The sequence below is a fragment of the Pseudomonas lurida genome (assembly GCF_013522705.1).
In the GTDB taxonomy this organism is placed as follows: Bacteria; Pseudomonadota; Gammaproteobacteria; order Pseudomonadales; family Pseudomonadaceae; genus Aquipseudomonas; species Aquipseudomonas quebecensis.
Genome location: NZ_JAAMRE010000022.1, coordinates 1 through 107623, shown reverse-complemented (window position 1 = coordinate 107623; position 107623 = coordinate 1). Strand labels below are relative to the sequence as shown.

The window sequence follows — 107623 nt, the reverse complement described above, 5'->3', positions numbered from 1 at the left end:
TTCTTGCCCAATAGTGGGCTCCGCCACATGCCTCCATGCCCACTAGGCAGGGCTCCAGGTTGGCAAAAAAAGGGACAACCTGCTCACGTTTGAGCTGCTTCCTTAGCGCTGTTTTTCCTTGTTGATCGATCGCGTGAAGTTGAAACACGGCTTTTGCCAAGTCAACCGAAACAGTCGTAATCTGCATGAGGACGCTCCCTTCCGCTAAGTGTGGATAACACTTTAACTTTGGCACATAGATGCCGTTAGGAAGGGGGCGTCCATTCCATTACCACAGTTACAGTGTTCCTCCTTAACTGACCGGCATAGGGGCAAGCCCCCTCCCACATGATCAAGCCCCTCACACATGATTTAGCAGCGTGATTAATTATTCGGGCGGGCCTTGAGCTGCTCGGCGGCGGCTTTGGCCAGGTCGGGTGGCAGGAAGTCGCGGTCCGGGTTGTAGTCAGCCTTGAGGTAGCGCGCCAGGTCCTGTAGATCCCCTGGGTTCAGCGTGCCCGCGGCCTGCTTCAAGCGCAGGTTGTCGAGAATGTAGTCGTAGCGGCTGTTGTTGTAGTTACGCACCGAAGCATAGAGCTGGCGCTGGGCGTCGAGCACGTCGACGATGTTGCGGGTGCCCACCTGATAGCCGATTTCCGTAGCTTCCACCGCGCTCTGGTTAGAGATGATCGACTGGCGGCGTGCCTGTACCTGCTCAACATCGGTGTTTACCGCACGGTGCAGGTTGCGGGTGTTTTCCACCACCTGGCGGCGCAGGCCCTCGCGTTGCTGTTCGGTCTGGCCCAGGCGCGAATAGGATTCGCGCACCTGCGAGCTGGTCAGGCCGCCGCTATAGATCGGGATATTCAGGCGCAGGCCGATGGTGCGCTGTTCCACATCACCGCGATAGGGCGTGCCGAAGGCATTCGGGTTGCTGAAACCGAGGGCGTCGTTATCGCCTTTTTCATATTGCGCCACCGCGTCCAGGGTCGGCGCGTGGCCGGCCTTGCGCTGCTTGAGGACTTCTTCGGCGGCGGTGACGGCATAGTTGCTGGCCAGCAGGTTGAGGTTCTGGCGCCCGGCGGTTTCGACCCAGGCTTTGGCGTCGTTCGGCAGCGGCGGCAACACCGGTAGCGTGTGGACAATGCCCTGGATCGAGTTGTACTGACGGTTGGTCAGGGTGATCAGCGCTTCAAATGCGTCCTCCACCTGGCGCTGCGCGAGGATTCGGTTGGCCCGCGCGGTGTCGTAGCTGGCCTGGGATTGCAGCACGTCGGTCTTGTCCGACAGGCCCACGTCGAAGCGTTCGTTGGACTGGTCCAGTTGGCGCTTGAAGGCGTTCTCTTCGGCCTTGGTCGAGGCCAGGTTGTCCTGGGCGCGCAGCACGGCGAAATAGTTCTCGGCGCTCTGCAGGATCATGTTCTGTTCGGTGGCCGACAGTTGCAGGGCCGCCTGTTCATTGGTGGCTTCGGCAGCCTGCAGCTGGAACCAGCGATCGGCGCGGAACAGCGGCTGGCTGAGGGTGGCGCGCCAGGAGTGGGCATCGCGGTTGGCGGTGGCGGCCGGGGTGTCGATCTGGGTGCGCACATTGTTGATATCTGCACCGCCCGAGAGGTTCGGCAGCAAGCCGGCGCGGGCCTGTGGCACCACCTCTTTCTGCGCGCCGTACTGGGCGCGGGCGGCAGCCAGGTCGGCGTTGTTATCCACCGCTTCCTGATAAACGCTGACCAGGTCGGTTCTGGCGGACAAGGGCGCTTCAGCTGCCCAGACCATTCCGTTGGTCGCACAAGACACGGCAAAGGCCAGTGAGAGTTTGCGCAGCATGAGGCGATCCCTGAATAAATATTATGGTGATAATTCGATGGCCAAGGCTACGGCGACTGGTTCAGAGCGTCAAGCCTCAGGCAGTAGCCGAGTGTAGTGGTGCTGACCCGGCGCAACAATCCTGCATTCACGCCATTCATCACGCTGAATGCAGCGCCATTGGCAATTTGCCCACACCCTGGTCTAGACTGGCGACGTTCTTGTCGGGGTGCCTTGTTGGAAGGCTGAGATCGGTAAATACCGGATCCCGTTGAACCTGATCAGGTTAGCGCCTGCGTAGGGAACAAGATTTCTCGTCACCCGGCGAGTCCTCTTGTGCTTCGTCCGGGATGCTGTTCGTTTATCAAGCAGCCCTCGTGCGCCAAGCACAGCACTGGTTCCAGTGCGTCCATCCGTCACAGGTTCGCTCCGACAAACATCCACCGCCTGGAGAGTTGGAGAGCCCGTGATGAGCACTGAATTAAAAAGCCAAAAAGCAAAAAATACCGTGCACTTGAGTGATTCGGCCAAGGTCGATTCCGGCTCCGTGCAGCCGTTTACCCGCTCACAGAAGATTTATGTGCAGGGCTCTCGCCCCGATATCCGTGTGCCGATGCGTGAAATCAGCCTGGATGTCACGCCTACCGAGTTTGGTGGTGAAATCAACGCGCCCGTGGTGGTCTACGACACGTCCGGTCCCTACACCGACCCCAACGTCATCATTGATGTGCGCAAGGGCCTGGCCGATGTGCGCTCACCTTGGATCGAAGCGCGCGGCGACACCGAGCGCCTGGCCTGCCTGAGTTCCCGCTATGGCCAGGAGCGGCTGGATAATCCCGATCTTGCTCACCTGCGCTTTGCGCACCTGCAGAACCCGCGCCGCGCCAAGGCCGGGGCGAACGTCTCGCAGATGCACTATGCGCGCAAGGGCATCATCACGCCGGAGATGGAATACGTCGCCATCCGCGAGAACATGAAGCTGGAGGAAGCCCGTGCCACCGGCCTGCTCAAGCAGCAGCACGCCGGGCACAGTTTCGGCGCGAGTATTCCAAAGATCATTACCCCGGAGTTCGTACGCGAAGAAGTTGCCCGCGGTCGCGCGATCATCCCCGCCAACATCAACCACACCGAGCTTGAGCCGATGATTATCGGCCGCAATTTCCTGGTGAAAATCAACGGCAATATCGGCAACAGCGCCCTGGGGTCGTCCATCGAAGAAGAAGTGGCGAAGATGACCTGGGGCATTCGCTGGGGCTCGGACAACATCATGGACCTGTCCACCGGCAAGCACATTCACGAAACCCGTGAATGGATCATCCGCAACTCGCCGGTGCCGATCGGTACCGTACCCATCTACCAGGCCCTGGAGAAAGTCGATGGTGTCGCCGAGGACCTGACCTGGGAGCTGTTCCGCGACACCCTGATCGAACAGGCCGAGCAGGGCGTCGACTACTTCACCATCCACGCCGGCGTGTTACTGCGCTATGTGCCGCTGACCGCCAATCGCGTGACCGGGATCGTCAGTCGTGGAGGCGCGATCATGGCCAAGTGGTGCCTGGCCCATCACAAGGAGAACTTCGCCTACACCCATTTCGAAGAAATCTGCGAAATCATGAAGGCGTACGACGTGAGTTTCTCCCTCGGCGATGGCCTGCGCCCCGGCTCGGTGGCCGACGCCAACGACGCGGCCCAGTTCGGCGAGTTGGAGACCTTGGGCGAGCTGACCAAGATCGCCTGGAAGCACGACGTGCAAACCATGATCGAAGGGCCCGGCCATGTGCCTATGCAGTTGATCAAGGAGAACATGGACAAGCAGCTCGAATGCTGCGACGAGGCGCCGTTCTATACCCTTGGCCCGCTGACCACCGACATTGCACCGGGCTATGACCACATTACCTCCGGCATCGGTGCGGCGATGATCGGCTGGTTCGGCTGCGCCATGCTCTGCTATGTCACGCCCAAGGAACACCTGGGCCTGCCGAACAAGGATGACGTGAAGACCGGCATCATTACCTACAAGATTGCCGCACACGCGGCCGACCTGGCCAAGGGGCATCCGGGCGCGCAGATCCGTGACAACGCCTTGAGCAAGGCGCGCTTCGAGTTCCGCTGGGAGGACCAGTTCAACCTCGGCCTGGACCCGGACACCGCCCGCGCCTTCCACGACGAGACGCTGCCTAAGGAGTCGGCCAAGGTTGCCCACTTCTGCTCCATGTGCGGGCCGAAATTCTGCTCGATGAAAGTGACCCACGAGGTGCGTGAGTACGCGGCCAACCAGCGCATCGACGCGGTGGATGTGGATGTGGCGAAAGGGTTGGCGGAGCAGGCGGAGCGGTTCAAGCAGGAAGGCAGTCAGTTGTACAAGAAGGTCTGACCGCAGACGGCGGTGTCTGTACCGCCGTCATCGGGGGCGAGTTCCCTCCCTCACCTGAATGTGGGAGGGGGCTTGCCCCCGATTGCAATCTCCCAAACAAAAAAGTCCCCAAGAGATACCCACCTTGAGCATTCAACCGAGTACCTATTCTCCCGACCTCGCAGTGCCTGCTGACAAAAGAGTATTTGGCGCCCGCGACCTGTTTTCCCTGTGGTTCTCTCTCGGCATCGGCCTGATGGTCCTGCAGACCGGCGCATTGCTCGCGCCCGGCCTGGGCTTGTGCGGTGCACTGCTGGCGATTTTCCTCGGCACCCTGGTTGGCGTGATGTTGCTGGCTGCCGTCGGCGTAATCGGCAGCGACACCGGCCTGTCCGCCATGGCCGCCCTCAAGCTCAGCCTCGGTGCCAAGGGTGCCGGCCTTCCGGCGCTGCTCAACCTGCTGCAGTTGGTCGGCTGGGGGGCGTTCGAAATCATCGTGATGCGTGATGCCGCTAGCCTGTTGGGCGCGCGGGCGTTCAGCGCGGGCAGCTTGATGGCCAGCCCCTGGTTGTGGACGCTGTTTTTCGGTGGTTTGGCCACCTTGCTGGCGGTCAGCGGGCCACTGACGTTCGTGCGGCAGATCCTGCGCAAGTGGGGCATCTGGTTGCTGTTGGCGGCCTGCCTGTGGCTGACCTGGAACCTGTTCGCCAAGGCCGATCTCGGCGCACTCTGGGCCCAGGCCGGCGACGGGTCGATGCCCTTTGCGGTGGGGTTCGATATCGCCATCGCCATGCCGTTGTCCTGGCTGCCGCTGATCGCCGATTACTCGCGCTTCGGCAAACGCGCCCAAAGCGTATTCGGCGGCACCGCACTGGGCTTTTTTATCGGTAATTTCTGGCTGATGAGCCTGGGCGTGGCCTATACCCTGGCGTTTGCGCCGAGTGGTGAGGTAAATGCACTGCTGCTGGCATTGGCCGGCGCCGGCTTGGGAATTCCGCTGTTGCTGATCCTGTTGGACGAGTCGGAGAACGCCTTCGCCGATATTCACTCGGCGGCGGTGTCCAGCGGGATATTGCTGCGCATGAAAGTCGAGCACCTGGCATTGGCTATTGGCGTGATCTGTACCCTGATCGCCTGCCTGGCACCGCTGGCGCAGTACCAGAACTTCCTGCTGTTGATCGGTTCGGTGTTCGCGCCGCTGTTCGGCGTGGTGCTGGTGGATCACTTTATCCTGCGCCGTCGTGGCCAGGGCGTACCCGGCAACGTGCGCTGGCCGGCGCTGCTGGCCTGGGTAGGCGGGATCGCCACTTATCACCTGCTGGCCAGCCTCTACCCGGATGTCGGCGCGACCCTGCCGGCGCTGATGCTGGCAGGGGTGCTGCAGTTTATCTTCGCACGCGTTTTCAGCGGCGCGCAGGCACCAGCTCAGGCTTGAGGATGCCATCCAGGCGCGAGTAGGGGATCTGCAACTCGACGTGGCCCAGGGCGTACGGCGCGATGGTAGAGGTGGGGTACTTGAGAATCACGCCGCCGTAGGTCAGCGCCACGTTCGGGGTTTTCTGGAAGGGGTAGGTTTTCACGAACTCCTGTTCCAGGCTCAAGCGTGTGCTGATCAGCCAGCTGTTGTGGGCGACCTGGGCGGCTTTCCAGAAGGCGTCTTCCTTGCCCGGCAGCAGCATGTCGGCCAGCGACAGGGCCTTTTGCTGTTGACGCGAATAGTTGATGAATGCGCGGCCGGGCTCGCCATGGGTGGCGCCCTGATCCAGGTAGCTGGACAACTCGATAATCACCAAGCCGTCATGCTGCTCGCGTACCTTGGCCTGCAAGTACATGCTGTTGCGTGGCGCGGCGGTCTTCAGAAACTGCTCGCGATAGGTTTCCAGGCTCGAGGGCAGCGGCTCGTTCGGGGCGGTGCGGGTCATCTCCAGCAGGCGCTGCTCGATCAAGGCGTCCAGCTTGGGCTCCTTGGCAAAGTGCACGGTGTCGATGTTCACCAGCGGGCAGTCGGCGCTGGCGCAGCCCGGCCTGCTCTGCTCGGTGGCGTCGCGGGTGGCTTCCAGCGGGGTGCGATAGCTCGGTTGAAACAGGCTTTGGCAGGCACCGAGGGTCAATGCGATGCAGGCCACGGAGGCAATCTTTAAAAGCGACATGGATGTCCTTCGTCTAACGATAAGAGCCAGATTTGTGCAGCTTCGACTCCCGGCAAGGCAGTCAGTTCGCCACTAAGCTCATTAGAGTGAGTTTGACGCTCGCCGTCTATCCCGGCAACCGGAAAGGGGCTGCGCCGACGGGCTTGAGCGCGTTAGGATGGCGCGAATTGCCCAGGCATAACGAGGAAGGGATATGACGGACACAGCAAAATCGAAGCCGAGAGCGATTGAAATCGTGCAGCGCGACAATGCCTACAAAGGCTTCTACAAGCTTGATCGCGTGCAATTGCGCCACGAGAAATTCGACGGCGGCATGAGCCGGGTGATCAACCGCGAAGTCTTCGTCCGTCACGACGCCGTGTGCGTGCTGCCCTACGACCCGCAGCGTGATGAAGTGGTGTTGATCGAGCAGTTTCGCGTGGGCGCCATGGGCCGTACCGACAACCCCTGGTTGATCGAAATGGTCGCCGGCCTGATCGACAAGGATGAGCAACCTGAGGAGGTTGCGCACCGCGAAGCCGAGGAGGAAGCTGGGCTGACCTTCTCCGCGCTGTGGCCGATCACCAAGTATTTCCCGTCGCCCGGCGGCAGCACCGAATTCGTACACTTGTACCTGGGTCGTTGCGACAGCACGGGCGCAGGCGGCGTTCACGGCCTGGAAGAAGAAGCAGAAGACATCCGCGTCACCACCTGGGCCTTCGAAGACGCCCTGCAAGCGGTGCGCGACGGCAAAATTTCCAACGCAGCCAGCATTATCGCCCTGCAATGGCTAGCGCTTAACCGCGCGCAAGTGAGGGGGTTATGGCAGTAAAGGCACGGGAACGTTATCGCGTCGACCTGATCGGGCTGCAAGCCGCCTGCGAGGCCAATTATGCGCGGCTGATGCGCTTGCTCCCCGACATGCGCCACGCCCCCGAGGCGCGGCGCATCGGTGTGACCCATGGTGACCAGATGCTCGGTGTGCTGGCCCTGGAAGTCATCGTCAACTGCCCGTACACCACCACCCTGCGCATACGCCAGGAGCACAGCCTGCCGTGGTTGCCGGTGCCGCAACTGGAGGTGCAGGTGTACCACGACGCGCGTATGGCCGAAGTCATCAGCGCCGAACATGCGCGGCGCTTTCGCAGCATCTATCCTTACCCGAACGTGTTCATGCACCAGCCCGATGAAAAAGCCCAGCTCAATGTGTTCCTGGGTGAGTGGTTGAGCCATTGCCTGGCCCTGGGGCACGAGTTCGAAGTCGTGCGATAGATGTGAACTGTGTCTGCTTCCCCAGGTTTCCTCTTTGTGGCCTGCCCAGCATAATCGCGTCAACCGTCCATTCCTGTGATTGCCTTGGGAGAGCGCCTTGTCGAGCGTATCCACCGTGAGCCCCGACGCTTCGGCGTTGCTGGTACAACTGTCCGACAGCCACCTGTTCGCCGAGGGCGACACGACGCTGCTGGGCATGAATACCCGCCAGAGCCTGCAACGGGTGATTGAATTGGTGCGCGAGCAGCAGCCGACTATCGACCTGGTGCTGGCCACGGGGGATTTGTCCCAAGACGGTACGCTGGAGTCGTATCAACAGTTTCGCGCCCTGACCGCAGCCATCGATGCCCCCGCCCGCTGGATTCCCGGCAACCACGACGAGCCGCGGATCATGGTTCACGCCGCCGCACACAGCGATTTGCTCGAACCGGTGGTGGATGTCGGCAACTGGCGCATTACCCTGCTTGACTCTGCCGTTCCCGGTTCCGTGCCCGGCTACCTGCAGGACCAACAGCTGCAATTGCTCGCTCAGGCCCTGAGCGAGGCGCCGAACCGTCATCACCTGGTGTGCTTCCACCACCATCCGGTATCGATCGGCTGTGAATGGATGGACCCCATCGGCCTGCGCAATCCCGAGGCGTTGTTCGCCGTGCTGGACCGCTTCCCCCAGGTCAAGGCGCTGCTCTGGGGTCATGTGCATCAGGAAATCGATCGCGAGCGCAACGGCGTGCGCCTGCTGGCGTCGCCTTCCACGTGTATTCAATTCGCGCCCGATAGCGAGGATTTCAAGGTCAGCGAACAGGCACCGGGCTATCGCTGGTTGCGTTTGCATGCCGACGGACGGTTGGAGACCGGCGTGGAGCGGGTCAAGGGATTCGCCTTCAGCGTCGATTACGGCAGCAACGGCTATTAACGGCTGCAAACACTGAACAGAAACTGTGGGAGGTGGTTGGATGATCGGGTGCTCACACCGCCCCGATCCCTGTAAACTGCGCGTTTTAGCGCAAGCACGGAGAGCCCGGCATGTCGGCTTCGATCCTGTATATCCACGGTTTCAACAGCGCGCCGGCCTCCAACAAGGCCAGCCAGTTGATAACCGTGATGGATAACCTCGGCCTGTCCGACCGGTTGCGTGTCCCGGCGCTGCATCACCACCCGCGTCAGGCGATTCCTCAATTGGAGGCAGCCATCGCAGAACTGGGCAGCCCACTGCTGGTCGGCAGCTCGCTCGGCGGCTACTATGCAACCCATCTTGCCGAACGCCATGGCCTCAAGGCGCTGCTGGTCAATCCGGCGGTCAGCCCGCATCGAATGTTCGACGGTTATCTGGGCACCCAGAAGAACCTCTATACCGATGAAACCTGGGAGCTGACCCACGATCATGTAACGGCGCTGGCCGAGCTGGAAGTGCCCGCGCCCCAGGACCCCACGCGTTACCAGGTGTGGTTGCAGACCGGCGATGAAACCCTGGATTACCGTCTAGCCCAGCAGTACTACCGGGCCTGCGCCCTGCGCATCCAGGCGGGCGGCGACCATGGTTACCAGGGGTTTGCCCGGCAACTGCCGGCGTTGCTCGGTTTTGCCGGCATTGGCGCAGATCAGTATCAATCCTTCGATTTCTCGGCACTGTAAGCGCCTTGCCAATCGCAGGTTACTTTTTAATCGAACGACTCACGATGAGACCCCATGGCCACTCCCAGCGCTAGCTCTTATAACGCCGACGCCATCGAAGTCCTCTCGGGCCTCGACCCGGTGCGCAAACGCCCCGGCATGTACACCGACACCAGCCGGCCTAACCACCTTGCCCAGGAAGTCATCGACAACAGTGTCGACGAAGCCCTGGCTGGCCATGCCAAGTCGGTGCACGTCATTCTCCACGCGGACCATTCCCTGGAAGTGTCCGACGATGGTCGCGGCATGCCCGTGGACATCCACCCCGAAGAAGGCGTGTCGGGCGTCGAGCTGATCCTCACCAAGCTTCACGCCGGCGGCAAGTTTTCCAACAAGAACTACCAGTTCTCCGGTGGCTTGCACGGCGTGGGTATCTCCGTGGTCAACGCCTTGTCTACCCTGGTGCGGGTCAAGGTCAAGCGCGACGGCAACGAGTACCAGATGACCTTCGCCGATGGCTACAAAGCCACCGATCTGGAAGTGATCGGCAGCGTTGGCAAGCGCAACACCGGCACCAGCGTTTACTTTGCGCCGGACCCGAAATACTTCGATTCGCCGAAATTCTCCATCAGCCGCCTCAAGCACGTGCTCAAGGCCAAGGCGGTGTTGTGCCCAGGCCTGCTGGTCACCTTTGAAGACAAAGGTACCGGCGAGAAGGTCGAATGGCATTATGAAGACGGCCTGCGTTCCTACCTGGAAGATTCCGTCAGCGACTTCGAACGCCTGCCCAACGAGCCGTTCTGCGGCAGCCTGGCCGGCAACAAGGAAGCCGTCGACTGGGCACTGCTATGGTTGCCCGAGGGCGGCGACAGCGTGCAGGAAAGCTACGTCAACCTGATCCCCACCGCCCAGGGCGGTACTCACGTCAATGGCCTGCGCCAGGGTTTGCTGGATGCCATGCGCGAATTCTGCGAGTACCGCAGCCTGTTGCCGCGTGGAGTGAAGCTGGCGCCGGAAGACGTGTGGGAGCGCATCGCGTTCGTGCTGTCGATGAAGATGCAGGAGCCTCAGTTCTCCGGCCAGACCAAGGAGCGCCTGTCGTCACGTGAAGCGGCGGCGTTTGTTTCCGGTGTGGTCAAGGACGCCTTCAGCCTGTGGCTCAACGAGCACCCGGAACTGGGCCTGGCCCTGGCCGAGCTGGCGATCAACAACGCCGGTCGCCGCCTCAAGGCCAGCAAGAAAGTCGAGCGCAAGCGCATTACCCAGGGGCCGGCACTGCCTGGCAAGCTGGCCGATTGCGCCGGGCAGGACCCGATGCGCTCGGAACTGTTCCTGGTCGAAGGCGATTCCGCCGGCGGCTCCGCCAAGCAGGCGCGGGACAAAGAATTCCAGGCGATCCTGCCGTTGCGCGGCAAGATCCTTAACACGTGGGAAGTCGATGGCAGCGAAGTCCTGGCCAGCCAGGAAGTGCACAATATTGCCGTGGCCATCGGCGTCGATCCCGGCGCGGCCGATATGAGCCAGCTGCGTTACGGCAAGATCTGCATTCTTGCCGACGCCGACTCCGACGGCCTGCACATCGCTACGCTGCTGTGTGCACTGTTTGTGCAGCACTTCCGCCCGCTGGTGGATGCCGGCCACGTCTACGTCGCCATGCCGCCGTTGTATCGGATCGACCTGGGCAAGGAGATTTTCTACGCCCTGGATGAAGCCGAGCGTGATGGCATCCTCGACCGCCTGGTGGCCGAGAAGAAACGTGGCAAGCCCCAGGTCACACGATTCAAGGGCCTGGGCGAAATGAACCCGCCGCAATTGCGTGAAACCACCATGGACCCCAATACCCGGCGCCTGGTGCAGTTGACCCTCGACGATTTCGCCGCCACCAGCGAAATGATGGACATGCTGCTGGCGAAAAAACGTGCCGGCGACCGCAAGTCCTGGCTGGAGACGAAGGGCAATCTGGCTGAGGTACTGGGCTGATGCGCACAGGTTTCGCCCTGGCGATCCTGATATTGAGCGGGTTGGCGAGCGCCCAGGTGGCCGCCGCGCCCGTGGCTGAGCTGGTGCTCTTGTCCGAGCACCCGGTGGAAGGCATGCGCGGCGGCAACCTGTCGGGCCTTGCGGTGTGCGCCAATGAATTGTGGACGGTGTCCGACCGCGACGACGACCGGATCTACCGCCTCGATATCAGCGCGCCGACCTGGCAGGCCGAAACCGTACAGATCGATGTGCCGCCGGTACCCGAGTCCGGTCTGCCCTGGGGGTTGCGCTCGCGCACCAAGGCGGCGTCGTTCATTCGCGGTGGGGACCTGGATTTTGAAGGCATCACCTGTGACGCCATGGGTAACCGCTACATTGTCAGCGAGGCTCATGCGGCGGTGCTGCAAGTACCGGTGGCCGGTGCGCCGCAGTGGTTGAAGATCGCCCCCGGCATGGTGCGCGAAGCCCGCGCCAGTGGCATGTTGCTGCACTTCAATGCGCTGTTCGAGGGCCTGGCGGTGAATCCACAGGGCAATCAGCTCTGGCTCGCGGCCGAGCGTGAGCGGCGCGGGCTGGTGTCCATCAAGCGCCCGCAGAGCTTGTGGGACTGTGACGGGCGCTGCGTACTGCTGAGTGAGGCCGGCACAGAGATGCAGCCGGCCCAGGTACCCAACGCCAAGGCGGTATCGAGGAATTTCTCCGACCTGGCGTTGTTCGACGGCAAGTTATTTACCCTTGAAAGCAGCCAGTACCAGATCTGTCGCCGCGATGCCGTTACGGCCGCGGTCGAACGGTGCTGGTCGTTTGCCGAAGGCATGCTGGCGCCGCAACGCCGGTATGACCAACCCTATGGGCTGGCCGAGGCGCTGGTGATCGACGCCGAGGGCGCCTGGATCGGGCTGGACAATAACTTCGGCCCCCGCGCCGATGGTGAGAAGCGTCCGGTGGTCTATCGTTTTGCCGCCCCGGCCGGTGGCTGGAGCGCCCAGCCGTGAACCCTGCATTTTTTGAATTGATTCAGCGCCGCGGCCGTTCCGCTGCGCCTTACCCGACCATGATGAGGCCCGCATGAGTGACATCCTCGCAGACAGCTTAGACGGCGTAGAACGCCGCTCGCTGGCTGACTTCACCGAAAATGCCTACCTCAACTACTCCATGTACGTGATCATGGACCGTGCCTTGCCGCATATCGGCGACGGCCTGAAACCCGTGCAACGGCGCATTATCTACGCCATGAGTGAGTTGGGCCTGGACGCCGATTCCAAGCACAAGAAGTCGGCGCGTACCGTCGGTGACGTGCTCGGTAAGTTCCACCCCCACGGCGACTCGGCCTGCTACGAAGCCATGGTGCTGATGGCGCAGCCGTTCAGCTATCGCTACACACTGGTGGATGGCCAGGGTAACTGGGGTGCGCCGGATGATCCCAAGTCCTTCGCCGCCATGCGTTACACCGAAGCGCGCCTGTCGCGTTACTCCGAAGTGCTGCTCAGCGAGCTGGGGCAGGGCACGGCGGACTGGGGGCCGAACTTCGACGGCACCCTCGACGAACCCCTGGTGCTGCCGGCACGTTTGCCCAATATCCTGCTCAATGGCACTACCGGCATTGCGGTGGGCATGGCCACTGACGTGCCGCCGCACAACCTGCGCGAAGTGGCCACCGCGTGCGTGCGCCTGCTGGATGAACCCAAGGCCACCGTGGAGCAGCTCTGCGAACATATCCAGGGCCCGGACTACCCGACCGAAGCGGAGATCATCACGCCGCGCGCCGATTTGCTGAAGATGTACGAAACCGGCAAAGGCTCGGTGCGCATGCGCGCCGTGTACCACATCGAGGACGGCGACATTATCGTCACCGCGCTGCCGCACCAGGTGTCCGGCGCCAAGGTGCTGGAGCAGATCGCCGCATTGATGCAGGCCAAGCCGTCGAAACTGCCCCAGGTCGCCGACCTGCGTGACGAGTCCGATCATGAGAACCCGTGCCGTATCGTGATCATCCCGAGCAACAGCCGGGTCGATCACGAAGTGCTGATGCAGCATTTGTTCGCGAGCACCGACCTGGAGTCCAGCTACCGGGTCAACGTCAACATTATTGGCCTGGATGGCAAGCCGCAGTTGAAGAACCTGCGCAACCTGCTGGTGGAGTGGCTGGAGTTCCGCGTGCGTACCGTTCGTCGCCGCCTGCAATTCCGCCTCGATAAGGTCGAGCGTCGCCTGCACCTGTTGGACGGTTTGTTGATTGCCTACCTCAACCTGGATGAAGTGATTCATATCATCCGTACCGCCGAGCACCCGAAAGCCGAGCTGATCGCCCGTTTCGAGCTGAGCGAGATCCAGGCCGATTACATTCTCGACACCCGTCTGCGCCAGTTGGCGCGCCTGGAAGAGATGAAGTTGCGCGATGAGCAGGATGCATTGCTCAAGGAGCAGGCCAAGCTGCAAGCCCTGCTGGGCAGCGAAGCCAAACTGAAAAAGCTGGTGCGCAGCGAGCTGATCAAAGACGCCGAGACCTACGGCGATGACCGCCGTTCGCCCATTGTCCAGCGCGCCGAGGCCAAGGCTCTGACAGAAACAGAGCTGCTGCCCAATGAGAAAATTACCGTCGTTCTGTCGGAAAAGGGTTGGGTTCGCTCCGCCAAAGGGCATGATATTGACGCTACCGGCTTGTCCTATAAGGCCGGTGATGGGTTCAAGACCGCAGCCGCCGGGCGTTCCAATCAGTTTGCGGTGTTTATTGACTCGACCGGGCGCAGTTACTCGGTGCCGGCCCATACGTTGCCATCGGCACGGGGGCAGGGCGAACCACTGACCGGGCGCCTGACACCGCCGCCTGGGGCGAATTTCGAATGTGTACTGTTGCCGGACGATGATGCGCTGTATGTGATCGCTTCCGACGCCGGGTATGGCTTCGTGGTCAAGGGTGAAGACCTGCAGGCCAAGAACAAGGCGGGCAAGGCATTGTTGAGCCTGCCGAACAACGCCAAGGTGATTCTGCCGCGCCCGGTGGAGGATCGCGAGAGCAACTGGCTGGCGTCGGTGACCACCGAAGGGCGCCTGCTGGTATTCAAGATCAGTGATTTGCCGCAGTTGGGCAAAGGTAAAGGCAACAAGATTATTGGCATTCCCGGGGAGCGGGTGGCCAGTCGTGAAGAGTACGTAACTGACATAGCAGTGATCCCGGAAGGCGCTACGCTGGTACTCCAGGCGGGCAAACGCACACTGTCGCTGCGCCCTGATGACCTGGAGCACTATAAGGGCGAGCGTGGTCGACGCGGCAATAAATTGCCTCGTGGTTTCCAGCGAGTGGATGCTTTGTTGGTGGAAACGTCCGTTTAAGGCGGATTAGAGCCCTCGATCTACGATTTAACGCGTAGATCGACGCTTTGGCGCTGGAGTCATGGCGCATATTCACGGATGATATGGCCTCTTCAGCGCCGGCGTGGCCGAGCGTGTACAGGTTATTTTTTAGTATTACATTGTGGTTCGCCTTGTGGCAGCCACCTGGATGGGATGATGACTGCTCCACGCCTTCCTTTTATTTTCATGCTCGCTGGCCTTTTGGGGCTGGCGGGTTGCAGCACACATCAACCCGTGTCGCTGTATCAGCTGGACAGCGGAAGTCCGGCTCAACCAGCTCAAACCGCCGGCATGGCGGTTTTGCTGGGGCCGGTAATCGTCGCGGACTACCTGCAGCGTGAAACCCTGCTGCAACGTCAGAACGACGGCAGCCTGCAAGGTTCCACCGATGGTCGATGGGCGGGCAGTTTATCGTCCGACATCAACCAACTGATGCTGCGCCAGGTGGCAGGTCAACTGGACAGCCAGCGGGTGGTCCTCGCGCCCGCACCGACCGGGTTCACCCCGGATGTGCAGGTATTGCTGACGATCACACGTTTGGACTCGGGCAGCTCGCAGCCGGCCATCCTTGATGCACAGTGGCGTCTGATCGACCGTCGTGGCCAGGTACGCGACAACCGCATCGTGCACTTGCAGGAACAGCACACCGGCACCACCGCGTCCCAGGTCCAGGCCCAGGGCGTGTTGTTGCAGCACTTGGCCCAGCAATTGTCGGTGGCACTCAAGCCGTTGGCCAACCAGCCGCCGATCGCCGCCGAAGCCCCGCGCAAACAAGCGCCGGCCCAGGCCAAGCCGGTTGCTCCGGAAAAGCCCAAGATGCCCATGGCCACACCGATTCGTACCGATATGGAAGTGTTCAGGTTTTGATCTGAATGCCACACAAACAAAAGGCCCGCTGATTCAGCGGGCCTTTTGTTTGTGTGCGATTTACTTGAAGTTTTTAGCAGTCCCAATGTGGGAGGGGCTTGCCCCTCCACATTATTCTTGCCGTGCTCTTCAGGGTTTTGCGCGGGTCTCGTGCATACGCGCTAACTGACGTTCCAGCATCGACGGATACGGTTCCATCAGGCGCTCCACGCAGCTGGCGCCCTCGGGGCTGGCAATCGGGCGGATGCGGGCGCGCTGGCGAATCAGCGCGTCTTCACTGATCTTGCGCTCCACCAGCAGCAGGTTGCGGCTGTGCTGGGACAAGGCCAGCGCATCCTGGGCGATTTCAGTGAGCAGCAGGTCTATCTGACTCATGCCGAACAGATCGTCACCCACGGTCAGCCCCAACTGCAGTTGCAAGGTGATGCCGCTGTCGGCCACCTCGATCTGCAAGGCGTGGCCCAAGGCGCGCAGCAGCTCGCCGCAGCAGATGGCGTTGGTCAGGTAGTCTTCGCCGCTGTCTTCGCTGTGGAACAGCATCAACGTGCTGCCATCGTTCAGGGTATGCAGTTCGCTCTGGTACAGCGAGGCGGCCTGGTCGAGGCAGTCGCGGTAGCGTTCCAGCAATTCCGTGAGGCGCGCGCGGGGCAGGCGACGCAGTTGGTCCTGGGCACCCAGTTGCACGGCCAGCACCGCACTGTGCTGCGGTTCGGCATTCTTCATCGGCGCTGCCTTCGGCACGACGGCCGGGGTGCCGGCCGAGGTATCGCGCAGGTCGGCGAACGGGTCTTCGTCGTCCAGTTCGTCCTCTTCGGCGATGAGAGCCTTGCGCGTTGCGGGCTTGAGGCCCGCCACCGGCGGCTTTTCGTCGAAGCCGGGGTCGCGCAGGTCGCGCACTTCGAACTCGGGTTCGTCGTCGTAATCGGTGTCTTCGAGCTCGGGTTCCGGCTCAATTTCTCGGACCACCGGCTCCGGGGCGAAGCTGGCGTGGAGCTGGCGCGCCAAGTCGCCGATTTCGTCCTGGCGGTCAGTGGCCGGAGTGTGTTCGTCGATGTCCCGCAGCCAGATGCGCAGTTGCATCAGCGGCGTGGAGATGTGCCGACCCAGGCGCAGGCTCAAGGCCAGCGCCAATGCCAGCAGAATCGCGCTCAGGATGCCCATGCTTTGCAGGCTGATGGTCATCGGCTGCTGGAATTGCTGCATGTCCAGGCTGATGCGCAATTGGCCGGCCTTCACATCCTGAAAGGTGATATTGCTCTGGTACAGGCCTTCGGCCTCACCCAACAGGCCGTTTTTCGGGCGCTGACCGGCTTCGGCCATGATCCGGTTGTCGACGCTGTAGATGGCGGCGTGAGCCACCAGCGGATTCTTGGTGAGGTTATTGAGCAGCACGTTGAGACTGAGGATGTCGTTGGACACCAGCAGCTCGGTCGCCGAAGTGGCGGTCTGGGTGGTCAAGCTTTCGCCCAGGGCGTCGGCTTGCTCGTGCATGGCCTGTTTGAACTGCAAACCCATCACGCAGGCGTAGATCACCAGGGCCAGGGCGACCAGGATCACGTTATGGCTGGCGATGCGTAATGCGATCGGTACACGGCGGTGGCGCAGTGCCCGGAAGATCAGCAGGAAGAAGTTGTCGGTTTTTACTGGCGTGGGCCGGTTCACTTGAGCTCGGCTCTTGGTCCGTGAAGTTGACGCGCAGTATAGCGACAGGCCCATGACCGGCAAAGCGTTGGCTGTGCCCGATGGTCACTGAAAGTGGGTAGAATGCGGTTTTTTTCCAGCCTGGGGGTGCGCCTTGCGCGAAATTGTCCTGATTAACATCACTGGGGAAGACCGCCCGGGTCTTACCGCCGCCATTACCGGTGTTCTGGCCCAGGGTGGTGTAAACATTCTCGACATCGGCCAGGCAGTGATCCACGACACCCTGTCGTTCGGCATCCTGGTGGAAATCCCGAGCAACGAACAGTCATCATCCGTGCTCAAGGACATTCTGTTTACCGCGTATAAGCTGGACCAGCAGGTGCGTTTCACGCCGGTCTCCGAAGCGGACTACCGGCAGTGGGTGGCCGGCCAAGGCAAGAAGCGCCATATAGTCACGCTGTTGACCCGCAAGGTCACCGCCGAACAGCTGCAGCGCGTCAGTTCCATTACCGCGCACTATGGGTTGAATATCGACCATATCGACCGTCTGTCGGGGCGCATGCCGTTGGACACGCCGGCCGACCAAGGCAAGGGCTGCATTGAGTTCTCCGTGCGCGGCGAACCGGCCGATCCGCAGGCCCTGCGGGCTGAATTCCTCAGTGTGGCCCAGGAACTGAACGTCGATATCGCCTTCCAGGAAGATTCGCTGTTCCGACGCAACCGTCGCCTGGCGGTGTTCGATATGGACTCCACACTGATCGAGGCCGAAGTCATCGACGAGCTGGCCAAGGCCGCCGGCGTGGGTGAGCAGGTCAGTGCCATCACCGAACGTGCCATGGCCGGTGAGTTGGACTTCCGCGCCAGCTTCAAGGAGCGTCTGGCACTGCTCAAAGGCCTGGATGTGAGCGTGCTGGATTCCATCGGCGCCTCCCTGCGCCTGACCGAGGGCGCCGAAACCCTGTTCGCCGAACTCAAGCGCCTGGGCTACAAGACTGCGATCCTGTCCGGCGGCTTTACCTATTTCGCCAAGCAGTTGCAGGCCAAGCTGGGCATCGACTACGTCTTTGCCAACGAGCTTGAAGTGGTCGACGGCAAAGTGACTGGCGTAGCGGTCGAGCCGATTGTCGATGCGCAGCGCAAGGCCGACTTGCTCAAGGAGCTGGCCCACAAGGAAGGGTTGCGTCTGGAGCAGACCATCGCGGTCGGCGACGGTGCCAACGATTTGCCGATGCTGGCGATTGCCGGGTTGGGCGTGGCGTTCCGGGCCAAGCCACTGGTCAAACAGTCAGCCAAGCAGGCAATTTCGACCTTGGGGTTGGACGGTGTGCTGTACCTGCTGGGCTTTCGCGACCGCGACGGCCAGCTCTGAGACTCAATGCGGTCAGAAATGTAGGAGGGGGCAACCCCCCTCTCACATTAGATCTCTGCAAATATCGGATCAGGCTTTCGGCAGGCCGATCCCCTGACCCATCTGCACCGGCGAACCGGCCAGCAGCGCTTCTGACCACTGCACCTGATCCGGCCCGAACAGCACGATCGCGGTGGAGCCCAACTTGAAGCGTCCCAGCTCCGCACCTTTTTCCAGGTGGATCGGCGCGCGGGCGGCTTCGTCATAGCGGAAGGTTTTCAGCTCGCGCTTGGGTGGCGTAACCAGGCCGGCCCATACGGTTTCAATCGACGCTACGATCATCGCGCCCACCAGCACCACAGCCATCGGGCCGCGTTCGGTGTCGAACAGGCAAACCACCCGCTCGTTGCGCGCGAACAGCTCCGGCACGTTTTCGGCGGTGGTCTGGTTGACCGAGAAAATCCGCCCCGGCACATAGACCATCTCGCGCAGGGTACCGGCCAGCGGCATGTGCACGCGGTGATAGTCCTTCGGCGACAGGTAAATAGTGGCGAAATCGCCGCCCATGAACGGCGCGGCCATGGCTGCATCGCCGCCCAGCAGTTCCAGCACGCTGAAGCTGTGGCCTTTGGCCTGGAACACGCGGCCATGTTCGATCGGACCGAGCTGGCTGACCGCGCCGTCGGCGGGGCTCAGCACGGCGCCGGGGGTCGGGTCCAGAGGCCGCGCGCCGTCTTTCAAGGCGCGGGTGAAGAATGCATTGAAGTGCTCGTAAGCGGTCACGTCCTCGACCAGTGCCTGGGACATGTCCACTTGATAGCGCTTGGCGAACCAAGTGGTGAACGCATTCTTGAACCAGCGCACGCGGCACTCGGCCACGCAGCCGGCCAGGCGCGACAGCAAGTGGTGCGGCAGCAAATACTGGCTGAGGATAAACAACTGCTTTTTCATAACTGTCCTTAAACCTTAAGTCTTTTCAACGGGCGTATCGGGGTGATTGCCCCATTCGCCCCAGGAACCGGCATAACCTTTGACTCGCGGATAACCGAGCGCCTTGGCCACCAGATAGGTGAAGCCAGAGCGGTGGTGAGTCTGGCAATGGGTGATGATTTCTTTGTCGGGCGTCAGGCCCAGGTTTTCAAGAATCTGGGGCATATCGCGGCGGATTCGCAGGTTGCGCGCCTTATCCATGCCTTCAGTCCATTCGAAGTTGACCGCGCCGGGGATGTGCCCGCCCTTGGCCGCGAGCACCTTCTCGCCGGAATACTCCAGCGGGCCGCGCGCGTCCCAGATCCCCAGGTCGGCAGCGCCGAGACGGCTTTGCAGGTATTCGCGCGTCGCAGTAGGGCCATCGTGCAGTGTGAGGCTGACCGGGCCGCCGGCCGACGGGGGAGCGTCGGTGGACACGGGCTGGCCCTCTGCTAACCATGCCAGCAGGCCGCCGTCGAGATAGTGGTATTTCTGGTGGCCGATCACGTCGAGCAACCAGATAAAACGCCCGGCCCAGCCGCCGCCTTCGTCGTCGTACACCACATAGGTAGCGTCCGGCGTGTGGCCTAGTTCGCCAAACAGCTTTTCCAGGTCCGCCTTGTTCGGCAGCAGGCCGGGAGCTGGCGGTTGGCCCAGTTGAGTGCGCTTCGGGTCAACGAAATGCGCGCTGGGGATATGCCCTTCGGCGTAGCGGGCGGCACTGGTGAGGTCCACCACAATCAGGTGTTCGGCACCCAGGCGACTGTGCAGGTCGGCGGATTCGATCACCAGCGGCAAGCCAGAGAAGTCAGGCATGTTAGGTCTCCTGGGCATAAAGGTCGGCGATAAGGGACGGCGATTGTAGCGCAAGCATCAGGCGCCGCGGTTGGTAAAGCCGTGCAGGGCCTTTTCGATGCATTGGGCGGTTTTGCCAAAGGCTTGCACGGTGGTTTCCGAGAATGGCCCACCGCCCTGGTCGGCCACCATCAGCATCACGACCTTGCCATTGCAGCTCAAGGAACGCAGCAGCAAGTGTTCGCCACTGAACAGGCGACTCAGGATTGGCGGCAGCAGCGCGGAGAACTGGGCGTGGTTGTCCGGCGTGAAGCGGACCTGGGCGGATTTTTCCAGCAGGCGCTGCAGCATCGTACTGTGCACCACGTCCAGGCTCAGGTTGGCGGCGTCCTTGGGCAAGCCGTCGACCTGGTGTACGCGCAAGGTGCTTTGGGCGCGGTCGGTCATCAGCAGCATCACCCGCTGCATACCGCTGGCGACCAGCGCCTCTTTGGCGCAGGTGGTCAGGTGCATGGCGTTGGCAAACCGGCTCGGTTCCATCAGCAGTTCGGTGCAGCGGCTGCGCCATACGGCCAGGGCTTCGGCGGTAGGGGGCGGAGCGGGCAGCAAGCCGCGATGGATCTTCTGCACATGCCACGGCCAGATCAGCGACAGCGCCGGATGCCAGAGATCGGGCATCAGCGCGGTGCGGGCGCTGGTTACGGCTTGTTGGTGGACTTGCTGCTGCACCTCGCCCAACGGTTGTTGCAGGTACAGGGCGGTGAGCAATTGCCAGCGCTGCGTGTGCGGGCAGGTCCAGGATTCCTGGGCGGACATTGCCAAGCCATTGGCCAGCAGTACGGTATTGGCCGGCTGGTTCAGCCAGCGGCGCAGGCCGGGGTCGGCGTCGAGCAATTGCTGTTGGTGCAGAGGATCTTCATCGCGGGCGACACGCAGCGACTTGACCAGCATGCGTTGCTCGTTCAGCAGCAGGGTGTAACCCTGGGAGACCCACATCGGCAAATGCCAGGCTTCGGTCAGGCCGATGCACAGGTCCAGCAGGCGCACGCCGAATAATTGCTGCTCGACCACGCGCGCCGACTCGCCCTTGTGGATAACCCGAAGTTCCCATTCTTCCAGCAGCTTGGGATAGGCCACTGCCATCGGCCACAGCGGCGACAGAAACAGCAGGCTGCCCCAGTGAATGTCTTGCCACAGCCGCGCCAGGCGGCTGCCGAACAGGCCGTTGGCCTGCTGCGAGGCGTGTTGACTGACCAGCAACAGCTGGCGCAGCGCCGCTGGAATGTCCTGGGCGGGCACTGACGGCAAGCGCGCCAGTAATTCCTCGGCGCGCTTGAGGCCCAGGCGGTTGAGCGCCACCTCGAGGTTTTCCGCCGGCTCGGCCAGGCTGCCATGGGTATGGCTGTTGGCCTCGCGCATCACGCTGAGTACCAGGGCCGGGCTGTTTTGCATCAGCTCGGCAATATCTCGCAACGAACTGCGGCTGTCGCGAATGGCTTTGCATACGCGGTCATGGCTGGCCTGTGGAACAGGCAAGTGCACCTCGTCCAGACGCTTGATCCAGTCGGGGAGGGAGGCAGGTTTTGCAGTTGGGTCGGTTTTTTGTTTAGCCATGGTAGGGGCGCGATCATCACTTGCGGTCAACACGCCCGGAGCGGGCCGAACTGGCTTTTCGCCTTAACGGGCTATAGTCTGGCGCAGTTTTGCCGATAAGTAGAACAAGAGTTTTCCAGTTCCCCCAAATATGTCCATGAACCTGACGGCGCAAGTACTCATCTCCTATGGCTAAAATTATCGGCATCATCGTCGTCCTCGCGAGCGTGCTCGGCGGTTACGTCCTTTCCCACGGTAAAATCGCCGCGTTGATCCAGCCTTTCGAAGTGATGATCATCGGCGGGGCGGCATTTGGTGCATTCCTGCAAGCCAACCCTGGGTACATGACCATGCACGTGGTCAAAAAATCCCTGAGCATGTTCGGTTCGCGCTTCTCCCATACTTTCTATCTGGAAGTGCTGGGCCTGGTCTACGAGATCCTCAACAAGAGCCGCCGCGAAGGCATGATGGCCATTGAGGCCGATATCGAAGACGCCGCAGCCAGCCCGATTTTCGCCAAGTACCCGGCCGTGCTCAAAGACGAGCGCATGACCGCCTATATCTGCGATTACCTGCGCATCATGTCTTCCGGCAACATGGCGCCCCATGAGCTGGAAGGCCTGTTCGACATGGAATTGTTCAGCCTTAAAGAAGAGCTGGAGCACCCATCGCACGCGGTGACCGGCGTCGCCGACGGCATGCCCGGTTTCGGTATCGTGGCGGCGGTACTCGGTATTGTGGTGACCATGGCCTCGCTGGGCGAAGGTGACCAGGCGGCCATCGGCATGCACGTAGGTGCGGCATTGGTGGGTACGTTCTTCGGTATTCTCGCGGCCTACGGTTTCTTCGGCCCGCTGGCGACCTCCCTGGCCCATGACGCCAAGGAAGAAATCAACCTGTACGAATCGATCAAGGCCAGCCTGGTGGCGTCCGCCTCCGGCATGCCGCCTTCGCTGGCGGTGGAGTTCGGTCGCAAGGTGTTGTACCCCAAGCATCGCCCAAGCTTCGCCGAGCTGGAACAAGCGGTTCGCGGTCGCTAAGCCATGGAAAACAACCAGCCGATAATCATCAAGCGCGTCAAGCGCTTCGCTGCGGGGCACCATGGTGGCGCCTGGAAAATCGCCTTCGCCGACTTTGCGACGGCGATGATGGCGTTCTTTCTGGTGCTGTGGCTGATGTCTACCGCCACGCCGGAGCAGAAGATCGCCATCGCCGGCTACTTCAAAGACCCTATCGGTTTCTCGGAAAGCGGCACGCCCTTCGTGATCGACCTGGGCGGTTCGCCGCAGCTGGCGCCTGAGCGCACGATCAACCCGGAAGTGAAGACCGAGGCACCCCAGGAGAAAATCCCGGTGGAGCGCGACACGGTCGAGGCCATGGCCGAGCAGGTCGAGCAGGAGCGTCTTGAGCTGTTGCTGCAGGAACTGCAAAACAAGGTTGAGGAAAACCCGCAGTTGCTGAAGTTCAAGGATCAGATTTCCTTCGAGATCACGCCGGACGGTCTGCGCATCCAGATCACCGACGCCGCCAACCGGCCGATGTTCGATTCCGGCAGTGCGCGGTTGAAGCCGTACTTCGAAGATATCCTGCTGGCCATGGCCGACACCATCAAAGCGGTGCCGAACAAAATCAGCATCAGTGGCCATACCGATGCCAAGCCCTATGCGGGCCAAGGCGACTTCGGCAACTGGGAGCTTTCGGCCAACCGCGCCAACGCGGCCCGTCGTGCCCTGGTGGCCGGCAGCTACCCGGATTCGCAAGTGGCGCGGGTGGTGGGTTTTGCCTCCTCGCAGCTGTTTGATGCGAAGGACCCGTTCAACCCGATCAATCGGCGCATCGACATCGTCGTGCTGACTAAAAAGGCCCAGCGCGCGATCGAGGGCGATCAACCCCCTCCGGCACCCACGCCGGGCGCCGGGGCGCCAGGGGAAGTGCCGACCGACCCGAACGCGATCCCGCCAGGAAAGGAGCCATTGCCGGCCCATGAACTGCGGCAGAGGTTGAATCTGTTCGACGATGGCGGGGTGAAAGACCCGACGGTGCCCAGAACGGGCTCTTAACCTGCATATGAAAAGGCCGCGATCATCGCGGCCTTTTCACATCTGCCTCGGCGGGCAGGGTGTCGGTCAGTAACTGCTTTCAGGCAAGCTTGCAATGATCGACCGATAGCTATTCATCCGCTGCTGTTGCACACGGCCATCTTCCAGGGCCTTGAGCAAGGCGCAGCCCGGTTCGCGGTCGTGCTTGCAGTCGCGGAAGCGGCAGGTGCCGATCAGGTCGTTGAATTCGATGAAGCCGGCTTCCACATCGCTGCGGCTGACGTGGCCGAGGCCGAATTCGCGGATACCCGGAGAGTCGATCAGCTCGCCACCGCCGGGGAAGTGGAACAGTCGCGCGGTGGTGGTGGTGTGGGTGCCCTGGCCGGACAGCTCCGACAGCGGCCCCACGCGGGTGTCCACTTCCGGCAGCAGGCTGTTGACCAGCGACGACTTGCCGACGCCGGACTGGCCTACGAACACGCTGATGCGCCCGTCCAACTGTTGTTGCAGTTGTTCCATGCCATTGCCGTGATGGGCCGAGACTTCCAGCACCGGGTAGCCCAGGGTGCGGTAGACCGCCAGCAACGCATTGAGCGCCGGGGCGTTCTGCTCGTCGATCAAATCGAATTTGTTCAACAGCAGCAGTGGGCGAATGCCGGCGTGCTCGGCCGCCACCAGGTAGCGGTCGATCAGGTTGGCATGGGGCTCGGGCAACGGAGCGAAGACAATCACGATCATGTCGACGTTGGCCGCCACCGGCTTGAGCTGGCCGCGACTGTCGGGGCGGCGCAATTCGGTGCTGCGTGGCAACTGGGCGACGATCACGCCGATCCCCTGGTTGCCGGCCCGCCATACCACACGGTCGCCGGTCACCAGCGCCGGCAGGTTGGCGCGCAAGTGACAACGGAACACCTGGCCGGCGAGTTCGCCTTCCAGCGCCTCGACTTCGACCTGCACGCCAAAGTGCGCGATCACCAGGCCCGTTTGTTCGGGGCCCAGGTCGCCGCCCTCGAGCGCTTCCACGGCGGAGGATTCACGTTTGGCGGCGCGGGCGGCGCGTTCACCTTGAATCTTTTCGATGCGCCAGTTCTGGCGACGGTTGAGCTGGCGTTTGGCCATTGGTGTTCCGTGTCGATAATGCAAAGGTTGGGTAAAACGGTCGCGAGTCTAGCACGGCCCCGCCTGCTAAACTGCGCAGCTACGCCAAGGTGCCAAGAGAAACGAGCCATGCAAAACCCACAGAACCTGATTTGGATCGATCTGGAAATGACCGGTCTGAACCCTGACACCGACGTCATCATCGAGATGGCGACGATTGTCACCGACAGCAACCTCAACACCTTGGCCGAAGGTCCGGTGATCGCCATCCATCACAGCGACGCGGTGCTCGCCACTATGGATGAGTGGAATACCCGCACCCACGGCAACTCCGGCCTGACCCAGCGTGTGCGCGACAGCCGTATCAGCATGGCCGAGGCCGAGGCCCAGACCATCGCCTTCCTGGAACAGTGGGTGCCCAAAGGCAAATCGCCGATCTGTGGCAACAGCATCTGCCAGGATCGTCGCTTCCTTTATACCCACATGAAGGCCCTGGAAAGCTATTTCCATTACCGCAACCTGGACGTGTCCACGCTCAAGGAACTGGCCGCGCGCTGGGCGCCGGAAGTCAAAGACAGTTTCCACAAAGGCAGCACTCACCTGGCGCTGGATGACATTCGCGAGTCGATTGCCGAGCTGCAGCATTACCGTAAGCATTTCATCAAGGCTTGAAACGGTTTCTTACCGTGTCCGGGCTTCCTGTGGTGAGCGGGCTTGCCCCGCGCTGGGCTGCGTAGCGGCCCCACTGCTGTTGCCGCATTTTTCCCTATAGATATCATCGCCAAGTATTTGGGGCTGCTGCGCAGCCCGGCGCGGGGCAAGCCCGCTCACTACAAGGATCGCCATCATGCTGCTGATGCTTTACCTCATCGCCATCACCGCCGAAGCCATGACCGGCGCCCTGTCCGCCGGCCGGCGCGGCATGGACTGGTTTGGTGTGGTGCTGATCGCCTGTGTAACGGCGCTGGGGGGCGGTTCGGTGCGTGATGTATTGCTGGGGCATTACCCGCTGACGTGGGTCAAGCACCCGGAGTACCTGGTGCTGACCTCCGTGGCTGCGCTGGTGACGATCTTTATCGCGCCGCTGATGCGACGTCTGCGCTCGGTCTTCCTGGCGCTGGACGCCGTGGGCCTGGTGGCATTCACTTTGATCGGCTGCATGACTGCCCTGGAAATGGGCCACGGCATGCTGGTGGCGTCGGTCAGTGGTGTGATCACCGGGGTGTTCGGCGGCATTCTGCGGGATATCTTCTGCAACGATATCCCGCTGATCTTCCGTCGCGAGTTGTATGCCAGCGTGTCGTTCCTCGCCGCCTGGTTCTACCTGCTGTGTCTGCACCTGGAACTGCCCGGCGAGCAAGCCATCCTGCTGACGCTGTTCAGTGGCTTTCTATTGCGCCTGCTGGCGATCCGCTTTCACTGGGAAATGCCCAAGTTCGTCTACAACGACGATGTGCACTAGCGTTGCGCGTGCTGCTTGAGTGCCCATTCCACATGCTCACGCACCAGCGCCGAGGGGTGCTCACGGCGCGCCTTCAAGGCTTCCAGCACCGGAATGCTTGATGGCGCATTGCCCAAGCCTACTGCCAGGTTACGCAACCAGCGCTCATAGCCGGCGCGGCGCAGGGGCGAGCCTTCGGTGCTGCTGAGGAATTTATCCTCGTCCCACATAAACAGTTCGGCCAGTTCTGCGTTATCCAGGTTATGCCGTGGCTGGAAATCGCCTTCGCCAGTGGCACGAGCGAAACGATTCCACGGACAAACGATCTGACAGTCATCGCAGCCGAATACGCGATTGCCGATCAGTGGGCGCAGGTCCTCCGGAATCGCGCTTTTGAGCTCAATGGTCAGGTACGAGATACAGCGCCGGGCGTCCAGCACATAGGGGCCGACGAAGGCATTGGTCGGGCAGATATCCAGGCAAGCGGTGCAGCGTCCGCAGTGCTCGGTGCTATGGGGCGGGTCGACCGGTAAGGGCAGGTCGACGAACAGCTCACTGAGGAAAAAATAACTGCCGGCCTTGCGATTGAGTACCAGGGTGTTCTTGCCGATCCAGCCCAGGCCGGCTTGCTCGGCGATGGCCTTTTCGAGCACTGGCGCGCTGTCGACAAAGGCCCGAAAGCCAAAAGGGCCGATCTGGGCCTGGATACGGTCGGCCAGTTGCTGCACGCGTTTGCGGATCAGCTTGTGGTAGTCGCGGCCGAGGGCGTAGCGGGAGATGTAGGCTTTTTCCGGCTGGGCCAGCATGTGCGCCATATGGGTGTCGCCGGGCAGGTAATCCATGCGCAGCGACACCACGCGCAGGGTGCCGGGTACCAGTTCTTCGGGGTGGGAGCGTTTGCTGCCGTGGGCGCCCATGTAATCCATCTCGCCGTGGTAGCCGGCGTCGAGCCAGCGTTGCAGGTGCTGCTCATGCTCGGCCAGGTCCAGGCCACTGATGCCGACTTGCTGAAAGCCCAGCTCGCGGCCCCAGTCTTTGATCGATTGGGCGAGGGCGGGCAGATCGGAGGTAATAGCGGGCATGAGACACGGGAAACCACAGGTTAGATGCGTATAATTCTGCCAGACATCGGAGCTTGAAGACGCATGCCTCAGACAAAACACGAAATAACCGACGTTCAGCCACTATTACCCGGCCAATTGCCGCACCTGGCTGCGCGCTCTGCGGATGCCCATAAAGGCCAGTTCGGCCACCTGCTGGTCATCGGCGGTGACCTGGGCTTCGGCGGCGCTGCGCTGTTGAGTGCCGAAAGTGCCTTGCGCAGTGGTGCGGGCATGGTGTCCCTGGCGACGCGCCTTGAGCATGTGCCGGCTGCATTGGCCCGTTTGCCGGAAGTCATGAGCGTGGGTGTGAGTTCTGCCAACCAGTTGATGGGCTTGCTGGAAAAAATCTCGGTGATCGTTATCGGCCCCGGCCTGGGCGCTGCCGCCTGGGGCAAAAGCTTGTTATCGGTCGCGGCCAATGCCCGTCAGCCGCAAGTGTGGGACGCCGACGCTTTGAACCAACTGGCTGTCGGCGGTGTGAGCCTGCCGGCCAACTGCGTGATCACCCCGCACCCGGGCGAAGCGGCGCGTCTGTTGGGCTTGTCGACAGCCGAGGTTCAGGCGGACCGTCTTAAGGTGGCGCGCGCGTTGAGCCTGACATTCAACGCCGTCGCCATTCTCAAAGGCGCGGGTAGTTTGATTGCCAGCCCCGATGGACGGGTTTCCCGCTGCGATCAAGGTCATCCGGCGATGGCTACCGCAGGGCTGGGCGATGTATTGGCCGGTCTGGTCGGCGCTTTGCTGGCCCAGGGAATGCCTGCGTACGAGGCCAGTTGCCTGGCCGTTTGGCTGCACGCCACGGCTGGGGATCGACAGGGCACCTTGGGGCGTGGGCTTGCCGCCAGTGACCTGATCCCCGCCATTCGTCAATTGCTGGAGGAGCAGTCGCCATGCCTGAAGTAATTCTCTTCCTGGCCGATGAAGACGCCATGGTTGCGTTGGGCCATCGCCTGGCGCAACTGACGGCCGGTAACGGGCTGATTTTCCTGGAAGGCGACCTGGGAGCAGGTAAGACCACGTTGTCCCGTGGGATTATTCGCGGGCTGGGTCATGAGGGCGCGGTAAAAAGCCCGACGTTCACGCTGGTCGAGCCTTACGAGATCGGCACGATGCGCGCCTTTCACTTCGACCTCTACCGCCTGGTGGACCCCGAGGAATTGGAGTTCATGGGCATCCGTGATTACTTCGATGCAGAGGCGCTGTGCCTGATCGAATGGCCAGATAAAGGTACAGGCTTTTTGCCAAAGCCTGACCTGACCATTACCATTACGCCGCATGAGCATGGACGTCAGCTGAAGTTGTTGCCCCAGAGCACGCGCGCCGAGTCGTGGTGTGCCGCTCTGGCTTTGGAATTCAAATAATTGGTGGGGTTAGGTATGCGCTTTCGCGCGTTGGTTGCTGTCGTAGGGGTGTTGCTTGCGGCAATGACTGTCAATGCTCTGGCTGCTTCACAGGTAAAGAGTGTGCGCCTGTGGCGAGCGCCGGATAACACGCGACTGGTGTTCGACCTGTCCGGGCCGGTCCAGCACAGTGTCTTTACCCTGGCGGCGCCCGATCGCCTGGTGATCGATATCAACGGCGCGACCCTGGCCGCGCCACTTAAAGTTTCTACCGCCAACACGCCGATCACCGCCATGCGCTCGGCGCAGCGTACGCCGACCGACCTGCGCGTGGTCATTGACCTGAAAAAAGCCGTGACGCCCAAGAGCTTCTCGCTGGCGCCGAATGCCCAGTACGGTAACCGGCTGGTGGTCGACCTGTTCGACAACGCCGCGGATGCCGCTCCGCCGCCCGCGCCGACGCCGAGCGTGGCGACCGTACCAGCGGTGCCGGTAAACCCGTCGCAGCCTCAGGTCAAGCTGCCACCGCCGCCGCCGGCACCGGCCGGCAAGCGTGACATTATCGTGGTCATTGATGCCGGTCACGGCGGTGAAGACCCGGGTGCCTCCGGTTCACGCGGCCAGCATGAAAAAGACGTGGTGCTGGCCATCGCTCGCGAGCTGCAGCGCCAGGTCAATGGCATGAAAGGCTACCGTGCCGAGCTGACCCGCACCGGCGACTATTTCATTCCGTTGCGCGGCCGTACCGAAATCGCGCGTAAGAAGGGGGCCGACCTGTTTGTGTCGATCCACGCCGACGCCGCGCCGTCGTCTGCGGCCTTCGGAGCATCGGTATTTGCCCTCTCGGATCGAGGCGCCACGTCCGAAACCGCGCGCTGGCTGGCCGACAGCGAAAACCGCTCCGACCTGATCGGCGGGGCCGGCAACGTGTCCCTGGATGACAAGGACAAGATGCTCGCCGGCGTACTGCTGGACCTGTCGATGACCGCCTCGCTGACTTCCAGCCTGAACGTCGGCCAGAAGGTGTTGAGCAATATCGGTCGCGTCACGTCGTTGCACAAACAGCGCGTTGAGCAGGCCGGGTTCATGGTGTTGAAGTCGCCGGATATCCCATCGATCCTGGTGGAAACCGGCTTTATCTCCAACGCCAACGAGGCGTCCAAATTGGCCAGCGCCAGCCACCAGCAGGCATTGGCGCGGTCCATCAGTGCCGGCGTGCGTCAGTTCTTCCAGCAGAATCCGCCTCCCGGCACGTATATCGCCTGGTTGCGCGACTCCGGGAAAATCGCCCAAGGCACGCGTGACCATCGCGTACAGCCCGGTGACACCCTGGCCATGCTGGCGGTGCGCTTCCAGGTATCGCCCGCGACCTTGCGCACTGCGAACAACCTGAAAACCGATGAATTGAAGGTCGGCCAGGTATTGACCATCCCCGGCACAGAATTGGCGGCACAGTAATGAGCGAAACAGTTCTCGGCAGCGGCTCGCGCATTGAATTGCTCAGCCCGCGCCTGGCCAACCAGATCGCTGCGGGCGAGGTGGTGGAGCGGCCCGCGTCGGTGATCAAGGAACTGCTGGAAAACAGCATCGACTCCGGCGCCAAACGTATTGATGTCGACGTGGAGCAGGGGGGGGTGAAGCTCTTGCGGGTGCGCGACGACGGCAGCGGCATCTCCTCCGACGACCTGCCGTTGGCGCTGGCCCGTCACGCCACCAGTAAGATTCGCGACCTGGAAGACCTTGAGCGCGTGATGAGCCTGGGTTTTCGCGGCGAGGCCCTGGCCTCCATCAGTTCCGTGGCACGCCTGACCCTGACCTCGCGCACCCGCGGCGCCGACCAGGCCTGGCAAGTGGAAACCGAGGGGCGCGACATGGCGCCTCGGGTCCAGCCGGCCGCGCATCCGGTGGGCACCTCGGTTGAGGTGCGCGACCTGTTCTTCAATACGCCGGCGCGGCGTAAGTTCCTCAAGGCCGAGAAAACCGAGTTCGACCACCTGCAGGAAGTCATCAAACGCCTCGCCCTGGCGCGTTTCGACGTGGCGTTTCACTTGCGCCACAACGGCAAGACCATCCTCAGCCTGCACGAAGCCAATGACGACGCCGCGCGCGCCCGTCGGGTGGCGGCGGTGTGCGGTGCGGGGTTCCTGGAGCAGGCACTGCCGATTGAAATCGAGCGCAACGGCCTGCGCCTGTGGGGCTGGGTAGGTTTGCCGACCTTCTCTCGCAGCCAGGCGGACTTGCAGTACTTCTTTGTGAATGGCCGCGCAGTGCGCGACAAACTCGTTGCCCACGCGGTGCGCCAGGCCTATCGCGATGTGCTGTTCAATGGACGGCATCCGACCTTTGTGCTGTTTTTCGAGGTCGACCCGGCGGTGGTGGACGTTAACGTCCACCCGACCAAGCACGAGGTGCGCTTCCGTGATGGGCGCATGGTGCATGACTTCCTTTATGGCACCCTGCACCGCGCGCTGGGCGACGTGCGCCCGGACGACCAACTGGCGGCGCCGATCGTGACGGCAGTGGTGCGCCCAAGCGGCCCCGAGGCCGGTGAGTTCGGTCCCCAGGGTGAGATGAGCCTGGCGGGCAACCTGCTGCAATCGCCACAGCCGCAGCCAGCCTACACGGCACCGGGCGGCGGCGCGGGGGCGGGTTATCAGTACCAGTACACGCCACGTCCACAATCGACGGTGCCGGTGGCCGAGGCTCAGGCAGCCTATCGCGAATTCTACGCGCCGCTGCCGGGTGCTGAGCCGAGCGCAGTGGCTCTGCCCGAAGGTGGCGGTGATATCCCGCCTTTGGGTTATGCGTTGGCGCAGCTCAAGGGCATTTACATCCTGGCGGAAAACGCCCATGGCCTCGTGCTGGTCGACATGCATGCCGCCCACGAGCGAATCATGTACGAGCGGTTGAAGATCGCCATGGCCAGCGAAGGTCTCAGCGGCCAGCCGTTGCTCGTGCCGGAATCGCTGGCGGTCAGCCAGCGCGAGGCCGATTGCGCCGAAGAACACCACGGGGTTTTTCAAAAACTGGGCTTTGAGCTGCAGCGCCTGGGGCCGGAAACCCTGGCGATCCGTCAGATCCCGGCGCTGCTTAAGCAGGCGCAAGCCAATCGACTCGTAGCCGATGTGCTGGCGGACCTGATGGAATACGGCACCAGCGACCGCATCCAGGCGCATATCAACGAACTGCTCGGCACCATGGCCTGCCACGGCGCCATCCGCGCCAACCGTCGGCTGGCGTTGCCGGAAATGAACGGGCTGCTGCGCGACATGGAAAACACCGAGCGCAGCGGGCAGTGCAACCACGGCCGACCGACCTGGACCCAGATGGGCCTGGACGATCTGGACAAACTGTTCCTGCGCGGTCGTTGATGAGTGCCTTGCCCCCCGCAATCTTCCTGATGGGCCCCACGGCCGCCGGCAAGACCGACCTGGCCATTGAGCTGAGCAAAGTGCTGCCATGCGAGCTGATCAGTGTCGACTCTGCCCTGGTTTACCGGGACATGGATATCGGCACGGCCAAGCCATCCAAGGCGTTACTCGCGGACTATCCGCACCGGCTGATCGACATCATTGACCCCGCGCAAAGCTACTCGGCGGCGGATTTCCGTACCGACGCCCTGGCCGCCATGGCCGAGATCACCGCACGGGGCAATATTCCCCTGCTCGTGGGCGGCACGATGCTCTACTACAAGGCTTTACAGGAAGGTCTGGCGGATATGCCGCCGGCCGACGCCCAGGTGCGCGCCGAGCTTGAAGACGAGGCTGCGCGCCTTGGCTGGCAAGCCCTGCATGATCAATTGGCGACGATAGATCCGGTGTCTGCGGCGCGTATTCATCCCAACGACCCTCAGCGCCTCACGCGGGCCCTGGAAGTCTGGCGCGTCAGCGGGTCGACCATGACCGAGCACCGGCAGCGTCAATCTGCGCAAAGTGCTGATGCAGGCGCTTCTGGACAGTCACAATTGCCCTATACTGTGGCCAATCTGGCCATCGCTCCTGCAAATCGCCAGGTGCTGCATGAACGAATTGCACAAAGATTCACAATTATGTTGGAACAGGGGTTTGTGGAGGAGGTCGTAGCACTGCGTTCCAGAGGTGACCTGCATCCAGGGTTGCCTTCGATACGTGCTGTAGGCTATCGCCAAGTCTGGGATCATCTGGATGGCAAGCTGACGTCAGCCGAAATGCAGGAGCGCGGCATCATCGCCACGCGCCAATTGGCAAAGCGCCAGTTCACCTGGTTGCGCAGTTGGAGCGATTTGCACTGGCTGGACAGCCTGGACAGCGACAATCTGTCACGCGCCTTGAAATACTTGGGAACGGTCTCCATATTGAGCTGAGTCCTTGCAATTGCCGTCTATCCTTGGGGGTGTGACGGTCTTAAGCTATTTTTTCCGATTTTTATTATTGATCCTTAAAGGAGTGCGGCACATGTCAAAAGGGCATTCGCTACAAGACCCTTACTTGAATACCTTACGTAAAGAGAAAGTGGGGGTTTCCATTTATCTGGTCAACGGTATCAAGTTGCAAGGTACGATCGAGTCGTTCGACCAGTTCGTGATCCTGCTGAAAAACACCGTCAGCCAGATGGTTTACAAACACGCTATCTCGACAGTCGTTCCCGTTCGCCCGATCCGCCTGCCTAGCGCAGCCGGCGACGAACAAGGCGACGCTGAGCCAGGTAACGCCTGATAGGAGTCTCCTTTGTTCTTTGAGCGCCACGGTGGTGGTGAGCGAGTGATCCTCGTTCACTTGGATGGACAGGACCCTGAGGCGCGCGAAGATCCGCAGGAGTTTCAGGAGTTGGCAAATTCGGCCGGCGCCGAGACCGTTGCGTTTTTTAACGTGCCGCGTCATCGGCCAACCGCCAAATACCTGATCGGCAGCGGCAAGGTCGAGGAACTACGCGACCTGGTCCACGCCGAAGAAGCCGATCTGGTGATCTTCAATCACACCCTCACGCCCAGTCAGGAACGTAACCTCGAACGTGTTTTCGAGTGTCGCGTGATCGACCGCACCGGCCTGATTCTCGATATCTTCGCCCAACGCGCCCGTACCCATGAAGGCAAGCTCCAGGTCGAACTGGCCCAGCTTGATCACATGAGCACGCGCCTGGTGCGTGGCTGGACTCACCTTGAGCGCCAGGGTGGTGGTATCGGCATGCGCGGCCCGGGTGAAACCCAACTGGAAACCGACCGCCGTCTGCTGCGGGTTCGCCTGCGTCAGATCAAGGGGCGGCTCGAGAAAGTCCGCAGCCAGCGCGAGCAGTCGCGCCGTGGCCGTTCACGCGCGGACATTCCTACGGTGTCCCTGGTGGGCTATACCAACGCCGGCAAGTCCACGCTGTTCAACAACGTGACGAAGTCCGATGTGTATGCGGCCGACCAATTGTTTGCGACGCTCGATCCCACTTTGCGTCGGTTGGATCTGGCCGACCTGGGGCCGATCGTGCTGGCCGATACCGTGGGTTTCATTCGTCACTTGCCGCACAAGCTGGTCGAAGCATTTCGGTCTACGCTCGAAGAGTCGAGCAATTCCGACTTGCTGTTGCATGTGATCGATGCAGCCGAACCGGATCGCATGCTGCAGATCGAGCAGGTGATGCTGGTGCTGGGCGAGATTGGTGCCCAGGACTTGCCGATCCTCGAGGTCTATAACAAACTCGATTTGCTTGAAGGTGTAGAGCCGCAGATTCAGCGCGATGAGAACGGCAGGCCCCAGCGGGTCTGGCTGTCGGCGCGCGATGGCAGTGGCCTGGAGCTGCTTGAACAGGCGATTGCCGAGTTGCTCGGCAGTGATTTGTTTGTCGGCACCTTGCGCTTGCCCCAGCGTTTTGCTCGATTGCGTGCACAGTTTTTCGAGCTGGGCGCGGTACAGAAAGAAGAACACGACGAAGAAGGTGTCAGCTTGCTGGCCGTTCGATTGCCGCGCTCGGAGCTGAATCGGCTGGTCAGCCGTGAAGGTGTCGTACCGACAGAGTTCATCGAACAACACACTTTGCAATAAAAGCCTCCGAAAGCGGTTGTGCCGCAGTAGCAGGCATTCTGTAGCATTGGTCGGCGCGCCGTGGGTGCGTCTTTGCTTTATCAGATGGAGAGCGCTATGGCTTGGAATGAGCCGGGTGGCAACTCGAATAATCAGGATCCTTGGGGTGGTAAGCGCCGCAATAATGGCGACCGCAAGGGGCCACCGGATCTCGACGAGGCCTTCCGAAAGCTGCAGGAAAGCCTGAATGGGTTGTTCGGTGGTGGAAAAAAACGTGGTGGTGACGACGGCGGTCGCACGAGCAAGGGCGGTGGCTATGGCCTGCTGGGCCTGGGCCTTGTGGTGCTGGCGGCTGTCTGGCTGTACAGCGCGGTCTATGTCGTGGACGAGCAGGAGCAGGCCGTGGTGCTGCGCTTCGGCAAGTACTACGAGACCGTCGGCCCGGGCCTGAATATCTATTTCCCGCCTATCGACAAGAAGTACATGGAAAACGTCACGCGTGAGCGTGCCTATACCAAGCAGGGGCAGATGCTGACCGAAGACGAGAATATCGTCGAAGTGCCGCTGACCGTGCAGTACAAGATCAGCAACCTTCAGGACTTCGTGCTGAACGTTGATCAGCCGGAAATCAGTCTGCAGCACGCGACCGAAAGCGCCCTGCGCCATGTGGTGGGTTCCACCGCGATGGACCAGGTGTTGACCGAAGGCCGTGAATTGATGGCCAGCGAAATCAAGGAGCGCCTGCAACGGTTCCTCGATACCTATCGCACCGGTATCACCGTCACCCAGGTGAACGTACAGAGCGCGGCGGCACCGCGTGAAGTGCAGGAAGCCTTCGACGACGTGATCCGTGCCCGTGAAGACGAGCAGCGTTCGCGCAACCAGGCTGAAACTTACGCCAACGGTGTCGTGCCGGAAGCCCGTGGTCAGGCCCAGCGCATCATCGAAGACGCCAACGGGTATCGCGACGAAGTGGTGTCCCGCGCCAAGGGTGAGGCTGACCGCTTCACCAAGCTGGTGGCCGAGTATCGCAAGGCGCCTGAAGTGACCCGCGAGCGTCTGTACCTGGACACCATGCAGGAAGTCTTCAGCAACACCAGCAAGGTTCTCGTGACCGGCAGCAAGGGTGGGCAGAACAACCTGCTGTACCTGCCGCTGGACAAGATGATCGAGGGTGGTCGTAGCAACACCAGCGCGCCGTCCACCGGCTCCACTGCCGCTGCCAACGAAGCGAGCGCCCGTGCGGCCGCTGACTTGCTGCAACAGCAAACACGTACCAGGGAGAGTCGTTGATGAGCAATAAATCGCTGACCGCCCTGATTGTGGGCGTCGTCGTGGTCATCGCTGCCTGGAACTGCTTCTACATCGTGGCTCAGACCGAGCGTGCGGTGCTGCTGCAATTCGGTCGCGTGGTCCAGGCGGATGTCCAGCCGGGCCTGCATGTGAAAGTCCCCTACGTCAATCAGGTGCGCAAGTTCGACGCACGCCTCATGACCCTGGATGCACCGACGCAGCGCTTCCTGACCCTGGAAAAGAAAGCCGTGATGGTTGACGCCTACGCCAAGTGGCGCGTCAAGGATGCCGAGCGCTTCTACACCGCAACCTCCGGCCTCAAGCAGATTGCCGACGAACGTTTGTCGCGTCGTCTGGAATCGGGCCTGCGTGACCAGTTTGGTAAGCGCACCCTGCACGAGGTGGTGTCCGGTGAGCGTGATGCCTTGATGGCGGATATCACGGCCTCGCTGAACAAGATGGCGGAAAAGGAGCTGGGTATCGAGGTGATCGATGTTCGGGTCAAGGCCATCGACCTGCCCAAGGAAGTGAACCGCAGCGTGTTCGAACGTATGAGCACCGAGCGTGAGCGTGAAGCCCGTGAGCATCGCGCCAAGGGTAACGAGTTGGCTGAGGGTATCCGTGCGGATGCCGATCGTCAGCGTCGTGTACTGCTGGCCGAAGCCTATCGCGAGTCTGAAGAGGCCCGTGGTGATGGCGACGCTCAAGCCGCGGCGATCTACGCCAAGGCCTACGGACAGGACCAGGAGTTCTACGCGTTCTACCGTAGCCTGCGCGCCTACCGTGAAAGCTTCGCCAATAAAACCGATGTCATGGTGCTGGACCCAAGCAGCGATTTCTTTCGCTACCTGGAAAAAGCCAAGTAAGCGCCTGTGACTAAGTAGGACGCACTCCGTCGGGCGGGTAAAACGCCTGGCGGGGTGATCCTTTCAGAAAACGGGTGTATGATGCGGCAGCCGGGAAATTCCCGGCTTTTTTGCGTCTGCATGTTTGATTCGGCAGGCGTGACAGGTTTTTCGAGGAAAGTGCCCGACGAGGCCGCTGGCAGGCCGTTCGTCACGTCGCTCTTGCGCGTGGTTTATGCAGGCGGCGGGCACTTTCTGCTTCACTCAAGGCTCGGCCGAGGGCTGGCCGCCCGGATCAAAGGGGAATGGCGTAATGGCAACGGTAGACCGCTGGCTGCTGCCAGATGGCATCGAAGAAGTACTGCCACCAGAAGCTGCGCGCATTGAAGTAGCGCGTCGCCAGGTGTTGGATCTGTTCCAGAGCTGGGGTTATGACTTTGTCGTGACCCCTCATATCGAGTACCTCGAATCCCTGCTGACCGGCGCGGGCCAGGACCTGGATCTGCGCACCTTCAAGGTTATCGATCCGCAGTCCGGCCGGCAGATGGGTTTTCGAGCCGACATCACGCCACAAGTGGCGCGCATCGATGCGCACACCCTGCGTCGCGAAGGTCCGAACCGTCTGTGCTACGCCGGCAGCGTGCTGCATGCGCAGCCACGTGCGTTGTCTTCCTCTCGCAGCCCGATCCAGCTTGGCGCTGAGCTGTACGGCGACGCCAGCCCGAGCAGCGATGTGGAAGTCATCAGCTTGATGCTGGCCATGCTGCAACTGGCCGACGTGCCGGATGTACACATGGACCTGGGCCACGTCGGTATCTACCGCGGTCTGGCCCGTGCGGCCGGTTTGTCCGGTGAAGTGGAGCAACAATTGTTCGATGCGTTGCAGCGCAAGGCCATCGATGAAGTCATCGCACTGACCGAAGGTGTGCCGGCCGACCTGGCCCGCATGCTGCGTGCGCTGGTGAACTTGTGCGGCGGCCGCGAAGTGCTCGCCGCCGCCCGTGAGCAACTGGCGAGCGCGCCGGCGGCGGTCCTGGCGGCATTGGATGACGTGCTGGCGATTGCCGAGCAGTTGTCGGCACGTTTCCCGCAGTTGCCGCTGTACTTCGATTTGGGCGAGCTGCGCGGTTATCACTACCATACTGGCGTAGTGTTCGCGGTGTTTGTTCCGGGTGTTGGCCAGGCCATCGCCCAAGGCGGTCGTTACGACGATATCGGCGCCGACTTCGGTCGTGCGCGTCCGGCCACTGGTTTTTCCACCGATTTGAAAACCCTGGTGACCCTGGGGCGTGCTGAGGTCGAGCTGCCGTCTGGTGGCATCTGGATGCCCGACAGTACGGACGCCGCACTCTGGCAGCAGGTCTGCCAGTTGCGCAGTGAGGGTCAGCGTGTCGTCCAGGCGTTGCCTGGGCAGCCATTGGCCGCCGCCCGTGAAGCGGACTGCGACCGGCAATTGATTCTGCAGAACGGGCTTTGGCAAGTATCGCCACTGGCTTCTTGAGTTTTCCTGCCGGCCATCGCCGGCACCAAGTTTGCGCGAATGAGGACAAGTGTTATGGGTAAGAATGTCGTAGTCCTGGGCACCCAATGGGGTGATGAGGGCAAAGGCAAGATCGTTGATCTGCTGACCGAACATGCTGCCGCCGTAGTGCGCTACCAAGGGGGTCACAACGCTGGCCACACCCTGGTCATCGATGGCGAAAAAACCGTTTTGCACCTGATCCCGTCGGGCGTACTGCGCGAAGGCGTGCAGTGTCTGATCGGTAACGGCGTGGTGGTTGCACCGGACGCCCTGCTGCGGGAAATCACCAAGTTGGAAGAGAAAGGCGTACCGGTGCGCGAGCGCCTGCGTATCAGCCCGTCCTGCCCGCTGATCCTGTCCTTCCACGTCGCGCTGGACCAGGCCCGTGAAAAGGCCCGTGGCGAGCTGAAGATTGGCACCACCGGTCGCGGCATCGGCCCGGCCTACGAAGACAAGGTTGCACGTCGTGGCCTGCGTGTGGGTGACCTGCTCAACATGCCGCGCTTCGAAGACAAGCTGCGTGAACTGGTGGATTACCACAACTTCATGTTGGTCGGTTACTACAAAGAGCCGGCCATCGAATTCGACAAGACCCTGGCCGAGTGCAAGGAATACGCTGAGCTGCTCAAGCCGCTGATGCTGGATGTGACCGCTGAGCTGCACGACCTGCGTCGCGCCGGCAAGGACATCATGTTCGAAGGCGCCCAGGGTTCGCTGTTGGACATCGACCACGGCACCTACCCGTACGTGACCAGCTCCAACACCACCGCAGGTGGCGTCGCTACCGGTTCGGGCGTTGGCCCGATGTTCCTGGACTACATCCTGGGCATCACCAAGGCCTACACCACGCGCGTCGGTTCGGGGCCATTCCCGACTGAGCTGTTCGACGCAGTGGGCGCCCACCTGGCCAAGCAAGGTCACGAATTCGGCGCCACCACCGGCCGTGCGCGCCGTTGCGGCTGGTTCGATGCCGTTATCCTGCGCCGCGCTATCGATGTGAACAGCATCTCGGGCATCTGCCTGACCAAGCTGGACGTACTCGACGGTCTGGAAACCATCAACATTTGCACCGGCTATAAAGATGCAAACGGTAACGATGTTGCACCGACTGACGCTGACAGCTACGTCGGCCTGCAGCCGGTGTACGAAGAAGTGCCGGGTTGGACCGAGTCGACCGTGGGCGCCAAGTCCCTGGAAGAATTACCGGCCAACGCCCGGGCCTACATCAAACGCGTCGAAGAGCTGATCGGCGCACCGATTGACATTATTTCGACGGGCCCCGACCGCAACGAAACCATCGTCCTGCGTCATCCGTTCGCTTGATAAGCTGTTGATCTGAAAAACAAAGGGCTTCTTCGGGAGCCCTTTGTCGTTTCTATCGGCCAAACGGCATGACCCTTGCTGTGTTTCCTTCTTTCGCGGTGCTATCAATTTAATGGCACCCGTGGTGGAGGGATTTTCCGATGTCTGCCGTTCTTTCATTGTTACAAAGCCGTTTGTTGCGGCCGGTGTTCGTTACCCTAGGTATCGCTCTTTTGGTGCAAGTGTTGGTGGCCGTCGCGCTGACGCGGAGCACCGTCACAGCGTTGGAGGCCGATCTAGGCAGTCGCCTGGGGATCGACAGTCAAAAATTGTCGAACGAGCTGGCGCAGGCCGGCAAGGAAGTCACCTCCAGTCTCGACAGTCTGTCGTCCAGTACGCGCCAGCGCCTTACCAGCGGTTTGTCTTCGCGCTTGCAGGCAGAACAGAAGCAACTGCGTGCGACCCTGGAAAAAGACCTGCAGGATTCCGCCAATGATATGGCGCAGTTGCTGGCATCGGTCGCCCCACGCGCCATGTGGGACAGCGATGTGCCTACGCTGTCCGAGTTTGCCCGTCGGGCCCAGCGCAATCCCAATGTATTGTTCGTGGTCTATGACGACGCGGCCGGCGAGCATTTGACGCGGTACCTGAATCGCGAAAATCCGATCAACAAGGCGTTGCTGGAAAAAGGCCAGGGCGATCGCGCCTTGGACAAGGTACTCAACGCCGCCAGGAATGATCCGTCGGTGTACTACGTCGAGGCGTCCATCAGCCCTAATGGTGTAGAAATCGGCAAGGTGCTCATGGGGGTGTCCACCGCTTCGGTGGAAGCCGACTTGCAGGCGCTGGATAAGCGTTTTGCCGCCCTGATCGCCAGCGGTGACCAGCTGGTGGGTGACAGTCTCAAGGGCGCCGCGGCTGACAGTGCGGCCGCGATGGGCGCCAGGCTGCAATCGGCGCAGGCTACCGCCACCCAGATGACGGCCAATACCTCCAGTGTCGTGCAGGAAGCGGCCGGGACGTTGCGTTGGCGCATCGGCATGGGCCTGGCGCTGGTAGGGCTTGCGGTTCTGTTGCTGATTGCCGTGGTGCTCGGGCGACGCGTGGTCAATCGCCTCAAGCTGTTGATCGCCGCCATGGACGATCTGGCCGCAGGCGAGGGTGATCTGACCAAGCGAGTGCAGATCAACAGCAAGGACGAAATCGGCGCCATGGCTTCGGCGGTCAATCGCTTTGTGGATAAGTTACAGCCGATCGTGCGCGAGGCGGGTGATGTGGCTCAACGTACCGGCGTGGAAATCGGCGCCATGAGCTTGCGCAATGCCGGTGCCGATGCGGCGGCGGGCTTGCAGCGTGACGAAGTGGCCGAGAGTCTGCGCGCACTGTCGCAGATGGCTGACGAAGCCCAGGCGGAAAGCCACGCGATGCAGGCTGCGCTGCAACAGGTGGTGGACATTCGCCAGGCCACCGAGCAGAACTCGCGCACCTCTGCCGAGGTCGGCGGTTTGATTGAGGCGTTGGCAGGTCAGGTCGAGGCCGGTTCGCACGTGATCGAGCGCCTGGCGCAGCAGAGCGAGCAGATCGAGGTGGTGTTGACGGTGATTCATGGCATTGCCGAGCAGACCAACCTGCTGGCGCTTAATGCGGCCATCGAGGCGGCGCGTGCCGGCGAGACCGGGCGCGGGTTTGCGGTAGTGGCGGACGAGGTGCGTGCCCTGGCCAGCAAGACCCAAAGCTCGACCGGTGATATTCAGGCCCATATCGTGGCGCTGCAGCAGGGTGCCCGCGAGGCGGTGGAAACGATCGGCAAGGCCGGCCGTCAAGCCAACGAAGGCTTGCTGGTGCTGCGCGACAGCATGCGTCTGCAGCAAACGGTGCAGGCTTCGGTGGAACAGGTGCACGCGGCAATCGGGCTGGCCACCCGGGCCGCCGAGCATCAGGCCCAGGGCGCCCATGCGGTCCGCGGGCGGGTCGAGGTGATTCATGCCCAGGCCGAGCGTGCCGCCCAGGCGGTGGTGGAAACCACTGCCAGCGGCAAGGTGCTGGATGGGTTGGCGGCGCAGTTGAAGGCGAGTCTGGGGCAGTTTCGGGCTTAGCGTTGCCTGCACTACAACCTGTGGGAGGGGGGCTTGCCCCCCGATAACGCTTTCAGCGACTCAAATACATCCGCGTCGTGAGCAAATAGACCGGCAGTCCCGACACCACGATCAATAGCGCTGCATAAGGCGCCGCCGCCGCGAATTCCACATTCGAGGTATGCGCCCATACGGCTGTCGCCAATGTGTTCAACCCGGTTGGGCTGAGCAGCAGCGTCGCGGTCAGTTCTTTCATGGCGTCGAGAAATACCAGTGCGAACGCTGCGCCCAATGCCGGGAAGATGATCGGCAGGGTCACCCGGCAAAATGCGCCGAATGACGATGCCCCCAGCGTGCGAGCGGCCTCTTCCAGTTGCGGTGCCGCCTTGTTCAGCGCGGTGCGGATCGGCGCCTGGGCCAGCGGCAGGAACAGCAGCGCATACGCGATCAGCAACAACGCCGAGGTCTGGTACAGCACTGGTACATAGTGCAGAGCGAAGTACACCAGCGTCAGCGCAATCACCAGCCCAGGTAGGGCGTGCAGCAGGTAGGGCAAGCGTTCCGCCCAGATCGCCAGTTGGCCTTTATAGCGCACCACCAGCAGTCCGACCGGCACCGCGAGCACCAGGCACAGCGCCGCACCGCCCAGCGACAGCGCCAGGGAGGACAGCAGCGCTTCGCTGATTTCGGCTACCGGAAATGCCGCCGACGAGCCCACGGCCAGCCAATAGCCGAGCATCCCCAACGGAATGCCGCTGCCAATGATCGCCAGCGCCAGGCAATACACCTGGCCCAGCGGCGCCCACTTGCCCAGTTTGACCGGTTCGGCGTGGCGCGCCGCGCCTTGACCGATGCGCACATGTCGGCCTTTGCCGCGCACGCGCAGCTCCAGCCACAGCAGGGTCAGGCACATCACCAGCAGCACCGCCGAGAGCATCGCGGCGTTGGCATTGCTGAATTCCAGTTCGAATTGCTGATAGATCGCGGTGGTAAATGTCTGCAGGCCGATGATCGACAAGGCACCGAACTCTACCAGCATGTGCAGTGCGATCAGCAGCGCCCCGGCCAGCAGCGAAGGCCATAACAACGGCAGTGTGACGCGCACGAACACGCCCCAGCGATTCATTCCCAGGGTGCGCGCCGATTCTTCCAGCGACGGGTCAAGGTTGCGTAGGGTCGCCGCCACCGGCAGGAACACCAGCGGATATTTGGACAGGCTCATCACCAGGATCGCCCCGCCCAGGCCTTCGAAGTCGGCGCTCAACGAAACCCAGGTGAAGCTGCTGACGAACGCCGGGACGGCAAACGGCAGGCACAGGATCACGCCCCAGAGGCGTCGCCCGGGCAGGTTGCTGCGCTCCAGCAGCCAGGCCAGCGACAGGCCGATCAGGCCGCAGGCGACGGTCACCCCGACCATCAGTGCCAGGGTATTGCGCAGCAGCCCGAACACGTAGGGCCGCCACAGCAAATGCACCGCTTGCGCCCAGCCCGCTTGCCAGGCCTTCAGTCCGACATACGCCAGTGGCAGCAGGCTCAGGCCGACCAGTAGCAGCACGGGCAGCAGCAACCAGATCGAAGGGCGCTTGCGCCGAGGGCGCAAAAGCCCGCGCGCGGCGGGGAGCGAAGGGTTCATCAGTTCAAGCCAACTTCACGTTCCAGGTCCAGGGCCTCTTCAGCATTGCCCAGGTCGGCAGGCGTGACTTTCGGCGGTTGCAGTTCGCTGAACGGTTTGAGTCCACGGTTGGACTGCATGCCTTTGCGCAGTGGGTATTCAGCGGACGTGTTGGTGATCACGCGCTGGCCTTCTTCGCTGGCCATGAAAGCCAGCAATTGCTGGGCTTCTTTGGGGTGTTTGCTCGACTTCAACGCCGCCGCGGAGGACACGGTGATCAAGCCGCCAGCGTCGCCATCAGTGAAATAGTGCAGTTGGGAGTCGAGGTGAGTTTTTTCCTTCTTCAAGGCGAACCAGTAATAGTTGTTCACCAGCACGGTGGCCACTTCGCCGTTCTCTACAGCCTTCAGCGCCACCATGTTGTTGCTGTACACCTTGCCGAACGCGCGCAGGCCGGTGAGCCATTCTTCGGCAGCCTCGCGACCGTGCAGCTTGATGATTGCCACGGCTTGTTCCTGGAACGCACCGCTGGTGGGGACGAAGCCGACTTTGCCTTGCCATTCTGGGCCGGCGAAATCCAGCACTGACTTGGGCAGGTCTTTCTCGGCGATCAGCTTGGGGTTGAAGGCTACGACGCGAGTGCGTGCTGTCACGCCCATCCAGTCGCCGTTGCCGCCCACGTAATCCTTGGGCAATACATCCAGCGTGCTGGCGTCAATCTTGGCCAGCAGGCCTTGTTCGCCCAGTTTATTCAGAGGGGGCGATTCTTCGGTGTAGATCACGTCGGCCGGCGAACGCTCGCCTTCCTCAACCACCTGGCTGGCCAGTTGGTTGCTGCTGCCTTTGCGGACATTGACGTGGATGCCGGTCTTGGCTTCGAAGGCCTTGGCGAGTTCGTCGCCGACTTCTTTGTGTTGGCCGTTGTACAGGGTCAGGGAAACCTTGTCGGCGGCGAAGGCGGTGGGGGAGAGCAGGGTCAGGCCGAGCAGAGTGATGGTCAGGCCACGCAGAAGGGATGTCTTGGGACGGGTATCGCGGATCATCATCCGGGGTTTTCCTCACTTGAGTGCAACAAATCATTGCAAGGATAAACGATAAAACTTCTCAAGTGCGGGTGAGAGGATGAACGCAGATAAAGTTTTCAAACCGCAGAAACGAAAAAACCCGCTTTCGCGGGTTTGATCTGAATATGGTGCCCAGGAGAAGACTCGAACTTCCACGACCGTAAGGTCACCAGCACCTGAAGCTGGCGTGTCTACCAATTTCACCACCTGGGCAATCTCAAGCAGCGTTGCCGCTGTTGATGGAGCGAACTATACGGAGCGCTTTTTGATCTGTAAACCCCTGATTCAAAAATATAAATCAAGTTTTCCTTTGAAAAACAAAGGCCTATAACGCAAAAACCCGCTTTCGCGGGTTTCTGGATAAACTCAAGGTACACCTCAAGTTTTTAATTGGTGCCCAGAAGAAGACTCGAACTTCCACGGCCTTGCGGCCACCAGCACCTGAAGCTGGCGTGTCTACCAATTTCACCATCTGGGCAGTATCTTCAACGTTGCCGTCGTCGATGGCGCGCACTATACGGAGCGGATTTTGAGCTGTAAACCCCCGCCATGAAAAAAGCCTGGAAAATTTCGCCAGTGGTCGTGCAAGGTGCTCGTCGGGGGCTTTAAAAGGCTTTTAAACGCTTGTTGACGCCTGAAATTTCCCGTTTCAATACGCGTATGCCAAACTAACCCGCATATAGACAAGGTGAAAACTCTCTAATGGCCGATTGGCAGTCCCTCGATCCCGAGGCCGCTCGTGAAGCGGAAAAATATGAAAACCCTATTCCTAGTCGCGAACTGATCCTGGCGCATCTCGCCGATCGAGGTTCGCCTGCTAGCCGCGAGCAGTTGGTTGAAGAGTTCGGTCTGACCACCGAAGACCAGCTCGAAGCTCTGCGCCGCCGCCTGCGCGCCATGGAGCGCGACGCTCAACTGATCTACACCCGCCGCGGCACTTATGCGCCGGTGGACAAGCTCGACCTCATCCTCGGCCGCATTGCCGGCCACCGTGACGGTTTCGGCTTCCTGATCCCCGACGACGGCAGTGACGACCTGTTCATGAGCCCGGCGCAAATGCGCCTGGTGTTCGATGGCGACCGTGCCCTGGCGCGCGTTTCCGGCCTTGACCGTCGCGGTCGCCGTGAAGGCGTGATTGTCGAAGTGGTGTCCCGTGGTCACGAGACCATCGTTGGGCGTTACTTCGAAGAAGGTGGCATCGGCTTTGTTGTGCCGGACAACCCCAAGGTGCAGCAGGAAGTGCTGATCACCCCTGGCCGTAATGCCAACGCCAAGGTCGGTCAGTTCGTCGAGGTGAAAATCACCCACTGGCCAACCCCGCGCTTCCAGCCTCAGGGTGATGTCATCGAAGTGGTCGGCAACTACATGGCTCCTGGCATGGAAATCGACGTCGCGCTGCGGACCTACGACATTCCTCACGTCTGGCCTGAGGCCGTGGTGAAGGAAGCACGCAAGCTCAAGCCGGAAGTGGAAGAGAAGGACAAAGAGAAGCGCATCGACCTGCGCCATCTGCCGTTCGTCACCATCGATGGTGAAGATGCCCGCGACTTCGACGATGCGGTCTACTGCGAAGCCAAGCCCGGCAAGCTGCGTTTGTTCTCCGGTGGCTGGAAGCTGTACGTGGCGATCGCCGACGTTTCCAGCTACGTGAAGATCGGCTCGGCCCTGGACAACGAAGCCCAGGTGCGCGGCAACTCGGTGTACTTCCCTGAGCGCGTGATCCCGATGCTGCCGGAGGAATTGTCCAACGGCCTGTGTTCGCTGAACCCGAAAGTCGACCGTTTGGCCATGGTGTGCGAGATGACTATCTCGAAAACCGGCGAAATGACCGACTACCAGTTCTACGAGGCGGTCATCCATTCCCAGGCCCGACTGACCTATAACAAGGTCAGCACCATCCTGGAGACGCCGAAGACCAGCGAAGCCAAAGCCCTGCGTACCGAGTACGCCGGCGTGGTCCCGCACCTCAAGCAGCTGTATGCGCTGTACAAGGTGCTCTTGGGCGCACGTCATGTGCGTGGCGCGATCGACTTTGAAACCCAGGAAACCCGGATCATCTTCGGTTCCGAGCGCAAGATTGCGGCGATCACACCGACGACCCGTAATGACGCACACAAGCTGATTGAAGAATGCATGCTGGCCGCTAACGTGGCCACCGCTGAGTTCCTGAAAAAGCACGAGATTCCTGCGCTGTACCGTGTGCACGATGGCCCGCCGCCGGAGCGCCTGGAAAAACTGCGCGCGTTCCTCGGCGAGCTCGGCCTGTCCTTGCACAAAGGCAAGGAGGGGCCGACGCCCAAGGACTACCAGGCCTTGCTGGCCAGCATCAAGGACCGTCCGGATTACCATGTGATCCAGACCGTGATGCTGCGCTCCCTGAGCCAGGCGGTATACAGCGCCGACAACCAGGGCCACTTCGGCCTGAATTACGAGGCGTACACCCACTTCACTTCGCCGATCCGTCGTTACCCGGATCTGCTCACGCACCGCGCTATCCGCAGCGTGATCCATTCGAAGATGAACACCCCGCACGTCAAGCGCGCCGGTGCCATGAGCATTCCGAAGGCACGGATCTATCCGTACGACGAAGCGACCCTGGAACAGTTGGGCGAGCAGTGCTCCATGAGTGAGCGCCGCGCCGACGAAGCCACGCGCGACGTGGTGAACTGGCTCAAGTGCGAGTTCATGAAAGACCGCGTGGGCGAATCGTTCCCGGGCGTGATCACCGCCGTGACCGGTTTTGGTCTGTTCGTCGAGCTGACGGACATCTATGTCGAGGGCCTGGTGCACGTCACCGCCTTGCCGGGCGATTATTACCACTTCGATCCTGTGCATCACCGCCTGGCGGGCGAGCGCAGCGGTCGCAGTTTCCGCCTGGGCGACACCGTGGAAGTGCAGGTCATGCGCGTCGATCTCGATGAGCGCAAGATCGACTTCGGCATGCCTGACAAACCGGCCGAACCGGCGGGTCGCAAAAAGCGTGGCATTGAAACCGCCGCACCTGCTTCCAAAGGCAAAGGGGCGCCAGCGAAAGCCGTGGCCACCGAGCCTGCGCCAGCCAAGGCTGGTCGCCGCTCCTCCACCAAGGACAAAGCGCCCGAAGCCTACCGCCCAAGCGATGCAGCAGCGAAAAACGCCGAGCTGCGCAAGAGCCGTGAGTTGAAGCAGCAGTTGCTTAACGAAGCCAAAAGCGGTGGTAAAGCGGCGTCTGGGGGAAAGTCCCAAGGGGCCGAAAAGCCGTCGAGCAAGCCGAGTAAACACCGTAAAGGCCCGCCCAAGGCGGGTTCGGCCCCCGCGAAAAGCGGCGGGTCGCGCAAACCTAAGGCCAAGTCATGAGTCTGGAAAAAATCTACGGCGTACACGCCGTAGAAGCACTGCTGCGGCACCATCCAAAGCGCGTCAAACAGGTATGGCTGGCGGAAGGTCGCAGCGAACCGCGCGTACAGGCACTGGTCGAGTTGGCCAATGAAAACCGCGTCGCTATCGGCCAGGCCGAACGCCGTGAGATGGATGCGTGGGTCGAAGGTGTTCACCAGGGTGTAGTTGCGGATGTCAGCCCAAGCCAGGTTTGGGGCGAGGCAATGCTTGACGAGTTGCTCGACCGTACCGAAGGTGCACCGCTGCTTCTGGTGCTGGACGGCGTGACCGACCCGCACAACCTCGGCGCCTGCCTGCGTTCGGCGGACGCCGCCGGCGCGTTGGCGGTGATTGTGCCTAAGGACAAGTCGGCAACCCTGACGCCGGTGGTGCGTAAAGTGGCCTGCGGCGCGGCGGAAGTGATTCCACTGGTGGCCGTGACCAACCTGGCGCGCACCCTGGAGAAACTCCAGCAGCGCGGCCTTTGGGTCGTGGGTACGGCAGGGGAGGCCGAAGTCAGCATTTATGACCAGGACCTCACCGGCCCGACCATCCTGATCATGGGCGCCGAAGGCAAAGGCATGCGCCGCCTGACCCGTGAGCATTGCGATTACCTGGTGCATCTGCCGATGGCCGGCAGCGTCAGCAGCCTCAACGTTTCGGTCGCGACCGGCGTGTGCTTGTTCGAAGCCCAGCGTCAGCGTGGGGCCAAAAAGGCAGTCGCTTCGCGCAAGTCGTAAGCTTCAAGCTGCAAGTTAACAGCACGGTGGTTGACCACTTGTAGCTTGTAGCTTGCAGCTTCCCCCCTGCTCCTCTACTATTGCGCCCCTTGCCTTCCTGGCAGGCACCGATGTGCCTCTCTGCGGCAAGATCCATAAGTGTCATTCACTCCTTGTCTGACCGTTTTTGAGCGGCAGGCTACAACCCGTAAGGAGCATTCATGCGTCATTACGAAATCATCTTTTTGGTCCACCCGGATCAAAGCGAGCAAGTCGGCGGCATGGTTGAGCGTTACACCAAGCTGATCGAAGAAGACGGCGGCAAAATCCACCGTCTGGAAGATTGGGGCCGTCGTCAACTGGCCTACGCAATCAACAATGTTCACAAGGCTCACTACGTGATGCTGAACGTTGAGTGCACTGGCAAGGCCCTGGCCGAGCTGGAAGACAACTTCCGCTACAACGATGCAGTGATCCGTAACCTGGTCATCCGTCGCGAAGAAGCCGTCACCGGCCAATCCGAGATGCTCAAGGCTGAAGAAAACCGCAGTGAGCGCCGTGAGCGTCGCGACCGTCCTGAGCACGAAGGCGCTGATAGCGCTGACAGTGATGACAGCGACAACAGCGATAACGCTGACGAGTAATCCACGGACCTTTTAAGGAGCCTATCAAATGGCACGTTTCTTCCGTCGTCGTAAATTCTGCCGCTTCACCGCTGAAGACGTGAAAGAGATCGATTACAAAGATCTCAACACTCTGAAAGCCTACGTATCCGAGACCGGCAAAATCGTTCCAAGCCGTATCACCGGTACCAAAGCACGTTATCAGCGTCAGCTGGCCACCGCTATCAAGCGCGCCCGCTTCCTGGCCCTGCTGGCCTACACCGACAGCCACGGCCGCTGAGACCGGGCAGTCGACAAGTAGTAAGGGATTGAATGCATGCGCGCCTTAGCTGAGTTCATCATGCGCGGTCGTATGCAGGCCACTCTGGTAGTGGCTGGCTGTGCGGCATTGCCGTTGCTTTATTGGTTGGGTGCTGCCGCGGGTTGCCTTGTGCTCCTGCGGCGCGGTTTGAAGGACGCCCTCGGCGTTCTTGCCCTGGGTTTGTTGCCGGCCTTGATCTGGTGGCTGCAAATGGGTGATCCACGAGTACTTCTGGTACTGCTGGGGTCATCGAGCCTTGCGTTGGTTTTGCGCGCAAGTGAGTCCTGGGTCCGTACGCTGCTGGTCAGCGTGGCAGTGGGGTTGGTGTACTCAGTGATGCTTGGCGCGGCTTTCCGCCCGCAAATCGAGGCGCTGGCGCAGGAGATCGTCAAGATCCTGCCGCTGGCCCTCGGGGATCTCTACCAGCAATTGTCGGTAGAAGAGCGAGCGCGGTTCGCGTCACTGATTGCCCCGGTCCTGACCGGCCTGATTGCGGCACTGTTGCAGGTCGTCAGCGTGCTGAGCCTGATTCTTGGGCGTTATTGGCAGGCGTTGTTGTACAACCCGGGTGGTTTTGGTCGCGAGTTTCGCAGTATCAGAATCCCCGCGGGACCGGCGATGTTGCTGCTGGCGTGCATGGTTGTCGGACCGAACTTCGGTCCACAGATGGCCCTGCTGGCGCCGATTTGCAGTGTACCGCTGGTGTTTGCCGGGCTGGCCCTGATTCATGGGCTCGCCGCGCAGAAGCGCCTGGCCAAGTTTTGGCTGGTGGGGTTGTACGTCACGCTGTTGCTGTTCATGCAGCTGATTTATCCGTTACTCGTGGTCCTGGCCATTGTCGACGGCCTGATTGATTTTCGCGGTCGTCTGGCGCCGAAAGACGCCGATAACGCGAACGGTGAAGGTTAAAAGTTAGAGGATTTTCACATGCAACTGATCCTTCTGGAAAAAGTCGCCAACCTGGGCAACCTGGGCGACAAAGTGAACGTTAAGGCCGGCTACGGTCGTAACTACCTGCTGCCATACGGCAAAGCCACCGCTGCAACCGCTGCCAACCTGGCTGCGTTTGAAGAGCGTCGCGCTGAGCTGGAAAAAGCCGCAGCAGACAAAAAAGCTTCGGCCGAAACTCGCGCTGCCCAACTGGCTGAGCTGGAAGTGACCATCACTGCCACCGCCGGTGACGAAGGCAAGCTGTTCGGTTCGATCGGCACCCACGACATCGCTGATGCACTGACCGCCTCCGGCGTTGAAGTGCAGAAGAGCGAAGTTCGTCTGCCGAACGGCACCATCCGCAACGTAGGCGAATTCGACGTAGCCGTGCACCTGCACGCCGAAGTTGAAGCCACCGTACGCGTTGTCGTGGTAGCAGCTTAAGCAGCACCTAATCGGCTGGCACCTCGCGTGCCAGGCGGTTAACATCGGGCACGATCCTGTTTACAGGTCGTGCCTTTTGTTTTTCTACACACCCCGAATTCCAAGTGGCCATGAACGATATTTCCGCTCCTGAGCAATACGATCTGCAAACCGCTGCCCTGAAGGTGCCGCCGCATTCCATCGAGGCCGAACAGGCCGTGCTCGGTGGCTTGATGCTGGATAACAACGCCTGGGAACGCGTGCTGGATCAAGTCTCGGACGGTGATTTCTATCGTCATGACCACCGCCTGATCTTCCGCGCCATCGCCAAGCTGGCCGACCAGAACTCACCGATCGACGTGGTGACCCTGGCCGAGCAATTGGACAAGGAAGGCCAGACCTCCCAGGTCGGCGGCCTCGGTTACCTGGGCGAGTTGGCCAAGAACACGCCGTCGGTCGCCAACATCAAGGCCTATGCGCAGATCGTTCGCCAGCGCGCCACGCTGCGTCAGTTGATCGGCATCAGCACCGAAATTGCCGACAGCGCCTTCAACCCCGAAGGCCGCACCGCCGAAGAAATTCTCGATGAGGCCGAGCGCCAGATCTTCCAGATCGCCGAAGCCCGGCCGAAAACCGGCGGCCCGGTAGGCGTCAACGAGCTGTTGACCAAGGCCATCGACCGGATCGACACCTTGTTCAACACCGATGCGGCCATCACCGGTATTTCCACCGGCTACACCGACCTCGACGAGAAAACCAGCGGCCTGCAACCGGCCGACTTGATCATCGTGGCCGGCCGTCCTTCGATGGGTAAGACCACCTTTGCGATGAACCTGGTGGAAAACGCCGTGTTGCGCAGCGATAAAACGGTGCTGGTGTACTCCCTTGAGATGCCAGGCGAATCGCTGATCATGCGTATGCTCTCGTCCCTGGGCCGCATCGACCAGACCAAGGTACGTTCCGGCCAATTGGAAGACGACGACTGGCCGCGCCTGACCTCGGCGGTCAACCTGCTCAACGACCGCAAGCTGTTTATCGATGACACGGCGGGCATCAGCCCTTCCGAGATGCGGGCGCGTACCCGACGCCTGGTCCGCGAGCATGGCGATATCGCGCTGATCATGATCGACTACCTGCAGTTGATGCAGATTCCAGGGTCCAGCGGCGATAACCGCACCAACGAAATTTCCGAGATCTCCCGTTCCTTGAAAGCCCTGGCCAAGGAATTCAACTGCCCGGTGGTGGCGCTGTCCCAGCTCAACCGCTCCCTGGAACAACGCCCCAACAAACGTCCGGTGAACTCCGACTTGCGGGAATCCGGAGCGATCGAGCAGGACGCCGACGTGATCATGTTCGTGTACCGCGACGAGGTGTATCACCCCGAAACGGAACACAAAGGCATCGCCGAAATCATCATCGGCAAGCAGCGTAACGGCCCGATCGGCTTTATCCGCTTGGCGTTCATCGGCAAGTACACGCGCTTCGAGAACCTCGCGCCGGGTAGCTATAACTTCGACGACGACGAGTAATCTCAGGCCAGCGGGCCGAACAGTGCGTTGATCGTGGCTTCGTTGTATTGGTAGTTCCAGCGCAACTCAGTGGTGGCTGGAATATCCTCGCTGGCAAAAAATGCCGACAATGCGAACTCCTGCCGCGGCTCGTCGCCGACTTGGGTCTCTACGGTAAACCGTGCAACTTCAACGTTGTATCCCGTCGCAGCTTGTCTGATCGGTTGACCCGCCTCGTACTCGAAAATCGTGTTGATCCTCGAAAGCACGTTATCCCCCGACAGGTTCGGCACGTCGGCGGTTGGGGGCGAGGTGGGCGCCCGGATATCCAACAAATATGGATCCCTTCGATAACCCGCTACAACGTCAGGTACTTGCTCCCCGCCATAGACGCCGAGCGTCTCGCCTTTTTTGATGGGCTTCCTGGTGATCACGGTGGATTCGCCGATCATCACCGACTCCTCAGGGGCCTTCTGATGTGCGGCAGTAAAGGGCGTTACTTCAAGTTTATCTTCATAAAGCCGTGCTACCTGTTCGTAGCCTTCCCATCGAATATAGGGCTTTATCAGGTCGCTCGAAAATGTTGCATTTGACGTGAGCGACTTGCTGCGGGTTTGCAGGCTTCGGATGCGCATCGGCTGGCCGAGGAGGTTACGCAGCGGGTACCTGCCATTGTTCGCCCGATCGTAAATGCGTCGATAATTCTGACTGTGTTGATAGCTGCCATCGGAACGCATCTGCCGCAGTTCCTGTTGTATGAAGCGCGTCGTCACTGTGCCTTCCTCGGCCGACTCGTAGTCGCTGGATGAGCGTGCCGACTCAAACCCGTCACTGGATTCCATTTTGATAAGCAAAGGGACCTGCGAGTTTTGCATGCCACCCGGCAGTCCGCCCTTGGCTGGATTGATCGCCCAAGTTCCGTCAGGGGTTCTGTGTACATAGGGTTTGTAGCCTCTGAATGGGCTGCGGGCATCGACCAGCTGCCAGCCGTCGCCACCGGGTTTGACGCGGTAGTATTTTTCGCTCTCCAGGATGTAATGGTCATGGCTGCCGTCCGCACGGGCAGGCGTTTGGTAGATACCGTCGGTACGCACGGTCATGCCCGCCGGCGGAGCCGTTTCGGCGAACTGCGGGTTCAGTGGTCGTCTTGGGGCGTCGGCCATCGCCTGGCTTGAAAGCCTGGCGTAGTGAGACGTTTGCCTGGCCGTCAACGTCAGGCTGTTTTTGCGGATCGCCTGCTTCAGGCTACCGGCCCCGGACTGGCTCAGAAGCGTTTCAAGTTCAGCCTTGGACAGCGTGTGTTCCAGGGCGCTGAACAGAGTGTCAGGTGGTTGCAGTTGCGTGCCCTGGCTGTTTTGAACCGCGTACTGTTCGCCCTGGCGGATCAGGATGTGTCGTGCGCTGCCCTCGCCACTGCCGATGCTGCCCAGCAACGGCCCGCTGTTACTGGCATCGTATACCTCTATTTTTCGCGATCCCGGCCAACCCGGCGTCTGCTCAAGGGCATGGAGGATCAGCGGTACGCTTTCAGGGGTTTGCATCGAGTCGAGGTAAATGCCTTTTTGCACATTGGCTGTGCGTATCGACTTGAGGTATTGCTCGGCCTCCCACTGTTGTTCCGGCGGCAGGCGCTGGTTCTGGTGCAGGCTTTGCTGCTCGTCATGATTGAGCGTAGCCCCGATCTCTTCGAGATGGCTTTTCGTCAGCTCAGGCATGACTGCGTGTATGTCCTCCTCAACCGGAGTGAGTGGTTTTTCACCCGATTGGATGAGTAGGGAAAATAGCCGCTGCTTTTGCTGCGGCACCTGCTCCTGAAGATGCATGGCCAGGTTTTCTGTTTTGCTGAGGTAGTCGATATAGAGCTTCGGCATGAGCTTATTGAAGTGTGTCTGCGGCATTTGCTGTTCCAGCACATGCAACAGCTCTCCCTTTCTGAAGCGCGAGGCGGGTACCTTGATTTCGTTGGGGCCTGTGCCGTGACTGAGTAAAACGCTCTGCTGTTCGTCAACGACCTTCAGCGCATAGTTGGAGGGCCACTCCGGCAGTCCGCACGCCAGATGAAACTGTATGAAGGGCGAGTACGGCGTGACGCTTTTGCCTTCTGCACGGTCAATGTCGAAGTCGTTGATTTCTTGTTCCAGATTGAAGTGCTTGACGGTGTCACGCAGCAAGGGCGGCGGCCGTACGTTGTCCAGATGGCTCTGGCGCAGTGCGCCGGTATCGGCACCGCTGAGCAGCAAAATAGGTTCCACGACCGGCTGTGTGAGGTTGGCGGCATCGGGGCCCATACGCTTGATCAGTTTGAGATCGTTCCAGTCGTGCGGTGATTCATGCGCGGTGCGCCAGTTGCCCACACCATTACTCAACAAGGGCGGTGAATACGCTTGAGGGTCGTTGGGGTGCGACAATTGCCAGTGCTTGGCGTCAGGGGTGCGTTCCACGGCATACGCCTGGTCATCCAGCTTCACAAAGTGTTGCTGCTCGTGCTGGTACATACCTTGGGGATCCGGCACCAGGCTGTCCGGCAGCGCCGTTGTGTGACGGTAGGGGGCAATGTCGCTGTGCCACAGCCGCCAGCCCTGGTTGCGCACTTGCACTTTCACCAGGCGGGTGGCAACGCCGGCGGTTTTGATCGCACCGGCGGTGGCTGCCGCCAGGGCGATGTTGTCGGCTACATCGAGAAAGTCGTTCAAGGCTTCGTCGCTGTCACCCCGGCTCCAGGCGGCGAACCCGTTATAGACGGTATGAATCAGTTCACCGGCCGCCACCACCAACATCACCTCACCCACAATCGGAATGAACGACGCGGCAAAGAACAGCAGTGATTTGCCCAAGTCTATATAGCCCTGCAGGCGTTTCTGCCGGCTCATCAGGTCGGCGTCGGCCGTGGGGACCGCCAGGATACGGGCGTCACCCTTGATTTGCGCGATGCGTCGCTTGGCCATGCACAGGAACAGGCGTGTGCGGATCGGTGTCAGGCTGACCCGCTGTTGCAGGCTGGCACGCTGCTGCCTGCCGGCCGTGACCGAAGCAGGGGTTACGCCGAGCAGGGTTTGCTGGTGTTGCAAGGGCACGAGGCGGTTGAAGAAAACCCGATAAGTATTGTCTTCCAGGCGCTCGGCGAGACTGTGCTGCAGGTCTTCCTGGGTGGCATGTTGGCGAAAGATCGCCAGGGGGTCATGGGGAGTGTAGAGGATAAACGGAAGACAGATCGCCGATGCCTCAATGATCAGCACATTGGGCAATACAACACCATTGAGGGTCAGGTGGCCACACGTAATGTCCATGTGATTGCCCGTGCGCTGGAGGCTGTGCAGTTGCAGATATTGTCGGGGAGTGAATTGCCGCTGCATGTAGGCGATGTGCAAGGCGACGCCGAAGGCGTGCCGTTCACAGGCATCGAACAGTGCGAGGACTTGGGCGGCGGTGCGCGTGGTGTTGGCCGTTGGCTCAAGTACATCTTTGATGTGCTTGAGATAGTGCGCCCCAAGGTCGAGGCTGCGGCACATAGTGGCGAATGTGGCGGGAGATGCAGGCGAAAGCGTTTCGACTTTATCGTTGATGTTGTAAAGCCCGGTGCCTTTTTCCATGCCGTCCTCTGCGGCTTCCTCGGCTTCGAAGTTTTGCAGGGCCGCTTCCAGCAGTGTTTGGCGGGTGGTTTTCTCGTGGTTTCTGATCAGGCCTAACAGGTGGTGATGCTTCCATTCCCGCACCAACAGCGCGTTTTCGTCCTTCAGCATGCCAAAGAACCATGTCTTCAGCGCTTCACGCAGCAGGGGGGCGGCAAATGCCGGCGGGCTTTGCAGCGTATTGAAAAGCGCCTGCAGGTCATGTCGGGCCTGGTTGCTGCCGAGCAGGCTGTCGCGAAAATCGGCGCGCACTTCGGGCGGCGCCTGATGAAGCCAGGCGGGCAGTTCAGATGTGATGAATTCATGGTGAGGCGAGAGGGTGTGCATAGATCCGACCCTGGAGGGCAGTGGTTGATCTGCCTCAGGCTACCCATTAACTTTTCGAATCGTCGTCAGTGGAATAGCCCCCGTCGCCGGGACAAAAATGAATCCTAAACGGCCGGACTTAAAAGCCGACCACTGTCGTCGGAATTGGTCAAATTTTGTGCTATATTCCGCGCCCGCGATTTTTCATCTCAACACCGGTCACCGTCATGCAAACAGCCAAGCCGTTATTTGACTATCCCAAGTACTGGGCCGAATGTTTCGGTCCTGCGCCATTCCTGCCCATGAGCAGGGAGGAGATGGATCAGCTTGGCTGGGATTCGTGCGACATCATCATCGTCACCGGTGATGCCTACGTTGACCATCCGTCGTTCGGCATGGCGATCATCGGCCGGCTGCTGGAGTCCCAGGGCTTTCGCGTCGGGATCATTGCGCAGCCGAACTGGCAGTCCAAAGACGACTTCATGAAGCTCGGCGAGCCGAACCTGTTTTTCGGTGTCGCGGCCGGCAACATGGACTCGATGATCAACCGCTACACCGCCGACAAGAAAATCCGTTCCGACGACGCCTATACGCCCGGCGGCATGGCCGGCAAACGCCCGGACCGCGCCAGCCTGGTGTACAGCCAGCGCTGCAAGGAAGCCTACAAGAACGTGCCGATCGTACTCGGCGGCATCGAAGCCTCCCTGCGCCGCATCGCCCATTACGATTACTGGCAGGATCGCGTGCGCAACTCGATCCTGATCGACGCCACCGCCGATATCCTGTTGTACGGCAACGCCGAGCGGGCCATCGTCGAAGTCGCCCAGCGCCTGTCGTGGGGCCACAAGATCGAAGACATCACCGATGTGCGCGGCACCGCGTTCATCCGCCGCGACACGCCGGTGGGCTGGTACGAAGTGGACTCCACCCGCATCGACCGTCCGGGCAAGATCGACAAGATCATCAACCCGTACGTGAATACCCAGGACACCCAGGCCTGCGCCATCGAGCAGGAAAAAGGCCCGGTCGAAGACCCGAGCGAAGCCAAGGTCGTGCAGATCCTGGCCAGCCCGAAGATGACCCGCGACAAGACCGTGATCCGCCTGCCGTCGGTGGAAAAAGTGCGCAACGACGCGGTGCTCTACGCCCACGCCAACCGCGTGCTGCACCTGGAAACCAACCCAGGCAACGCCCGCGCCCTGGTGCAGAAGCATGGCGAAGTGGACGTGTGGTTCAACCCACCGCCCATCCCGATGACCACCGAAGAAATGGACTACGTGTTCGGCATGCCTTACGCACGCGTCCCGCACCCGGCGTACGGCAAGGAGAAGATCCCGGCCTACGACATGATCCGCTTCTCGGTGAACATCATGCGTGGCTGCTTCGGTGGCTGCACCTTCTGCTCGATCACCGAGCACGAAGGTCGCATCATCCAGAACCGTTCGGAAGAGTCGATCATTCGCGAAATCGAAGAAATCCGCGACAAAGTCCCAGGCTTCACCGGGGTGATCTCCGACCTCGGCGGCCCGACCGCGAACATGTACCGCATCGCCTGCAAGAGCCCGGAAATCGAATCCGCCTGCCGCAAGCCATCGTGCGTGTTCCCCGGCATCTGCCCGAACCTGAACACCGACCACTCGTCGTTGATCCAACTGTACCGCAGTGCCCGTGCGTTGCCGGGTGTGAAGAAGATCCTGATCGCGTCCGGCCTGCGCTACGACCTCGCCGTGGAATCGCCGGAATACGTGAAAGAGCTGGTCACCCACCACGTCGGTGGCTACCTCAAGATCGCCCCGGAACACACCGAGGAAGGTCCGCTCAACCAGATGATGAAACCGGGCATCGGCAGCTATGACAAGTTCAAGCGCATGTTCGAGAAGTACACCAAGGAAGCGGGCAAGGAGCAGTACCTGATCCCGTACTTCATCGCCGCCCACCCTGGCACTACCGATGAAGACATGATGAACCTGGCCCTGTGGCTCAAGGGTAATGGCTTCCGTGCCGACCAGGTGCAGGCGTTCTACCCGTCGCCGATGGCGACTGCCACCGCGATGTACCACTCGGGCAAGAACCCGCTGCGCAAGGTCACCTACAAGAGCGACGCGGTGACCATCGTCAAGAGCGAGGAACAGCGCCGTCTGCACAAGGCGTTCCTGCGCTACCACGACCCGAAAGGCTGGCCGATGCTGCGCGAAGCGCTGACCCGCATGGGCCGCGCCGACTTGATCGGGCCGGGCAAGGACCAGTTGATCCCGCTGCACCAGCCGAGCACCGACAGCTACCAGAGTGCCCGTCGCAAAAACTCGACGCCGGCCGGCAGTCATAAGGTCGCCAAGGAAACCACCACCAAAATCCTCACCCAGCACACCGGCCTGCCACCCCGTGGCAGCGACGGCAGCAACCCGTGGGACAAGCGCGAACAAGCCAAGGCGGCGGCGCAGGCACGTAACAAGCAGGCGGCTAAGGAACGTAGCGATGCGGCCAAGGGCAAGGGCGGCAAGCCAGCCCGCAAGCCGGTGGTGCCGCGTTGATCGTCGTTTGAAAATGCAAAACGCCAGCCTTGTGCTGGCGTTTTGCTTTCTGGTCGGGGGTGAGGCTGTTTGGTAAGGTGGCGCTCATTAAATCGCTATCGGGGGCAAGCCCCTCCCACACTTGATCGCGTTCACGCTCCAATGGTGGGAGGGGGCTTGCCCCCGATAGCGTCAGTCCAGTCTCCACCTTTCAAGGAAGAACACCTCATGGGCAACCCCCTGGCCGGCATCGGCATGGACTCCAACCGCTCCCAGTTCATGGCCCGCCAGCGCATCGAAAGCCAGATCAACCTGCCACGCCTGTTCGCGGCCATTGATGCCGACCCCGGCATCGTCGGCGCTGGCGTTGTGTACATCGACGCCGACTTGAATGTCGTCACCCTGCGCGAGTTCAAGCCGATCTGCAGCATCAAGCCCAAGCGCATCATCTTGCGCGAGGCGCAGAAGTACATTTCGCCTGCACAGTTTGTGGAGCAGGTGAAGACCGACCCCCGTGAAGGTCGCCTCCAGAAGGAAGCGTTCGATATGGGGCTTTCCTGTGGCGCGGCGGTGATTGGCTGGATTGTGGTGTTCAGCGGCAGCGTCGCTGTACCGTTCACCGCCGGTGCCAGCGCGTTTGTGGTGGGCATCGGCGTCACGGCGGCATTGGCCAGTAGTGCTCAGTGTGGGTTTGGCGTGGCGCGCACGTACAACGAAGTGCTTGATCCTGACGCCAACGACCGTATGGACGATGCCGAATGGTATGGCGCCGTTTCCCCGGTCCTCGATGCCGCCTCGCTGGTGGGCATCGGCACCGGCGCCCTGACTACGTTCAGGCTGCTCAAGGCCAAGAAAGCCGCCGCACTGGGCAAGAGCTGGTACGAGTTGCTCAAAGGCCTGACGCGCCAGGAGCGTAAGAAATTGACCAAGGAGTTGCTCAGCCTGAGAGACCCGAGCCTGACACCCAAGTTGATCAAATTGCAGCAGCGTGCCGGCAAGCTGACCAAAAGTTACAGTTCCACCGAAATCCGCCATGCCACCCTGACTCAGATCAAGGATGCCTTGGGTGGGCTGTTGGGGATCTGGGGCAGCTATCGAACCGGCCATGTGGGCTCGGCCGAAACCATTGCGATCGGCCTGTACGAGGATCTGACGGAATGAAGGGCTTTCCCGACATGGGCAGCTTCCTGGCGCGTTATTTTCCCGTATTCATCGGCACCGTGTTCATGGCGATCTTTTCCGGCTCGGCCGCAGTGTCCATGGCGGGCGTGACGTACCTGCGCGGAGTTGATCCCGCGCTCAAGTCCAGCTATTCAGGGGCTGCGATCCTGGTATTGGTGGCGGTGCTGGTGTTTGGCAACGTGATGATCGCTCGAGGCTATCCCTGGGCGACCAGGCTGGTGGCTGGCTACCTGGTGTGCTGCCTGTTGTTCGTCGTGCCGATGATTCAATACGACCTTCACATGCTGGTATACGGCTCGGCGGTGCTGTTTCCGTTGCTGGGGTTGCTACTGCTCAACAGCAAGCGCCACCGCGAAATGCGCCACAGACTCCTCGAAATACGTCGTCTGCGCCAAGCCGTCGTTGCGCAGCGAAAAGCCCGTTGATTGGCTGGATTTGCCCTTCATTCGCGTACTCGCGTCACAAATAGGTGCAACGCTTGCACCATTGCCCCCTACGATGGCGCCGTTTTGGTGCTGTACTGCACCGGGCCGTACGATAAAGCGCAATGACCGCCGCCCTGGCATAAGTCTTGCGCGCGTTGTGCCCATGCCCTGGCTCGCAGGAGGCCGCCGTGTCGATTCATGTCGCGTTGCACCACGTTACGCATTACCGCTACGACCGTGCTGTCGAACTCGGCCCGCAGATCGTGCGTTTGCGTCCGGCGGCCCACAGCCGTACGCGGATTTTGTCCTACGCGCTGAAAGTGCTGCCCGAGCAACACTTCATCAATTGGCAACAAGATCCCCAAGGCAATTACCTGGCGCGGCTGGTGTTTCCGGAAAAAACCGCTGAACTGCGCATTGAAGTTGACCTGGTCGCCGAGATGGCGGTGTTCAACCCGTTCGACTTTTTCCTCGAGCCCTACGCTGAACACATCCCCTTTGACTACGCCGCCGACGAGCAGCGTGAGCTGGCGCCGTACCTGGAGACGCTGCCGCTGACGCCCAGGTTCGCCGCCTACCTGGCCGGGATCGACCGCACGCCACTGCCGGCGGTGGACTTTCTGGTGGGCCTCAATCAGCGCCTGGCGGCGGACATCGGTTACCTGATCCGCATGGAACCCGGTGTGCAGACGCCGGAATTCACCCTGGAAAACGCCTCGGGCTCGTGCCGCGATTCGGCCTGGCTGCTGGTGCAATTACTGCGCAACCTGGGGCTGGCGGCGCGGTTTGTGTCCGGTTACCTGATCCAGCTCACCGCCGACGTCAAGGCCCTGGATGGCCCGTCCGGCACCGATGTGGACTTCACCGACCTGCACGCCTGGTGTGAGGTGTACCTGCCCGGTGCCGGCTGGATCGGCCTGGATGCCACCTCCGGTCTGTTCGCCGGTGAAGGGCATATCCCATTGGCCTGCAGTCCCGATCCATCCTCTGCCGCACCGATCAGTGGGCTGGTGGAGCCCTGCGCGTGCGAATTCACTCATGAAATGTCGGTGGAGCGGATTTGGGAGGCGCCGCGCGTTACCAAGCCTTACACCGACGAGCAGTGGCGTGCGATCCAGGCCCTGGGTCGGCAGATCGACGGCGACCTGCTCAAGCACGACGTGCGCCTGACCATGGGCGGCGAGCCGACCTTCGTGTCCATCGACGATCCCGACGGCGCTGAGTGGAATACGGCCGCGCTGGGGCCGGACAAGCGGCGCCTGTCCGCCGAACTGTTCCAGCGCCTGCGCCAGCACTACGCGCCCCAGGGCCTGGTGCATTTCGGCCAGGGCAAGTGGTACCCCGGCGAACAACTGCCGCGTTGGTCGCTCAATTGCTACTGGCGTCGCGACGGTGTGCCGATCTGGCACAACCGCGCGCTGATCGCCGACGAGCAGCAGGACTACGGCGCCAATGACGAGTTGGCTGGGCGCTTCCTGGCCAGCGTCGCTGAGCGCCTCAAGTTACCGGCGCGTTTCGTGTTCCCGGCCTTCGAGGATCATTTTTATTACCTGTGGCGCGAAGGTGCGTTGCCGCAGAACGTCACGGCCAAAGACCCGCGACTCAGCGACGAACTTGAACGCGAGCGCCTGCGCAAAGTGTTCAGCCAGGGCCTGGATAAAGTCATCGGCCATGTGCTGCCGCTGGCGCGCACGGCGGCCAACGACCGCTGGCAGAGCGGGCGATGGTACCTGCGCGACACCCATTGCCGACTGGTGCCGGGGGACTCACCGCTGGGCTACCGCCTGCCATTGGCGTCGCAGCCCTGGGTGACGGCGGCGGAGTACCCGTTTGTGCACCCCACCGACCCGAACCAGGACCTGCCGCAGCTGCCGGGCAATGCGCAGTTGCACAACCACGCCGAGCCGGCCCCCAGCGATGAACGTGTGCCGCAGGTGGACGAGTCCGCCGACTGGCTGACCCGCACCGCGCTGTGCGCCGAGGCTCGCGAAGGGCGGCTGTACGTATTCATGCCGCCGCTGGAGCGCGTGGAAGACTATCTGGAACTGGTCGCCGCCATTGAAGCAACCGCGCAAGAGCTGCATTGCCCGCTGCTGCTGGAAGGCTATGAGCCACCGGCCGATACGCGGCTGAGCAACTTGCGGGTCACGCCGGACCCGGGCGTGATCGAGGTCAACGTGCAACCGTCCGCCACCTGGGACGAATTGGTGGAACGCACCGAGTTTCTCTACGAAGAGGCGCGACAAACCCGATTGACCACGGAAAAATTCATGATCGACGGGCGCCACACCGGCACCGGCGGCGGTAACCACTTAGTGCTTGGTGGCGCCACGCCCAAGGATTCGCCGTTTCTGCGCCGCCCGGACCTGCTGCGCAGCCTGATCAGTTACTGGCACAACCACCCGTCGCTGTCCTACCTGTTTTCCGGGCTGTTTATCGGCCCCACGTCCCAGGCGCCCCGTGTGGATGAAGCGCGCAACGATGCGCTGTATGAGTTGGAAATCGCCTTTGCGCAAATGCCGGAACCCGGTGAGGAATGCCCGCCGTGGCGGGTCGACCGCCTGCTGCGCAATCTGCTGATCGATGTGACGGGCAATACCCACCGCGCCGAATTCTGCATCGACAAACTCTATTCCCCCGATGGTGCCACCGGCCGCCTGGGGCTGTTGGAGCTGCGTGCCTTTGAAATGCCGCCCCACGCGCGCATGAGTCTGACCCAACAACTGCTGTTGCGCGCCTTGGTCGCGCGGTTCTGGCGCGAACCCTACGCACCGGCCAAACTGGCGCGCTGGGGCACCGAGCTGCATGACCGCTTCCTGTTGCCGCACTTTATCGAGCAGGATTTTGCCGACGTGATCGTCGAACTCAACGCCGCCGGGTATCCGTTGCGCGCCGAATGGTTCGCCGCGCACCTGGAGTTTCGTTTTCCCAAGGTCGGCGACTATGCCGTCAGTGGTATCGAGTTGGAATTGCGTCAGGCCCTGGAACCCTGGCATGTACTGGGCGAAGAGGGCGCGGCGGGCGGCACGGTGCGGTATGTGGATTCGTCCCTGGAGCGCCTGCAGGTGAAGCTCACCGGTCTGCCGCCACAACGTTATCTGCTGACCTGCAACGGCATCCCGGTGCCGCTGCAACCCACTGGTCGTGTCGGTGAGTTCGTCGCGGGTGTGCGTTATCGCGCCTGGCAACCGGCCAACTGCCTGCAACCGACCATCCCGGTGCATGCGCCGCTGGTGTTCGACCTGCTCGACACCTGGATGCAGCGCTCGCTGGGCGGCTGCCAGTACCATGTTGCGCATCCGGGCGGGCGCAATTACGACAGCTTGCCGGTGAATGCCAACGAGGCGGAGAGCCGGCGCATGGCGCGGTTTTTCCGGCTCGGCCATACACCCGGAAAGCTCCCCGTACCGACCATCGTGATCAACGATGAATTACCGATGACCCTGGATCTACGACGCTTTGCCAATAAGAATGACTGACTGCGATTGAAAGGTGGGAGGGCCAGCTCCCGCCCACCGTTGATTGCAATGAATCTGAGTTAATCTGAGCCCCTTTGCCTCTGCCGAGCGTTCCATGTCCGACTTGCTCGACCGTTACCCGCTGACCGCGGGCACCTATCACGAATTGCTGGACGACAGCGGCGTAGTGCGTGCCCATTGGCGACGCCTGCTCGATCACCTGCAGCGCAGCACCCCGGCGCAGCTGGCCCAGCGTCAGGCGCTGTTGACCCGGCAGATCCAGGAAAACGGCGTGACCTACAACGTCTACGCCGACCCTAAAGGCGCCGACCGCCCATGGGAATTGGACCTGCTGCCCCATGTGCTGGCCTTTGACGAGTGGCAGCACCTGGCGGCCGGTATCGCGCAGCGCGCGCGCTTGCTCAACGCGGTGCTGGCCGATCTGTATGGCCCGCAGCGCTTGATCAAGGAAGGCCTGCTGCCGGCGGAACTGGTGTTCGGGCATAACAACTTCCTATGGCCGTGCCAGGGCATCCAGCCGTCTGACGGCGCGTTTTTGCACCTGTATGCGGTAGACCTGGCGCGCACCCCGGATGGCCGCTGGTGGGTCACCGCCGACCGTACCCAGGCGCCGTCGGGCGCAGGCTACGCCTTGGAAAACCGCACCATCGTGTCTCGCGCCTTCCCGGACTTGTATCGCGATCTGCAGGTGCAGCATCTCACCGGTTTCTTCCGCACATTGCAGGAAACCCTAGCGCGTCAGGCCCCCGGCGATGATCAGACACCGCTGATTGTGCTGCTTACCCCTGGGCGTTTCAACGAGAGCTATTTCGAACATCTCTACCTCGCGCGCCAGCTCGGTTACCCGCTGGTGGAAGGCGGCGATCTCACCGTGCGCGACAGCCGTGTGTTTCTCAAGACCCTCAGCGGCCTGCGCCGGGTGCACGCGATCATGCGCCGCCTCGACGACGACTTCTGCGACCCGTTGGAGCTGCGCACCGACTCGGCCCTGGGCGTGCCGGGCCTGCTCGACGCGGTGCGCCAGGGCCATGTGCTGGTGGCCAATGCCCTGGGCAGCGGTGTGCTGGAGTCTCCGGGTTTGCTGGGCTTTCTGCCGAAGATCAACCAGTTTTTGTTTGGCGAAGAACTGATCCTGCCGTCCATCGCCACCTGGTGGTGCGGCGAGGCGCCGGTGCTTGCCGAAGCCTTGCACAAACTGCCGGAACTGCTGATCAAACCGGCATTTGCGTCGCAGAGTTTTACCCCCGTGTTTGGCCGCGATCTGGACGATGCGCAGCGCCAGGCCCTGACCCAACGCATGCGCGCGCGCCCTTACGCGTACGTGGCCCAGGAGCTGGCGCAATTGTCCCAGGCGCCGGTGTGGCACACCGAAGAGGATCACCTGCAACACCGTGCCATCGGCATGCGCGTGTACGCCGTGGCCAGCGACGACGGCTATCGTGTGTTGCCCGGCGGGCTGACGCGTGTGGCCGCCGAAGCCGATGCCGAGGTGGTGTCGATGCAACGCGGCGGAGCGAGCAAAGACACCTGGGTCCTCGGTGAGCGCACACCTGGCGGCGAACAGTGGCGCGCGCAACGCCCCATCGGCGCCCATGACCTGGTGCGCCGCGACCCCTATCTGCCCTCGCGGGTAGTGGAAAACCTGTTCTGGTTTGGCCGTTATTGCGAACGCTGCGATGACAGCGCGCGCTGGCTGCGGATCGTGTTGGCGCGCTACGTCGACGGCGACGACCCGCTAGCGTTGCAGGCGGCGGTGGCGCTGGGCGAAAACTTGCGCTTGTTGCCGGAGGAGGGCGAGCTGCCCGAGCGCCTGCTGGCCGCGTTGCTCGGTGACGACTGGCCGTCGAGCTTGCGCGCCAACCTGCAACGCTTGCAGTGGGCGGCGTCTCAGGTGCGGGGCAAGTTGTCCCGGGAAAACTGGCAGGCCCTGGTGGAGCTGCAACGCGAAGCCTTGGAGCTTGCGCGCGAGACGGCGGACTTCGGCGAGCTGCTGGACTTTCTCAACCGCCTGGTGATGTCCCTCGCGGCGCTGTCCGGGTTCGCCCTGGACGACATGACCCGCGATGAGGGCTGGCGTTTCTTGATGATGGGCCGGCGCATCGAGCGTCTGCAGTTTCTCAGCAGCAGCCTTGCGGCGTTCCTGCGCGGCGTGGCGGTGTTCGATCAAGCGGGGCTGGAATGGTTGCTGGAATTGGGCAATAGCAGCATCACCTACCGCTCGCGCTACCTGGCGGTGCCGCAACTGATCCCGGTGCTCGACCTGTTGTTGCTGGACGAGCAGAACCCTCATGCGGTGTTGTTCCAGCTCAAACTGGTGAGTCGCACGTTGCGACGGCTCAACGACGACTTTGGCGTGCCGCGGGAAACCGGTCTGGGACCGTTGGTGGAGCGTCTCACGCGCTTCGACCTGAGTTGCCTGGAGAACCCGCTGTTCGGCGAGGCCGGTGTGCGCGCCGCGTTGGATGGCCTGGCCGACCTGCTGCAAGCGGTGGCCGAGGAGAGTGGGCAAGTGTCGGATCGCCTGGCGCTGCGCCACTTCGCTCATGTGGATGATGTAAGCCAGCAAACGGTGTCGCTGTGATGAGTGCGCGCTACCAGATTTTCCACGATACCCATTACCACTACGACAGCCCGGTGTCCCTGGCCCAGCAGTTGGCGCATCTGTGGCCGCGTGCGTGTGAGTGGCAGCGCTGCAGCGCGCAACAGTTGGATATCAGCCCGCAGCCGTCCTCACGCCGCGACGAGCTGGATGTGTTCGGCAACCCCATCACCCGCCTGGCCTTCGAGCGGCCCCACGATGAACTGCTGGTCAATGCCGGGCTGACCGTGGAAGTGCTGGCGCGGCCGGCGCCGGATTTCGCTCGGTCGCCGGCGTGGGACCAGACCCGCGACAGCCTGACCTACAGCAGCCGGCCGATGTCGCCCGAGGCGATCGAAGCCTGCCGCTATCGCTTCGAGTCGCCCTATGTGCATTTGAAGCAAACCTTCGTCGACTTCTCGCAAAGCTGTTTCGTGCCGGGGCGGCCATTGCTGCTGGGCGTGCAGGCGTTGATGGAGAAGATCTTCAGCGAATTCACCTTCGATGCCGAAGCCACCCAGGTCGCTACACCGCTGGTGGAGGTGCTGGAACGCCGTCGCGGCGTATGCCAGGACTTCGCCCACTTGATGCTTGCGTGTCTGCGCTCGCGCGGTCTGGCGGCGCGTTACATCAGCGGTTATCTGCTCACGCAGCCGCCACCCGGCCAGGCACGGCTGATCGGCGCCGATGCGTCCCATGCGTGGGTCTCGGTGTATTGCCCGGTGTCAGGCTGGGTAGATTTCGATCCGACGAATAATGTGCAGCCGGCACTGGAGCACATCACCCTGGCCTGGGGCCGGGATTTTTCCGATGTGTCGCCGTTGCGTGGGGTGATTCTGGGGGGAGGCAGCCATGACCCGGAAGTGCGGGTGACGGTAATGCCGCTGGAGTAATGGTGGATTGTGGTGAACGGGGCGGGCCTGTTCACCACAAAGGAATTATTCGGCAGGATCTTTTGGTGTTTCGGTTTCGTCGCTCGTTACTTCACCGTCAACTTCCGGGTTGAGGGCGCCGGCCTCTTCATCGGCAGCGGCTTTCTTGCGTTGCAGCTTTTCCTCTTTCTTCTGTTCCTTGGCCAAGTCTCTCTGACGTTTGGCGAAGGAGTAATTAGGTTTGGCCATGGGCAATCCTCTAGGGTCGAAGGTGAGGGTGGGCGGCGCGCGGCTGCCTCGGGTCGCCATGGTAGCAGCTTAGCAGCGCGCTTGGCCTTCACTTACCGCAGGCGTAAGCGGCCAGCAGGCCGTTGAACAATTGGTTGAGGTACATGGCGCGGGCTCCAGATAGGTGATGGAGCCGATCATAGGCAGCCTGCGGCACTTTGGCCGGTTGATTGTGTCGATAGGTCTGATAGCCTAAAGTTGTATACAATCTGTTGATTCAGATCATAGGAAATCGTGCCTGTCTCTGGCACCCTTGCCGCATCATGCGTTTTTAACCCTGCCTTGGAGATTCACATGTTTGCCAAAATCGTTGCTGTTTCCCTGCTGACATTGGCCAGCGGCCAGTTGCTGGCTGCAGAGTGCAAGGTCACCGTCGACTCCACTGACCAGATGTCCTTCAACACCAAGGAAATCACGATCGACAAGAGCTGCAAGACATTCACCGTCGAGCTGACTCATTCCGGCAGCCTGCCGAAGAACGTCATGGGTCATAACTGGGTGCTCACCAGCGCCGCTGACATGCAGCCGGTCGCTACCGATGGCATGGCCGCCGGTATCGACAAAAACTACCTGAAAGAAGGCGACAGCCGCATCATCGCCCACACCAAGATTATCGGTGCCGGCGAGAAAGATTCCGTGACCTTCGACGTGTCGAAACTGGCTGCGGGTACCGATTACGCGTTCTTCTGCTCGTTCCCAGGCCACATCTCGATGATGAAAGGCACTGTGGTCGTCAAGTAAGGCCGCGTAATCGTTCATCGGGGGCAAGCCCCCTCCCACCTTGGATTGTGAATACAGTCAACTGTGGGAGGGGGCTTGCCCCCGATGACTTTCTGCCTGGTTCACCTCACGGCGCAAACGGCATGACCCGCTTGTGCTCGGTCTTGCGATACGTCTCGCAGATAATCCTGAACGCCTCTTCCCGCACCGGCTCGCCGTGCAGGAATGCATCGATCTCAGCGTAAGTCACACCATGTGACGCCTCATCCGGCTTACCCGGCGACAAGTCTTCCAGGTCGGCGGTCGGCACCTTCTCAACCAAGGATTCCGGCGCGCCAAAATGCCGCGCAATCGCACGTACCTGGTTTTTCACCAACCCGCTCAACGGCGCCAGGTCGCACGCCCCATCCCCGAATTTGGTAAAAAAGCCCATCACCGCTTCCGCCGCATGGTCGGTACCGATCACCAGGCCGCCGGCCGCGCCGGCGATGGTGTATTGCGCCACCATGCGCATGCGCGCCTTGGTGTTGCCCAGCACGAAATCACGGGACACCGCCGCCTTGCCTTCAAACGCCGCCACTTCACTGGCCAGGGCTTTGACCGCCGGGCCAATGTTGACGGTGTGACGCTCGTCCGGCTCGATAAAGTCTACCGACGCCTGGGCATCGATTTCATCGAACTGGGTTTCGTAAGGCAGGCGCACGGCGATGAAGCGATACGCCTGGTCACCGGTGCTGGCGCGCAGCTCCTGCATCGCTCGTTGGGCCAGCAGGCCGGCGGTCAGGGAGTCGACGCCGCCGCTGATGCCCAACACCAGGGCCTTGAGCCCGGAATTGCGCAGGCAGTCCTGAATAAACGCCACGCGCCGCGCTACTTCGGCCTCAAGCGCGGCCTGGTCGTTGAATGGCGCTTGGACCTTGAGCTGCTGCGCGATCTCACGCTGTACGGCTTGCATGCTTCACTCCTTGTTGGATAGGGCAGGTACTTTGAAAACGTGACGCAGATAGGCGACAAAATTCGGGTCGGTGCATTGGGTCTTGCCCGGTTCATCGGAGATCTTCGCCACGGGCTGGCCATTGCAGGCGGTCATTTTAAGCACAATGCTCATGGGCTCCACCCCTGGAATGTCACAGGTCAGGTTGGTGCCGATGCCGAAGCTCACATTAATGCGGCCTCGCAGCGCGCGGAAGATCTCCAGGGCCTTGGGCAGCGACAGGCTATCGGAGAACACCAGCGTCTTGCTCATCGGCTCGATGCCCAGCTTGTGATAATGCGCGATGGCTTTTTCCGCCCATTGCACCGGGTCGCCGGAGTCGTGGCGCAGGCCGTCGAAGAGCTTGGCGAAGTACAGGTCGAAGTCGCCGAGGAACGCATCGGTGGTGATGCAATCGGTCAGGGCGATGCCCAACAGGCCACGGTATTCGCGCACCCAGCAATCGAGCGCGGCGATCTGGCTGTCGATCAGGCGCGGGCCGAGTTGCTGATGAGCCATGATCCATTCATGGGCCATGGTGCCCAGGGGCTTCATGTTGAACTCGCGGGCCAGGTGCACGTTGCTGGTGCCGACGAACCGCCCGGGAAAGTCATGCTTGAGCACACTGACCACTTCTTCCTGCACCCGGTACGAGAAGCGCCGACGCGTGCCGAAGTCGGCCACTTGCAGCTCCGACAGCTCATCGCTGCCGGCGTTGGCCGTCAGCCAATCGAACTTGCGGTACAACTGCTCGCGGGCCTGTTCGAGGATTACGGTCTGGTAGCGGTAGCGGTTGCGCACTTCGCTGACAATGGCCAGCAACGGCACTTCGAACAGGATCACATGCAACCAGGGCCCGCGCAGGCGGATGAACAGCTCGCCGTTTTCGATACCGGTCTGCACATAGCGCAGGTTGAAGCGAAACAGCCCGAGGAAGCGCAAAAAGTCCGGCTTCATAAAGCTGATGCGTTCCAGGAACCCCAGTTGGTCCGGGCTCAGGCTCAGCTCGGCTAGGCGCTCGATCTGGTAGCGGATCTCCGCCAGGTAGGGCCGCAGGTCTTCGCTGTTACGGCAACGAAATTCCCATTCAACTTCCACGTTGGGATAGTTGTGCAGCACCGCCTGCATCATGGTCAGTTTGTAGAAGTCGGTGTCGAGCAGGTTCTGCACGATGCGATCGGCAAACACGCTCTCGCTCATAACGGGAATCTCCAGATGGATCGGCGCGGGGGCCGACCTTTACTCACGAATTTAAAAGGGGGCTAGTGGCGCATAGACCTGAGGGGTTTTGCCAGACATTTTTTCGGGGAGGCCACTGGCCTCATCGGGGGCAAGCCCCCTCCCACATTTGAAATGCATTCCACTCCAGGCACTAGATCACTTGCTCCATCATCCACTTCACAAATTCGCGCACCTTGGGCACTTCGGCTGCGTGCTCCGGGTAGGCCAGGTAATACGCGTCCTGGCTGGGCATCGCATGCTGCCAGGGGATCACGAGCTTGCCGTCGGCCAATTCTTCTTCCACCAGAAAGCGTGGCAATAACGCCACGCCGCACCCCACCTGCGCCGCGCGGATACACATATAGAAAGTGTCGAAACGCGGGCCATGGTAGCTGTGCTCGGTGTGATAACCCTGGTCGGCAAACCAGTCGTGCCAGCCCTGGGGGCGCGAAGCGTTTTGCAGCAGCACCAGGTTGCTCAACTGCGTGGGATCGGTGAAGGGCTGCGCCGGCAGGCTCTCCGGGGCGCACACCGGCACTAGCTCTTCGCTGAACAGTTTCAGGCTCTCGGTGCCCGGCCGCGCACCCTGGCCGAAGTAGAACGCCATGTCGGCCTTGCCTTGCAGCAGCTCGTCCGGCTCCTGCTCGTTGCACAGGTCCAGATGGATCTGCGGGTGACGCAGGCGCCAGCCCTTCAGGCGCGGCACCAACCAGCGCGCGCCGAAGGTGTAGGGCGTGGACACGCGCAGTACTTCGGTCTCACCGCCGTAGGAGCGCAGGTAGTGGGTGGACATCTCTACCTGCGTAAGGATCTTGCGCACCTCCACCAGGTACAAATCGCCCGCCGGCGTCATCTGCAGGCGGCGCCGCACGCGGCGGAACAGCAGGTGCTGCAGCAACTCTTCCAATTGCGCCACCTGCTTGCTCACCGCGCTCTGGGTGAGGTTCAGCTCCTCCGCGGCGCGGGTAAAACTCAGGTGACGGGTGGCCGCTTCGAAACACTGCAGGGCGGTGATCGAGGGCAAATGTCTTTTATTCAGCACGGCGTGCCTCTTTTTATTCCTGGCATGAATAAACGGAATGATATCTCGCCTAATCGTCGTTTGTTGGCAAGTCTTGGGCCAGCTACAAATAAGCCTTGGATCGTCGTGCGGGCCGCGGCGCTTTTTTTTCTACACAGATTGAAGGAGTGACCCATGGTTGCCGCATTGCTTGATCGTCTCGGGGTGAACCCGGCGTTGTACCAGTCGGGTAAACACCCCGTGCACTCGCCGATCGATGGCAGCCGTATCGGCAGCGTGCACTGGGAAGGCGCCGCCGAGGTGGAGCAACAGGTCAGTCGCGCCGAGCATGCATTCGAGGCCTGGCGCAAGGTGCCGGCGCCGCGTCGCGGTGAGTTGGTGCGCCAGTTCGGCGATGTCCTGCGCGAGTACAAGGCCGACCTGGGCGAGCTGGTGTCCTGGGAAGCCGGCAAGATCACCCAGGAGGGCTTGGGTGAAGTGCAGGAAATGATCGACATCTGCGACTTCGCTGTCGGCCTGTCCCGTCAGCTGTACGGCTTGACCATCGCCTCTGAGCGCCCTGGCCATCATATGCGTGAAACCTGGCACCCGCTGGGCGTGGTCGGCGTGATCAGCGCGTTCAACTTTCCGGTCGCAGTGTGGGCCTGGAACACCGCCCTGGCGCTGGTATGCGGCAATGCCGTGATTTGGAAACCGTCGGAAAAGACCCCGCTCACCGCGCTGGCCTGCCAGGCGCTGTTCGAGCGCGTCGCGAAAACCTTCAGCGATGCCCCCGAGTACCTGAGCCAGGTGATCATCGGCGGTCGCGATGCCGGCGCCGCGTTGGTGGACGATCCGCGCGTGGCTCTGATCAGCGCCACCGGCAGCACCCGCATGGGCCGCGAAGTGGCGCCCAAAGTCGCCGCGCGTTTCGCCCGCAGCATCCTCGAATTGGGCGGCAACAACGCCATGATCCTCGGCCCGAGCGCCGACCTGGACATGGCCGTGCGCGCCATCTTGTTCAGCGCGGTCGGCACCGCTGGTCAGCGATGCACCACCCTGCGTCGGCTGATCGCCCACGAGTCGGTCAAGGACGAAATCGTCACCCGTCTCAAGGCCGCGTATTCGAAAGTACGCATCGGCCACCCGCTGGAAGGCAACCTGGTCGGCCCGCTGATCGACAAGCACGGCTTCGACAACATGCAGGACGCCCTTGAGCAAGCCTTGAGCGAAGGCGGCAAGGTGTTCGGCGGCAAGCGCCAGCTGGAAGACACCTTCCCCGACGCCTACTACGTATCGCCGGCCATCGTGGAAATGCCCGAGCAGAGCGACGTGGTGTGCACCGAAACCTTCGCGCCGATCCTGTATGTGGTCGGCTACACCGACTTCGCCGAAGCCCTGCGCCTGAACAACGCCGTGCCCCAAGGCCTGTCCTCGTGCATCTTCACCACCGACGTGCGCGAGGCTGAGCAGTTCATGTCGGCGGTGGGCAGCGACTGTGGCATCGCCAACGTCAACATCGGCCCGAGCGGCGCGGAAATCGGCGGCGCGTTCGGTGGCGAGAAAGAGACCGGCGGCGGGCGTGAATCCGGTTCCGATGCGTGGCGCGGGTACATGCGCCGCCAGACCAACACCGTGAACTACTCGCTGGAGCTGCCATTAGCGCAAGGCATCACCTTCGACTGATGATCGTTCCCACGCTCCGCGTGGGAATGCATCCTGTGACGCTCCGCGTCACGACCTGAAAGCGGACGCGGAGCGTCCTGGGCTACATTCCCACGCTCCGCGTGGGAACGATCGGTTGTGAGTTCATTCCGGAGTCTGGCAATGGCACTACGCGAAGCATGTTTGTGGGAACACCTTACCCCCAGCCGGCCGGATCGTGCCGCGCTCAACGGCGAGGTCAAGGTGGATGTGTGTGTGATCGGCGCCGGGATCACCGGCCTATCGGCGGCGATCCATTTGCTGGAACAGGGTAAAAGCGTCGCCGTGCTCGAAGCCCATCGCAGCGGGCATGGCGGTTCCGGGCGCAATGTCGGGTTGGTGAATGCCGGCTTGTGGATCCCGCCGGACGAGATTGAAGCCGGTTTCGGCGAAGCGGTGGGCAGCCAGCTCAACCGCATGCTCGGCGCGGCGCCGGCGCTGGTGTTCAGCCTGATCGACAAATACGCCATCGATTGCCAATTGCGTCGCGAAGGCACGTTGCACATGGCGCACAACGCCCGTGGCGAGGCGGACTTGCGCAGCCGTGAGGAACAATGGAAGCGCCGTGGCGCGCCTGTCGAATTACTCACCGGCCAAGCCTGCGAGCACGCCACCGGAACCAAAAAGATCGCTGCCGCCTTGCTGGACCGGCGCGCGGGCACGCTCAACCCCATGGCCTACACCACCGGCCTGGCAAATGCGGCGGCAGGGCTGGGTGGGCAACTGTTCGATCATTCCCCTGTGACGCGGCTGGAGCGCCAAGGCTCGGACTGGTCGGTCCAGACCGCCGACGGTGCGGTGCGTGCCGCCCAAGTGGTCATCGCCTCCAACGCCTACACCGAAGGCGAATGGACCGCGCTGCGACGAAACTTCTTCCCCGGTTATTACTACCAAGTCGCGTCGGCCCCGTTGGCAGACGCCGCCGCCGAGCAAATCCTGCCCGGTGGACAGGGCTCCTGGGACACCCGCCAAGTCTTGAGCAGCATCCGCCGCGATGCCGATGGCCGGCTGCTGCTCGGCAGCCTGGGCAATGGCAACCAGAAACCGACGTGGTTCCTCAAGGCGTGGGCCGACCGGGTGCAGCAGCACTACTTTCCGTACCTCAAATCGGTGCAGTGGGAATATACCTGGACCGGCTGCATCGCCTTTACTCCCGACCACTTGATGCGCTTGTTCGAGCCGGCCCCGGGGCTGGTGGCGGTTACCGGCTACAACGGGCGCGGCGTGACCACGGGCAGTGTGGTGGGTAAGGCGTTTGCCGACTATCTATGTCACCAGAATCCCCAGGCGCTGCCGATCCCGTTTGCGCCGATGCAACCACTGGCGGCGGTGGGCCTGCGCAGCTGCCTGTATGAAGCCGGGTTTTCGCTGTATCACGCGGGGCAATGCCTGAGGATCGTTATCTGATCAGCGAAATACCCCCCAAAGCCGCGCATTTTCTTAGCAGGCTACTCATCTGTATTGGTGCAAGTCGTAGCAAACGCGCACTGTAAATGTGCAGTTCCGTTACGCCTACGGTTACCGCTGTAGGAAGTGGTGTTTATCGCTCTGGTTGCAGGTGCGACCGGTAATGGTTGTACCTTTTACAGCTTTAGGTTGCACCTGGGCGTGCCAGAGGGTTGCACGTGCTGGCATGCGGAGACGAAACGCCTGCAATAACAATGACACCGTGTCTTTTTGAAGAATAAAAAAGTAATGGCACGCGGCTTGCTCTGAGCTTTCGGTGAAAAGTTTGAATGCAAGTTGTCGTGCCTAAAATCAAAAATATCGGAGCACCACTCATGTCCCAGACGTTTTACAAGAAAGGCTTTCTTGCTCTCGCCGTGGCAGCGGCGCTGGGTGTTTCTGCGTTTGTTCAAGCTGATGTGAAGATTGGCGTAGCGGGGCCGATGACCGGCGCCAACGCCGCTTTCGGTGAGCAATACATGAAGGGTGCCCAGGCGGCAGCCGATGTGATCAACAAGGCTGGCGGCATCAACGGCGAACAGATCAAGCTGGTGGCCGGTGACGACGCCTGCGAACCCAAGCAGGCCGTGGCCGTCGCCAACCGCCTGGCGGACCAGGACAAAGTCATCGGCGTGGTCGGGCACTTCTGCTCGTCGAACACCATCCCGGCGTCCGAGGTGTATGACGAAGCGGGCATCATCGCGATCACCCCAGGCTCTACCAACCCGCAGGTCACCGAGCGCGGCCTGGGCGCCATGTTCCGCATGTGCGGGCGTGACGACCAGCAGGGCATCGTCGCCGGCGACTACATCGTCGATGTGCTCAAGGGCAAGAAAATCGCGGTGATCAACGACAAGGACACCTACGGCAAGGGCCTGGCCGACGCCACCGCTGCGCAGTTGACCAAGCGTGGCGTCAAGCCGGTGCTGGAAGAAGGCCTGACCCGTGGCGAGAAAGACTTCAGCGCCCTGGTCACCAAGATCCGCTCCCTGGGCGCCGACGTTGTGTACTTCGGTGGCCTGCACCCGGAAGCCGGTCCCCTGGTTCGCCAGATTCGTGAAGCGGGCCTCAAGGACGTCAAGTTCATGTCCGATGACGGCATCGTGACTGACGAATTGGTGGCTACCGCCGGTGGTGCGCAGTACGTGGATGGCGTCTACATGACCTTCGGCGCCGACCCGCGCCTGCTGCCGGACAGCAAGACCGTCGTGGAAGAGTTCCGCAAAAACGGCACCGAGCCCGAAGGCTACACCTTGTACGCCTATGCCTCGATCCAGGCCCTGGCCGCCGGCTTCAATGGCGCCAAATCCAACAAAGGCGAAGACGCCGCCAAATGGCTCAAAGCCAATCCGGTCAAGACCGTGATGGGCGAGAAGACCTGGGACGCCAAGGGCGACCTGAAAATCTCCGACTACGTGGTTTACCAGTGGGATAAAGACGGCAAATACCACCAGCTGGAAAAGCAGAAGTAATCCATGTGGGAGGGGGCAAGCCCCTCCCACAGTGGGACAGTGTTGTGTTTGAGATCTGACTTTTCCTCCAGAAGCGCCGCGCACCTCAGGGTGTGCAGGTGCTCACCGCGTGAGATTGCGTTATGGATGGTATTTTCCTGCAGCAACTGGTCAATGGGCTGACCCTCGGGTCGGTCTATGGCCTGATCGCCATCGGCTACACAATGGTCTACGGCATCATTGGCATGATCAACTTCGCCCACGGCGAGGTTTATATGATTTCCGCTTACCTCGCGGCGATCAGTCTGGCACTGCTGGCTTACTTCGGCATCGAATCCTTCCCGCTGCTCATTCTCGGCACTTTGATCTTCACCGTAGTCGTCACCGGCGTGTACGGCTGGGTCATCGAGCGTGTCGCCTACAAACCGCTGCGCAACTCCACCCGATTGGCCCCGCTGATCAGCGCCATCGGCATCTCCCTGATCCTGCAGAACTACGCGCAGATCGCCCAGGGCGCGAAACAACAAGGCATCCCCACCCTGCTGGCCGGCGCCTGGCGCGTCGACATCGGCAGCGGGTTCGTCCAACTGACGTACACCAAGGTCTTCATCCTCGTGGCGGCGTTTGCCGGCATGGCGTTGCTCACCTACATCATCAAGTACACCAAGCTCGGCCGCATGTGCCGCGCTACCCAGCAAGACCGCAAGATGGCCTCGATCCTGGGGATCAACACCGACCGCGTGATTTCCTACGTGTTTGTGATCGGTGCCGCCATGGCCGCGCTGGCCGGCGTATTGATCACCCTCAACTACGGCACGTTCGATTTCTATGCCGGTTTCATCATTGGCATCAAGGCCTTCACCGCCGCGGTCCTCGGCGGCATCGGTTCCCTGCCTGGGGCGATGCTCGGCGGGATCATCCTCGGGATTTCCGAATCGCTGTTCTCGGGGTTGATCAACTCTGACTACAAAGACGTATTCAGTTTCTCCCTGCTGGTGGTGATCCTGATTTTCCGTCCTCAAGGCCTGCTGGGTCGTCCGCTCGTGGCTAAGGTGTAAAACATGTCTGCTGCCAAACCCATCGATATCAAGAAAAGTGTCGTCGATACGGTCCTTGCCGGGCTGATTTCGCTGATCGTGTTCGGCCCGATCGTCGGCGTGGTCCTCGACGGCTATAGCTTCAACCTGGAACCGGCGCGTGTGGGCCTGTTGGTCGCCATCGTGATGGTCGGCCGCTTCGCCATGAGCCTGTTCCTGCAAACCCCCAAGGGCTTGAAGATCCTGCAGGGTTTTGAAAGCAGCGGCTCGGGTGTGCATGTGCTGGCGCCTGACTACAAGTCGCGGCTGCGCTGGATCATCCCGGCGCTGATTGTGATCGCCATCGTGTTTCCCATCTTCGCCAACAAATACCTGCTGACCGTGGTGATCCTCGGCCTGATCTACGTGTTGCTGGGCCTGGGCCTGAACATCGTGGTCGGCCTGGCCGGGCTGCTCGACCTGGGTTACGTGGCGTTCTACGCCATCGGTGCCTACGGCCTGGCGCTGGGTTATCAATACCTGGGCCTGGGCTTCTGGAGCGTGCTGCCACTGGCGGCCATCGCAGCGGCGCTGGCGGGCTGCATACTCGGCTTCCCGGTGCTGCGAATGCACGGTGACTACCTGGCCATCGTGACCTTGGGCTTTGGAGAAATCATTCGCCTGGTCCTCAACAACTGGTTGTCGTTCACCGGCGGCCCGAACGGTATGCCGGTGCCTTCGCCGACCTTCCTGGGCCTTGAGTTCGGGCGCAAGGCCAAGGAGGGTGGGATTCCGTTCCACGAGTTCTTCGGTATCGAGTACAACGCCAATATCAAGTTCATGTTCATCTACATCGTGCTGTTCCTGGTGGTGCTGGCTGTGCTGTACATCAAGCATCGCCTCACGCGCATGCCGGTCGGTCGTGCCTGGGAAGCCCTGCGCGAGGATGAGATCGCCTGCCGCTCCATGGGCCTGAACCATGTACTGGTCAAGCTCTCGGCGTTCACCATCGGCGCTTCCACGGCCGGCCTGGCCGGTGTGTTCTTCGCCAGTTACCAAGGTTTCGTCAACCCGTCGTCGTTCACCTTCTTCGAATCGGCGTTGATCCTGGCCATCGTGGTGTTGGGCGGCATGGGCTCGACGGTGGGCGTGGTGATTGCCGCGTTCGTATTGACCGTCGCACCGGAACTGCTGCGCAGCTTCTCGGAATACCGCGTGCTGCTGTTCGGGGTGTTGATGGTGGTGATGATGATCTGGCGACCGCGCGGTTTGATCCGCATCAGCCGCACCGGTGTGACACCACGCAAGGGAGTGGCGCCATGAATAAGGAAGTCGTGCTTTCCGTGGAACACCTGATGATGCACTTCGGTGGCATCAAGGCCCTGAGCGATGTGAGCCTCAAGGTCGAACGCAACTCGATCTTCGCCCTGATCGGCCCCAACGGCGCCGGCAAGACCACGGTGTTCAACTGCCTTACCGGTTTCTACAAAGCCAGTGGCGGCAAGATCCAGCTCAACGTGCGTGGCAAGCAGACCAACGTGATCCAGCTGCTGGGCGAGCGCTTCCAGGCCGCCGATTTCGTGTCGCCGAAAAGCTTCCTCAGCCGCGTGTACTACAAAATGTTCGGCGGCACCCACTTGGTGAATCGCGCGGGGCTGGCGCGTACGTTCCAGAATATCCGCCTGTTCAAGGAAATGTCCGTGGTGGAAAACCTGCTGGTGGCGCAGCACATGTGGGTCAACCGCAACATGCTGGCGGGCATCCTCAACACCAAGGGTTACCGCAAGGCCGAGAGTGACGCCCTTGACCATGCGTTCTACTGGCTGGAAGTGGTGGACCTGGTGGACTGCGCCAACCGGCTGGCCGGTGAGCTTTCCTACGGCCAGCAGCGGCGCCTGGAAATTGCCCGCGCCATGTGCACCCGGCCGCAGATCATCTGCCTGGACGAGCCGGCGGCGGGCCTCAACCCCCAGGAAACCGAAGCCCTCAGCGCGATGATTCGCCTGTTGCGCGACGAACACGACCTTACGGTGGTGTTGATTGAACATGACATGGGCATGGTGATGAGTATTTCCGATCATATCGTGGTGCTGGACCACGGCAACGTGATCGCCGAGGGCGGGCCGGACGCGATCCGCAACGACCCCAAAGTGATCGCCGCCTACCTGGGCGCCGACGAAGAGGAACTGGTATGAGTGCACCTATCCTCGAAATGAAGGACCTGGACGTGTTCTACGGCCCGATCCAGGCCCTGAAAAAAGTCTCGCTGCACATTAACGAAGGCGAAACCGTCAGCCTGATCGGCTCCAACGGTGCGGGTAAGTCCACATTGCTGATGTCGATCTTCGGCCAGCCACGGGCCGAGTCGGGGCAGATTCTCTACAACGGCGTCGACATTACCCACAAGTCGTCCCACTACATTGCCTCCAACGGCATCGCGCAGTCGCCGGAAGGGCGGCGGGTATTCCCCGACATGACCGTCGAGGAAAACCTGCTGATGGGCACCATTCCGATCGGTGACAAGTTCGCCGGTGAAGATATGCAGCGCATGTTCGAGCTGTTCCCGCGCCTTAAGGAGCGGCGTAACCAGCGCGCCATGACCATGTCCGGCGGCGAACAGCAAATGCTCGCCATCGCCCGCGCACTGATGAGCCGGCCCAAGCTGTTGCTGTTGGATGAGCCGAGCCTGGGCCTGGCGCCGATTGTGGTGAAGCAGATCTTTTCCACCCTGCGCGAGTTGGCGGCTACCGGGATGACGATTTTTCTGGTGGAACAGAACGCCAACCACGCACTGCGTTTGTCGGACCGCGCGTATGTGATGGTCAACGGTGAGATTCGCCTGACGGGCACCGGCAAGGAACTGCTGGTCAATGAGGAAGTGCGCAACGCCTACCTCGGCGGCCACTGATCTGAATCACGACGCAGTACCCTGAGGAGGGGGCAAGCCCCGGTACAAACCGGGGGCATCGTTCCCACGCTCCCGCGTGGGAATGCAGCCCGCGACGCTCCGCGTCGCCCGTGCACGGTGGCCGAAACCTGCGGCGCCTGGGGGGACGCGGAGCGTCCCAGGTGGCAATCCCACGCAGAGCGTGGGAGCGCTCAGTGGGCGCCATTCAACCAGGCATCAAGATCGTTCCCACGCTCGCGTGGGAATGCAGCCCGTGACGCTCCGCGTCACCTGTGCGCAATAGCCAAAACCTGCGGCGCTTGGCGGGACGCGGAGCGTCCCAAGCGGCATTCCCACGCAGAGCGTGGGGACGATCAGCGCGCGCCATTCAATCAGGCATCAAGATCGTTCCCACGCTCCCGCGTGGGAATGCAGCCGTGACGCTCCGCGTCACCCGTGCACAGTGGCCAAAACCTGCGGCGCCTGGCGGGACGCGGAGCGTCCCAAGCGGCATTCCCACGCAGAGCGTGGGGACGATCAGCGCGCGCCATTCAACCAGGCATCAAGATCGTTCCCACGCTCGCGTGGGAATGCAGCCCGTGACGCTCCGCGTCACCTGTGCACAGTGGCCAAAACCTGCGGCGCTTGGGGGGACGCGGAGCGTCCCAAGCGGCATTCCCACGCAGAGCGTGGGGACGATCAGTGGGCGTCATTCAATCAGGCATCAAGATCGTTCCCACGCTCCCGCGTGGGAATGCAGCCCGTGACGCTCCGCGTCGCCCGTGCACAGTGGCCAAAACTTGCGGCGCCTGGCGGGACGCGGAGCGTCCCAGGCGGCATTCCCACGCAGAGCGTGGGGACGATCAGCGCGCGCCATTCAACCAGGCATCAAGATCGTTCCCACGCTCGCGTGGGAATGCAGCCCGTGACGCTCCGCGGCGCCTGTGCGCAATAGCCAAAACCTGCGGCGCTTGGCGGGACGCGGAGCGTCCCAAGCGGCATTCCCACGCAGAGCGTGGGGACGATCAGTGCGCGCCAGCGCCATGTCGAAGATTTGTCGATCCACAAGGCCTATCCCAAATTGTGGAAAACAAATCCAGCCCAGCTCCAAAGCGCGACATATAGCCGCCGCAAATCGCTGTTTTGTCACACTTTTGACTTGTCCCCATCCACTGTGGAACCGGCTGTGGGTAACGTGGGAGTAGCTCGCTGAAAGCCTTTAAAACCGTGGCTTTCAGCTGCATGATCGTTTTTTGATCAGTGTCTTTTTCGTGAGGGATCGAGGGGTTTGTCAACCTGTTTAAAGACACAGGTATATGACTGAATTATGTCCTCCAGGCCTGTGGATAAGTCTGTGACTAAACTCTGGAAAGACCTCCGCAGAGGCCGAAATGTCTGGCCTGGAGCCATCGTTCAAGATTTTCGGCGTCGCCTTGAGCTACATAGGTGCCAGTGAAGGTCAAGCAAAATACTTTCTAAAACCGGCTGCAGGCCTTATATACAGCGGCTTTGAAGGTTTACCACTTGCCCCCAAAGACTGTGGGCGCAATTGTGGATAACCTGCGTGCATCTGGCTGCAGACCACGGTTTATGGGGCTATGAGCAAGTTGGTCATAATTTGATCAGGTGTGCGGCGGTTGTGATGCGTAGCGGTTGCCGCGACGACGAGGGACGGGCATCCTGCTGGCTGATTTTTTCCCGTCGCTCGCAAGGAGAACACCATGTCCGACACGCTGTTTATTACTGGCGCCACCTCTGGTTTCGGCGAAGCCTGTGCTCGGCGTTTCGCCCAGGCCGGCTGGAAACTGGTGCTCACCGGCCGCCGTGCCGAGCGGTTGAATGCCCTGGTTGAAGAGCTTTCCAAGCAGACCGAAGTGCACGGCCTGGTAGTGGACGTGCGTGACCGCAAGGGCATGGAAGACGCCATCGCTAACCTGCCGCCGTCGTTCGCCACCCTGCGCGGGCTGATCAACAATGCCGGCCTGGCGGTGGGCACCGACCCCGCGCCCAAGTGCAACCTGGACGACTGGGAAACGATGGTCGACACCAATATCAAAGGCCTGCTGACCACCACCCATCTGCTGCTGCCGCGCCTGATCGCTCATGGCCGTGGCGCGGGCATCATCAACCTGGGCTCCATCGCCGGAAGCTACCCGTACCCCGGCAGCCATGTGTACGGCGGCTCCAAGGCGTTCGTCAAACAGTTCTCCCTGAACCTGCGTTGCGACCTGCAAGGCACCGGCGTGCGGGTGACCAACATCGAGCCGGGCCTGTGTGAAAGCGAATTCTCCCTGGTGCGTTTCGGCGGTGACCAGGCGCGTTACGACGCCACCTACGCCGGCGCCGAACCGATCCAGCCGCAGGACATCGCCGACACTATCTTCTGGGTGCTCAACACCCCGGCGCACGTCAACATCAACCGCCTGGAGCTGATGCCGGTGAGCCAGAGCTGGGCGGGGTTTGCGATTGAGCGGGGTGCGAAGTAAGGCTTTAGACCGAGTCGCTGCCATCGGGGGCAAGCTCCCTGCCACACTCGTCCGTGTTCACAAACCTGATATGTGCACCGGTCAACTGTGGCAGGAGGCTTGCCCCCGATGGCGTCAAATCGGCCAAAACACGGCATAAGGTATACTCGCCGCCTGAAAGCCCCTCCGCATCGTGCGGATTTAGGGTTTTGACGGGAGGCAATGTGAGTAACCGAGGTGAGCAGTCACTGCTCAAACAATCGACGATTCTGATGTTCGCGGTCGCGATCGCCGGGATTGTCACGGGCGTGGTATCCGGCGCCCAATCCATTCTGTTCGACGGCTTCTTCTCGCTGATCGCCACCGCCATCAAGGTGTTGATGCTGATCACCGCCAAGCTGATCGCCAAGAAAAGCAACGAGCGTTTCCAATTTGGCTACTGGCACCTGGAGCCGATGGTGCTGCTGATCGAAGGCAGTTTCCTGCTGCTGATCGCCATCTATGCATTCCTCAACGGCGTGTTCGGCATTATCAATGGCGGGCGCGAGGTCGAATTGGGCCTGGTGATTATCTACGCGGCGGTGTTTACCGTCGTCGAGTTCGGCTATTTCTTCTATGTGCGTTATCGCAACCGCGCACTGAAATCTTCGTTGATCCAGTTCGATAACATCAGTTGGCTGGTGGACGCGATGCTGTCGGTGGGGCTGCTGATCAGCTTCCTGGCCGCACTGTTGCTCAAGTCCCAGGGCTATGCCGAGTGGGCGGTGTATGTCGACCCGCTGATCCTGATCCTGCTGGCATTGAGCATGCTGGCGCCGGCGTTCAAGATCCTGCGTCCGGCGTTGCGCGACGTGTTGGGGATTGCGCCGGATCATCTGGACGACACAGTGCGCGAGGTGATGGACGCGTTGAAAGCCCGCCATGGTTTCGAGGACTACGTGTCGTATGTGCAAAAGCACGGGCGCGCGCGGTTCATCGAAATCCATGTGGTATTGCCGGTGGATTACCCGGTGAACAACGTTGCGACTCTCGACGCATTGCGTGAGGAGATATCCACAGGGCTGGGCACGCCGGATGCGGCGCGCTGGTTAACGATCAGCTTTACCGCAGATCGTAAGTGGATTGCGTAAGGCCCTGGTAACAGGTGGCCAAGTGATACGGCGTGGTCGACGGCATGTCCCGTCGGCTCACGGCGCCGTTGGCATCCAGGCATTCGTGCCAGCCTTTGTCGTACAGGAAGTGCTGCTGCAGCGCCAGCAATTGGCGTTGCAACACGGCCTGGCTGTTGGGGCGCAAGGTCAGCGCGCGCAGGTATTCGGCCTGGGCCCAGATACGCTGGGTGCCGTCGCGCACGCTGCCGTCCAGGGCGAGCATGCCGCTGACCGCGCCGGTTAACTTATCCACACCCGTGAGTTCGGCATAGGCAAACGCCCGCGTCAGTGAGGCATGCAGCGGCGTGCCCCGCAGCACGTCCGATGACTCCAGCAAAAAGAACCATTCGAACTGGTGGCCCGGCTCAAACCAGTTATCCACAGCGCCCAGCGGCTTTTCCATCATCACGCCGTGCCGGCGGTCGATGAAACGTTGCTGCATGGCCGTTGCCAGGTTGAGCAGGGCGGCTTGCACGGCGGCGTCTTCGCGCACCGCGAGGGTGGCGAGAAAGCCTTCGGCCAGATGCATCAACGGGTTCTGCAGCGGGCCGGAATCGAGCGATGACCAGTCGCGTTGCAGGACGGCGTCGTACAGGCCGTCATCGCTGGCGAAACGTTGTGCAACCACTGCCAGAGCGGCATTGAGCACCGATTCCACCAACGGTTCGCGCACCTTGGCCCAGTAATGGGCGCAGGCGAAGATGATGAAGGCGTGGGTGTAGAGGTCTTTGCGCGTGTCCAGCGGCTGGCCGGCGGGGTCGATGCTGTAGAACCAGCCGCCGTGCTCGGCGTCGTGAAAGTGCCGCTGCAGGGAACGGAACAACGCCGCCGCCCGCGCTTCGGCATATTCGGCATCGGCCTGGCCGATCAGGCTGGCGAATAGATACAACTGTCGTGCGCAAGCCATGGCGCGGTAACGCTGCGGCGGCAAGGGGTGGTGGTCGGCGTCCAGCGCCTCGTAGGGTAACGCCAGCTCGGCATTCCAGCCCGGGCCCTGCCACAGTGGCACGATCAGGTCATGGAAGTGGGTGAGCACGGTGTTCAAAGAGGGTTGGGAAGCGCTGGGCATTGGCTGGCGTCGTCACGGCAGGGGTGTAGGCGCGCATGGTAGCAGGCTTGGGTTCTGTGGTGTCTGTGGCAGAGCTATCGGGGGCAAGCCCCCTCCCACCTTTTGATAGCGATGCAGCCAAATGTGGGAGGGGGCCTGCCCCGATGAGGCCTTCAGCCGTGCTGCAAATCAGCCCGCCAGCAACCAGACTCCAGTCGCCGCCGAAGCCGCCCCGGCTACTCGCACCATTGGCGCCGCCGCCGTCGGCAGGAAGCGCACCAGTGCATAACCGGCCGCGTGCAGTGCCGCCGTCGCACCGACAAAACCAGCAGCGTACGCCCAAGGGCTGGACATATCCGGCAGTTCCAGGCCATGGGCCACACCGTGGAACAGCGCAAACAACGCCGTGGCGCCAATCGCCACGAACAGCGGCGGCCGTACCGCCAGCGCCACGGCCAGGCCCAGCGCCAGAACCGAGGCGGCAATTCCGTTTTCCAGCGCCGGCAGCGCCAGGCCCTCGAAACCCAGCAGGCCGCCAATCAGCATCGTGCCGACAAACGTGCACGGCAGCGCCCAGCGCGCGGCGCCTTTTTGCTGGGCGGCCCACAAGCCCACCGCCAGCATGGCCAGCAAATGATCGAGACCGCCCAAAGGGTGACTGATGCCGGCCACCAGGCCGTTGTCGCCGTGGCCGGGGTGGGCAAAGGCCAACGCCGGAGCGATGAGCAGGGCTGCGGTGGCAAAGAGTTTGTTGAGGCTCATAACTAGCTTCCTTAGAAGAGGGATCAGGCTGCGGTCAGCAGACCCTGGCGTTCGATAAAGGCCACGATGTCATCCAGGCCAACGCCGGTTTTCTGGTTGCTGAACACAAAGGGTTTACCGTTGCGCATGCGCTGGGTGTCGCTGTTCATCAGCTCCAGCGAAGCACCTACCAGAGGCGCCAGGTCGATCTTGTTGATTACCAGCAGGTCGGATTTGCAGATACCCGGGCCACCCTTGCGCGGCAGTTTGTCGCCGGCGGACACATCGATCACGTAGATGGTCAGGTCCGACAGCTCCGGGCTGAACGTCGCCGAGAGGTTGTCGCCGCCGGATTCCACCAGGATCAGGTCCAGGCCGGGGAAGCGGCGGTTGAGTTGATCCACCGCTTCCAGGTTGATCGAGGCGTCTTCCCGGATCGCGGTGTGCGGGCAGCCGCCGGTCTCCACGCCGATGATGCGCTCGGGTGCCAGGGCCTGGTTGCGCACCAGGAAGTCGGCGTCTTCGCGGGTATAGATATCGTTGGTGACCACCGCCAGGTTGTAGCGATCGCGCAGCGCCAGGCACAGGGCCAGGGTCAGGGCGGTCTTGCCGGAGCCCACCGGGCCGCCGATGCCGACGCGCAAGGGTTGTGTGTTCATGTGTTTCTCCGAAGTAAAGGGCGCCAAAAAAAGAACCTATGAACGAAACAGCCGGCTGTACTGGCGCTCATGGGCCATGCACGCCAGGGACAGGCCAAACGCGGCGCTGCCGTAATGGTCGGGATCGAGGCGGCTGGCCTCCTGCTGGGCGCTCTGCAGCAGCGGCAACAGTTCGCTGGTCAGGCGCTGGGCCGCTTGCTGGCCCAGAGGCAGGGTTTTCATCAGCACGGCCAGTTGGTTTTCCAGCCAGCTCCACAGCCACGCGGCGAGGGCGTCGTCGGCGCTGATGCCCCAGGCGCGCGCGGCCAGCGCCCAGCCGAGGGCCAGGTGCGGTTCGCTGAAGTGCTCGAGAAAGCGGCGCGCGGCGGCGTCCAGCTCGGGCAAACCGTTGAGCAGTTGTTGCAGGGAATAGCCCATCTGCCGGCTTTCTTGATACAGCTCTCGGGTCTCACGGCTGGCGCGGTGTTCTTCGCATAATTGCGACAACCGTGGCCAATCCCGAGCAGCCGCGGCCCGGCAATGCGCAAGCAGCAGCGGTGCCTCGAAGCGTGCCAGGTTGAGCAGCAACTGATCGCCGATCCAGCGTCTGGCGCTCGTCGCATCGTGAACCCGGCCGTTCTCCACGGCCATCTCCAGGCCCTGGGAATAGCTGTAGCCGCCAATCGGCAATTGCGGACTGGCCAGACGCAACAGCGCCCAGGCTGGGTTCATGGACGCACGCCGAACTGATGCAGCTTGGGTGGGTAGTTGAAATCTTCATCGCCATGGCGCGAGTGATGATGACCGCCGCCGTAAGCGCCGTGTTCCGGATGGAACGGCGCCTCGAGGGTGTCGGTGTGGGCACCCAGTTGTTCGAGCATGGCCTTGAGCACGTAGTCGTCAAGCAGGCGCAGCCAGCCATCCCCGACCTGCAGCGCCACATGGCGGTTGCCCAGGTGATAGGCGGCGCGCGTCAGTTCATAAGCGCTGCGGCAGGTGACGTGCAGCAACTGTTCAGGGCGCGCAGTGACGCGTACGACACGTCCGTCTTCGGCCTGCAGGCATTCGCCGTCGTGCAGCGGCGGCTGGCCGCGCTCCAGAAACAGGCCGACGTCTTCGCCATCGGCACTGAAACAGCGCAGACGGCTTTTGCTGCGCGCTTCGAAGTTGAGCTGCAACTCGGCGGCCCAGAGGGCTTGGGGGGCGATTCGGCGGTGGATCACCAGCATCAGAAAGCTTCCAGCGAGGGGCGATAAACCAGCTAGAGCAAGGGCCTTGCCAACCCTGAGTAAGCGTAGGAATTACCTGTAGGTAGGCGTGCGTGTGCCACGTAACAGGGCGGTCGGGCAAAACCGAATCGCCCCAAAAGTGTGCGCCGGGAAATGTATTGCACTCCTTGAGAGCGGTTTGGGAATTTTCCTACAAGGACTCAGGAATTCACGCTCATCGAGGTACGCGCACAGTAATTAGGCTTTGCGGCGTGTTTAATCCCCTGCGACGTTTATCATGATCAAGTCATTTTTAACTGCCGTTGTTATCGGCCTGGCGTTTGTCGTTTCAACGGCGTCAGCCAATTACCAACCGCGTTCAACCTTTGGTTCTTCACTTCACAACGTGCCGTCGGCCTCCATCGAGAATGTGGTCGACCGCGCCCACCAATTGCTCGGCACCCCCTATAAATGGGGGGGCACATCGATTGACCAGGGGTTCGACTGCAGCAGCCTGCTGGTCTACCTGTTCAAGACCCAGGCCAATATCCAGATTCCCCGCACCACCGCGGCAATGCACCGCTCGACGGCCGCGACCATCCAGCGCAACGCGCTCAAGCCCGGCGATGCGGTGTTTTTCAAGGGGAATGGGCGTGGGCGGGTAAGCCATGTAGGGCTTTATATCGGCGAGGGCAAATTCATTCACTCGCCGCGTACTGGCAAGAACGTCCGTATCGACTCGTTGAGTAACCGCTACTGGAACAAGCATTACACCACCGCCAAGCGTTTCCACAACGCCGGTTGATCGGCTTATTCGGTGCTGCCCAGGCCTTGCCAATGTTTGAGGCCGATAAAGATAAAGCGTAACTGCTGGGTGATTTTCGCCTGGGGTGTGAGGTGGGCCGGCAGGGCGTGGGGCGGTGGATCGATGATATCGGGCAGGGTGGCGAACACGCTCTTGACGATCAGGTCGGCCATCACGTGCAGCCCATCGGCATTCAGATGCTGCAGCTTGGGCATCAGTGTCAGGTCGGCGGCCAGGTCGCGGGTGATGTCTTCGCGCAAGGCGGCGATGGCTTGGCGCACGGCCAGGCAGCCACCATATTGCTCGCGGGCCAGGAACAGGAATTGCGAGCGATTGGCCGATACCACATCGAGAAAGATCCGCACGGACGCGTCGATGATGCCGCCCATGACGAATTCGTTGTGGCGCACCAAGCGAATGGTGGCGCGGAAGGTCTGGCCGACTTCGCTCACCAGCACCAGGCCCAATTGATCCATATCGGCAAAGTGCCGATAGAAACCGGTGGGGACAATGCCGGCCGTCTTGGCCACTTCGCGCAGGCTCAAGCTGCCGAACCCACGGCCGCACTCCATCAGATGGCGGGCTGCGTCCATCAGGGCGAGGCGGGTCTGTTGCTTTTGTTCGGCACGGGGCAGCATGGGCGGGCGAGCTTTGTGGACAAGTACAGCGACGCACTCTAGCAAAACCGCTCGAGCGGCGTCGAACTTGACGCGGGTGGGGCGGTTAAGGACGTGACAGGTCTTGCAGAAAGTCAAAAGCCCGATCGGTGGATCGGGCTTTTTTTCGGGCCATCACAGGCTCAGCTCTGAGCTTGATGCATTGCTTCCAGGCGGTCGGCACCACCTTCGGCCACTGCGTTGCGTTCCATCAGACGGTCAGCACCACCTTCAGCAACGCCGTCGGCGTAGCCACGTTTGTTGGCACGGTCGGAACCACCTTCAGCCACTGCATTACGCTCCATCAAGCGATCAGCGCCACCTTCAACCAGACCTTTCTCTTGCAGACGGTTGAAGCCGTTTTCAGCCACGGCGCCTTTGGCGTAGTCGCGGTTCTCTTCTTCCTGCGAACCGCTGCGTGCCAGGGTCTGGCTGGACTGCACGGCTTGGGCTTTGTTTTGTGGGGTCGCTTGTTCGGCGGCTGGCAGAGCAAAAGCGCTCGAAGCCAGGACAGATAACAGGACGGTAGCGAGTAGTTGGCGTTTCATGATCAGTTGCTCCTTGGGAGGGCGATAAAGTGGGTACAGGGCTAATGCTACTCTCGATAAGTCGATATAAAAGTTCATAAACACAATGGTAATAATCAACAGAATTGATTGTTCTCGCCGAGGGCTCTAGAACGAGGCTCTCAAGCACGTGGTTTTGCACCGCAGTGGGTATTTTCGACACGCATGCGGGTAACATTGGTGCGCGACAAGCTGAGAAATCTGTCGAGTCGGTCAGGAAAATGCCGATTGAGCGGCTTTTTTTCCCGCTGAAACGGGTTTGGGTTAAACCCGCAGGCGGTTTGCCAGTCGTAGTCTTGTAAGCTGTCCTAAAGGCTGCCCTTCAGCCGGTCGTATTCAGGAGTCCTGTGCAATGACGCGCACTCGTAAAATTGTGGTTTGGAGCTGCGCCAGCTTCGTTGTATTAATCGCTGCAGTGGTCCTGATCCTGGTGTTCTTTGACTGGAACCGCATCAAGCCGCCCCTCAACGCCAAAGTCTCCGAAGAGCTGCATCGCGCGTTTGCGATCAATGGCAACCTCGCCGTGAAGTGGCAGCGCGAGCCCGATGAAGGCGGCTGGCGAGCCTGGGTGCCCTGGCCCCACGTGATTGCCGAAGACCTGACCCTGGGCAACCCGGACTGGTCGAAGCAACCGCAGATGGTCACGCTCAAAAAAGTGGAATTGCGCATATCGCCCCTGGCTTTGCTGGCGCAGCGTGTGGTTATCCCGCGTATCGACCTCACCGAACCGAGCGCCGAGTTGCAGCGCCTGGCCGACGGCCGCGCGAACTGGACGTTCACGTTCGACCCTAAAGATCCCGACGCCGAGCCTTCCAATTGGGAGGTGGACATCGGTGCCATCGGTTTCGACAAGGGCCACGTGACGCTTGACGATCAAACCCTCAAAACCCAGCTCGATGTGATCATCGACCTGCTGGGCAAGCCCATTCCCTTCGGCGAAATCGTCGGCGATGCCGATGCCAAAAAGGCGCTGGAGAAAGGCTCCGCGCCCCAGGACTACGTGTTCGCTCTCAAGGTCAAAGGCCAATACCACGGCCAGAAACTCGACGGCGACGGCAAGATCGGCGGCCTGTTGGCCTTGCGGGACGCGGCCAAGCCGTTCCCGTTGCAAGCGCAGGTCAAGATCGCCGACACCCGCATCGCCCTGGCCGGCACGCTGACCGATCCACTGAACCTGGGGGCTCTCGACCTGCGCCTGAAGCTCGCGGGCGCCAGCCTGAGCAAGCTGTATCCGCTGACCGGCGTTACCTTGCCGGATTCGCCGGCGTACGCCACCGACGGTCATTTGATCGCCAAGCTGCATGAGGCCAGCGGCGCGTCGTTCCGCTACGAAAACTTCAATGGCAAGATCGGCGACAGTGATATCCATGGCGACCTGGCCTATGTCGCCAGCCAGCCACGCCCCAGGCTCAGCGGAACGCTGGTGTCCAACCAGTTGCTGATGACCGACCTCGCGCCCCTGATTGGCGCCGATTCCAACGCCAAGCAGAAAGCCCGTGGCGGCGAGAGCAAGCAGCCCGCCACCAAGGTGCTGCCGGTGCAGGAGTTTCGCACCGAGCGTTGGCGCGACATGGACGCCGATGTGGAATTCACCGGTAAGCGTATCGTGCACAGCGCCGACCTGCCCTTTACCGACCTCTACACCCACCTGGTGCTCAACGACGGCGAACTGAGCCTGGAACCGCTGCGCTTCGGGGTGGCCGGCGGCAAGCTCGACGCGCAGATTCGCTTGAACGGTCGCACCACGCCGATGGAAGGGCGTGCCCGGCTGACCGCGCGCAATTTCAAACTCAAGCAGCTGTTCCCAAGCTTTGAACCGATGAAAACCAGCTTCGGCGAACTCAACGGCGATGCGGATATTTCCGGGCGCGGCAACTCCGTCGCCGCGCTGCTGGGCACCTCCAACGGTGACCTGAAGATGTTGATCAACGACGGCGCCATCAGCCGTGGCCTGATGGAGATCGCCGGCCTCAACGTGGGCAACTACGTGGTGGGTCGCCTGTTCGGCGACAAAGAAGTGAAGATCAACTGCGCCGCCGCGAACTTCGGCGTCAAGAGTGGCCTGGCCACTACGCGGCTGTTTGTGTTCGATACCGAGAACGCGATCATCTATGTCGACGGTACGGCCAATATGGCGAGTGAACAGTTGGACCTGACCATCACCCCCGAATCCAAGGGTTTTCGGATGTTCTCCCTGCGCTCGCCGCTGTACGTCAATGGGCCGTTCATCAAGCCGAATGCGGGTGTCAAAGCCATTCCTCTGGCCCTGCGCGGCGCGGGCATGGTTGCACTGGGCGTGATCGCCGGCCCGGCGGCCGGCCTGCTGGCGCTGGTGGCGCCCAGTGGCGGTGAGCCGAACGAGTGTGCGCCGTTGCTGCAGCAGATGAAGGAAGGTAAAGCGCCGAAGACGGTGAAGGGGTGATCGTCGAAAATGTCAGAAAGAGCGACCCTTGGGTCAATGCCAGTCAGTTGAGAGACGGAACGGGCAACCAGTAACCTGTGGCGAGCGGGCTTGCCCCGCGTTGGGCTGCGAAGCAGCCCCAAAACATAGTCTCGGAGCTGCCTGGCATACCGCGACGCTCCTATTGGGGCTGCTGCGCAGCCCAACGCGGGGCAAGCCCGCTCACCACAGCTACAGTGTTCCTCCTTAACTGACTGGCATTTGACCCTTGGGCCGCCTCTTTTATCACGGCGCCGTAAGTATGATCCTGGACTTGTGTAGCTCATTTCTGAAGCGCTAAAACCGCCCCTGATTCCCCTTACGTCTCCTGGGTTGCCTTCCTATAGTTGGCCGCCCCAGTCACTTGGAGGTGTAATCCTTGCAGGGAGCCTACGCATTTATCAATGAGCGACCGCAGCCTTATCCACTGCTCAAGCTCAGCCTTTCTCTTAACCCCCATGCGCAAACAAAGTTCGACACCGTCAACCACCACATCCGCAATGTCGTGGTACTGCCAGGGCAGTTGGTGATTATTCCTGATGCGCGCACGGCGTCTTGCACTGCTGAAGAAGCGCAACTGATGCGCTCAGCGCAGAACATAAAACAGGCGTTGCTGGCGCATTCTGCTGCTGATCAGTTTTTGATCAAAAACTACGATCAGCTACAGGCAATCATGTCCCACGCCTCGCTCACCATCGGAAGCGGCACCGGTGCATGGAGCAAGCACTTGGCGCAAATCGAAAAGACCCTTAAGGACATCGACGAGTTGCATAAGCAGTACTTGAAGAACGGGACTATGGGGGCGAGGAGTGAGTTTCTGGCTAATCGCAGGACGCTATTTGCGAGGCTGGATCTTCAGCTCTCTGGTATGGCGCGTTTTGGTACGGGGTTGAAAAATGAGGGCTCTATTAAAAAATGCTGGGTATTTCCAGTAAGAGCTATTGGCATCACGGAGAAATTCGTGGGTATGAGGAGACGGTCAAGCGCGTAGCCAAGGCTTCAGAGATGTTGAAAAAAGGAACGTATATTGGGATCGCGCTGGATGTCGGAGTGACCGCGTTGGAAATAACGGAGGCATGTTCCACCGGACGCGAACAGGAATGTACGCGGGCGAAGTTTGTAGAAGGAGGAAAACTGGCGTTCGGGGTTGGTGGGGCAGCGTTCGGCGCAGAGGTTGGTGCTGCTGTCGGAATGGTCGCCTGTGCAGAGTAGTCTTTGGCACCCCTACCGCCGGAGCAGGAGCGCTAGGCTGTGCAGTTGTTGGCGGGATTATTGTAGGTGCAGCCGGAGGCTCGCTAGGAAACAAGTATGGAGAACAGGTTGGTACGAGTCTTTATGAGACTTCAGGGGGTAGCGAATGACGCTTGAGCCCCTTGGGATGATATCGGCCATTATTATGATGTTGAGTTACCCCATATGTATTTATGCCATCTATACAAAACTTGAAGAAGCCGAGGACTATTTAAAACTCAGCACATTTATAGTGACGGTCAAATACAGATTTGGGTTCGGTCTGTTTGGAGGGAAACTGAAACGTCTCTTCGTTATCGCGATCGTTATCCTCATCCCAAAGGTTTTTCAATGGCGCCACTTGGTGCTTACCGAGGACGTAAGGCGTATGCCGAAAAGGCTCAAACTATGGATGGTCCTGCCCTTCCTGCTCACTATGTCTTCCTTCGCCGGAATGGCCTTGTCATGGTTTCTGACTGAGTCATGGTCATAGCAAGTAAAAAAGAGGGGGAGCCGGTTAACCGGCTCCCCCTCTTTTTTATGCTTCGAATTACAGGCTTTCGAGAATGTCCGCCATATCGTCCGCGTGTTCTTCTTCCTGGGCCAGGATTTCTTCGAAGATGCGGCGGGTGGTCGGGTCTTTGTCGCCGATGTACTGGATGATCTCGCGGTAGCTGTCCACCGCGATCCGCTCGGCCACCAGGTCTTCGTAGACCATTTCTTTAAGCGTGTTGCCGGCTACATATTGAGCATGGGAGTTCTTCGACAGCAGGTCGGGGTTGAACTCCGGCTCGCCGCCCAATTGCACGATGCGCTCGGCAAGTTTGTCGGCGTGCTCGGCTTCCTGGGTGGCGTGCTCGAGGAATTCCTGCGCGGCGACGGCGGCTTTGACGCCGCTGGCCATGAAGTAGTGGCGCTTGTAGCGCAGCACGCACACCAGTTCAGTGGCCAGCGAGGCGTTGAGCAGGCGAATGATTTCTTCGCGGTCGGCGTCATAGCCCTGGGTTACGGCACCGTTTTCGACGTTCTGGCGGGCGCGGCTGCGCAGGGTCGCAACGTCGGTCAAGTTTGCTTCAGTCATCTCAATCTCCTGGGGCTAATCCGGGTTACGTCACGCTCTGTCGGTGTGATCGCTCCAAGTTGTGAGTACCGGGCCGGGCAAAAAGTTTTATCGGATTTGCCCGCGACGTCATGAGGCAGACTTGCGGCTGGGCTAGTCTGCAAGGCATCACGCGGTTTTCGAGGATGTTCGCTTCATGCCGAAGTCGTTGGCTACACGTTATCCACTGGTGCTGGTGCCCGGCATGCTGGGGTTCGTGCGTATCGGGTTCTTCCCTTACTGGTACGGCATCGTCCCGGCTCTGCAGGCGGGCGGGGCGGTGGTATTCCCGGTGCAGGTGGCGCCGCTGGATTCCAGCGAGGTGCGCGGCGAGCAGTTGCTGCTGCAGATCGAGCGAATCCGTCGCGAAACCGGGGCCGACAAGGTCAACCTGATCGGCCACAGCCAGGGTGCGCTTACCGCACGCTACGCGGCGGCCACACGGCCGGAATGGGTGGCGTCGGTCACGTCGGTGGCCGGGCCCAATCACGGCTCGGAGCTGGCGGACCATTTCCACACGCATTACCCCACCGACAGCGTCAAAGGGCGGTTGGTCAGCGCAGTGTTTCACCTGGTTGCCTGGATGATGGGCCTGCTGGAAACCGGCTATCGCGGCCCGCGCTTCAAGGCGGACCTGCGGGCCTCGCACCAGTCCCTGACCAGCGCCGGCGTGGCGCTGTTCAATCGCCACTATCCTCAGGGTTTACCCGACAGCTGGGGCGGGCAGGGCGCCGAGGAGGTCAATGGCGTGCGCTACTACTCGTGGTCCGGCACCTTGCAGCCGGGCAAGACTGACCGTGGGCGCAACCTGCTGGATGGTACCCACCGCAGTTGCCGGCTGTTCGCCCGCAGCTTCCTACGCGAGAAGGGCCAATGCGACGGCATGGTCGGGCGCTACAGTTCACACCTGGGTGTGGTGATCGGCGACGACTTTGCGCTGGACCACTTCGACATCGTCAATCAGTCCCTGGGCCTGGTGGGCAAGGGCGTCGAGCCGATCCGCCTATTTGTCGAACACGCACGACGCTTGAAGGACGCCGGGGTTTAAGCGGGTCGACGCACCGGTGTGGTCCAGCGCTCCGACAGAATCACCCCGCCCAGGGTCAGCAACCCGCCCACCAGGTGATACAGCGCCAGTTCCTCCTTGAGCACCACCGCCGCGATCAGCGCGGTGATCAACGGCAGCAGGTTGAAAAACAGCGTGGTGCGACTCGGTCCGAGAGTTTTCACCGAATGCATCCAGGCCAGTGGCGCAAGCATGGACGCCAGCAGGCACGCGTACAGCACCAGCGGAATATTTGCCCAGCCCAGGCCGGCCTTCGCCGACAACAAGTACAGCGGGAACAGCACCACCACTGCCACCAGGATCTGCAGGTACAGCAGCACCAGCGGCGGCAGGCGCAGTTGCCATTTTTTCAGCAGGGTGCTGTAGACCGCGTAGGCCAGGGTGGCCACCAGCATCATCGCGTCACCCAGGTTGACCCCGTGTTGCAGCAGCGCGCCGAGGCTGCCGGCCGACACCACTACCGCCACCCCGGCAAACGACAGCATCGCCCCCGTGAGCGCGCCAAAGGTCAGGCGCTGGCCGAGGCTGATAATGGCGGCGGTCAACGCCATCAACGGCATCAGCGACAGAATGATGCCCATGTTGGTGGCACTGGTCAGGGAGGCTGCGTAGTACGCCAGGCTCTGGTACACCGCCATGCCCAGCACGCCGAGGATGCAGACCTTGCCCAGGTTGGGCCGGATGGTCGCCCAATGAGCGAGCACCGGCTTGAGCATGAACGGGGTAAACAGCAGGGCCGCGAGCAGCCAGCGGTAGAAGCCGATTTCGGCAGGGAAGATCGAACCCACGGCCAGTTTGTTGACCACGGTATTGCCGGCCCAGATGAAGATGGCCAGCAGGGGATAAGCGTATTGCATGACAGCGCCGCATGGATGAATGAGCGGGGATTATCCTCTCTCTGCGCAGGAAGGTGTAACAGGGTTTGACTACACTCTCGAAAGACCGCGCCCCCCGGCCCGGTAACAGGGAGAAAACTCCATGAAGATGCTGCGTATACCGTTGTTGATGATGGGCCTGCTGTTGTGCTCCCAGGGCTTTGCCGCCACCGCCCAGCAAACCAAGATGACCACCTGTAACGCCGAAGCCACCACCAAGACGCTCAAGGGCGACGAGCGCAAGGCGTTCATGAAAACCTGCCTGTCGGCTCCGGCCGCCAATGATGCGAAGACGCTGACGCCGCAGCAGCAAAAAATGAAGGATTGCAACGCGTCGGCGAAAACCAAGGCGCTGACCGGGGACGCGCGCAAGACCTTCATGAGCAGCTGCCTCAAAGGCTGACCGCGCAGGCGATCAGGTGTGGGAGGTGGCGAGCCTCCTCCCAGCACATTCACAACCTACCCACTCGCTTGATTCCCTCAAGGCTGGCAGACTGCCCATCCTTTAACGCCGTTCGTTTTGAGGCTGTATGCCAACGTTTTCTCAGCGTCATATGTTGTTGCTGGCCAGCTACATCATTATTTTTGGCGGATTGCTCCTGGTATTGCCGCTCAAATTGCTACCCAGCCTGCTGGCCGGCCTGTTGGTTTACGAGCTGGTCAACATGCTCACCCCTCAACTGCAACGGCTGATCGAAGGCCGACGCGCGCGCTGGCTGGCGGTAGCCTTGCTGGGCACTGTAATCGTCAGCGTGCTGGCCCTGATCTTTGCCGGTGCTATCAGCTTCCTGCTCCACGAGGCGGAAAATCCTGGCGCCTCCCTCGACAAGTTCATGGGCGTGGTCGACCGCGCGCGCGGCCAATTGCCGCCGTTTCTCGACGCCTACCTGCCCGCCAGCGCCGCCGAGTTCCGTGTGGCCATCGGCGACTGGTTGAGCAAGCACCTGAGCGAACTGCAACTGGTGGGCAAAGACGCGGCGCATATGTTCGTGACGCTGCTGATCGGCATGGTGCTCGGCGCGATCATCGCGCTGCAGCGCATCCCTGACCTGACCAAGCGCAAGCCCCTGGCCGCGGCGCTGTTCGACCGCCTGCACCTGCTGGTCCAGGCGTTTCGCAACATCGTCTTCGCACAAATCAAGATCGCCGCGCTCAACACCGCCTTCACCGCCGTGTTCCTGGCCGTGGTGCTGCCGTTGTGTGGCATCCACCTGCCGCTGACCAAAACCCTCATCGTGCTGACCTTCCTGCTCGGCCTGCTGCCGGTGATCGGCAACCTGATGTCCAACACCCTGATCACCATCGTCGCGCTGTCGCTGTCGATCTGGGTGGCCGTGGCGGCGCTGGGCTATCTGATCGTGATTCACAAGGTCGAGTACTTCCTCAACGCCCGCATCGTGGGTGGGCAGATCAGTGCCAAGTCGTGGGAATTGCTGCTGGCGATGCTGGTGTTTGAAGCGGCATTCGGTTTGCCGGGGGTGGTGGCGGGGCCGATTTACTATGCGTATTTGAAGAGTGAGTTGAAGCTGGGGGGGATGGTTTAGGGGCAGTTGTGAGTGACAAGCGGCAAGCGGCAAGTAAAGCAGGTTTGCGCTTACTTGCGGCGAAAAACTCACCATTTGATAACCGAGGCAGGGCGGCGGAAAAACCGCCCTGTTTTCGCTTGGGCCGCTTGCGGACTTAACTTGCTGCCACTCACGTCCATCAAGTCATACCCGTCCCGCAATGGGATCGCCAGCAGTTGCGCGAAGTCGTGAAGCACCCTGGCCTCACTGCTGATTTCTTCTCGAAAAACGAGGTTTTCCAGTAGCTCCCACTCGATTGTCGCCAAACAATAGAGTGGCAGCTGTACGCAGGTTGGCGAACCGGAAACCACGCAAACCGGCACACCCGAAGGTCTCCCACAAGGTACCGGCGCGTCCCTCCAGCTTGTTGCGATAACGCGTCACGCGGTCCGCCAGGTCTTTCATCAATTGCCCGATACTTGCACTGGAGTCTCCAGGTGCGAACAATAGATGGACGTGCTCCTGCCGGAAGAGCTGTTTCAATAATTCTTTGAAGTTATAGCTGTTACCGTTAGAGCGTATTGAAAACTGCCATTTATTACAGGTTCTTTAATGCTGGTTCCTGCCTATAAGCGACGCTAGATCACTCTACGACTCGTCCAGACCTGTTACTTCTGACAGTAGACAGCTTTTTCTCTGCCTGATTAGCTACCTGACAGAGGAGTTTGCGGGTGCGACTCCGCCTAGCGGGAGAACGTTCATGAGTGCAATCGAGCTAAGTGAAGAATCCAGTGTTATCGGCGTGCTGAAAAAAATGTCGAAACCGGTAGTGCTAGTGTTCTTGGGTAATCAGACCAAGGCCGACGGGACACTGTCGGCAAGTGGGAAAATGAAAGCTGTGATAGAGGCGTTAGCTGAGGATCCCGCTATGAACGGCGCCCAATTATTGATAAAGAATTTTGACGCAGAAGGCACAGTCGAAAAGTTTTACGATGTCCAGTCAGGTCCGACTACGCTGCTTATCCAGACCAAAACGATTGTGGGTCACTACACACAGGACTGGATGAAGCAGACCATTAAAGATGAGTTCCATCTTTGATCGCGTGATCGTTCCCTGCTCCGGGGAACGATCAGCTCAGGCTGATCAAGCGCCGTAGCGCTTACTCGCCTCAATCGCCAACCCGCTGCCGATACTGCCGAAGATATTCCCTTCCACATGCCGCGCATTCGGCAGCATCGCCGAGATGCTGTGGCGCAGCGCCGGGATGCCGCTGGAGCCGCCGGTGAAGAACACGGTGTCTACCTGCGCCACGCTGACCGAGGCATCGTTGAGCAGTTGAGTCACGCTGCCACGTACGCGTTCGAGCAGGCCGTCGATGGCTGACTCGAACAAGGTGCGGTTCAGGTCCACGCTCAAGCCGCGCTCGATGCGGTCGAGCGGCACATGGCGATTGTCGTCGTGGGTCAGCTGGATCTTGGTTTCTTCCACTTCCATCGCCAACCAGTGCCCGGCGCGCTGTTCGATCAGCTTGAACAGGCGGTCGATGCCACCGGTGTCTTCGATGTCGTAGCGCATGCTGCCCAGGGCCAGCTGGGATTTCTGCGAGTACACCGAGTTGATGGTGTGCCAGGTCGCCAGGTTCATGTGGTGGCTGGTGGGCATGTAGGCGCCGCTCTTCATGCGGCTGCCGTAGCCGAACAGCGGCATCATGCCGGCCAGCGACAGTTGCTTGTCGAAGTCGGTACCGCCGATGTGTACGCCGCCGGTGGCGAGGATGTCATCGTGGCGGTTGTCGTTGTGCCGACGGTCCGGCGACAGGCGCACCAGCGAGAAGTCCGAAGTACCGCCGCCGATGTCGACGATCAGCACCAGCTCTTCCTTTTCGATGGTGGACTCGTAGTCGAAGGCCGCGGCAATCGGTTCGTACTGGAACGAGATGTCCTTGAAGCCGATCTTGCGCGCTACGTCGACCAGGGTATTTTCCGCTTCCTGGTCGGCCATCGGGTCGTCATCGACAAAGAACACCGGACGGCCCAGCACCACTTCTTCGAACTCGCGGCCGGCGTTGGCTTCGGCGCGGCTCTTGAGTTGGCCGATAAACAGCGCCAGCAGGTCGGTGAAAGGCATTGCCGTGCCCAATACGCTGGTGTCGTGCTTGATCAGCTTGGAGCCCAGCAGGCTCTTGAGCGAGCGCATCAAGCGGCCTTCGTAGTTTTCCAGGTACTCGTGCAACGCCAGGCGACCGTACACCGGGCGGCGCTCCTCGAAGTTGAAGAACACCACCGACGGCAGTGTGATTTTGTCGTCCTCCAGCGCAATAAGTGTCTGCGCGCCCGGGCGGATCCAGCCGACGGTGGAGTTGGACGTGCCAAAGTCGATGCCGCAGGCACGGGCCGGGGATGGGTTTTTCATGTCTATCGGGTTCCGGTCGGAAAACGGCCGCGCAGTGTATGCCAGTCGCGGACGGATGCGTAGGCCGACCATCCGTTAAATCATGCTTGAAAGTCACCGATTTGCCCCCACATCTGGTGCATACGGCTAGCGCCGATAACACTTTGACGCACCCCCAGGCCACAAGACTCAACAAGTGCAGAGCAGCGCACCTTGTGCCCCAGGCTGTGCGATCTCGATTAAAGGATGGTGAACCGCCGATGGATTTCAAAGACTACTACAAGATTCTGGGTGTCGAGCCGACGGCCGATGACAAGGAAATCAAGACCGCCTATCGCAAGCTGGCTCGCAAGTACCACCCCGATGTGAGCAAGGAAAAAGACGCCGAAGCCAAGTTCAAGGACGCGTCCGAAGCCTATGAAGCGCTCAAAAGCGCGGACAAGCGCGCCGAGTACGATGAGCTGCGCAAGTACGGCCAGCATGGTCAGCCGTTCCAGGGGCCGCCGGGCTGGCAGAGCCGCGGCGGCTTTGGCGGTGGCCAGGACGCGGGCGACTTTTCGGACTTTTTCAGTTCGATCTTCGGCGCGCGCGGCGACGCCTTTGGTGGCGGCCAGCGCCGTTCCGCCGGGCGCAAGGGCCAGGATGTGGAGATGCAACTCTCGGTGTTCCTTGAGGAGACGCTGTCCACCGAGTCCAAGCAGATCAGCTTCCAGGTGCCGCAATACGACGCCTCGGGCCGGCATGTCAGCAACACCACCAAGAGCCTGAACGTGAAGATCCCCGCCGGTGTGACCGACGGCGAGCGTATCCGCCTCAAGGGGCAGGGCGCGCCGGGCATCGGCGGTGGGCCCAATGGCGACCTGTACCTGATCGTCAAGTTTGCGCCGCACCCCAAATTCGAAGTGGATGGCGAAAACCTGATCATCAACCTGCCGCTGGCGCCGTGGGAGCTGGCGTTGGGCACCGAAGTCGCGGTGCCGACCTTGACCGGCAAGATCAACCTCAAGGTGCCGGCGGGCAGCCAGAACGGTCAGCGCATGCGCGCCAAGGGCCACGGCTTGCTGAACAAGGCCGGGCAACGCGGGTTCCTGTATGTGCAGCTCAAGGCCGTGATGCCCAAGCAGGCCGACGACGAAACCATCGCGCTGTGGCAGGAACTGGCCAGGAAAGCCAACTTCAACCCGCGCGAAAACTTCTAAGCCCGCCCCGACGCGAGGCCGTTACAGCGAGCGCGGCAGCACCACCGTGAAGGTGGTGCCGTCCGCCTCGCTGGACGTTACTTCGATGCTGCCCCGATGGGCCAGCACCACTTCCTTGACGATAAACAACCCCAACCCGAGGCTGGTGGAGGTGCTTCCCGGTTCCTCGTGGACGCTGCGCACCAGTGGGTCGAATACCGTGCCCAAGGCCGCTTCCGGAATCGGCGCGCCATAGTTGTGCATGCGCAGCTCCACGCCGTCGGCCAGGCCCTTGAGGGTCAGGGTTACCGCCTGGCTGTTGGCGCCATGCTGCAAGGCGTTGCCGATCAGGTTCTGCAGCAGCTGGTCGATGCGTCCACGGTCCCATTGGCCGTGGGTGTCCCCATGGATGATCAGGGCCGGGTTGCATTCCGGGCGACCTGCGCACGCCTCGGCAATGGCCTCGCGCGCCGCGTCCGCCAGGTTCATGGGTTTGGGCTCGATGGGCAGGCTGCTGCCCAGACGGCTGCGCACGAACTCCAGCAAGTCGCTGACCATCGCGCCCATGTGACGCGCGCCGTTGCGGATATTGCCCAACAGGCTCACCCCCTGGCTGTCCAACTGTGCCTTGCGCAGCAGCATCTCGGTCGACATGTTCACAGCCTGCAGCGGCGCGCGCAGGTCGTGGCCAAGAATCGCCAGAAAGATGTCCCGCGAGCGCGCCACCTGTTCGGCGTAAGCGGCGGTGGATTCGGCCAGGGCTTCGTCGATGGCTTCATTGAAGCGGATCATGTCCTGCAGGTCCGCTCGTTGCGGGGTGTGCACGCTGTCGACCCACAGGCGGATCACGCACGCGCGCAAATGCCGGAACTCGGAAGTCATCTGCACCAGGTCAAAGCCCACGGTGTGGCGCAGTTCGCCATGGCTTGCGGCGGCCTGGTCCAGGCTGGGGGTGTTCTCCGGGCCTGCGCCCTTGGCCTTGGCGGCTTGTTCGCTGGCGCTTTGGCGGGTGTTCATGTCACGGGCGGCGGCCAGCAGGATCGAATGGGCGTGGTCGCGCAATTGTGTGCGGTTGAGGGTGTCGGCGGCGGGGGTCAGGGTCTGGGCGAAAAGCTCCCATTCATCAACGATCTGCTCGGCGTGTAACACGATGAATTCGGATAAACGCATGGCCAGGTTTCCAGAACGGTGAAAGCGCGTGGCGCATCGTAGCGCCATACGCGTGCTTCATTCACTGGCCCTGCAGGTGAATGCCGATGAACGGTCAGAACAGAAAATAACGCTGGGCCATCGGCAGCACGTCCGCCGGTTCGCACCAGAGCAGTTGCCCGTCCGCCTTGACCTGGTAAGTCTGCGGATCCACTTCGATGGCCGGCAGGTAATCGTTGTGGATCAGGTCGGTTTTCTGCACATCACGGCAGCCCTTGACCACGCCGATGCGTTTCTTCAAACCCAGCGCTTCGGGCAGACCCTCGTCCAGCGCCGCCTGGCTGATAAACGTCAGGCTGGTGGCGTGCAACGAACCGCCGAAGCTGGCGAACATCGGGCGGTAATGCACCGGCTGCGGCGTGGGGATCGAAGCGTTGGCGTCGCCCATCAGGCTGGAGGCAATGGCGCCGCCCTTGAGGATCAGCGTCGGCTTGATACCAAAGAATGCCGGGCGCCACAGCACCAGGTCGGCCCATTTGCCGACCTCGATGGAGCCCACCTCATGGCTGATGCCGTGGGTGATCGCCGGGTTGATGGTGTACTTGGCGATATAGCGTTTGGCGCGGAAATTGTCGTTACCCACGCCGTCGCCGGGCAGGGCGCCGCGCTGTTTCTTCATCTTGTCGGCGGTCTGCCAGGTGCGTGTGATGACTTCGCCGACACGCCCCATGGCCTGGCTGTCGGAGCTGATCATCGAGAACGCGCCGAGGTCGTGCAGGATGTCTTCGGCGGCGATGGTTTCGCGGCGGATGCGGCTTTCGGCGAAAGCCACATCTTCGGCGATGCTGGGGTCCAGGTGATGGCAGACCATCAACATGTCCAGGTGTTCGTCGATGGTGTTGCGCGTGAACGGCCGCGTCGGGTTGGTGGAGCTGGGCAGAACGTTAGGGAAACCGCAGGCCTTGATAATGTCCGGCGCGTGGCCGCCGCCGGCGCCTTCGGTGTGGTAGGTGTGGATGGTGCGGCCCTTGAGCGCGGCGAGGGTGGTTTCGACAAAACCGGACTCGTTGAGGGTGTCGCTGTGGATCGCTACCTGCACGTCGTAGTCGTCCGCCACGCTCAGGCAGTTGTCGATGCTTGCCGGGGTGGTGCCCCAGTCTTCATGCAGCTTCAAACCGATGGCGCCGGCCTTGACCTGTTCGATCAGCGGCCCCGGCAGGCTGGCGTTGCCTTTGCCGGTAAAGCCGATGTTCATCGGGAACGAATCGCTGGCCTGCAGCATGCGCGCCAGGTGCCACGGGCCTGAGGTGCAGGTGGTGGCGTTGGTGCCGGTGGCCGGCCCGGTACCGCCGCCGATCATGGTGGTGACGCCGCTGGTCAGGGCCTCTTCGATCTGTTGCGGGCAGATGAAATGCACATGGGAGTCGATACCGCCGGCGGTGAGGATCATGCCTTCGCCGGCGATCACCTCGGTGCTGGCACCGATGGCCATGGTCACGCCGGGTTGAATGTCCGGGTTGCCGGCCTTGCCGATCGCATGAATGCGCCCGTTCTTGAGGCCCACATCGGCTTTGACGATGCCCCAGTGGTCGATGATCAGCGCGTTGGTGATCAGCGTGTCGACCACCTCGGCGGCGAGCAACTGGCTCTGGCCCTGGCCGTCGCGGATCACCTTGCCGCCGCCGAATTTCACTTCTTCGCCATAAACAGTGAAGTCCTGCTCGACTTCGACGAACAGCTCGGTGTCGGCCAGGCGGACCTTATCGCCGACGGTGGGGCCGTACATGTCGGCGTAGGCTTGTCTGGAAATCTTCATGTGTGTGTCCTCGATCGTTCCCACGCTTTGCGTGGGAATGCATCCTGTGACGCTCTGCGTCACGATGTTAAGAGCGGACGCGGAGCGTCCATGGCGGCATCCCACGCGGAGCGTGGGAGCGATCAGTCGAGGTCGCCCATGATCCGCCCGGCAAACCCGAATACCCGCCGCCCGCCGGCCAGATCCACCAGCTCGACCTCACGGCTCTGCCCCGGCTCGAACCGCACCGCCGTGCCCGCCGGAATATTCAGACGCATGCCACGGCTGGCGGCACGATCAAACGTCAGCGCGTCGTTGGTCTCGAAAAAATGGTAGTGCGAACCCACCTGGATCGGCCGGTCGCCGCTGTTGGCCACGCTCAGGGTGACGGTGCGGCGGCCGACGTTGAGTTCGATCTCGCCGGGCTGGATCTGAAATTCACCAGGAATCATGCAGGTTGCCCCAGGGTCTTGAAGTAGATGGCGGTCGGGCTGTAGCGCCCGTCCGGGCTTTGGCAGTAATCGGGCAGTTCACCGATCTTGGTGTAGCGCAGCGCCTGGTAGAAGGCTTCGGCACCGGAGCCGGCTTCGGTGTCCAGGTACAGCAGGCCGCGTTTGTTCTGGCGCGCGGCGAGTTCCAAAGCGTGCATCAATTGCTGGCCGAGGCCATGACGACGTGCGCTGCTGTGCACCAGCAGTTTTTGCACCTCGGCACGGTTGAGGCCGTTGGCTTTCTGGCACAGCGCCAGTTGCACGCTGGCGATCACCTGCTCATCGCGCACCACCACCCAGAGCAGCAGGCTGCCCTCCTGGATACTCGCCTGCACGCCGTTCAGGTAGGCGCGCGCCTGGGCATCGTCGAAATCGGCCATGAAGCCCACCGACGCGCCATGCCTGACGGCGTCCAGCAGCAGGTCACTCAAGCCCTGGCGGTAATGGGCGAAACTCTCCGCGTTGACTCGACGCAGTTGCGCAGCATTCATCGGTCTCACTCCTTGGGCGGTTCGGCGCCGGGGTTCAGGGCCAGTTGCATAAAGGTCAGGTCCAGCCAGCGGCCGAACTTGATGCCCACCTGCGGCATTTGCCCGGTGGTGACGAAACCCAGGCGCTCATGCAGGCGGATCGAGGACTGGTTGCCGCTTTCGATGGCCGCGACCATCACGTACTTACCGGCACTGCGCGCCCGTTCGATCAGCGCTTGCATCAGGCGTGGGCCGAGGCCTTTGCCGCGCTGGTCATGACGCACATACACCGAATGCTCGACGCTGTAGCGAAAGCCCTCGAATGGCCGCCAATCGCCGAACGAGGCGTAGCCGGTGACTTCATCGTTTTCCACCGCCACCAGGATCGGATAACCCAGGGCCTGGCGCGCGTTGAACCACGCCAGGCGGTTGGCCAGGTCCACCGGCTGTTCGTTCCAGATAGCCGTGGTGTTGCGCACCGCGTCGTTGTAGATATCGCGAATGGCGGGAAGGTCCTTTTCGGTTGCATCACGAATCATGGCTGGGCCTCAGGCTATCGGTTGGTGAACGGTGACCAACTTGGTGCCGTCCGGGAAGGTGGCTTCCACCTGGATATCCGGGATCATCTCCGGGATGCCTTCCATCACCTGTTCACGGCTGAGCAGGGTGGTGCCGTAGTGCATCAGGTCGGCCACCGTGCGCCCGTCGCGTGCGCCCTCCATCAAGGCGGCGGAGATGTAGGCAATGGTTTCCGGGTAATTGAGCTTCACACCGCGCGCCAGGCGCCGTTCGGCCACCAGGCCGGCGGTGAAGATCAGCAGTTTGTCTTTTTCCCGTGGGGTCAGGTCCATGGTTCAGTCCGTCGTGAAATACATTCGTAAATACAATGGAGATTAAGTGTGAGAGGGGGCTTGCCCTCTCCCACATTTTTGATCTTCATGTGCTCCAGATTCTCGGTGATACCGCTTCTCGGCCCAATATGGCCGGGCGCAACAGCCGCCACACATCAATTAACCATCCCCGCGCCAGCAACGCCTCGCTGGCCAGGCAACGGGCCACCAGCAAGCCGGGCAATTGGGTCAGGTCGCCGCGCACTGCGTTGGGCAGAGAGCGGCATTGTTCAAGCAGCTCAGCGGTTATTTCGCCGGTAACAAGCAACGTGGCGAACACCGGTTGCCCATCCAGTCCGATCGGCGATTCCAGCAACCCATCGCCGCCGACGATGCGCTGGCGTTCGTGCCAGAGCAATTGCCCGTCGCGGCGGATATCCAGGTGCGATTGAAAGTGCCCAAGGTCGAAACGTTCACCACTGGCCGGGCGGCCCAGCGCAACCACGTCCCAATAGAACAGGCGGGCATCGCCGTGCAGGTCGATGCGCGTGGTGAGTTCGGCCTGGGCGGCGCTGAACACGATGGTTTCCTGGGGCAGCCACTCGAGGGTGGCGCCGGCTTCGACGGTCAGCGCGAGTTGCTGATACGCCGGGCCGCCGGCGCGGTACCACTTGGCCGCGCCGGGGCTGGTCAATTGCGCCCAGGCACCTGCGGCGACATGGGCCGTTATATCCAGGCGATCCCCGCCGGCAATCCCGCCGGGCGGGTGCACGATGATGTGCTGGCACACCTCGGGGCCTTCGGCATACAGGTGCTTTTGCACGCGCAGCGGGCCGAGGTGGCGGCGCATCACCGGGCGCGTGGTGTCGCCCACGCGCGCATAGCCGAGCTCCAGCGCGGCGTGCCAGCTGGGGGTGAACAGGGCAGGGGAAACGGGCAGGTTCATCTTTATGTGCTTATCGTTAGGACGCTACAGATTAGATCGTTACGAGACCGCGCACACCGTCGCTTTCCATATTTTCACCACGGCCTTGCTGCACGATTTCACCCCGGGACATCACCAGGTACTGGTCCGCCAGCTCGGCGGCAAAGTCGTAGAACTGCTCTACCAGCAGAATCGCCATATCACCACGCGCGGCAAGCTTCTTGATGACCGCGCCGATCTCCTTGATCACCGAGGGCTGGATGCCTTCGGTAGGCTCATCCAGGATCAGCAAGCGTGGTCGGCTGGCCAGGGCGCGGCCGATGGCCAACTGTTGCTGCTGGCCGCCGGACAAGTCGCCGCCGCGCCGATGCTTCATCTGCAGCAACACCGGGAACAGTTCATAGATGAACGCCGGTACTTCCTTGGCTTCGGCGCCGGGGAAACGCGACAAACCCATCAGCAGGTTTTCCTCCACGGTCAGCCGCCCGAAAATCTCCCGGCCCTGGGGCACGTAGGCGATCCCGGCATGCACGCGCTGGTGCGGCTTGAAGCCGGTGATCGGCTTGTCTTCCCAATTCACCGCGCCTTCTTTGGCCGGCAGCAACCCCATCAGGCACTTGAGCAGGGTGGTCTTGCCCACGCCGTTACGGCCGAGCAGGCAGGTCACTTCGCCGATCTTCACGTCAAACGAAAGCCCGCGCAGGATGTGGCTACCGCCGTAGTACTGGTGCAACTTGTCGACTTGCAGCATGTTCAATTCTCCCCATGATCGTTCCCATGCTCCGCGTGGGAATGCATCCCGTGACGCTTTGCGTCACCATTGCGCAGGGCTTGAGCCGTGCGTTGGCAGCGGGACGCGGAGCGTCCCTGGCGGCATTCCCACGCGGAGCGTGGGAACGATCAACGAACTCCGTTAGTTGGCGTCAAGCGGCAAGCT

Annotated in this window: 92 protein-coding genes, 2 tRNA genes, 3 pseudogenes and 1 riboswitch; of the genes and pseudogenes, 59 read left to right on the top strand and 38 right to left on the bottom strand. The window is 61.4% G+C overall.

Features of this window, described 5'->3' with window-relative positions:
* Positions 1-187 (bottom strand): annotated as a pseudogene (locus tag G7025_RS26645) (IS110 family transposase); the annotation flags it as partial.
* 176 nt (positions 188-363) lie between these two features.
* Positions 364-1803, bottom strand: coding sequence for a TolC family outer membrane protein (locus G7025_RS18110; protein WP_181080492.1), 1440 nt, complete (start codon positions 1801-1803; stop codon positions 364-366).
* A gap of 194 nt (positions 1804-1997) precedes the next feature.
* Positions 1998-2103, top strand: a riboswitch (TPP riboswitch).
* A gap of 148 nt (positions 2104-2251) precedes the next feature.
* Here G7025_RS18110 and thiC point away from each other — a divergent pair.
* Complete coding sequence (gene thiC, locus G7025_RS18105; protein ID WP_181080491.1) at positions 2252-4156, top strand: phosphomethylpyrimidine synthase ThiC; 1905 nt, start codon at positions 2252-2254, stop codon at positions 4154-4156.
* Positions 4157-4280: 124 nt separating this feature from the next.
* A complete protein-coding gene (gene cytX, locus G7025_RS18100) occupies positions 4281-5570 on the top strand; it encodes a putative hydroxymethylpyrimidine transporter CytX (RefSeq protein WP_181080490.1) in 1290 nt (429 codons plus the stop codon).
* Here the strand turns inward: cytX and G7025_RS18095 are convergent.
* Positions 5539-6285, bottom strand: a complete 747-nt coding sequence (locus G7025_RS18095; protein WP_181080489.1) for an RsiV family protein — start codon at positions 6283-6285, stop codon at positions 5539-5541. The genes cytX and G7025_RS18095 overlap by 32 nt on opposite strands.
* A 193-nt stretch (positions 6286-6478) precedes the next feature.
* On the opposite strand from G7025_RS18095, the gene G7025_RS18090 reads away from it, so the two are divergent.
* From G7025_RS18090 to G7025_RS18055, 8 genes are all read left to right on the top strand, one after another.
* Entirely contained in the window at positions 6479-7096 is a 618-nt protein-coding gene (locus tag G7025_RS18090; protein ID WP_181080488.1) for an NUDIX domain-containing protein, read from the top strand.
* Positions 7087-7536: a DUF1249 domain-containing protein gene (locus tag G7025_RS18085; RefSeq protein ID WP_181080487.1), complete on the top strand. Its 450-nt coding sequence runs from the start codon at positions 7087-7089 to the stop codon at positions 7534-7536. The genes G7025_RS18090 and G7025_RS18085 overlap by 10 nt, the downstream gene beginning before the upstream one ends.
* Before the next feature lie 97 nt (positions 7537-7633).
* Entirely contained in the window at positions 7634-8449 is an 816-nt protein-coding gene (cpdA, locus tag G7025_RS18080) for a 3',5'-cyclic-AMP phosphodiesterase (RefSeq protein WP_181080486.1), read from the top strand.
* A gap of 110 nt (positions 8450-8559) precedes the next feature.
* Positions 8560-9168, top strand: coding sequence for a YqiA/YcfP family alpha/beta fold hydrolase (locus G7025_RS18075; protein WP_181080485.1), 609 nt, complete (start codon positions 8560-8562; stop codon positions 9166-9168).
* Positions 9169-9222: 54 nt separating this feature from the next.
* Positions 9223-11127, top strand: coding sequence for a DNA topoisomerase IV subunit B (parE, locus tag G7025_RS18070; RefSeq protein WP_181080484.1), 1905 nt, complete (start codon positions 9223-9225; stop codon positions 11125-11127).
* Positions 11127-12122, top strand: a complete 996-nt coding sequence (locus G7025_RS18065) for an esterase-like activity of phytase family protein (RefSeq protein ID WP_181080483.1) — start codon at positions 11127-11129, stop codon at positions 12120-12122. Before parE ends, G7025_RS18065 begins: the two co-directional genes overlap by 1 nt.
* 73 nt (positions 12123-12195) lie before the next feature.
* On the top strand, positions 12196-14460 hold the full coding sequence (gene parC, locus G7025_RS18060) for a DNA topoisomerase IV subunit A (RefSeq protein ID WP_181080482.1): 2265 nt from the start codon (positions 12196-12198) through the stop codon (positions 14458-14460).
* A gap of 177 nt (positions 14461-14637) precedes the next feature.
* Positions 14638-15348 carry a PqiC family protein gene (locus G7025_RS18055; RefSeq protein WP_181080481.1) on the top strand — a complete coding sequence of 237 codons (711 nt, stop codon included), beginning with the start codon at positions 14638-14640 and terminating at the stop codon, positions 15346-15348.
* 129 nt (positions 15349-15477) lie between these two features.
* On the opposite strand, the gene G7025_RS18050 is transcribed toward G7025_RS18055, so the two are convergent.
* Positions 15478-17010, bottom strand: coding sequence for an AhpA/YtjB family protein (locus G7025_RS18050; protein ID WP_181080480.1), 1533 nt, complete (start codon positions 17008-17010; stop codon positions 15478-15480).
* Positions 17011-17143: 133 nt separating this feature from the next.
* Between G7025_RS18050 and serB the strand changes: the two genes are divergently transcribed.
* Positions 17144-18358 (top strand): phosphoserine phosphatase SerB, encoded by a 1215-nt coding sequence (gene serB, locus G7025_RS18045; protein ID WP_181080479.1) that lies wholly within the window; start codon positions 17144-17146, stop codon positions 18356-18358.
* 69 nt (positions 18359-18427) lie between these two features.
* Here the strand turns inward: serB and asd are convergent, their stop codons facing one another.
* Genes asd through G7025_RS18030 form a run of 3 tightly spaced genes read right to left on the bottom strand, consistent with a single transcriptional unit; the run spans position 18428 to position 21715 of the window.
* Positions 18428-19288, bottom strand: a complete 861-nt coding sequence (asd, locus tag G7025_RS18040; RefSeq protein ID WP_034095590.1) for an archaetidylserine decarboxylase — start codon at positions 19286-19288, stop codon at positions 18428-18430.
* 15 nt (positions 19289-19303) lie between these two features.
* Positions 19304-20122, bottom strand: coding sequence for a rhodanese-like domain-containing protein (locus G7025_RS18035; protein ID WP_181080478.1), 819 nt, complete (start codon positions 20120-20122; stop codon positions 19304-19306).
* Positions 20123-20179: 57 nt separating this feature from the next.
* Positions 20180-21715 (bottom strand): HDOD domain-containing protein, encoded by a 1536-nt coding sequence (locus tag G7025_RS18030; RefSeq protein ID WP_181080477.1) that lies wholly within the window; start codon positions 21713-21715, stop codon positions 20180-20182.
* Positions 21716-21882: 167 nt separating this feature from the next.
* Between G7025_RS18030 and motA the strand changes: the two genes are divergently transcribed.
* Positions 21883-22734 carry a flagellar motor stator protein MotA gene (gene motA / locus G7025_RS18025; protein ID WP_181080476.1) on the top strand — a complete coding sequence of 284 codons (852 nt, stop codon included), beginning with the start codon at positions 21883-21885 and terminating at the stop codon, positions 22732-22734.
* Between the two features lie 3 nt (positions 22735-22737).
* Positions 22738-23754, top strand: a complete 1017-nt coding sequence (gene motB / locus G7025_RS18020) for a flagellar motor protein MotB (protein WP_181080475.1) — start codon at positions 22738-22740, stop codon at positions 23752-23754.
* Between the two features lie 66 nt (positions 23755-23820).
* Here motB and rsgA read toward each other — a convergent pair whose 3' ends face one another.
* The gene (gene rsgA, locus G7025_RS18015) at positions 23821-24852 is read right to left on the bottom strand and encodes a small ribosomal subunit biogenesis GTPase RsgA (RefSeq protein ID WP_034111514.1); all 1032 of its coding nucleotides are present in this window, start codon (positions 24850-24852) and stop codon (positions 23821-23823) included.
* Between the two features lie 108 nt (positions 24853-24960).
* Here rsgA and orn point away from each other — a divergent pair, with 108 nt between their 5' ends.
* Both orn and G7025_RS18005 read left to right on the top strand, forming a co-directional pair.
* Positions 24961-25503: an oligoribonuclease gene (gene orn / locus G7025_RS18010; protein ID WP_034095596.1), complete on the top strand. Its 543-nt coding sequence runs from the start codon at positions 24961-24963 to the stop codon at positions 25501-25503.
* Positions 25504-25675: 172 nt separating this feature from the next.
* Complete coding sequence (locus G7025_RS18005; RefSeq protein WP_181080494.1) at positions 25676-26293, top strand: trimeric intracellular cation channel family protein; 618 nt, start codon at positions 25676-25678, stop codon at positions 26291-26293.
* Here the strand turns inward: G7025_RS18005 and queG are convergent.
* Positions 26290-27354, bottom strand: coding sequence for a tRNA epoxyqueuosine(34) reductase QueG (queG, locus tag G7025_RS18000; protein WP_181080474.1), 1065 nt, complete (start codon positions 27352-27354; stop codon positions 26290-26292). The genes G7025_RS18005 and queG overlap by 4 nt on opposite strands.
* 63 nt (positions 27355-27417) lie before the next feature.
* Here queG and G7025_RS17995 point away from each other — a divergent pair, with 63 nt between their 5' ends.
* The 13 genes and pseudogenes from G7025_RS17995 to G7025_RS27150 all read left to right on the top strand — a co-directional run bounded on the left by G7025_RS17995 (position 27418) and on the right by G7025_RS27150 (position 41760).
* Positions 27418-28278, top strand: a complete 861-nt coding sequence (locus G7025_RS17995) for an NAD(P)H-hydrate dehydratase (protein WP_181080473.1) — start codon at positions 27418-27420, stop codon at positions 28276-28278.
* Positions 28266-28736: a tRNA (adenosine(37)-N6)-threonylcarbamoyltransferase complex ATPase subunit type 1 TsaE gene (gene tsaE, locus G7025_RS17990; protein ID WP_181080472.1), complete on the top strand. Its 471-nt coding sequence runs from the start codon at positions 28266-28268 to the stop codon at positions 28734-28736. Before G7025_RS17995 ends, tsaE begins: the two co-directional genes overlap by 13 nt.
* A 15-nt stretch (positions 28737-28751) precedes the next feature.
* Positions 28752-30173: an N-acetylmuramoyl-L-alanine amidase gene (locus G7025_RS17985; RefSeq protein WP_181080471.1), complete on the top strand. Its 1422-nt coding sequence runs from the start codon at positions 28752-28754 to the stop codon at positions 30171-30173.
* A complete protein-coding gene (gene mutL, locus G7025_RS17980; RefSeq protein WP_181080470.1) occupies positions 30173-32086 on the top strand; it encodes a DNA mismatch repair endonuclease MutL in 1914 nt (637 codons plus the stop codon). The genes G7025_RS17985 and mutL overlap by 1 nt, the downstream gene beginning before the upstream one ends.
* The gene (gene miaA, locus G7025_RS17975) at positions 32086-33057 is read left to right on the top strand and encodes a tRNA (adenosine(37)-N6)-dimethylallyltransferase MiaA (RefSeq protein WP_181080493.1); all 972 of its coding nucleotides are present in this window, start codon (positions 32086-32088) and stop codon (positions 33055-33057) included. Before mutL ends, miaA begins: the two co-directional genes overlap by 1 nt.
* 91 nt (positions 33058-33148) lie before the next feature.
* The gene (hfq, locus tag G7025_RS17970) at positions 33149-33409 is read left to right on the top strand and encodes an RNA chaperone Hfq (RefSeq protein ID WP_003188059.1); all 261 of its coding nucleotides are present in this window, start codon (positions 33149-33151) and stop codon (positions 33407-33409) included.
* A 12-nt stretch (positions 33410-33421) separates the two neighbouring features.
* Positions 33422-34723 carry a ribosome rescue GTPase HflX gene (gene hflX, locus G7025_RS17965; RefSeq protein WP_181080469.1) on the top strand — a complete coding sequence of 434 codons (1302 nt, stop codon included), beginning with the start codon at positions 33422-33424 and terminating at the stop codon, positions 34721-34723.
* Between the two features lie 96 nt (positions 34724-34819).
* Positions 34820-35995 carry an FtsH protease activity modulator HflK gene (gene hflK, locus G7025_RS17960; protein WP_181080468.1) on the top strand — a complete coding sequence of 392 codons (1176 nt, stop codon included), beginning with the start codon at positions 34820-34822 and terminating at the stop codon, positions 35993-35995.
* Complete coding sequence (hflC, locus tag G7025_RS17955) at positions 35995-36861, top strand: protease modulator HflC (protein ID WP_034095607.1); 867 nt, start codon at positions 35995-35997, stop codon at positions 36859-36861. The genes hflK and hflC overlap by 1 nt, the downstream gene beginning before the upstream one ends.
* 292 nt (positions 36862-37153) lie before the next feature.
* Positions 37154-38341 (top strand): ATP phosphoribosyltransferase regulatory subunit, encoded by a 1188-nt coding sequence (locus tag G7025_RS17950; protein ID WP_181080467.1) that lies wholly within the window; start codon positions 37154-37156, stop codon positions 38339-38341.
* 54 nt (positions 38342-38395) lie between these two features.
* Positions 38396-39685, top strand: coding sequence for an adenylosuccinate synthase (locus G7025_RS17945; protein ID WP_181080466.1), 1290 nt, complete (start codon positions 38396-38398; stop codon positions 39683-39685).
* Positions 39686-39825: 140 nt separating this feature from the next.
* Positions 39826-40854, top strand: a pseudogene (locus G7025_RS27155) (methyl-accepting chemotaxis protein); the annotation flags it as partial.
* Between the two features lie 21 nt (positions 40855-40875).
* Positions 40876-41760 carry a methyl-accepting chemotaxis protein gene (locus tag G7025_RS27150; RefSeq protein WP_375139340.1) on the top strand — a complete coding sequence of 295 codons (885 nt, stop codon included), beginning with the start codon at positions 40876-40878 and terminating at the stop codon, positions 41758-41760.
* Between the two features lie 52 nt (positions 41761-41812).
* On the opposite strand, the gene G7025_RS17935 is transcribed toward G7025_RS27150, so the two are convergent.
* The 4 genes from G7025_RS17935 to G7025_RS17920 form a co-directional block, all read right to left on the bottom strand.
* The gene (locus G7025_RS17935; RefSeq protein WP_181080464.1) at positions 41813-43372 is read right to left on the bottom strand and encodes an ABC transporter permease; all 1560 of its coding nucleotides are present in this window, start codon (positions 43370-43372) and stop codon (positions 41813-41815) included.
* A complete protein-coding gene (locus G7025_RS17930) occupies positions 43372-44397 on the bottom strand; it encodes an extracellular solute-binding protein (protein WP_181080463.1) in 1026 nt (341 codons plus the stop codon). The genes G7025_RS17935 and G7025_RS17930 overlap by 1 nt, the downstream gene beginning before the upstream one ends.
* A gap of 144 nt (positions 44398-44541) precedes the next feature.
* A tRNA-Leu gene (locus G7025_RS17925) sits at positions 44542-44628 on the bottom strand.
* Positions 44629-44806: 178 nt separating this feature from the next.
* Positions 44807-44893: transfer RNA gene (locus G7025_RS17920), tRNA-Leu, on the bottom strand.
* Between the two features lie 224 nt (positions 44894-45117).
* Between G7025_RS17920 and rnr the strand changes: the two genes are divergently transcribed.
* The 7 genes from rnr to dnaB all read left to right on the top strand — a co-directional run bounded on the left by rnr (position 45118) and on the right by dnaB (position 52297).
* Positions 45118-47751 carry a ribonuclease R gene (rnr, locus tag G7025_RS17915; protein ID WP_181080462.1) on the top strand — a complete coding sequence of 878 codons (2634 nt, stop codon included), beginning with the start codon at positions 45118-45120 and terminating at the stop codon, positions 47749-47751.
* Positions 47748-48512, top strand: a complete 765-nt coding sequence (gene rlmB / locus G7025_RS17910; protein WP_181080461.1) for a 23S rRNA (guanosine(2251)-2'-O)-methyltransferase RlmB — start codon at positions 47748-47750, stop codon at positions 48510-48512. Before rnr ends, rlmB begins: the two co-directional genes overlap by 4 nt.
* Positions 48513-48712: 200 nt before the next feature.
* Positions 48713-49135: a 30S ribosomal protein S6 gene (gene rpsF / locus G7025_RS17905; RefSeq protein ID WP_003236224.1), complete on the top strand. Its 423-nt coding sequence runs from the start codon at positions 48713-48715 to the stop codon at positions 49133-49135.
* Positions 49136-49163: 28 nt separating this feature from the next.
* The gene (gene rpsR, locus G7025_RS17900) at positions 49164-49394 is read left to right on the top strand and encodes a 30S ribosomal protein S18 (protein WP_002551829.1); all 231 of its coding nucleotides are present in this window, start codon (positions 49164-49166) and stop codon (positions 49392-49394) included.
* A 36-nt stretch (positions 49395-49430) separates the two neighbouring features.
* Entirely contained in the window at positions 49431-50324 is an 894-nt protein-coding gene (locus G7025_RS17895; protein WP_181080460.1) for a hypothetical protein, read from the top strand.
* Positions 50325-50342: 18 nt separating this feature from the next.
* Positions 50343-50789 (top strand): 50S ribosomal protein L9, encoded by a 447-nt coding sequence (rplI, locus tag G7025_RS17890; protein WP_003171376.1) that lies wholly within the window; start codon positions 50343-50345, stop codon positions 50787-50789.
* Positions 50790-50899: 110 nt separating this feature from the next.
* Positions 50900-52297 (top strand): replicative DNA helicase, encoded by a 1398-nt coding sequence (gene dnaB / locus G7025_RS17885; protein ID WP_034095616.1) that lies wholly within the window; start codon positions 50900-50902, stop codon positions 52295-52297.
* A gap of 2 nt (positions 52298-52299) precedes the next feature.
* Here the strand turns inward: dnaB and G7025_RS17880 are convergent, their stop codons facing one another.
* A complete protein-coding gene (locus G7025_RS17880; RefSeq protein WP_181080459.1) occupies positions 52300-56232 on the bottom strand; it encodes a dermonecrotic toxin domain-containing protein in 3933 nt (1310 codons plus the stop codon).
* 206 nt (positions 56233-56438) lie between these two features.
* Here G7025_RS17880 and G7025_RS17875 point away from each other — a divergent pair, with 206 nt between their 5' ends.
* The 6 genes from G7025_RS17875 (at position 56439) to G7025_RS17850 (ending at position 67278) form a co-directional block, all read left to right on the top strand.
* Entirely contained in the window at positions 56439-58742 is a 2304-nt protein-coding gene (locus G7025_RS17875) for a YgiQ family radical SAM protein (RefSeq protein WP_181080458.1), read from the top strand.
* A 207-nt stretch (positions 58743-58949) separates the two neighbouring features.
* Entirely contained in the window at positions 58950-59882 is a 933-nt protein-coding gene (locus G7025_RS17870) for an NAD synthetase (RefSeq protein ID WP_181080457.1), read from the top strand.
* Positions 59879-60328, top strand: coding sequence for a hypothetical protein (locus tag G7025_RS17865; RefSeq protein ID WP_181080456.1), 450 nt, complete (start codon positions 59879-59881; stop codon positions 60326-60328). The genes G7025_RS17870 and G7025_RS17865 overlap by 4 nt, the downstream gene beginning before the upstream one ends.
* A 188-nt stretch (positions 60329-60516) precedes the next feature.
* Complete coding sequence (locus G7025_RS17860) at positions 60517-63807, top strand: transglutaminase family protein (RefSeq protein ID WP_181080455.1); 3291 nt, start codon at positions 60517-60519, stop codon at positions 63805-63807.
* 94 nt (positions 63808-63901) lie between these two features.
* Positions 63902-66388, top strand: a complete 2487-nt coding sequence (locus G7025_RS17855) for a circularly permuted type 2 ATP-grasp protein (protein WP_181080454.1) — start codon at positions 63902-63904, stop codon at positions 66386-66388.
* Entirely contained in the window at positions 66388-67278 is an 891-nt protein-coding gene (locus G7025_RS17850) for a transglutaminase family protein (protein WP_181080453.1), read from the top strand. Before G7025_RS17855 ends, G7025_RS17850 begins: the two co-directional genes overlap by 1 nt.
* A 45-nt stretch (positions 67279-67323) precedes the next feature.
* Here G7025_RS17850 and G7025_RS17845 read toward each other — a convergent pair whose 3' ends face one another.
* Positions 67324-67506, bottom strand: a complete 183-nt coding sequence (locus tag G7025_RS17845; protein ID WP_181080452.1) for a hypothetical protein — start codon at positions 67504-67506, stop codon at positions 67324-67326.
* 333 nt (positions 67507-67839) lie between these two features.
* Here G7025_RS17845 and azu point away from each other — a divergent pair, with 333 nt between their 5' ends.
* Positions 67840-68286 (top strand): azurin, encoded by a 447-nt coding sequence (azu, locus tag G7025_RS17840; protein WP_181080451.1) that lies wholly within the window; start codon positions 67840-67842, stop codon positions 68284-68286.
* A gap of 106 nt (positions 68287-68392) precedes the next feature.
* On the opposite strand, the gene nadE is transcribed toward azu, so the two are convergent.
* From nadE to G7025_RS17825, 3 genes are all read right to left on the bottom strand, one after another.
* On the bottom strand, positions 68393-69220 hold the full coding sequence (nadE, locus tag G7025_RS17835; protein ID WP_181080450.1) for an ammonia-dependent NAD(+) synthetase: 828 nt from the start codon (positions 69218-69220) through the stop codon (positions 68393-68395).
* Positions 69221-69223: 3 nt separating this feature from the next.
* Complete coding sequence (gene pncB / locus G7025_RS17830) at positions 69224-70438, bottom strand: nicotinate phosphoribosyltransferase (RefSeq protein ID WP_181080449.1); 1215 nt, start codon at positions 70436-70438, stop codon at positions 69224-69226.
* A gap of 172 nt (positions 70439-70610) precedes the next feature.
* Complete coding sequence (locus tag G7025_RS17825; protein WP_181080448.1) at positions 70611-71501, bottom strand: LysR family transcriptional regulator; 891 nt, start codon at positions 71499-71501, stop codon at positions 70611-70613.
* Positions 71502-71654: 153 nt separating this feature from the next.
* Between G7025_RS17825 and amaB the strand changes: the two genes are divergently transcribed.
* The 9 genes from amaB to G7025_RS17780 all read left to right on the top strand — a co-directional run bounded on the left by amaB (position 71655) and on the right by G7025_RS17780 (position 83558).
* Positions 71655-73145, top strand: a complete 1491-nt coding sequence (amaB, locus tag G7025_RS17820) for an L-piperidine-6-carboxylate dehydrogenase (RefSeq protein ID WP_181080447.1) — start codon at positions 71655-71657, stop codon at positions 73143-73145.
* Positions 73146-73286: 141 nt separating this feature from the next.
* The gene (gene amaA, locus G7025_RS17815) at positions 73287-74570 is read left to right on the top strand and encodes an L-pipecolate oxidase (RefSeq protein ID WP_181080446.1); all 1284 of its coding nucleotides are present in this window, start codon (positions 73287-73289) and stop codon (positions 74568-74570) included.
* A 374-nt stretch (positions 74571-74944) separates the two neighbouring features.
* Positions 74945-76081, top strand: a complete 1137-nt coding sequence (locus G7025_RS17810) for a branched-chain amino acid ABC transporter substrate-binding protein (RefSeq protein ID WP_181080445.1) — start codon at positions 74945-74947, stop codon at positions 76079-76081.
* A 122-nt stretch (positions 76082-76203) separates the two neighbouring features.
* The gene (locus G7025_RS17805; protein WP_003236186.1) at positions 76204-77118 is read left to right on the top strand and encodes an ABC transporter permease subunit; all 915 of its coding nucleotides are present in this window, start codon (positions 76204-76206) and stop codon (positions 77116-77118) included.
* A gap of 3 nt (positions 77119-77121) precedes the next feature.
* On the top strand, positions 77122-78399 hold the full coding sequence (gene livM, locus G7025_RS17800) for a high-affinity branched-chain amino acid ABC transporter permease LivM (RefSeq protein WP_181080444.1): 1278 nt from the start codon (positions 77122-77124) through the stop codon (positions 78397-78399).
* Positions 78396-79271, top strand: a complete 876-nt coding sequence (locus G7025_RS17795) for an ABC transporter ATP-binding protein (protein WP_181080443.1) — start codon at positions 78396-78398, stop codon at positions 79269-79271. Before livM ends, G7025_RS17795 begins: the two co-directional genes overlap by 4 nt.
* Positions 79268-79984 (top strand): ABC transporter ATP-binding protein, encoded by a 717-nt coding sequence (locus G7025_RS17790; protein WP_181080442.1) that lies wholly within the window; start codon positions 79268-79270, stop codon positions 79982-79984. Before G7025_RS17795 ends, G7025_RS17790 begins: the two co-directional genes overlap by 4 nt.
* Positions 79985-81684: 1700 nt before the next feature.
* On the top strand, positions 81685-82449 hold the full coding sequence (locus G7025_RS17785) for an SDR family oxidoreductase (protein ID WP_034095635.1): 765 nt from the start codon (positions 81685-81687) through the stop codon (positions 82447-82449).
* A 203-nt stretch (positions 82450-82652) separates the two neighbouring features.
* Positions 82653-83558 (top strand): cation diffusion facilitator family transporter, encoded by a 906-nt coding sequence (locus tag G7025_RS17780; RefSeq protein WP_181080441.1) that lies wholly within the window; start codon positions 82653-82655, stop codon positions 83556-83558.
* On the opposite strand, the gene G7025_RS17775 is transcribed toward G7025_RS17780, so the two are convergent.
* The 5 genes from G7025_RS17775 to ureE form a co-directional block, all read right to left on the bottom strand.
* A complete protein-coding gene (locus G7025_RS17775) occupies positions 83530-84648 on the bottom strand; it encodes an AGE family epimerase/isomerase (RefSeq protein WP_181080440.1) in 1119 nt (372 codons plus the stop codon). The genes G7025_RS17780 and G7025_RS17775 overlap by 29 nt on opposite strands.
* Before the next feature lie 168 nt (positions 84649-84816).
* Positions 84817-85389: a HupE/UreJ family protein gene (locus tag G7025_RS17770; protein WP_181080439.1), complete on the bottom strand. Its 573-nt coding sequence runs from the start codon at positions 85387-85389 to the stop codon at positions 84817-84819.
* Between the two features lie 23 nt (positions 85390-85412).
* The gene (gene ureG, locus G7025_RS17765; protein WP_003188109.1) at positions 85413-86027 is read right to left on the bottom strand and encodes an urease accessory protein UreG; all 615 of its coding nucleotides are present in this window, start codon (positions 86025-86027) and stop codon (positions 85413-85415) included.
* Between the two features lie 36 nt (positions 86028-86063).
* Complete coding sequence (locus G7025_RS17760; protein ID WP_181080438.1) at positions 86064-86738, bottom strand: urease accessory protein UreF; 675 nt, start codon at positions 86736-86738, stop codon at positions 86064-86066.
* Positions 86735-87235, bottom strand: a complete 501-nt coding sequence (ureE, locus tag G7025_RS17755) for an urease accessory protein UreE (RefSeq protein WP_181080437.1) — start codon at positions 87233-87235, stop codon at positions 86735-86737. The genes G7025_RS17760 and ureE overlap by 4 nt, the downstream gene beginning before the upstream one ends.
* Positions 87236-87512: 277 nt before the next feature.
* Here ureE and G7025_RS17750 point away from each other — a divergent pair, with 277 nt between their 5' ends.
* Complete coding sequence (locus G7025_RS17750) at positions 87513-88019, top strand: C40 family peptidase (RefSeq protein WP_181080436.1); 507 nt, start codon at positions 87513-87515, stop codon at positions 88017-88019.
* A 5-nt stretch (positions 88020-88024) separates the two neighbouring features.
* Here the strand turns inward: G7025_RS17750 and G7025_RS17745 are convergent, their stop codons facing one another.
* Together G7025_RS17745 and G7025_RS17740 are read right to left on the bottom strand one after the other, a co-directional pair.
* Positions 88025-88657 carry a TetR family transcriptional regulator gene (locus G7025_RS17745; RefSeq protein WP_003171415.1) on the bottom strand — a complete coding sequence of 211 codons (633 nt, stop codon included), beginning with the start codon at positions 88655-88657 and terminating at the stop codon, positions 88025-88027.
* Between the two features lie 161 nt (positions 88658-88818).
* Positions 88819-89223 (bottom strand): hypothetical protein, encoded by a 405-nt coding sequence (locus G7025_RS17740; RefSeq protein WP_181080435.1) that lies wholly within the window; start codon positions 89221-89223, stop codon positions 88819-88821.
* 370 nt (positions 89224-89593) lie between these two features.
* Here G7025_RS17740 and G7025_RS17735 point away from each other — a divergent pair, with 370 nt between their 5' ends.
* Positions 89594-91663, top strand: a complete 2070-nt coding sequence (locus G7025_RS17735; protein WP_181080434.1) for an AsmA family protein — start codon at positions 89594-89596, stop codon at positions 91661-91663.
* A 397-nt stretch (positions 91664-92060) separates the two neighbouring features.
* Positions 92061-92672: a hypothetical protein gene (locus G7025_RS26835; protein ID WP_258197706.1), complete on the top strand. Its 612-nt coding sequence runs from the start codon at positions 92061-92063 to the stop codon at positions 92670-92672.
* Positions 92673-93461: 789 nt separating this feature from the next.
* Here the strand turns inward: G7025_RS26835 and G7025_RS17725 are convergent.
* Positions 93462-93992 carry a ferritin-like domain-containing protein gene (locus tag G7025_RS17725; RefSeq protein ID WP_181080433.1) on the bottom strand — a complete coding sequence of 177 codons (531 nt, stop codon included), beginning with the start codon at positions 93990-93992 and terminating at the stop codon, positions 93462-93464.
* A 175-nt stretch (positions 93993-94167) separates the two neighbouring features.
* Here G7025_RS17725 and G7025_RS17720 point away from each other — a divergent pair, with 175 nt between their 5' ends.
* The gene (locus G7025_RS17720; RefSeq protein WP_181080432.1) at positions 94168-95058 is read left to right on the top strand and encodes an esterase/lipase family protein; all 891 of its coding nucleotides are present in this window, start codon (positions 94168-94170) and stop codon (positions 95056-95058) included.
* Here the strand turns inward: G7025_RS17720 and G7025_RS17715 are convergent.
* Positions 95055-95933 (bottom strand): DMT family transporter, encoded by an 879-nt coding sequence (locus G7025_RS17715; RefSeq protein WP_181080431.1) that lies wholly within the window; start codon positions 95931-95933, stop codon positions 95055-95057. The two genes, G7025_RS17720 and G7025_RS17715, sit on opposite strands and share 4 nt — an antisense overlap.
* Positions 95934-96054: 121 nt before the next feature.
* On the opposite strand from G7025_RS17715, the gene G7025_RS17710 reads away from it, so the two are divergent.
* Positions 96055-96354: a PsiF family protein gene (locus G7025_RS17710; protein WP_181080430.1), complete on the top strand. Its 300-nt coding sequence runs from the start codon at positions 96055-96057 to the stop codon at positions 96352-96354.
* Between the two features lie 127 nt (positions 96355-96481).
* Positions 96482-97495 (top strand): AI-2E family transporter, encoded by a 1014-nt coding sequence (locus G7025_RS17705; protein ID WP_181080429.1) that lies wholly within the window; start codon positions 96482-96484, stop codon positions 97493-97495.
* Between the two features lie 68 nt (positions 97496-97563).
* Here G7025_RS17705 and G7025_RS26830 read toward each other — a convergent pair whose 3' ends face one another.
* Positions 97564-97797 (bottom strand): hypothetical protein, encoded by a 234-nt coding sequence (locus G7025_RS26830; RefSeq protein WP_375139339.1) that lies wholly within the window; start codon positions 97795-97797, stop codon positions 97564-97566.
* 49 nt (positions 97798-97846) lie between these two features.
* A pseudogene (locus G7025_RS26825) lies at positions 97847-97975 on the bottom strand (transposase); the annotation flags it as partial.
* Between the two features lie 241 nt (positions 97976-98216).
* On the opposite strand from G7025_RS26825, the gene G7025_RS17700 reads away from it, so the two are divergent.
* The gene (locus G7025_RS17700) at positions 98217-98555 is read left to right on the top strand and encodes a hypothetical protein (protein WP_181080428.1); all 339 of its coding nucleotides are present in this window, start codon (positions 98217-98219) and stop codon (positions 98553-98555) included.
* Between the two features lie 45 nt (positions 98556-98600).
* On the opposite strand, the gene G7025_RS17695 is transcribed toward G7025_RS17700, so the two are convergent.
* Positions 98601-99869, bottom strand: a complete 1269-nt coding sequence (locus G7025_RS17695) for an Hsp70 family protein (protein WP_181080427.1) — start codon at positions 99867-99869, stop codon at positions 98601-98603.
* Between the two features lie 239 nt (positions 99870-100108).
* Between G7025_RS17695 and G7025_RS17690 the strand changes: the two genes are divergently transcribed.
* Entirely contained in the window at positions 100109-101047 is a 939-nt protein-coding gene (locus tag G7025_RS17690; RefSeq protein ID WP_181080426.1) for a DnaJ C-terminal domain-containing protein, read from the top strand.
* A 21-nt stretch (positions 101048-101068) separates the two neighbouring features.
* On the opposite strand, the gene G7025_RS17685 is transcribed toward G7025_RS17690, so the two are convergent.
* The 8 genes from G7025_RS17685 to urtE all read right to left on the bottom strand — a co-directional run bounded on the left by G7025_RS17685 (position 101069) and on the right by urtE (position 107437).
* The gene (locus G7025_RS17685; protein ID WP_181080425.1) at positions 101069-102196 is read right to left on the bottom strand and encodes a sensor histidine kinase; all 1128 of its coding nucleotides are present in this window, start codon (positions 102194-102196) and stop codon (positions 101069-101071) included.
* Between the two features lie 94 nt (positions 102197-102290).
* Positions 102291-103991 carry an urease subunit alpha gene (gene ureC, locus G7025_RS17680; RefSeq protein WP_181080424.1) on the bottom strand — a complete coding sequence of 567 codons (1701 nt, stop codon included), beginning with the start codon at positions 103989-103991 and terminating at the stop codon, positions 102291-102293.
* Between the two features lie 122 nt (positions 103992-104113).
* The gene (locus G7025_RS17675) at positions 104114-104422 is read right to left on the bottom strand and encodes an urease subunit beta (RefSeq protein WP_181080423.1); all 309 of its coding nucleotides are present in this window, start codon (positions 104420-104422) and stop codon (positions 104114-104116) included.
* Positions 104419-104952 (bottom strand): GNAT family N-acetyltransferase, encoded by a 534-nt coding sequence (locus G7025_RS17670; protein WP_181080422.1) that lies wholly within the window; start codon positions 104950-104952, stop codon positions 104419-104421. The genes G7025_RS17675 and G7025_RS17670 overlap by 4 nt, the downstream gene beginning before the upstream one ends.
* Positions 104953-104957: 5 nt before the next feature.
* A complete protein-coding gene (locus G7025_RS17665) occupies positions 104958-105470 on the bottom strand; it encodes a GNAT family N-acetyltransferase (RefSeq protein WP_181080421.1) in 513 nt (170 codons plus the stop codon).
* A gap of 9 nt (positions 105471-105479) precedes the next feature.
* Positions 105480-105782 (bottom strand): urease subunit gamma, encoded by a 303-nt coding sequence (ureA, locus tag G7025_RS17660; RefSeq protein WP_003171437.1) that lies wholly within the window; start codon positions 105780-105782, stop codon positions 105480-105482.
* A gap of 85 nt (positions 105783-105867) precedes the next feature.
* Entirely contained in the window at positions 105868-106707 is an 840-nt protein-coding gene (locus G7025_RS17655; protein ID WP_181080420.1) for an urease accessory protein UreD, read from the bottom strand.
* 31 nt (positions 106708-106738) lie between these two features.
* The gene (gene urtE, locus G7025_RS17650; protein ID WP_181080419.1) at positions 106739-107437 is read right to left on the bottom strand and encodes an urea ABC transporter ATP-binding subunit UrtE; all 699 of its coding nucleotides are present in this window, start codon (positions 107435-107437) and stop codon (positions 106739-106741) included.
* Between the last annotated feature and the right edge of the window lie 186 nt (positions 107438-107623).

Coding starts and splice junctions, on each gene's coding strand:
- dnaB (WP_034095616.1), top strand. CDS start 50,900: ATGAACGATATTTCCGCTCCTGAGCAATACGATCTGCAAACCGCTGCC.
- G7025_RS17855 (WP_181080454.1), top strand. CDS start 63,902: ATGTCCGACTTGCTCGACCGTTACCCGCTGACCGCGGGCACCTATCAC.
- G7025_RS17930 (WP_181080463.1), bottom strand. CDS start 44,397: ATGATGATCCGCGATACCCGTCCCAAGACATCCCTTCTGCGTGGCCTG.
- G7025_RS17735 (WP_181080434.1), top strand. CDS start 89,594: ATGACGCGCACTCGTAAAATTGTGGTTTGGAGCTGCGCCAGCTTCGTT.
- G7025_RS18095 (WP_181080489.1), bottom strand. CDS start 6,285: ATGTCGCTTTTAAAGATTGCCTCCGTGGCCTGCATCGCATTGACCCTC.
- parE (WP_181080484.1), top strand. CDS start 9,223: ATGGCCACTCCCAGCGCTAGCTCTTATAACGCCGACGCCATCGAAGTC.
- G7025_RS17720 (WP_181080432.1), top strand. CDS start 94,168: ATGCCGAAGTCGTTGGCTACACGTTATCCACTGGTGCTGGTGCCCGGC.
- G7025_RS18030 (WP_181080477.1), bottom strand. CDS start 21,715: ATGGCTAAACAAAAAACCGACCCAACTGCAAAACCTGCCTCCCTCCCC.
- pncB (WP_181080449.1), bottom strand. CDS start 70,438: ATGAGCGAGAGCGTGTTTGCCGATCGCATCGTGCAGAACCTGCTCGAC.
- livM (WP_181080444.1), top strand. CDS start 77,122: ATGTCTGCTGCCAAACCCATCGATATCAAGAAAAGTGTCGTCGATACG.
- ureE (WP_181080437.1), bottom strand. CDS start 87,235: ATGCTGGTGATCCACCGCCGAATCGCCCCCCAAGCCCTCTGGGCCGCC.
- azu (WP_181080451.1), top strand. CDS start 67,840: ATGTTTGCCAAAATCGTTGCTGTTTCCCTGCTGACATTGGCCAGCGGC.
- urtE (WP_181080419.1), bottom strand. CDS start 107,437: ATGCTGCAAGTCGACAAGTTGCACCAGTACTACGGCGGTAGCCACATC.
- rlmB (WP_181080461.1), top strand. CDS start 47,748: ATGAGTCTGGAAAAAATCTACGGCGTACACGCCGTAGAAGCACTGCTG.
- G7025_RS17715 (WP_181080431.1), bottom strand. CDS start 95,933: ATGCAATACGCTTATCCCCTGCTGGCCATCTTCATCTGGGCCGGCAAT.
- G7025_RS17870 (WP_181080457.1), top strand. CDS start 58,950: ATGGGCAACCCCCTGGCCGGCATCGGCATGGACTCCAACCGCTCCCAG.
- G7025_RS17985 (WP_181080471.1), top strand. CDS start 28,752: ATGCGCTTTCGCGCGTTGGTTGCTGTCGTAGGGGTGTTGCTTGCGGCA.
- G7025_RS17775 (WP_181080440.1), bottom strand. CDS start 84,648: ATGCCCAGCGCTTCCCAACCCTCTTTGAACACCGTGCTCACCCACTTC.
- G7025_RS18075 (WP_181080485.1), top strand. CDS start 8,560: ATGTCGGCTTCGATCCTGTATATCCACGGTTTCAACAGCGCGCCGGCC.
- G7025_RS27150 (WP_375139340.1), top strand. CDS start 40,876: ATGGCTTCGGCGGTCAATCGCTTTGTGGATAAGTTACAGCCGATCGTG.
- thiC (WP_181080491.1), top strand. CDS start 2,252: ATGAGCACTGAATTAAAAAGCCAAAAAGCAAAAAATACCGTGCACTTG.
- G7025_RS17845 (WP_181080452.1), bottom strand. CDS start 67,506: ATGGCCAAACCTAATTACTCCTTCGCCAAACGTCAGAGAGACTTGGCC.
- G7025_RS17725 (WP_181080433.1), bottom strand. CDS start 93,992: ATGACTGAAGCAAACTTGACCGACGTTGCGACCCTGCGCAGCCGCGCC.
- G7025_RS17895 (WP_181080460.1), top strand. CDS start 49,431: ATGCGCGCCTTAGCTGAGTTCATCATGCGCGGTCGTATGCAGGCCACT.
- G7025_RS17995 (WP_181080473.1), top strand. CDS start 27,418: ATGCCTCAGACAAAACACGAAATAACCGACGTTCAGCCACTATTACCC.
- G7025_RS18110 (WP_181080492.1), bottom strand. CDS start 1,803: ATGCTGCGCAAACTCTCACTGGCCTTTGCCGTGTCTTGTGCGACCAAC.
- G7025_RS17850 (WP_181080453.1), top strand. CDS start 66,388: ATGAGTGCGCGCTACCAGATTTTCCACGATACCCATTACCACTACGAC.
- ureG (WP_003188109.1), bottom strand. CDS start 86,027: ATGAACACACAACCCTTGCGCGTCGGCATCGGCGGCCCGGTGGGCTCC.
- G7025_RS17810 (WP_181080445.1), top strand. CDS start 74,945: ATGTCCCAGACGTTTTACAAGAAAGGCTTTCTTGCTCTCGCCGTGGCA.
- tsaE (WP_181080472.1), top strand. CDS start 28,266: ATGCCTGAAGTAATTCTCTTCCTGGCCGATGAAGACGCCATGGTTGCG.
- hflC (WP_034095607.1), top strand. CDS start 35,995: ATGAGCAATAAATCGCTGACCGCCCTGATTGTGGGCGTCGTCGTGGTC.
- rsgA (WP_034111514.1), bottom strand. CDS start 24,852: ATGGCCAAACGCCAGCTCAACCGTCGCCAGAACTGGCGCATCGAAAAG.
- rpsF (WP_003236224.1), top strand. CDS start 48,713: ATGCGTCATTACGAAATCATCTTTTTGGTCCACCCGGATCAAAGCGAG.
- rpsR (WP_002551829.1), top strand. CDS start 49,164: ATGGCACGTTTCTTCCGTCGTCGTAAATTCTGCCGCTTCACCGCTGAA.
- G7025_RS18035 (WP_181080478.1), bottom strand. CDS start 20,122: ATGCCTGACTTCTCTGGCTTGCCGCTGGTGATCGAATCCGCCGACCTG.
- G7025_RS17710 (WP_181080430.1), top strand. CDS start 96,055: ATGAAGATGCTGCGTATACCGTTGTTGATGATGGGCCTGCTGTTGTGC.
- G7025_RS17945 (WP_181080466.1), top strand. CDS start 38,396: ATGGGTAAGAATGTCGTAGTCCTGGGCACCCAATGGGGTGATGAGGGC.
- G7025_RS17950 (WP_181080467.1), top strand. CDS start 37,154: ATGGCAACGGTAGACCGCTGGCTGCTGCCAGATGGCATCGAAGAAGTA.
- ureC (WP_181080424.1), bottom strand. CDS start 103,991: ATGAAGATTTCCAGACAAGCCTACGCCGACATGTACGGCCCCACCGTC.
- queG (WP_181080474.1), bottom strand. CDS start 27,354: ATGCCCGCTATTACCTCCGATCTGCCCGCCCTCGCCCAATCGATCAAA.
- G7025_RS17865 (WP_181080456.1), top strand. CDS start 59,879: ATGAAGGGCTTTCCCGACATGGGCAGCTTCCTGGCGCGTTATTTTCCC.
- mutL (WP_181080470.1), top strand. CDS start 30,173: ATGAGCGAAACAGTTCTCGGCAGCGGCTCGCGCATTGAATTGCTCAGC.
- G7025_RS17750 (WP_181080436.1), top strand. CDS start 87,513: ATGATCAAGTCATTTTTAACTGCCGTTGTTATCGGCCTGGCGTTTGTC.
- rnr (WP_181080462.1), top strand. CDS start 45,118: ATGGCCGATTGGCAGTCCCTCGATCCCGAGGCCGCTCGTGAAGCGGAA.
- G7025_RS17695 (WP_181080427.1), bottom strand. CDS start 99,869: ATGAAAAACCCATCCCCGGCCCGTGCCTGCGGCATCGACTTTGGCACG.
- G7025_RS17700 (WP_181080428.1), top strand. CDS start 98,217: ATGAGTGCAATCGAGCTAAGTGAAGAATCCAGTGTTATCGGCGTGCTG.
- amaA (WP_181080446.1), top strand. CDS start 73,287: ATGGCACTACGCGAAGCATGTTTGTGGGAACACCTTACCCCCAGCCGG.
- G7025_RS17675 (WP_181080423.1), bottom strand. CDS start 104,422: ATGATTCCTGGTGAATTTCAGATCCAGCCCGGCGAGATCGAACTCAAC.
- orn (WP_034095596.1), top strand. CDS start 24,961: ATGCAAAACCCACAGAACCTGATTTGGATCGATCTGGAAATGACCGGT.
- G7025_RS17655 (WP_181080420.1), bottom strand. CDS start 106,707: ATGAACCTGCCCGTTTCCCCTGCCCTGTTCACCCCCAGCTGGCACGCC.
- G7025_RS18055 (WP_181080481.1), top strand. CDS start 14,638: ATGACTGCTCCACGCCTTCCTTTTATTTTCATGCTCGCTGGCCTTTTG.
- G7025_RS17670 (WP_181080422.1), bottom strand. CDS start 104,952: ATGAATGCTGCGCAACTGCGTCGAGTCAACGCGGAGAGTTTCGCCCAT.
- G7025_RS17795 (WP_181080443.1), top strand. CDS start 78,396: ATGAATAAGGAAGTCGTGCTTTCCGTGGAACACCTGATGATGCACTTC.
- parC (WP_181080482.1), top strand. CDS start 12,196: ATGAGTGACATCCTCGCAGACAGCTTAGACGGCGTAGAACGCCGCTCG.
- nadE (WP_181080450.1), bottom strand. CDS start 69,220: ATGCAAGCCGTACAGCGTGAGATCGCGCAGCAGCTCAAGGTCCAAGCG.
- G7025_RS17760 (WP_181080438.1), bottom strand. CDS start 86,738: ATGAACCCAGCCTGGGCGCTGTTGCGTCTGGCCAGTCCGCAATTGCCG.
- amaB (WP_181080447.1), top strand. CDS start 71,655: ATGGTTGCCGCATTGCTTGATCGTCTCGGGGTGAACCCGGCGTTGTAC.
- asd (WP_034095590.1), bottom strand. CDS start 19,288: ATGAAAAAGCAGTTGTTTATCCTCAGCCAGTATTTGCTGCCGCACCAC.
- miaA (WP_181080493.1), top strand. CDS start 32,086: ATGAGTGCCTTGCCCCCCGCAATCTTCCTGATGGGCCCCACGGCCGCC.
- motA (WP_181080476.1), top strand. CDS start 21,883: ATGGCTAAAATTATCGGCATCATCGTCGTCCTCGCGAGCGTGCTCGGC.
- hflK (WP_181080468.1), top strand. CDS start 34,820: ATGGCTTGGAATGAGCCGGGTGGCAACTCGAATAATCAGGATCCTTGG.
- G7025_RS18090 (WP_181080488.1), top strand. CDS start 6,479: ATGACGGACACAGCAAAATCGAAGCCGAGAGCGATTGAAATCGTGCAG.
- G7025_RS17745 (WP_003171415.1), bottom strand. CDS start 88,657: ATGCTGCCCCGTGCCGAACAAAAGCAACAGACCCGCCTCGCCCTGATG.
- G7025_RS17665 (WP_181080421.1), bottom strand. CDS start 105,470: ATGATTCGTGATGCAACCGAAAAGGACCTTCCCGCCATTCGCGATATC.
- G7025_RS17875 (WP_181080458.1), top strand. CDS start 56,439: ATGCAAACAGCCAAGCCGTTATTTGACTATCCCAAGTACTGGGCCGAA.
- G7025_RS17805 (WP_003236186.1), top strand. CDS start 76,204: ATGGATGGTATTTTCCTGCAGCAACTGGTCAATGGGCTGACCCTCGGG.
- G7025_RS17880 (WP_181080459.1), bottom strand. CDS start 56,232: ATGCACACCCTCTCGCCTCACCATGAATTCATCACATCTGAACTGCCC.
- G7025_RS17705 (WP_181080429.1), top strand. CDS start 96,482: ATGCCAACGTTTTCTCAGCGTCATATGTTGTTGCTGGCCAGCTACATC.
- motB (WP_181080475.1), top strand. CDS start 22,738: ATGGAAAACAACCAGCCGATAATCATCAAGCGCGTCAAGCGCTTCGCT.
- G7025_RS18085 (WP_181080487.1), top strand. CDS start 7,087: ATGGCAGTAAAGGCACGGGAACGTTATCGCGTCGACCTGATCGGGCTG.
- G7025_RS17770 (WP_181080439.1), bottom strand. CDS start 85,389: ATGAGCCTCAACAAACTCTTTGCCACCGCAGCCCTGCTCATCGCTCCG.
- G7025_RS17790 (WP_181080442.1), top strand. CDS start 79,268: ATGAGTGCACCTATCCTCGAAATGAAGGACCTGGACGTGTTCTACGGC.
- ureA (WP_003171437.1), bottom strand. CDS start 105,782: ATGGACCTGACCCCACGGGAAAAAGACAAACTGCTGATCTTCACCGCC.
- G7025_RS17935 (WP_181080464.1), bottom strand. CDS start 43,372: ATGAACCCTTCGCTCCCCGCCGCGCGCGGGCTTTTGCGCCCTCGGCGC.
- G7025_RS17685 (WP_181080425.1), bottom strand. CDS start 102,196: ATGCGTTTATCCGAATTCATCGTGTTACACGCCGAGCAGATCGTTGAT.
- G7025_RS18065 (WP_181080483.1), top strand. CDS start 11,127: ATGCGCACAGGTTTCGCCCTGGCGATCCTGATATTGAGCGGGTTGGCG.
- G7025_RS17690 (WP_181080426.1), top strand. CDS start 100,109: ATGGATTTCAAAGACTACTACAAGATTCTGGGTGTCGAGCCGACGGCC.
- hfq (WP_003188059.1), top strand. CDS start 33,149: ATGTCAAAAGGGCATTCGCTACAAGACCCTTACTTGAATACCTTACGT.
- G7025_RS17740 (WP_181080435.1), bottom strand. CDS start 89,223: ATGAAACGCCAACTACTCGCTACCGTCCTGTTATCTGTCCTGGCTTCG.
- rplI (WP_003171376.1), top strand. CDS start 50,343: ATGCAACTGATCCTTCTGGAAAAAGTCGCCAACCTGGGCAACCTGGGC.
- G7025_RS17785 (WP_034095635.1), top strand. CDS start 81,685: ATGTCCGACACGCTGTTTATTACTGGCGCCACCTCTGGTTTCGGCGAA.